Here is a 104,842-nt window from a genome sequence, read left to right as displayed (position 1 = left end):
ATCGCTGCGCGATGGGCAAGCGAACCACCGGGCTGCGCCCGGTGGTTGCGCTCCCGCTCCGCGTCCGCGCCGGCACCTCGCTGCGCGAGGTGCTCACCTCCCGGACTGTGTCCGGGAGGTGAGGGTCCGTCCGCTGCGCACCCGGACCGGGCCTTGCTGTGCAAGCCCGGTCCGGTCCTCCGCTTCGCTCTGTATCGGGTTGGGTGGGTCCGCTGCGCTCCCCCGCCCAACGGTCCCTACGGCTGCGCCTCCAGGACCTTGTGGCCCGCTGGCGCGGGCCAGGCTGGCTGCGAAGGTGGGGGTCGCTCGTTCGTGTGGTTCCATGGTAGTGCATGCCTCGAATTGATGCAGCATGTAGTATTGGCGAAAATACTAGACAGGTAGGAGATCATGCAGCTGTCTTCAGGTGTCGCCATGAGCACGGACTTCGCCGCGATCATGGCATCCATTAATGGCGCGCTTCTTATTCTTGGTTTCGTGGAGCTGATTACAGGAGCAAGTGCCACTCGGAAAAAATCGAATGCTGTCACTGATAAATACCAGCAACATCTCGTAAGGGCATACCAAGTGCAGCAACAAGTGGTCATCTTAAGTGCATTGGAGGCCAAAGAGCTTAAAAAGCAATTGTCGCGATATTACGCGCTACGAGTGTGGGCAAGTCATGGCGGAAAAGTATTCACAAGAATTTGGGTGTTGCTGTCATCCGTACTAGTGGTCGGGCTGGTTGGTATTGCCCACTGGGCTTCCCTTGAGAAGCCTGGAAAGTCCAGTACTCTGGCAAGCTTTTTGGTGTCCAGCCTCACGATCAGCTTCCTCTACTTAGCTCTGGCAACCATCGTACGAATGAGATGCGACAAGAATTACGACTTTCTCGAAGCATGCTATGTGTGGGCAGATCGTTTGGATATTCCTGCCCATGAGGCACGCAAAACGGTACGGAAGTTGCACAGAAATAATCGCCCAGTCCCTAAAAGAGTATTTATCCGTCATGCATATACAGCCCTGTTCTTACGTTCTGGTTATGAGCTTGGTAAGCGAAGGATCGAATAGACTACTTGGCGCCAGAAAGAAAAAGGATGACAGGTATTCAGCTCAAGAACCATCAAGTAGTGCAGAGGGCAAGCTTTCGAAAGTGGGTGGGATTTCCTACAAGGTCATCTGTGCCCCCTCAGGGCGCCCGCGGCACCATCGTGTCCGCGACCGGCTCGGGCAAGACGATCACCGCCGCCGCATGCGCACTGGAGTCGTTCGCGGACGGCCGGATCCTCGTCACCGTGCCCACCCTGGACCTGCTCGCCCAGACCGCCCAGGCCTGGCGGGCCGTCGGCCACCAGGCCCCGATGGTCGCGGTGTGCTCACTGGAGAACGACCCGGTGCTCAACTCACTGGGGGTGCGCACCACCACCAACCCGATCCAGCTCGCCCTGTGGGCCGGAACCGGGCCCGCAGTCGTGTTCGCCACGTACGCCTCTCTCGTGGACCGCAAGGACATCGACGCGCATGTGGACCAGCGGAAGACGCGCGGTCCGCTGGAAGCCGCCCTGGCGGGCGGGGAGCGCCTGTACGGGCAACAGATGAGCCCGTTCGACCTCGCCATCGTGGATGAGGCCCACAGCACCGCTGGTGATCTTGGGCGGCCGTGGGCGGCGATTCACGACAACGCCCGTATCCCGGCCGACTTCCGGCTCTACCTCACCGCCACCCCGCGCATCCTCGCCGCAGCCCGCCCGCAGAAGGGCGCGGACGGCCAGGAGGCGGAGATCGCATCCATGGCCGACGACCCGGACGGCACGTACGGCGCGTGGCTGGCCGAGCTCGGGCTCTCGGAGGCGATCGAGCGCGAGATCCTCGCCGGGTTCGAGATCGACGTCCTGGAGATCCACGACCCCTCCCCCGTCCTCGGTGAGTCAGAGGAAGCCCGGCGCGGCCGCCGCCTGGCCCTGCTGCAGACCGCGCTCCTGGAGCACGCCACCGCGTACAACCTGCGTACGGTCATGACGTTCCACCAGAAGGTCGAAGAGGCCCGCGCGTTCGCGGACAAGCTCCCCGAGACCGCAGCCGAGCTGTATGTGAACGACGCCTCCAACGCCGACCTGGCCGCCGCCGACAAGCTGCCGAAGTCCTCCATCGACGCGGAGTTCTACGAGCTGGAGGCCGGCCGCCACGTACCCCCGGACCGTGTCTGGTCAGCATGGCTCTGCGGCGACCACCTCGTCACCGAGCGGCGCGAGGTCCTGCGGCAGTTCGCCAACGGCATCGACGCCGCGGGCCGGCGGGTCCACCGGGCATTCCTCGCATCCGTCCGCGTGCTCGGGGAGGGCGTCGACATCACCGGCGAGCGCGGCGTCGAAGCCGTCTGCTTCGCCGACACCCGCGGCTCCCAGGTGGAGATCGTCCAGAACATCGGCCGCGCGCTCCGCCTCAACAAGGACGGGTCCACGAAGGTCGCGCGGATCATCGTGCCGGTCTTCCTGGAACCTGGCGAGGACCCGACCGACATGGTCGCCTCCGCCTCGTACGCCGGACTCGTCGCTGTACTCCAAGGCCTGCGCAGTCACGACGAGCACCTAGTCGAGCAACTCGCCTCCCGCGCACTCACCCACGGGCAGCGCAAGATCCACGTGAGGCGTGACGAGGACGGGCTGATCGTCGGCACCGGCGGCCCGGAGCACGGTGACGGTGAGGGCCAGGAGGACAACGACACCCAGGCCGCCGCCGAAGCCGCCCTGCTCCACTTCTCCAGCCCACGCGACGCCGCCACCATCGCGGCGTTCCTGCGCACCCGCGTCTACCGACCCGAGTCCCTGGTCTGGCTCGAGGGCTACCAGGCCCTCATCCGATGGCGGAAGGAGAACGAGATCACCGGCCTCCACGCCGTCCCCTACGACACCGAGACCGAGGTCGGCGTCACGAAGAACTTCCCGCTCGGCCGGTGGGTCCACCAGCAACGCAAGGCCCTGCGGGCCGGGGAACTCGAGGAGCGCCGTAAGACCCTGCTGGATGCGCCGGAGGCCGGGATGGTCTGGGAGCCGGGTGAGGAAGCCTGGGAGAGCAAGCTTGCCGCGCTCCGGTCCTACCGCCGGGCAACCGGGCACCTCGCGCCCCGGCAGGACGCCGTCTGGGGCGAGGGCGAGGCGATGGTGCCCATCGGGCAGCACATGGCCAACCTGCGCCGCAAGGGCGGCTTGGGGAAAAACGTGGTTCGGGCGGCGGACCGCGCGAAGCAGCTTGCCACGGTCGATAAGGACTGGGACTGCCCGTGGCCGCTGGACTGGCAGCGGCACTACCGTGTCCTCGCGGATCTGGTTGATGCCGACGGCGTCCTGCCCTACATCGCGCCGGGCGTCGTCTTCGAGGGCGACGACGTGGGCAAGTGGCGGTGGCGGCAGCAGGAGCCGGGCACGTGGGCGCAGCTGTCGACCGAGCAGCGGGAGCGGCTGTCCGCGCTGGGCATCAAGGGCGTTGAGGCCCCCTCTCCCGCCCCGGCAGCCGCTCGTATGACGAAGGGCCCGAGCCAGGCGCAGGCAGCGTTTCAGCGGGGTCTGGCGGCCCTCACGCAGTGGGTCGAACAGGAAGGCGCGGGCCGGCCCGTCCCCCGCAGCCGCAGCGAGACGATCACGATCGACAGCGAGACGGAGCCGGTGATCGTGAAACTGGGCGTGTGGATCTCGAACACCAAATCGAGGAGAGACCGGCTGGACGCCGCCCAGCTCGCCGCGCTCGCGGAGCTGGGCATCGACTGGGCGCGACCTCCACGGGATATCGAGACCACCCCGGCGCGGCCCGCGCTGCAGCCCGCACCGCCGGCAGGTCCGCCACAGCGTGACCACCACGATGAGTGCGACAAAGCCTCCTACCAAGGCGGCACGTGCACCTGCGACCTCATCGAGCAGTACGGACCACCCTCCGAACGCGACGACTACTGAGAACTGACACACCCGACCGGGCGCCGGACTCTTTGGTCCGGCGCCCGTCCCGTCGCCGGCCGAACACGGAAACGCCTCTGCAATACGGAGTGAAACGCGGCCTCCGTTTCACGCGCGCGTTTGCAAGACGGGCCGGATGTCCTTGAGGGACAGGAGGGCCTGTCGTTTCGGTGTTAGTCACCCCAGCCCGTGAGTTGGTGACGGTAGTCGCCAAGCCGGGTCAGGACAATGTCCCCATCCGTGGTCAGGACGCTGGGCTGATGCGCCCCCATGTCTGCCAGCAGGTCGGAGGCGAGGGCGCAGGCGGCGACGACAGCCTCTCGTTTGTCGTTGATGATGGCGGCGAGATTCGCTGTGGTCTGGGCCGGAGTTGGCGGGAGCGGCGCAGGGGGGCCGTCGTTGAAAGCGTGTTCCGATACCCGCAGGTACACCGGGGCGTCGCTGTCGTCGAAGCGGTGGAGTGCAGCCGAGATCATGAGGTCGCCTGCCGCTCCGGACTCCGCCGCCCAGGCCGCCGATGCCTGCACCAGGGCTACGAGGTCGAGCTCCAGGCCGCGGTGGTACAGAATCCTGGGGCCTTCGGGGTCGTGCTGGCTGCTTCGAATGTTGATCGGCCGTGCCGCGAAGAAGCTGCCGTCCTGATGGAGCTGGCCGGTGGGGACGCCTTCGAAGCGGACTTGGCGTCGGCCAACCAGTACGGGGCGGTGCGGTCGCGCGTTGGTGGTGATCGCTTCCTGGGCGACCATGGCGAACCGGTCGAACGCTGCTTCCCGCTCGGCTTGGGTGGTCAGGGGGTAGGCGCCTCGGACAGCTGGAACCGCGGCCAGAGTGAGCCAGCCCGGATAGTCGTTCGCCCGAGGGCGGCGCCCGTGCTCTGTGCTGCTCAGGTAGGCCGACAGGTAGCCCAGACCGGAGGTGCCAACCTGGTGCAGGCGGTCGACGTCGTCGGAGGCGGCCTGGAAGCGGTCGCGGTAGCGCTGGGCGATCTCGGATTCGGCGAGCGTTCGCGTGGTGGTGCCGTGTCGGACGTGCACGCGGAAGTTGTAGTCGTTGCCCGGGGCCGCGACGGCGTGTGGGGTCTGCGTGCTCGGGGGCACGGTGAGGAGCCAGTAGACCTTGCCGACCTCGGTGCTCGACTTCACGGAGCGCACGCCTACGTGGGGCACGACGGGCTGGATCCAGTTCGCGAGAACCGAGCGGATCCACTCCTCACCTCGCCCCGGGGCCGGTCCGGAAGGGGCGAGGGCGTGAGCATGGTCCTGCTTGCCGTCGTCGACACCGATGACGACCATGCCGCCGGCGGTGTTGGCCATGGCGCACACGTCCTTGGCGAGTTCCTTCTTGCCCGCGTCGGTGCCCTGGTAGAAGTCCTTCTTCCAGTCCAGATCGACACCCTCGGGTATCTGGCTGTCGACCGCCCGCTGGAGATCGTCCTCGGTGAGGTCGTCGGGGTGTCGTCCCAGGGTGGCAATGAGCCGGGCAGGCAGAGCCATCGGTACTCCAGTGCGTATCCACCATCGTGCTGGCGGTTGCCAGCCTGATCACGCTAAACGGATCAGGCTGGCTGCCATTAGGGATTTCCACAAGTGCAGTAGCGGGGTGCTGGGCCCCGCCGTTCAGGCGCAGAGTCAGGCGGCGACACCGGCGATGAAGACGATGAACGCCCCGAGGCCGAAGCAGATGAAGGACCACTGCACGTGTCGGTGCTTGCGCCAGGCGATGTCGCTCATCTTGATGAGCTGCTGGCTGAGAACCGGCAGGACATCGGTCTGCTGGAGCGCAGTCGCCAGTTCAACCGACTCACGATGTCGGAGATGGCCGAAGTAGATGAAGTGGGAAGGAGCCTCAGTCTTGAGATCCTTGGAAGCGCGGAGACGAGGAACGACCACCAGCGTCGCGAAGATTCCCCCAACCAGGATGAGCATGGTGCCCAGCCACAGCGGGGCCCGTACGCCCCAGCCGTGAAGATCGGCGAACATCTGGTCGTCAGCGGAGAGGGCGATGATGCCGGCGGTAGCTGCGGATTCGAGAGTGAGAGCGAAGGACGCCTTGGCATCGACGCGGGCCGTCCACTCGCCTATCGCCCCGTGGATCCGCCAAGCCGTCTCGATGGCTTCAGGTGACATGCTCAGAGCCCCCAACAATAGTTGGAGCGGTAGATCGTCATCCATTCGCCGCCGATATCGGAACCGCGGGCTTCCCACATGTCGGTGCCGTCAGCAAGCTTCGCCTCCGGGCTGAGCATCTTGTAGACGTCGGCGGTGATGTACGTCGCGTGCTGGTGTGGCTCTCGAACGTCGCTGAGTTTCGCAGCTACGTTCGGGGCCCGCCCGATCGAGACGAGGTCACTGCTGTCCCTCACGCCTGCGCGGGCGATGAACGCTTCACCCGAGGCGATTCCGACGCACATGGTCAGTTCGAACCCGTCGCGCTGCAGGTGGGGAAGCTTGGTGTACAACGCCGGTTGCACGATGCTCGTGATCGCATAGTTGATCTGCAGCGCGGCGATCGCGGCGCTCGAGTTCTTGGATTTCCCGATGAAGATGGCCATGACCCGGTCGCCGTCGTAGCTGCGGATCTCACCACCCTTCCGCTTGATGATCTGGGAAGCAGTTCTCAGGGAAGCCCGGAGCACCTTACCTGCGGTCTCAGGGCGGAACTCACGTGCGAGCTTCGTCGACCCCAGCAGGTCGGCGTAGAGGTAGACGGCGTCCAGCTTCACCGCGTCGTTCGAGTACAGCTTCACGTCGTCGGTCCCTGGCACAACGTAGCCGTTGCGTGTGGTCCATGGTGTACCGACCAGCTTGTCCACATCAGACCGAATGTCATCACCCAGCGACATAAGCCCCTCCCCCGCCCGTATCTGAACTTTGCGTGGAACGTAGCAGCAGGTACTGACAGTCCACGGACCTTACGCAACTCTTCGGTGCGGGCAGCCGCCGCCAGCACTTCCCGTGCACTGGGACTTGCTCGCCTGAGGCCATCCGGCTCCCCAGCCTCGCCGTGCTGTCAGCGGGCGTTCCTCCAAGTCGGGATTGCGTGGCCCTCCAGCTCCGCGAGCCGCAGCGCTCCCAGGGGTACTCGGTGCGGACGACCGCGCCGCTGTCCGTGCACGTCGCGATGATCGAACGATCGTCCACCCAGCTCATGCAGTCGCCCGCCGGCCGCAAGGCCCACCGGATCCACTCCGACCGGGTGACGGCCATGCGCATCACGCCCTGACCACGGCCCGGGCAGTTGGTCGCAGACGCGCCACTTTGCCGTAGCTCTACGGGAACAGGGCCTACAGCAAAGTGTCACCTACGCCGTCGGGGAGGGTGCCCAGCGAGAAGCGTGGCTTCTTGTCCGCCGGGATCTGCGGCCAGCGGACCCCGGCAGCGGCGAGGTCGTCCAGCGTGGCGATGTTGCCGGTGTGGATCGCCTCCAGGATCTCGGCTTGCTGGGGTTCAAGGCCGACTAGGCGGGCCAGGACGGAGAGTAGGTCGAGGAACTCGCCGGTCCAATCCGGATCCCACGCTGTGGTGTTGACGTCGTCGAGCGGAGAGCTGCGGCGGCCACTGGGTTCCTTCTTGCGGTAGTCGAACCACGACTTGATCACGTTGCGGCCGCCGACTGCGTAGTCCCGCACCTGCGGCGTGACCGGCCCGAACTCCCCGTCGCCCATGACGATGGTCTGGCGGTCTTCGTCATAGGTCAGTGTTTCCGGCAGCGCCGTGACGGGCTTCTGGCTGAGTGGGCGCTGCGGGTCCCCGGCCAATAGCCGCACGTCGCCCGCGGGCCTCCCCGGTCCGGTGAAGCACTGTCCGTACGTGTGCAACCAGAGTGCCTGACGACCGAGATCAACCGCCCTTGCCCAGAGCCCGGCGTCGGTCGTGATGGGGATCCGTATCCCAGGCGTGGTCAGTTCATCGGCGAATGTATTGGTGAACGCCGGGTGCGCGACAACGCCGGCGACGTACGCGAGGACGTCCTTCGGGGCGGCGGTGATGCCGAGGATGCCGGTGAGTGCCGTGGTCAGGCCCGGCGCGAGGTTGGGGGTTCCGTCGGGGTGGAGGAATGGGAGGGTTCTGCCGCCTTCGGAGCCCTTGAAGTAGTGGAAGTCCGGGATTAGGGCGGAGAAGACCACACCCGGCCCGGACTGGATGCTCTTTCGGTTCTGCTCTACGACGAAGACCTGCCCAGGTACGCGGGCGGCCCACAGGTCGCGGCGGGGCATGTCCATCACACGGGGATCGGCGACCACCCATTGTCGGTCGAAGGCCCGGTACCCGACGCGCGCGGCGGCGGGCTTGGGCGCGGTCTCCCGGAGGAGGGGCTTCTCGGGCGTGGGGTTGGTGTCGTCGCCGGGCAGGCGCGGTTTGGTCTTCTTGAGGTTGGCGTCGCGGCCTTCTTTGAAAAGCGTGGCTTTGCGCTCACGGTCGCCTTCACCGATGAGCTGGGACCACCGGCGTTCCAGGACGCCGCGGCTGGGCGCGTAGACCCAGGTGCGGGTCGGAAAGACGCCGGGTGAGTACCAGGGCAGGAGGTCGTCGAGTGCTGGGTGGGTGTCCCATTGGCTGGTGCTGGCGGGGGTGAGGGGGGCCGTCCAGTCGGTGCGGCAGTCGCGCCATCCGTCGTCGTCGAGCTGGGTAGTGGCCAGGGCGGCGAACTTGTCAGCGCGGCGCCCGGTCAGGGCGCGGTGGCGGATGCGGGCCGGCATGGCGTCGTCGGTGTCTGCGCGGCGGACGAAGATCCCGATAGCGAGGGGCTGGCGCACGCCGGGAAAGATCCGGGTCGGCACGTCCGGAGTCTGGCCTTCCGGAGTGCAGTCGATGATCCATCCCTCGGAGGCGTAGCGGCGCAGGTATGCGCGCATTCCCTCGAAGGCCGGGCCGGTGAGGTAGCCGGAGGTGGTGATGAAGGCTATGACGCCGAGGTTGCCGTCCTCGGCGGCGGGGGTGGATTCCCAGACCTTCCAGGTGGCCCAGCGCCAGAAGAAGACGTACAGGTTTTTCAGCTTGGCCTTGAATCGGCTCATCCCGGGGGTGACCCAGTCGTCGAGGATGGCCTGGTTGCCCTTGTTGGTCTTCAGTTCCAGGCCGCCGTTTTCGACCCAGCCGCCAGCGCCGTTGGCGAGTTCGGCGTAGGGCGGATTGCCTATGACGACGGTGATGTTCGCCCGGGCCTTTATCTCGTTGGCCTTGCGGCGGGAGGCCGCGATGAGCTGCAGAGCGGACCTCAGCTGTGTCTCGGCCGCGTGGGGGTTGTCGAGGGTGTCGGTGACGAACAGCTTGAGTCCGCCGTCCGGTGGCGCTGCCTGGTAGCGGTTCAGCTGTTCGGCGGTCCGCAGCTCGGCCACTGCGTACGGGCCCATCTGCAGCTCGAACCCGGCGACCCGTTCAGCGGCCCGGGTGACTGCGCCGGAGACCGCGCCCGGCCCATCGTGGGCTGCGGCGTTCGCGGCGATCCGCTCGAGCACCGCGTGCAGGTAGGTTCCCGTCCCCATGGCAGGGTCGACGGTGAAGACGCCGGGGTCGGCGAAGCCCCGCTGCTTGCCGAGGCGGGTGATAAGGACGTCGTCGGTGAGCCGGACCATCTGCTCGACGACCTCGACGGGCGTGTAGTACGAGCCGGACCGCTTGCGCAATTCGGGGTCGTACTCATCGAGAAAGTGCTCGTACAGGTGCAGGTAGGTGTCGCGGCCGCCGCGGCGTATGCGTTCCCAGTCGACGGCGTCGACGGTGCGGGCCAGCAGGTCCAGCGTGACCCGGAAGTCGCGGGCGACGTCGTCCGTGAGGAGCTGCAGCGCGCGCCCCATCAGAGAGTGGTCGGCACGGAGCTTCTCACCGATCGTATGGAGGGACTCGCCGAAGACGGTGATGCCCTCGGTGCGGGCCAGGAGGAGGGCGAACGTCACGGTCTGCGCATATCCGTCAGCGAACGTCGCCTCGTCCGCGTGCGGGAAGAGCATCGCCCGCCACTCGGCGGCCAACCCGAGGAACGGCTGCAGGCGCTCGTCCGCGCCGCCCCGCACCTCCACGTGCTCGGCCGCCAGCTGGTCCAGCACCTCCCCACGCAGCAGCCGCGTCATCCGCGCGATGGACGTCACCAGGCCGCCGAGGCTGGTGATCGGCGCCGGCTTCCAGATCAGGACGTCCGCCAGCAGCGTCTCGAACTCCGGGGGAGCGGTCACCCTGCCGTCGTAGAGGTCGCCCGTGAAGTGCACCGTGCGCCGGTGCTCGCCATCCTGGTAAAGGCGCCACTCGGTGCCGTTGGTGTACAGCAGGTTCGGTAAGTCCTGCTGCCGGTCCCACTGCACTTTGTCGTGGCCCCGCAGGGCGGCCGGGGCGACGGCCTTGCCGGGTGCCTTGACCTCTATGTATCCGATGATCGCCCCGTCGATGCTGACCCCGTAGTCCGGCCGCACGCGCCTCTCGGTATCACGCACCTCGTCATGAAAAACGGCCTGTACCCCGAGCTTTGGCCCGGCTGTCCGCAGCAGTTGCTCCAGCGGTGTGCGGATCGCAGCCTCCGGCTCCCCTGGGCCGGCAAGCTTCTTCGCGCACTCGCTGCCGAACCCCTTGACGGCTCCGGCAAGCCAACGCGGTATCTCTCCCACAGTGTCCCCCCCAATCGAACAAACCGCGATCATGTCAGACGAGGGTCCGGAGTTAACAGACCGTCAGCCAGTATGCAAGGCACTGACGTTGGGGAAGTGCGGCCTTGGGGACCAATGGGGCAGTCAGCATCGGTGAGATTGATCTTGAACGGCCTTGGGGCAGCGGTACAGCGGTTGACGCTAAGCCGGTGATCATGGGATCGCAGGTCGGGGGCGGGTCTACCGCAGCTCGGCGTTCAGGTGGGGCTGGGTCTGGAGCCGTTCGCGTAGCTCGATCTCCTCGGCGGTGAGCGGCTCCCCGGGCTGGCGGATGCGGACGGGCTTGGGCCGCATCGGTAGGCCGTCGTCCGCCGCGGCGGCCTCAGCTTCCGCGAGGGCCCGGTACAGCGAGGCGACCGACGGGGACTTGCCCGCGTTCTTGCCGACCTTGATGGTGAGCTTCCTCGCGATCTCGGGGACGGGGACGCCCTTGTCCTTGAGCGCGACGGCGAAGGTGAGCATGTCGTCGTCGATGACCTTCGGGCGTCCGCCGTGGTTGCCCTTGGACGCGGCGATGACCTGGCCTTCGAGGGTCTTCTCCCGGATGTAGTTGCGCTCGATCTGCCCGGCGACGGCGAGGACGGCGAAGAACATGGCGCCCATGCCGTTGGGGTCGTAAATGCCCATCGACCTTCGCCGCGAACCCGACGCCGCGAGCCGGCTCCCCCGGGGCAGGGCCGGCGGACGCTACCTGTGCTGTGCCTGCGGGAGCACCCTGATCTTCACCGGGTCGGCCACTCCCGACTCTGGGTTCACCCCGCGCTTCCGCCACCCCGGGGCCCGGCGGGGCGCGGACCGGTGCTCGGCGACGGCACCTCACCAGGCCGACATCCAGACCGATCTCGCCGTTGTCCTGGACCTGGCCGGCCAGCTGGCGTGCGCGTTGCCCGGGGCTGCTATCTGGCTCCAGGCCGACCCGCGGCTCGCCGGACAGCGCTGGGACCTGCCTCCCGCACTCGTCGTCCGCCAGGGCGCCCAGGTCGTCGTCGAACGCCTCCGCCGGCCGCTCTCCAAGACGCTCGCCGAGACCCGCCTGCGCAACGTGCGGAGCGTCTACGGCGAAGATACGGCGCACTGGTGGGTCTTCGACCGCGACGACACCCAGCAGTACATAGGCGCCGGCACCATCAGCGTCCGCCCCCATGGCAAGCTCGACACCCACCACAAAGTGCGTCCCACGCCGGTCCAGCGGCAGCTCGTGCGCAGCGGTGCCACGGTGTGCTGGATCTCGAAGGGCACGGTCCTCATCCCTTACGGCGGTCACCCTGGCACCTACCCGGCTCGCGACGGTGAGGACTGGAGCGGCGAAATGGCCTCCTGGTCGAAGGACTGGAAGATCTCCCACCCCTGCCCGGCGACGGCGCCACCTGGTGGGGTCTGATCCCCCTCCCCCTGTCCGGCCTCGAGCATCGCACCGGATTCCGCCCGGCTCCCGCGTTCCAGCTGATGGCCGCACTGGAGAAGGCCCAGAACGGCCGTGAGGCGCACCGTCGCCGTCTCGCCCGCGAACACGCCCAGCAGCCGGTACCCCGGTCCCCAGTCGCCGTCCCCGCCTCGGCCGCGCCTGCCCAGTTGTCCACCGAAGGGTCAGCACTCCTCCCTCCCGCCCAGCCCGTTCAGCCGATGCTCCCGCCATCCACCTGCGGCCAGCCCTTCACAGGCACCCCCGTCGCCCCGTGCTCCGCGCCCCCGGTTCGGCTGGCGCAGCCTGCTACGAATCCGCCGTTTCGGAAAAGGGACGCGGTGACGGATGCGCACAGCGGCCGAGCAGGGGGGTAGAACGCATCCACGTCCTAACGTTCCCGGTCTGATTCGGAGTTCTGCCACGTCACGTGGTGAGCGTCCGTTGGGCCAGCTTGCTGGGACGCTTCTCTTTCGGCATGTTTCCCTCCCGGGGGTACACAGGCCGTCGCCCGTGCTGTCACCGTTCGGCTCAGGGCCTCAGATGTCCCCGATTCAAGTTCGGGTGCGCAGGCCTGCGCCCGGTCGCTTTCAGGGGCAGGCCAGACAGCCAGTGCTGAGCCGTCTACGTGGGAAGTGTGAAGCGGTCCTGGTGAGCAAAAAGGGCGGTCACGGCGGGCTGGAGATTCCCTTGGTCAGCGAGGTCGACGTTCTCGGGGTTGGCTGCATTTGCCAGGAGTCCGGAGAGCTGATGAATCGCGTTGGCCACCCGTGTCGCCTTCAGCCGGGCCGGGTTGAGGTCGGAAGTTCCTCGGACGGTCGGCGTCTCTTGGAGAGCCGCGTCGGCGTCGTAGGCCTCCCGGAGGCGCTTGGGCCAGGGCATGCTGACTGCTGTTTCCGGCAGCGGCGTGCCGGTGTGCATGGCGCTGCGCATCGCAGTTTCGTGCATCTTCTGTGCGCTGACCGAGTGGTCCGCCCTGGTCTGGAGGTCGGGTACGTTCAGCAGCCGCTGGGCAAGCTCCCGGATCGTGGTGGCGTTGCTGACCGCCCATGCACGTTCAGCGCGCCGGTCGCGTTGGTCGCGGGCGTACTCAATGCGTTCTTCCTGCGTCAGCGTAGAGCCGTGCAGTTCATCCATGTCGGTGCGGAGCTGGAGGTAACGGCGTTCGGCTGCCTGCCTGCTCCGCAGCTCCAGTGCCTCAGCCAGGCGTGCCCAGGTGACCTTCTTACTGCGGGCGGTAGCGATGAGGCGGCGTTCGTCCTCGGCCAGCTTCTCGCGCAGCGCTCTGATGACCAGGATGCTGGCGAGGACGTCCGTCTCGGTGAGCTCGTCGGCGGCGTCCAGTTCGACGAGCTTTGCAAAATCGTCGTATTTGTCGGCGACTTCCTTCAGCGTGCCGGTCGGAGGGAGGGCGCCGGAAGTATTTGCCATCTCTCCCGCCCAGCCGGCCGGAGCTTGAGGGGTGGTTAGGTGCTGCCAGGCGTGCAGCCGGTTTCTCTCGGCCTGGGGGCGAACAAGTAATGTCGCCTTCTGGACGACCCTTTGTGTCGTCTTCCGGATGACAAAATGCGGTACGGGCATCTTTATATCTCCGAATTCAAGGGGAAGGGTTATTCGCCGGTGTCGATGTCGACCCCGCCGCGGGGCGGCCGTCGCCGTCTCCAGGCCGCGCGAGCACCTGCCAGGAGCGCAGCGGCCGTGGCGAAAGCTGCAGCTCCGAGGAACTGGGCGCCAGCATCACGAAGGATGGAAAACATGCAGGTAGGACGCACATTGAGAGCCGGTGGTCGTGCGTCGCTCTCCTCACTGATCTGCAGGGTTGGGGTGGGGATGCTGCTCGGCTCGTACAGCTCGGACCACGGTTAACGGCCCGCTCTACTCAGGTGCCCTTCTTCCAGCGCGGAGCAACGGTGACGTGCGGGCACAGGGAGCTCACGCCTTGCCACCAACAAGTCTTACCGAAGTTTCACCGCACATATGACACCTGACGAATTCGCTACCCTGCGCCAGACCTGCAATGTGGGCATTTCGATTTCACGACTCAATCGAAAGAAAGCGGAATTCCATCTTCACGCATCTGTGAGATATAGGCCCCTGGGATGCGCGCGCACCGATGCGGGCACAACCTCCTCCCGCGCTGCATCAGGGCTTCGCGACGGGTACCGGGAGCAACCAGCACAGACCCGTCGCTCGCTTCAGCAATTTTCAGAGGTTGATGGTGGGCTGTCGGCGTCCGTGATCACCTCCCTCGACGTCCGTGTCTCACGCATATGGCCACCGCTGGCGCGCCTCCCCGAGGTTTCGGCGGTCACCTCGCTCGGTCAGCTGGGGCATCGAGACCTCCGCGCGGTTCTACAGTGTGTAAGTGACCAGTTACCTGATCTACACCGACGACTCCGGTGACGAGATATCAAGCCTGTACACCGCAGTGTTGGTGCCGATGGAACGCTGGTCCAAGGTGCTTCGGCAGTGGCTGCTGTTCCGTAAGTGGCTGTACAGGAAACATGGAGTGCCGGCGGACTACGAGCTGCACACGTATGAGTGGCTCAAAGGCCAGGGTGAGCCAGTACCTGACGATCCGAAGAACTTGGTGAACACGAGTCAGGGCTTACGCCGCGAGATCGCAGAGAAGGCCCTGAAGCAGATAGGCGTGCTGAAGGACCATCAGGTGCGGATCCTGACCTGCGAGACGCCGGGGGCCGTGAAAGCAGATGCGTATGTGGCATTGATCGACGCCTTGAACGCAGAGCTGGACAAGGAAGACGCGTGGGGTGCGGTGATCGTGGATGGGGGTAAAGACAACGTTCAGGATCCACACGTTCGGGCTGCGCACCGGGCACTGAAGCTGGACTCACGGCGCGTCGTGGAAGACGGTTGGCTGCAACCTGCTCAGGCGAGCCAGCTTGTACAGATGGCGGACCTGGCGGTGCACTGCGCTTACCAGGCCGCCCGCCAAAAGCCGGGCCGGCGGTTCATGTGGGACTGGTACGCCCAGTACCTGCATGAGATGGAGCTGTCCTGCAGATGCCCGTAAACAAAACAGGCCCCGGCGTTAGCCGCGGGCCTGCTGTCGATCAGCCTAACCGCAGGCTCTGCGTACGCAGGAGCGGTCTGGCCTTAATAGGCTACCAAGCTACCTGCAAAAATGTCCACATGTGAGCCACTGGAAATGGCAGAAAACCTTAAAAGATGCAGGTCAGCATGAACCCTCTCCGGGAGTCCATCTCTGGCCGCAAGATCGTCCAGGCAAGCCGCTGAGGGGCGGTCTCTCGCCTAGGAGAGGTTTTCCAGTACCCAGGGAAGGTCTTCGTCGAGAACGGCCGCTCCTAGCACTTCGCCCCACCAGCCTGCAGCCTCCGCGGGCGGCCAGCGCACGCAGAGCAGACCGTGCAAAACGGCCGAAGGGCCACCAGCGACGCTGGTGGCCCTTCGTAAGTCATAACCCCGGAAGCATGCCAAAGCAGGGGCCGCACGGGGTCTTCATGGTGTGCTCCGTGATGGCACAACCTCCCCCTGAGCGTTTCCTGCCGCAGCGCGATTGTCACTTGGTCGGCTGGCGCCCTACCATGCCGCTGCTGGCAGCCAGAACGCCGCTGTAGACCTGTACCGCTGGAACATCGCCGCGTCCGCCGCCGTGTACGAAGGGCTGGGAGCCAGCGGCCGGAGCGGGCAGCCCCTGCTGGCTACTACGGCGGTCCGGGTGCCATCCGCCAGCGCGGCTCGAGGTCGGCGTCGGCAGCCGACCTTGGTTCTGGGGTCGTGCACATGCTTGAGGGCGGCGCGGGCCGCCACCCGATCCGGACCCTCCAGCCTCGTCCAGTACGGGTGGGTGATCACGAAGGTGGTCAGCTCCAGGATCAGCGCCCGGCACCCGGCCAGGCGCTCGGCCTAACTGATGGTTTCAGAATGAGGTCGCAAGGCGGCGAAGGCGTGGGGGGTGCCCGCCGGATGAGGCGAGGCCCCGTCCGGTCTGCCCCATGCAGTTCTGTGTCACGGCCTGCCCCACGACGGCCGGCAGCTGTGCAGGCTCGCCCGGTCGGCCTGCACAGTTGCATAGTGTGCTCATGGATCGATTCGTGGGTCAGGGCCGCCTCGAATGGTGGGCTAATCAGTCGATTTGCCTTGAGATGTACGACATCAACATCATTGCCACTCTCGACGCGGTCGGCAAGTGGCGGGCGACCGGTCGGCATGCCAACGCCCTTGACGCAACCCAACGCGAGGGCTGGTACTTCCTCATGGAGATGGATCCCCACTTCTCCATTGCGTTTCCAGGTGAGGACTGCGGCGGGATCACGGTGCGAGTCGTCGAGGCCGAGGATGGAACCCTCACGTTCGTGGAGGCACCGGACTGGGACGGCTCCGTGAGTGTCACCTTCGACCTCACCTGAGTTCAGCTCGCAAGGGCAGGAACTCGACTTCGCTACCCTGCCACCAACTTCGATGCGTCGCCCCTTACTGATCTTTCAGAATGAAGTTCGGAGGCGGCGCAGGCATATGAGGCTGCAGGCCAGTTCGAGCAGGCCCTGGTGGAGATCGGCGCGGCGCTCGTAGCGGGTTCGGAGCCGTTTGAACTGGTGCAACCAGGCGAAGGCGCGCTCGACCACCCAGCGCACCTTGCCCAGTCCGGAGCCGTGAGCGACGCTGCGTCGGGCGATCATCGGCTTGATGCCGCGCTTCCACAGCAGGCGGCGGTACTTGTCGAAGTCGTAGCCCCGGTCGGCATACAGACGCCGGGGCTTGCGGCGGGGACGCCCCCGCAGACCCCGGATCGACGGAACGGCGTCGAGCAGGGGCAGGAGCTGGGTGACGTCGTGCCGGTTGCCACCGGTGAGCGTGACGGCGAGCGGGGTTCCGTTACGGTCGACGATCAGGTGGTGCTTCGAGCCAGAGCGGGCCCGATCGACGGGCGAGGGTCCGACGTGGTCCCCCCTTTGAGCGCCCGGACGTGCGATCCGTCCACGGAGCAGTCGTCCAGGTCCAGCAGGCTGGCGCGACGAAGCTCGATCAACAGGGCGGTGTGCAGGCGCGGCCAGACGCCGGCCTCGGTCCAGTCCCGCAGTCGGCGCCAGGCCGTCACCCACCGCCTCTGCGGGGACGTCACGCCACGCGACACCGGTCCGCAGCACGTACATGACGCCGGCGAGCGCCACTCGATCGGGAACACGCAGCCGCCCCGGGTGGCGATGGCGCCGTTCGGGGGCGGGCGGCAGCAACGGGGCCACCCGCTCCCACAGGTTGTCAGGAACAAGATCAGCACGCACGCCGGACACCCTGCCGACCAAGATCGTCGAGCGCAAGACCCACGGCTCAACTCATTCCGAAACGATCAGTAAAAGCACTTCAGTTAGCCGGTCGTCCGGCGAAGAAGTCCGCAAGGGAGGACGCGAGCACCTCTGGAGCCTCTTCGGCCATGTGGTGCCCAGAGTCGATGCCGTGGCTCGCGGATGTCCGGGGGTGGCCGTGCAGCAGCACCACCGGCAGCCCCTCCCCGCCGTAGCGAACGAAAATCGACGCTCCATCGACCTGAACCTGCCTGGCCTCAAAGTTCTCGAACAAGACCCGAACCTCCGCCGCCGTTGAAACACCGCCCCAACACAGCCTCGCTTCCGCCCCGCGGGTGCCGTGAAAACCGAATTGCGACAGACGGAATTCGCCAACCGTGTCGCTGCAATTGCTGGGGACGGTGGACCGCGTCGGTGCAGCCGTCGCGGAGCATCAGGTCCCGCACCGCGTGCTCGAAGTCCCGGTGCTGCAGCTGGTCCAGGCGGCCCATCTGGTAGCGCAGCGCTCTCGACTGCGTTTGCGCCTGCTGGCTCTGTCCACGAGAACCGACAGTAAATGTCCACCACTTCGGGAGGCACCCGGCACGCCGGGGATTCGAACGGTGCGTTACACACCGTGGCGGTGCATGGTCCCGCTCCGCGGATGAGGAAACACGTTGGAAGGTCCGCCACAGAGCTGCGACGATGCCCCCTTGCTTTCTTCGCGGAGGACATTTGTTCGTTTTCGTGTGTGCGGGATGTGGCGCCGAGCTGACCATCCCGCTGTCCCCGGTCGCGCTGCCGGTCCATGCCCATCAGAAGTACGGGAACGGGATCCAGCTCCCAGTGCTCATGGAGTCGGGCACATTCGCCGTGGACCCGGAGCCCTGGGGGCCGCCGTGGCGGAGGTGGGAGGAGATTGACCCGGACGAGGCGGCGGCCCGCGGTATCTACGCTCCGCTCTACGCCATGTCCGACAGCACACCCGACACCGTCGTCATCGCCCCCGGGGATACCCGCGGCACCGTGCTCATCCCGCACGAAGCCGGCGGCTACTGCTGCGGCCTCGACTGGGGTGACGGCCCCAACATGGCCTGCGAGGCGTGCGGCATGCCGGTGGCGAGCCGGATCGACGACTGCTCACTCTGGCAGGCGGTCTGGCTCGCGCCGGACGCCGTGCACCGCCTCCCCGTCGACGACACCGACTCCGATACCGCAATCCTCTCCTGGGAGGAACTGCTGGAGGAGGGGGTAGCCACGCCCCCGATGGAGCCGATCAGCAGGTGGGGCTCGCTCCTCGGGTTGGACCACTGGTGGTCATGGAGCCCACAGTGGGAAGCGGCGGCCGGTCGGGCCCTGGCCCACTTCCTGGGAGCTTCCGACGGCCAACCGGTGACGGTCCCGCCCGGCCTGATCACGGAAGTGTTCCAACGCGCCCTCGACGCCCTGCTGCCCGCGGACCAGCCAGCGCGACGCGCCGTCCTAGCCGGTCCGGGGCTGTCCGCCCCCGGCCCGGACGCCGACATGATCCTCGTGCCGACCCACCCGCAGACGGGGGAACTCTGGAGCCCGGCCGGACCGGACGCGTCTGCACGCCCGGTGCCACTGCCGTTCGGGATATGGATGTGGATGGCCTTCCCCGAACCACACCTCTACCTCCCCACCTCGGGAACCATGCCCGACGGCGTACTGCGCGACGACCCGACCCCGCCGCGCCCCCACCACCTGTTCCGAGCCGACTCGGGAACCTTCCAGCACACCCTGGTCCGATTGCCAGCGGTCCGCAGCCCGTCGCTGCGCGAGATCCTCGACAACCTCACGCGCCACATGCAAGCCGGTCTCTTCTAGCCCATTGCCAGACCACGCCGGTGCTCACGCTCCGGATCTGCGCGTTCGAACAGCACCAGGTAGTGGTGCCTCCCGAAGTGGTGGACATTTGCTGTCCGTTCTCGTGGACAAAGCCACGCCTGCCGTTACTGTTCCTGCCGGTGCTTGAACCAGAGGAAGCCTGCGCCTGCCGCCGCAAGGAGGGCGAGAGCAACGACCCAGGGGTGGGCGGCAAGCCACTGCATGAGTCTGCTCAACACCCACAGGGCCACGAGGAGGGCGAGCAGTGCTTCTGCGCCGTATGCCTGCTGGCGTTTGCGGGACCGAGAACGGTTGCGGCGTCTGGCCGGGCGGCGGACGTCGATGTGCCTGGATCCAGGCCGTCTGGAATCGCTGTGACACTGCTGATCCAGGACACCGGCTCCTGGAGTGAGGCCGTGCCCGTGGAGACGCGTCTGGCTGTGCGGACCTCTCCTCTGGCCCACGCCTTGCACCTGTCCCATGAGTCGGTTCGCGTTCTGGTACGCGCCCGAGACCTGGCCCGGCAGGAGGAAGCTCGCAGTCTGCGTGAGCCGCGGAACGGCGTTCCGACTTACCGGTTCGACACCGACCGGATGATGGCGACCAACTGCACTCGTGCCCTCCTGGTCGACTGCGACATCGAGGATCTTCCTGCAGAAGCTGTCCGGTGCGCACGCGCCCTGCTGTGCGTACTTGAGTACGTAAACAAGCATGGCCACCAGCACTATCCCCTGGCGCTGGACGGGGCTCTTACGCGGGCGCAGGACCTGCTGCAAACCCTGACCGCAGAAGTCGTCGCCCTCCTTGGTCTCCACAGCAGCCTTCAGCCGGACTACGAGATGCTCCTGAGCCTTTTGGACGACTTCATCGGCGCAGACCTGCGCCAGGCGAATCTGGAGGGGATCAGACTGGACGGTCTGTGGTGGTCCGAGGCGGCCACGATCTGGCCTCCCTACGTAGATGTCGAACTGCTCAAGCTCGACTCAGTCGAGACCGCACCGGGTACGGGCATCTACGTGATCACCCAACGCGGAATGACCAACATTCCCGACAGCCTCACGTGCGCGTGACCATCAGTCCAGGTCCACAATGGGCAGCTCCCGCCGCCGCTGGCCGGTCCGGCTTGAATTCTGCTGAGAGATTCGTTTCAGCCCTCGAGGAAGTCGGCCCGGGCCCCGGGCCTCTCAAGGCCCGGGGCCGGTGGTGTGGTCGCGCGCCAGCCTTTCGGACCCGGCCGACCGTGCAGTGCTCGGGACGCATCGCAAGATCAGGCTGGCGCACCTCCAACCTGCTGGAGCTGCGCCGTCTGGAGGGCGGTTGGGGAGGTCGTCGGAGCTTCACCAGTTCCCAGCCTGGGGGCATAACGACCGTGCCCACCCCGGCAACCTGCTCGGGGCGGGCGCCTGTCAGCCGCAAGCACGGATTGTTGGATCGTGGTCTAAGAGCGTGTCCTATGTGGTGAGTCGGAGGAGTCGTTTGTAGCAGCAGAGTGCGGCAGCGAGACCGAGAAAGGCCAGGTAGTTGCGGGGGTGGCGTTCGTATCGGTGGTTGAGTCTGCGGTAGCCGGTGAGCCAGGACATAGTGCGTTCGATGACCCATCGTCGGCGTCCTACTGAACTTTTCGGGTTGTCGTCGGGTGGTGCCGGTTCATGTTCCCTGCGTTATGCGCTTCGCGAGGGTTGAGGCCTGATCGCTGAGCGTTGAGTCTCGGGGGCCCTCAGTGGAACTGCGGAGGAAGGCGGGATGGTCGAGGGCAAAGGCCTCGCGGCCGCCCACTGAACCCTGGGATGATGAGAGCCGTGCGAGGTGGCATTTCAGAGGCCCTCCGCCCCGTCCACGTCCCATCCAAACGGCGAGACTCCGATGGTGGAAAGCCGTCCGCTGACGCGACCTTGAGAAGGGAAGTTCCGATGGGTGACCTGCGTACCCCCTGCAAAGTCTGTGCTGGCCCTGTTCATCCGAACGTGGTGGCCGGTTGTACCGCCTATACCTGCACCACCCCATGCGCGGAGTGCGGGCACATTGGCGACGTCCACCGCGACTGGTACACGCCGGGATTCTGCCGAAGGTGTCCCGAGACGACGGAAGCCAGGCACGACTTCGAGGTTTCGACTGCCGTCGCGAGCGCCTAGGGCAGCGGTTCTGAGGATGGGCCGGTGGCGTGGGTGCCAGGTTGGTCGCGGTGAGGCAGCCGTCGACCAGGTGGGGCCGGAGTTGGATCCTGCGCAACTCGCGGCGGAGTTTGCGGTCGAGGTCGTCGGTGTCTCGAAGGCTGTGTTGGCCATCGCTCTGCGCACGAGTGACCAGATGGCTTCTACGGGGTTGAGGGCAGGTGCATACGGCGGCAGCCGGACGGTGGTGAGCCAGTCATGTCCGGCCTCGTACCGTTTCAGCCCGGCGGCTAGGTGGGTGTTGAGGTTGTCCCAGACGACCACGATGGGGCCGCCGAGTTGGATGTGGGCACGAACGAGCAGGTCGCGGTAGTCCTTCCAGGAGAAGCTCTTCCGGGCGCCTTGAGCAGGAGATGGGCACGGGGCCGGTGGATGAGGCGGCTCGGCTCGCCGGGTTTGTAGCAGCACAGGGCAGCGACCGAGGTCCGGCGGCGGGACCTGCCTCTCACCCGGACGACGGGAGTGTGTCCGCGTCGGCCATAGGTGCGGGCACGGGGCGGCGTCATGGAGAAGCCGGCCTCGTCCTCGAAGATGATCCAGCCGTCACATGCCGCAGCGAGCCTTTTACATGGGGCCACACCTCCTTCTTCCACAGCTCCACCGCATGTTCGTCGCGTTCGAGTGCTCTGCGGGCGGGTGCCTGCCAGGACCAGCCGTGCCGTTTCAGCAGCCGCCAGACCGTCGCCACCGACAGGCTCAGCCTGAGACGCGAGCGGATCACCGCCTAAACCCGGGCCAGGGTCCACCACTGATCGTCGAAGCCGTGCGCAGACGGCCCCTTGCCGAGTTCCTCCTCGAGCACAGCGAACCGGGTGTCGGTGACGGTCGGGGAGTTGGCCGGCCCTGCGGAGCGCAGGGCCTCCATACCGCCCTCGCGCCAGGCGCGACGCCAACGTTCCACCGATCGCACACTCACCCGCAGATCGATCGCGATCACCGCAGTCTTCTCGCCCGCCGCGAATCGCTCGCCAGCCTGAAGCCGGATCCCCTCCCGAAACGCCCGACGCTCAGCGGTCAGGCCCCCACCCTCTGGATAACGCATACCACCGGCATACCGCAGGGATCATGAACCGTCACCACCCGACGACAATCCGAAAACGTCAGTAAGCGTTCGCTGGACTCGATGCCCTTGCGGGCGATGCGGACGCCGATGTGCTTGCCCCATAGCCATTTCCGCAGGTGAGGGACGTCGTATGCCTTGTCCGCGTGAAGGCGCTGGGGCTTGAAGTAGCGGCCTCGGTGGGGGTCGTGTCTCGTTTGGTGCCCCATGATCATGGGCTTCAGCGCGAGGCTGTCGTGGGTGTTCGCCGCGGAGAGGCCGACGAAGAGGGGCAGTCCGTTCGCGTCCGACAGGACGTGCATCTTGGAACCCGGCTTGCCCCGGTCCACGGGGCTCGGACCTGTGAGTTCGCCCCCTTTTTAGCCCTCACGTGCGCGGAGTCCAGAACCGCGCGGGAGAGGTCGAGGAGGCCGGCGTCGTCCAGGCGGTGCAGGATCTCCTCGTGGAGCCGGCCCCAGACACCGGCTCTCGACCAGATCAGGAACCTGCGGTGGGCCGTCGACTTCGATATCCCGAAGCACCGCGGCAACGCCCGCCAGGCGCAACCGCTGACCAGGACGTAGATGATCGCCGCGAACAGCGTCTCATCAGGCGTGTCCGGTGTCCCGCCGCCCTGCGGCCGCACCTTCGACGGCGGGATCAGCGGCTCCGCGATCTCCCACAACCCGTCCGGAACAATCCAACTCCACGTACCCCGCCCCATACGCAACTCAACGAGCAAACCCCACATAGGACACGGTCTAAAGAACTAGTGAGGTTCCTCGAGGCGCGGCTGGGCGAGGAGGCCGACTTGGCCCGGCGTTGCGACGGTGATGGATGCGGGGAGTGGTTTGCCCGCGGAGACACGGTCGACTTCTGTCAGGTGGACGTCCCCGGTTTCCACCCCACGATCGCTCTGCATGTGGCCCTGCACGACCCAGCCCGCGTGCTGCGCGAGATCGAGGCCAAGCGGCGCATCCTGGCCCGTCACGCCCGCGACCCCTGGCCGTGCCACGACCTGCGTGACCTTGCTTTGCCCTATGCCGACCATCCTGACTTCCCCGCCCGGACCTGAGCGGACGCAGCACCCGAGCAGAGGCCCGACGAGGCCGCGCGCCTGAACCGAGCACCGCACGCTGAAGATCATTTGCGGGACAGCCCTTAGGGAGATGGCTGATGACTGCGCGCACTGTGGAAGGAAGGTATGCGCCTCACAAGCTTCTGTAACAGAGGTGATGCGTTGCGAAATGGGTAATTATGTACATGACCGATTTCGTGATTCCATGCTTCCAGGTCGTTGCTTCATGAAAGTGGGCAATGTTCGGTTATGTCGTCGAGCTGAACTTCCTACACCAGGGGTGTCGCTACGATGTGGCGGAAACGAGACAAGATTCCTTTCAGGCCATCTTGACTGTAGAGCTTTCGTGCCGTCGATTTGGTCATCTAGTGTTGCTTCCTGTACATCAGTTTTACGTCAGCTGAGAAAGTAAATGTGGGGGGCTTGGATATAATGAAGGCTGTCGGTAAGTCTTTCACTTTCGCCGTCGTGTCTGCGGCCCTGGCTGCCGGAGTTATTGCTCCTGCCGCCACCGCCAGTGCGGCAACGCCGGAACCTACTGGGGGCATGGTCACCCTCACCTTCAGTGAGGGGACGTCGGTGATGCCGCTCACCACGATTGATGTGGGTGGTGGTGTGTGGACGTACGGCGCAGATACCTCGGTCTCGGGGTCGAAGAGGTGCTACTCGTATTACCACCACGGCACCAAGATGCACAAAGCGACTGTGAAGATGGCCGGACTCACTCGGTCCGGGGCTCGGGAGGCCGGAGCCACGGCCCGGGCTGAAATCACCGCGGGTGCTGCGTATACGTGCCAGGCGTTCTGGAGCAACCTCGAATAGTAGGTGCCGCAATCAGGTCTGTACTCGGCGTCGCAGGCTCTGGTCGCGCGACGTCGAGTGCGGTTCCCTGTGGCCTCTGAAGACGCTCGAGACGTGGGCGGGGCCGTGCTGCATGATCAAAGGGATCTTGGCACTTGAGAGCCCTTGACCCAGTCACGGCCTGCCAGGAGTGGGTGAGCGCAAAATTGCCGCTGGGCCGCTTGGCTCGCTGGAGTGGTCGAGGAGGCCCCGCCGGTGAGGTCACAGCACCGTCACGCTGCATCAGTTTTAATTCTCCAGTAAACCAATAGTTGGGTTCAACGGTCGCTGCGGCTCGTCGCCGGTGGTGAACGTCTGGCGCCCGCTTACAAAGCAAAGGCCTCCCGCTACTCGTGTTCACCTCACGTTCCTTCGTGCTGACGTCTGTGGCCGCACTGGCAGCTGGCGCGGCACTCGGGATTGGCGCTCCTCTCCTTGGGGCGACTGAAGCTACCGTCGGCAACGCGATTCATCTCACCTTGTCTGGTGGATGGTTTTGGGCGGCCTTTTCCTTCTGTGTCGGCTTCGCGCGTACATCCAGACTTGAGTCCGCTGTTTTGTCCTCTGTGTCCCTGGTTGTGGCCGTTGTTACCTATTACGTAACAAAGCTATGGCAGGAAGGTTCCTTTGATTCTTCGGTCTTCTCGAGGATAATTTTTTGGTCTATGGCCGCTGCCGCATTTGGGCCCATTCTGGGAGTGGCGGGAAACTTGGCCCGCAATCACGGGCTCCGAGGTCTCGCCTTTCGAGTCCTTATTCCATTGATGGCCATAGTGGAGACTTCGCAGAGAATTCGCCTGGAATCTCCCTCGATGGGTGCAACTGCTGGCGCGACATGGGGCTGCATTCGGCTGGTGGCAGTTGCTGCAGTTTTCGCCCTAGTGGGGCACGCAGTGATTATCTGGCGACTTCGCCCAGGCGTAAGACGGCGTGGCTTCGACGCATAAACTGCGAGCCTGAATTGCGGACGGTTATTTTATCAGAGTCGATACTCCAGCTGTAAGACCGTGATCTTCCTTTCTGATTGCCGGCTTGTCGGTGGTAGCGGCTGATCCTGGATCGGGCCAAGTGGGCGACGCGTCCAGAGGGACCGTTGTAGCCGGTTATGGGGCGGGGAGAGCGTGGCGATCTGCGGACGCCGAATGGGAGCGGCTGCGGCCGTTCCTGCCGGTGAGCAATGGTCGGTGTGGGCGGTGGCGTGATCATCGACAGGTGATCGATGCGATCGCCTGGAAGTTCCGGACCGGGGCTCAGTGGGTGCATTTGCCCGCCGAGTACGGCTCGTGGAAGGGCGTCTATACGAGGCTGAGGAACTGGGCCATCGATGGCACTTGGGAGCGTGCGTATCACCGCGCTCCTCACCCAGGCCGATGCGGACGGCGACCTGGACTGGGTCGTAGCGGTTGACTCCACGATCGTGCGCGTTCACCAGCACGCGGCCGGGGCTCGCAAAAGGGGGCCTCGGCCGAGGAGCCCGGCGACCATGCCATAGGCCGCTCCCGCGGCGGGCTGACTACGAAGATTCACCTCGCCGCCGACAACAACTGTCGGCCGCTGGCCTTCGTGCCCACCGCCGGACAGGCCGGTGACGCACCCGCCTTCGCGGACGTGATGGGCCACCTACGTGTCCCGCGCCGACGCGGGCGACCTCGCACCAGGCCGACCGTAGCGCTTGCCGATAAGGCGTACTCCTCACGCGCCATTCGTGACCACCTGAGCAAGCGCGGCATCCGGGCGGTGATTCCGGTTCCGGCGGACCAACGGGGCCACCGCCTGCGTCGAGGCAGCCTCGGCGGTCGCCCACCCGCCTTCGACCGTGAGACGTACAAGCAACGCAACACGGTCGAGCGGTGTATCAACCGGCTGAAGCAGTGGCGCGGCATCGCCACCCGCTACGAGAAGACCGCCACGGTCTACCGCGCCGGCCTCCTCATCGCGGGCATCGTCCTCTGGTCTGCCCGCTGAACGAACAAGCAGATCACGGCCGGAGGCATTCTCCCTGCGGATCGAAGCAGACGAGCCCGTGTTCGCGAGCGAGCGTAGCGGCGTACTCGGACACTTCTTCCGCTTTGCCATGGGACACGAGCAAGTACACGATCGGGCCCGATGCCTCCTCGATGACCGGCGGGGACGCCCATACGACACTGCGATCGACGTCGTCCGGATATCGCGCGACGAGCGCTTCCACATACGCCACGATGCGTGGCGCTGGAGGGACGACGAGTCCGACTCCAGGTAGCGCTCGTAGAGTTCGTCGTAGGTCAAGCACGCTCGGCGGTCATCGAGTGGACGGTCGCCGTCCCATACCGCAAGGTCATAACTCACAAGCGCATCGTCGCAGGCAGCAGGCCCACCAGCACCAGCAGGCCCGAGGATCGAACCTTCACCAAGTGATCCGTAAGAGAGCTCCTAGTGACCTGAGTCAGAGGTTTGGCGTTAGTTGGCTATGAGTCGTCCGGGGCCGAAGATTCCGCCGCTGTCACTGACCGATGCTCAACGGGCTGTGCTGGAGGGCTGGGTGCGTCGGCGGACGACCGCGCAGGCGCTGGCTCAGCGGTCACGGATCGTGCTGGAGTGCGCGGACGGCCACTCGATCATGGAGGTGTCCCGTCGGCTGCGGGTTGCGCCGGACACCGTCCGCACCTGGCGGCGGCGCTTCCTGGAGAACGGCTTGGACGGCTTGTGTGACGAGCCCAGGCCGGGTGTCCCGCGGAAGATTACCGACGCGGATGTGGAACGAGTGATCGTCAGAACGCTCGAGGAGACGCCGAAGAACGCGACGCACTGGTCGACGCGCTCGATGGCCGCCGCGACGGGCATGTCGCAGTCGACGGTATCCAGGATCTGGCGGGCGTTCGCTCTGGCCCCGCACCGCTCGCAGACCTACAAGCTCTCCACCGATCCGTTCTTCATCGATAAGGTCCGCGATGTCGTCGGCCTCTATCTCGACCCGCCGGAGAAGGCTCTGGTTCTCTGCGTGGACGAGAAGTCGCAGATCCAGGCCCTGGACCGGTCCCAGCCGGTCCTGCCGATGATGCCCGGGGTTCCCGAGCGCCGAAGTCACGACTACATCCGCGCCGGCACCACCACTCTCTTCGCCGCCCTGGAAGTCGCGACGGGCAAGGTGATCGGGTCGCTCCACCGCCGCCACCGGGCCGTCGAGTTCAAGAAGTTCCTGGCCAAGCTCGACAGGGAAGTCCCGGCCGGCCTTCAGGTCCACCTGATCCTCGACAACTACGCGACGCACAAGACGCCCGAGATCAAGAAGTGGCTGCTGGCACACCCGCGCTTCCACCTGCACTTCACACCTACCAGCGCGTCGTGGCTGAACCTGGTCGAGCGGTGGTTCGCCGAACTCACACAGAAGAAGCTTAAGCGCGGAGTACACCGCTCCGTCCAGGCCCTCGAACGTGACGTCCGGGCCTGGCTGGCCGACTGGAACGACCAACCCAGGCCCTTCATCTGGACCAAGACGGCCGACGAAATCCTCGACAAAGTCGCCGCCTACTGCCACCGAATCTCTGACTCAGGTCACTAGGGGCAGACCTGTTGGCGTCGCCTGGACCGGCGGCAGAAAGCAGGAGTCTTCGACCGGCTGCACCGGGTTCTGCTTGCAGAGCTGAACGCCGCCGGCGAACTCGACTGGTCACGGGCGTGCGTGGATGGTTCCCACATCCGCGCGAAAAGGGGAATCCGATACCGGCCCGTCGCCGGTCGACCGGCGGAAGACGAGCAGTAAAACACCACCTGATCTGCGATAGACATGGCACCCCGCTCAAGGTCATCACGACCGCGGCCAACGTCAACGACGTCACCCAGACGCTCCCCTTGGTCGACGGCATCCCGCCCGTCGCGGGCCGCCCAGGCCAGCCCCGCCGCAGACCTGAAGCTCTGCTTGGCGACAAGGGATACGACGCCAACGCCCACCGCGACGAGCTCCGTCACCGGCGGATCCTGCCCATCATCTCCCGCAAGGGATCACCGAACATCAAGGGCTTGGGCAAGCTCCGCTACGTTGTCGAGCAGACCTTTGCTCTGCTCCACCACTTCAAGCGCCTGGCCGTCCGCTGGGAATGCCGCACCGACCTCCACGACGCCTTCGTCTCCCTCGCCTGCAGCCTCATCTGCTGGCGGCGGCTTCGGAAGCCCAAGAACGGCTGACTGGTGTCAGGGCAGGCCAGGGACCCGATGGGCTGCTTCAGACGTTGGTACCCTCCGCATCTACGGCGAGGCGGGGGAGATGATCGTGGACCTGCGTGAAGTGCTCCCCGCGCCCGCGGGGATGATCCGATGATCTGCCCGTACCCGGCGTCCGCGTCGAGTGCTTCCCGCCCGCGGGGATGGTCCCCCGTGGCGAGCATCCCTGCTGGCAGACTGCACCGCATGAGCCCCGTGACGCCCGCCCGCGCCCTCCTGTTGGTCACCAGCGGCATAACCTGCCTGGCCACCGCGGCGGGCGCGCTGGTGGGTCTCATCCTCGACGGCACGCTCGCCGCCCTCATCTTGGGGCTCAGCATGGGGGCCGGAACTGCCCTCGGCTCGTTCTTCGTACGGCGGCGCGCCACGGCCGCCTACGAGCGTGCCCGGACAGCAGTGATGGCGCGCGGCTACGCCGAAGGCGTCGCCCAGTACGTCCTGCTGATCGTCTCCAACTACGAAGCCGCGGTCTTCCCCCGCACCGGGCCCCATGGCGTCACCCCTGAGGAACGCGCTGCGCGCCGCAGCGACGCCTACAAGATCGCCGCCGAGGAAGAAGTACCCCACCGGGTGCGCGAGGCAGCCGCCAACGTCCTGGCCGCCCTGGACGACGACGATCACGGACGCTCCGTCGCCGCTCAGAGTGCGCTCATCATCGCCGTGGACGAACACACCAAGCAGCGCATGCCGTTGCCCCCGGGACGGTAGCCGCCGCCCGCGTGCATGTTCACGTCCTCGCCTCCACGGGAAGGGGCCAGCCGATCACCACGCTGGCACGGCGCAGGCGGCGCCCCGTGACGGCGGCATCAGGGTCAAGTGCGCGCCGACGCCGCGGGCCGCCAGCCTGCTGCGCCCACCGGATGGGCTGCGGGTCCGGTAGTGAACCGTTCCTGCGGTGAATGTCGACGCCCGTGTGGGTGAGAGATCGCTGCCGGGTATCGGCCTGGGGTGGTGCGGCCGGTAGAACGCGGTGGTGATCAAGAACTGTTTGCGCGGCTTCGGCGCGCTTTCCCTCGCTCTCGTTCCACTCGTCGCTTCCGCTCCGGCACAGGCCGCCCAGTCTCCCGCAGGGGTGCGGGCTTCTGAGGTGACCACGCTCGCCGATGCCGTCGGCCTGGTCACGGTCGTCGCTGAGGACCGTACCGGTTACACCCGCTCGTCTTTCAAGCACTGGAACTCCGGTGATCTGGCTGATGGCTGCAACACCCGCAACGAGGTCCTGATCGCTGAAGCGACCACGGCGCCCGCGGTGGCGGCCGGGTGCAAGCTGACCGGCGGCACGTGGTGGTCGTATTACGACGGCCAGGAGGTCGTTGATCCCGGCGCCCTGGACATCGACCACATGGTTCCGCTGGCCGAAGCCTGGGACTCCGGTGCCTCGGCCTGGACGGCCGCCCGGCGTGAGGCGTACGCGAACGACCAGGGTGCGGCGACGTCGCTGGTCGCAGTGACCGCTCGCACGAACCGTCAGAAGTCCGACCAGGACCCGGCCCAGTGGCTGCCGCCGGCCCCGGCAGCGCAGTGCCGGTATGTGGGGGAATGGGTGTCCACCAAGCTGCGCTGGCAGCTGTCCGCCGATGCTGCCGAGCTCGAGGCGCTGAAGGTGTTCGCCGAGGGGCCCTGCGAGGACAGCATCGTCTCCTACACCCCCGCCCCGTAACTGTCCCCGCGCCGGGGGCCTGAGCCCAATGGCTTCGTCACCCCGGCGCAGACGTGTTCCCGTTTGCTCCGTATGACCTGAGAGGCGTGTGTGATGAGCCGAGGCTTGATCGTCGTGGATGTACAGAACGACTTCTGCGAGGGAGGCAGTGTCCCCGTCTCCGGAGGCGCACGGATCGCTACCGCCGTCGCCGATCTGGTGGAACGCAAGGCGGGTGGCGACTACCAGTGCATCGTCGCGACCCGGGACCACCACATCGACCCGGGGAGCCACTTCTCGAAGAACCCCGACTTCAAGGACAGCTTCCCCGTCCACTGCGTAGCCGGGAACGAGGGCGGCGAGTTCCACCCCAACTTCGCGCCCACAGCCAACAGCGGCAAGGTGGACGCCGTCTTCTTCAAGGGCGCTCACAGCGCCTCCAAGAGCGGCTTCGAAGGCGCCGACGAACACGGCACACCCCTGGCCAACTGGCTGCGCGACCGCGGCGTGGAAGACGTCGACGTGGTGGGCATCGCCACCGACCACTGCGTGCGCGCGACCGCGCTGGACGCCGTCAAGGCCGGGTTCCGCGCCCGCGTACTCCTGGACTACTCGGTCGGCGTAGCCCCGGACACGACAGCCTCGACACTGGAGGACTTCCGCCAGGCAGGAGTCGCCGTCTCCGGCCAGACACCCGCACCGCAATAGACGGCCCAACGAACAGCGGATGCCGACGGGCGAAGTTCGACCGATCACGGTCGTGCTCGGTCCCGGCTGCGCCGGTGGTCGGCATGACGGCCGAACTGCCCGCACCGGACGAACGGTGCGGGCAGTTGATGATGAGGATGGATCCCGCTCCGGCGGGCCACTTACCTGCCTTCACCCCTCGTGGGGTCCAGCAGGCAGGAGCCGGCTTTCAGCCCGCCGTGGCGTTGATCAGCGGCGGTGGTGGTTGCGGCCCCAGGAGTCGGTGTCGACGGTGCGGCCGCGGTCGTTGCGCAGGACGGCGGTGTCGGAGTAGTTGTCCCAGACGTAGGAGCGGCGGTCCTGGAAGAGGTCGGTGCGGGTGTCGCGGCCGATGCCGGTGTGGACGCGGACGGTGGTACGTCCGGCGAGGCGGACGTCGTCGAAGCGGTAGCGGTTACCGTCCTCGTCGCGCAGGGTCCAGCCGTCCAGGTTGACCGCGCGGCGGCTCTGGTTGGTGATCTCGACCCACTCGGCGTTCAGCGACCGGTTGCTGCGGTTGTCACGGCCCGGGCTGTCGGCCTGCACGTCACTGATCACGACGCGGGGGCCGTGGCGGTGGCGGTCGCCGTCGTCGGCGGAGGCCGGCAGCGCGATGGCTGAGACAACGGCACCGGCCGCAAGGACGGTAGCGGCTGCGCGGCGGGCAGTCGAAGAAGCAGACATAGGTGATGTCCCCTCAATCACAATGCCCTGGGCCCAGTTCAAGACCCCAGGGGCGGTACGAGTTCCCGACCCGTCGTGGGCCGAGAACACACACTCTGCGGCCCCGACCGGCGCCTCGGCAGACCGAACCGACCCCGGTAACCAACTGCGGACATTTCCGTAACCATCGCCTGCATCGGTCAATCGATGGATATCGACATGAACGCGACATTCGATGAGAGCTGCACCCACCCAGCAGTGATCGGCAGCAACCGCTTGCGTACCCCGGCGCACAACCAGCCCAACCTTCGGCGCACAGCCGGGCAGGGCGTCACCTGCCAGGTAACAGGGCCCCAGACTCACTTTTCGAACACACGACACGGATGTCGCACACGAGAACGAACAGGCACGCGGTGCCCGCCGCTCGTTCGGCGCTCCTGCGGGCTCCTCAGCAGCGCGGGTCCTCCCCAAACGCTTCCCTCATCCCCCGGGCCACCGACCGGTCGAAGAAGGGCTTCGCGAAGGGCTCGTCGCGGTTGTCGATGATCACGTCGGCGAACCTGACGGTCCATTCCCCCGCCGGATGTCCCTCGAGCGCCTCGCGGACCGCAGCCCGCAACAACTCCTGATCCCGCGCAGCCATGCCAGGGCAGCTGGCAAGAACGTCATCGGAGAAGTCGTCGGGCATACGCCGTGCTTTCGCTGTCATATCCCTTCCAACGACGATCGGCCGCCCGGGACGCGCAGACCTTCAGCAGCGAACTAGTGGACTGCGCGGGCCGGCGGCGTCGCCCCGGGGCGACGCCGCCGGCTCGTTGGTATCGGGAGACCACAAGCGGGTTACACCGGTTCAGCCAGGTGCCTGGCAAACGCCACTGACCGGCCGGGCGAACGTGCCACGGCCCGGGCGCCATGGTCAAAGTCGTCGGATCAGGACCACAGTGGTGCTCACCACCAGGCCAGCGAGAGTCGCGATACCTAGGGCCGTCCCGATCGGCTCCTTGAGCACGGGATAGGCGTGAACGAGGAAAGCCCCGAACACGCACGCCATGAGCGCGACCACTACAGCGATCACCACCACCGGCACCACCCACGGCTGACGGTCGCCAGTGGGCTCGGCCACCGGGGCAGGCGTGCCAGCGGGCGGCTGCGGGTTCTGCGGAGCGGTGGTCATCAGGGTCCCCCTCGGGATCGGTTTCGGTACGGGAGGTTGAGGCCGGGAACGGCCCTTCACCCCTTCGATGGCGAGGCGGGTGTCCAGACAGGACAACCGCGAAATCTCGCGTGGGGCAGCACCATGGAGCACCACGGGGTAAGCCCCGCAAGTCCACTGGAAATCACGGGCGCTGTGTGGCTCACGAACCACAAAAGGCGCCGTGTGGCGCTCTCCGGGCCGAACAGAGCAGACCCGAACGGGAAAGGCCCGAGGCTGCTGAAAGCAGCTCAGATCGCGAGCTGCTTCACCTTGCCGGAGTCTTACCTGTTCGTAGAACACCCGAGATCGCGCAGACTTGGCACCGTCCAGCCACTCATCCATGCGCAACGACCGCCACCACGAGCACTGCGCAAATTGCGCATCAGGTCGATGCACTCAGTTGTCCAGCGGCGTCAGCCACCAAGCCCGCCCGTCATAGAGAAGCGGCCGGCGCTGCAAGGCGCGCATCAGGCATGTCCAGGGGTGGGCTGGCGATACGCACACCACCGCGGCACACGGCGGCACCGGGCGAGTTACAGGCCTAAGAGTGGCAACTGGTTGCGCGCAGCTCCGCGCGCCGGCGGGCGAGCGCCAGCCTTCTAGCTGCATGAAGGGGTCCGACAGACCGCCGTGGCGCAAGGGGAGCGCGGAGCGGCGTTTTCCGTGGAGGGGAGACGCCGCTCCTGATTCCGCTTGGCTACCTGGCGAGTGCTTCGGGCAGGTGGTTGCCGGCCACGAAGTGCTTGACGAGGTCCTGGTCGACGGGTGCGGCGTGTGCCGGTTGCCAGATCGAGGGGGCGGCTGACAGGCGTAGAGGTTCGGGCAGGTGCTGGTCGGCCCTGTAGCCGAGGTATCGGGAGTACGCGCACCAGGCGCGTGCCGCGGGGAGCGGGCCCGTCGCCGCGTGGTAGACGGCGAGGACGTGGGCGGAGAGCGCGTGGTCGGCGCCGGCGGCGTAGCCCCACCAGTACAGGGCGCTGTCCTTCCGGTCGAGGATGTAAAGGAGGCAAGCGAAGGCGCAGGCGCCGGTGGCGTCGTAGTCGTGGTCGAAGGCCTCCATGAGTGCGGTGACGTCGTCCGCGCACAGGACTGTCTCGCATAGCCGTCGGACGTGGTCGAGGGAGGCGGCAGGCCGGTCCGCGGGGTCTGAAATGGTGAAGGGGGTGGGGCGTCGCCGAGGGCCTCGCCTTGTCGCGGGGCGGGTGGAGCGGTGTGGCTGCGTGTCGAAGGAAGGGGGCGCTGCCGCGGAGTCGGGAAGGCCGGCCTGGACCCGCTGCGGGCGGGCGGGTGTCTGTTCGATTCGTGCGAGGAGCCGTCGCATGAAGTCGTCGGTGTCGTGAGTGCTGAGCATGTCGTGCAATACCTGCGCTTCGGCGCGCAGGGCTTCTTCGAGCATCAGGAATCTCCTCCCTTCCCCAGTTCGGGGAGATCCATGAGGGCGTGCAGGGCTTTGAGTCCGAGCGAGATGTTGGCCTTGGCGGCGCCAGGCGTGATGCCGAGGCGTTCGGCGATCTCCGCGGCGTTTTTGCCCTCGAGGTAGCGCAGCCGGACGCATTCGGCTTGCTTGGGTGCCCGCTCCTCGAGGATGGCCCGTGCCTGGTCGAGCGGTTCGTACCCGCGCAGTTCCAGCAGGTCGTCAGCGGAGGGTGTGCGGGGCAGTCCGGATCCCGCTACGGGGATCTCGCGGTCGGCCAGGCGGGCCCTACGCCGGTAGTAATCGATGGCGATGGTGCGCACCATCGTCATTGCGAGGGCGAGCGGGTTGGCGTGGGCTTCGATGACCGTCCACTTGGTGTGTATCTTCACCGCCGCGATCTGTACGACCTCGTCGGCGTCATGCAGGTTGCGCAGGCGGCCCATGGCCACGCGCATGAACTCGGCCTTGTGCTCGCGGATGAACTCCTGGAAGTCCATCTGCTTCCGGGAGGGCTCCGGGATCTCGCCGGGCTCGGCGAGCTCGTGGCTCTCGTAGGGGCCGTTCACCGGGCCCCCTCGACCAAGGGGCGGGTGTTCGGTGCGGTGCGCGCGGTGCTGTGGAACGCGCGAGCCTGCGAGGCGATGCGGACGGCACAGGAACCAGAGGTCCCGTGGTCTGCGACGGTCAACCGGTAGACGCCAACGTCGGTCGGCGCGTACCAGGCCCTGATAAGCCTCACGGACTCCTCCTCTTCTTCAGGTGGGCCCCGGCGCACGTCGTTGCGCTCCGAGGGCTTGTTTCACCCCCTACACCGATCGGGTGACCCTCCTGAGTTAAGCGTGAGCCGCACGTTTCCTCATGCTCAGTGATCAGGCGGTTACGGATAGACACCTGACCTGCGACAATCACATAATAGGTGACATAGATCACATCAATGGGGCGCATGAACGCGCAGTGCTACCTGTCATGCACACCCCGTATTCATTTCGAGCGGGGAAATGTCATTCGAGTGGAGGTCGGCCCTTCACCGGCGCTTCCCCGCATCTCAGATTCGTACGACGGAGTTCGGGATCGAGAGACCTGGCCATCGCAGAGGCGCATGGTCGGCCCTGGGCCTGTGGTTCGGATGGCCGATGGGCAGCCCGGATGGCAAGGAGAACGTTCGTCGTGGTCGACATCACCGAGATCTACGTCCACTGGTACACGGGCCGCTCCAAGAGCGAGCTGGCCCGTCGCTGGGGGCGGACCGCAAGACGATCAGGAAGTACCTGGAGCCGGCGGAGGCGTCCGGGATCATCCCGGGCGGGCCGCCGATGCGGGAGGCCGACTGGGCCAAGCTGATCAAGAGCTGGTTTCCGGAGCTGTCCGACCGGCGGCTGCGGCAGATCACGTGGCCGGAGGCGGTAACGACACGATCCACGTCACACTCTCCCTCGGCAGCGGCGAACAGGTCACCACCGAGCCCACACCTGTAGTCCTCCATGGACCGCTCGCCGAGCTGATGAAGGCAAACATGCTCGCAGCCGACACCGTTCTGGTCTTCCACCAGCGTCGCGCCAACCGTTCGGGCCGTGCTGTCGTCACAAGCGAAGGACAGCTGATCGTTGACGGTCACGCCACACCCTTCTCCTCCCCTGCTCTGAGTGTGGTGTGCCAACGCCCCGCCGCTGGCAGGATGATTGTCCGTGCACGGAACGATCGGCCTGGCATTCGCGCAGGCCCTGCTCTGGGGGAAGCACATGGCATCAGCACCCGTCGCAGTTGGGATTTCCATCCCGGACGACCCGGCCGCGCTTCCGTATCTGCGGGACTCGCTGCGACGGCACCCTGCCACCCGGCGCCTCGCGCTGGACGGGCAGGCACGGCAGACGGGCGGTGGCATGGACGCCCTCGCTGTGCTCAACATCGTGCTGGAACACGGCGCGGCGTACGGCTCCCTCGCCGTGGCCCTCGCGGCCCGGCTGGACAGCCGGCGGAACGCGGGCGGCAGCAGCGCGCCCGTACCGACCAACGTCACGCTGTCGGTCAACGGCGCGACGGTGTCGGTGAGCGCGGGCACCCCGGAAGACCTTGAGCACGCCATCCGGACACTGGCCGAGCGGGGAACCCTTCCGCCCGGACGAGAGGCTGGCATCCCCCTGTCCGACTCCGGACAGGACAGTGACTCCGGCTCCGGAGACGCCCGCTGATGCTTCCCGACCACGACGCCTCCCGCGCCGTGCTGATCGGCGCCCACAGCTACAGCCACCTGGGCGACCTGCGGGGCGTCGAGGGCAACGTACGCGACCTCAAGCGCTTCCTCACCAGTCCCGGCGGATGGCGCCTGCCCGAGCAGCACTGCCTGGACCGGCTGCAACCGGCCGGGCGAGACGAGCTCCTGGAGGAGCTGTACCGGGCCGCCGAAGAGGCGGAGGACACACTCCTGATCTATTACGCGGGCCACGGCCTGAACGACCCCGCCAGCGCTGAGAAGCTCCACTTGGCGATGCCCGCCTCGCACCCGGACCGGCCCTTCACCTGGATCTCGTACGACGACATCCGCCAGGCCGTGTTCCAGTCTCGCGCCGTGCGCAAGCTGGTCGTCCTGGACTGTTGTTACGGAGGCCGGGCCATCGCCGGCGGGATGTCGGGGACCTCTGGCACCCGCCAGGCCCCGGCCGCGCCGCTGGACACGGTGGCAGAGGCAGGCATGACGGAGCGCGAGGGGGTCGCGGTGCTGACGGCCGCCTCGGAGGAGGAGCAGGCCTGGTGCCCGCCCCGCGGCGACTACAGCGCCTTCACCGGTCCGCTCCTACAGCTGCTCCACCACGGCATCACCGGCCCCTTCCCCGGCCAGGCAAACGGGACGCCGCGCGGCGAGCACCGGGAATGGATCGATCTCGGTACGGCCCACGCGTATCTCCAGGCACAACTGCGGGGCAAACGCACGGACGACGGCCGTCCGCTTGCCGAGCCTCAGCTGGGCAGCCGCAACAGCGGGTGGGGCATCGTCCTGGCCCGCAACGTGGCCTACACCGGCGCGGCGCCGTCCCCCGATCCGGGCTCCCCCGGCCCGACCTTGCCCCGGCTGATCACCCTCAAGAGCCCGCGCACCGACTTCGTGGGCCGTCAGGCATGGCTCGACGAGATCGTCTCGCTCGGCAAGGAAACCGCGCAAGCGGGTGGCGGGCCCGCCGTGGTCATCGTCCACGGCATGGGCGGCGCCGGAAAGACCGAAATCATCCGCCAGGCGGCGGATCGGCTGACGGATCACTTCGACGCCGCGCACTTCGAGATTGCCCTGGACGGCTACACCAAGGACCGAGACCCCCAAGACCCCGACCTGATCATCACCGAGCATCTTCAGCGCATCGGCTACCAGCCACAAGAAATACCCAAAAGCCCCAACGCCCGGGAAACGGAATGGAAGTCCTGGCTGTCGGGAAAACGGGCGCTGCTACTGCTCGACAACGCCCGGGAGGCCGAGCAGATCATGCCGCTGCTCCCCGGCCCGACCTCCCCCTCGCTGGTCCTGATCACCAGCCGCGACCGGCTCAACGGCGTCAACGCCCACCGGTACTTCCCCACTGCCGGGCTCGACCGTACCGAGTCAGTCGAGCTACTCCGCGAAGTCGGCGCAGGCACGGCCGCTGAAGGCACTCCCGAAGAGTTGGCAGAGATCGCCATGCTCTGCTGCGACACCCCCGTCGCGCTGCGCTCCGTCGGCACGCTGCTGCAGGACATGCCTGCGGCCAGCCTGCTGAAGGACATGCGCCAGGGTCATCCCCTGCAGTACATCCCCGACGGCTACAAGGCCGTACAAATGGCCTTCACAACCTCCTACAAGGTCCTTTCGAAAGCCCTGCAACGGCTGCTCCGGCACTGCTCCTGGCACCCGGGGCCGGATTTCGGCGAGGACTCCATCACCGCTTTGACGGACCGCCCCGGGGCTGCGACCGGGCTCGCTCTGCTGCTGCAGCGCAACCTCCTGCTGTCCGACGGCGGCCGCTTCTCGTTTCACGACCTCTTCCGGGAACACGCACAGGACGTGGCCGCAGCAGAAGCAGCCACCTTGCGGCCAGACTCCCGATCCCGCCTCTACGATTATCTCTCCAACCGGCTGACCGCAGCTCAGATCGCCGTGTACGGCATCGACTACGACGGAGCCGAGCATCCGGAAGTAACGGCCTTCCCGGATCCCGGGGCCGCCCAGTCCTGGCTTGGCATCCGGTCCGCAGAGCTCGAGGCGGCGACCCTCGCGGCCTACCAGGACCAGTGGCCCGGGGCCCTCGCCCTGGGTAAGAGAGTGGCCCGGTGGCTGCGCTTCAACGACCAGCACGGGCAAGCCCGAGAACTCCTGGACTTCATGCTCTCGTTCGCCACGGCTGCCGGCGACCGCCGCGGCCAGGCCAACGCCCTGACCGGCACCGCCGACACCCACCGGATGCAGGACGAGCACGGTCCGGCGTTGGAGGCCTACCGGCAGGCCCTTGATCTCTACCGCGCCATCGGCGACCGCCGCGGCCAGGCCAACGCCCTGACCGGCACCGCCGACACCCACCGGATGCAGGACGAGCACGGTCCGGCGTTGGAGGCCTACCGGCAGGCCCTTGATCTCTACCGCGCCATCGGCGACCGCCGCGGCCAGGCCAACGCCCTGACCGGCACCGCCGACACCCACCGGATGCAGGACGAGCACGGTCCGGCGTTGGAGGCCTACCGGCAGGCCCTTGATCTCTACCGCGCCATCGGCGACCGCCGCGGCCAGGCCAACGCCCTGACCGGCACCGCCGACACCCACCGGATGCAGGACGAGCACGGTCCGGCGTTGGAGGCCTACCGGCAGGCCCTTGATCTCTACCGCGCCATCGGCGACCGCCGCGGCCAGGCCAACGCCCTGACCGGCACCGCCGACACCCACCGGATGCAGGACGAGCACGGTCCGGCGTTGGAGGCCTACCGGCAGGCCCTTGATCTCTACCGCGCCATCGGCGACCGCCGCGGCCAGGCCAACGCCCTGACCGGCACCGCCGACACCCACCGGATGCAGGACGAGCACGGTCCGGCGTTGGAGGCCTACCGGCAGGCCCTTGATCTCTACCGCGCCATCGGCGACCGCCGCGGCCAGGCCAACGCCCTGTGGGGCGTAGCCCATCTCCGGCGCGCCAGAGGCGAATACTCGGAGGCCCGCCGCTGTTTCCAGGGCGCCTTGGAGCTTTATCGTCTGATCGGCAACACCACCTGGGCCGACAACTGCCGTGAGCAGCTCCGGGACCTCGGTGACGACGACCCCAACTGATGGGCCGGCAGCTCGGAGCCCTGCGCTCACTGGCGCCGACTGACGACCGTTCCCGCAGGTCGCGATCAACCCTCCCGCTGTAGGAGTCATGGCCCGTAGCGACGACCAGGTCGGTCGCCGCCGATCTGGGGATCAATCCGGAGACCCTGCGGAACTGGGTCCGGGCAGCAGGAGCAAGCCGTCCACGGGGACGCCGGACGCAGGAACCGGCCCAGCCGCCAACCCCGCTGGAGGCGGAGAACGCGGCTCGGTGGAAGAAGGTCAGCGACGACGGGGTGAAGAACCCCTTCGACGCCGTGCAGCGGCCCTACGTCGACCCGGACTACTCCCCCACCCCTGGCTACACGGAAGAGGAGTGGGCCCGGTTCCTGACCGTCGCCCGCGACCAGCACCGCGTCGCGGCGTACCGCAAGCGCACGTACGCCATGCTGCTCGTCCTCTACACCTGCTGCCTGCGCATCAACTCGCTGCTCAACGCCCGCGTCGAAGACCTCGGGTACGACAAGGGGCACCGGGTGCTGCACCTGGAGCAGGTCAAGGGCGGCGGCAGGAAGAAGAAGCCCATTCCGCCGGTCGCCTGGGATGCCCTCCAGGATTACCTCGAAGGCCGCACCACGGGGTGGCTGTTCTGTACGGCCAGCGGCGGCCAGCTCGACGAACCGGCCGTGTGGCGCCTGCTCCAGTCGCTCGCCAAGCGCGCCGGGCTCCCGCTGCGGGGACCGCACGGCACCAAGGTCGACGCCATCACGCACGCCCTGAGCAAGAAGGACGCTCGTCCGGACAAGGTGCAGCACTGGGCCGATCATAAAGACTCCCGCACCACGCAGCGCTACAACCAACGCAAGGAACTCCTGGACGACAGCCCCGGCTACGGACTTGCCGGCGACGTCGCCAGCGCCCTGGAGCACAGCGCAACCTGAGAGGCGACGTGCTGCTGGGCGGCAGCCTCCGGCTTAAAGGGGAGGCGCAAAGCCGCAGCGCCCCGCATTGGATCGGCCTCGGAGTTCCAACGGAAGCCCCTTGGTTCACCGACGGGGGCGTAGACGACCGATTAAGCCTCCTCAGGATCATTGGAAGCCCGTACTGGGCACCGGCCCCATCGCGCCCATGAAGGACACTGTGCCGCCAGTGGACTTCGCGCCGACGAAGGACACCTCACAGCCGGAGAACCTCGCGCCGACGAAGGACACCAAGCCGCTGGAGAACGTCACGCTGGTGAAGGACACCTCGCCGCAGGAGAACATCGCGGCCATGAAGGTCACCACGCCAGAGAAGGGCACCGTGCCACCGGCGAACGTCGCGCCGGTGAAGTACACATGGCTGCCAGCGAACGTCGCGCCCATGAAGGACACATCGCTGCCGGAGAACCTCGCGCTCTGGAAGGACACCGTGCCACCGGAGAACCGTGCGTTGTCAAAGGACACCGTGCCACCAGAGAAGACCGCGCCGTTGAAGTCCATTCTTCCGTCGATGGTGACCCCAGTGAGATCGAGATTGCAGCCCTGCCACGAGCGGCCAGCATCCTTGGGGATGCGGTAGTGGTCACCGATGAGGCGCAAGATCGTATGCCGGACCTCGCGAAGTGCGCGGTACCGGTCCTTCTTGTCTTGGTGCGCGTCGCGACGTTCCGCAGTGGGTGAGGTGCCGTCGGGCAAGGGGTCAGACAGATCGCCGGGATCGGCAGGGAATGGCAGCCGCAGGTAGGCGCACAGGACGTCGATACAGGTCTGACGCAGGTCCTGTGTGGGGGCGTCATCGGCAAGGCCAGCCAGGGCGTGAACGCCTCCGAGCCGGACTGCGGGTGAGTCGGATCCGAGCTTGTCGACGGCTTGGGAGAAGCGCTCGGTGTGTAGTCGGGTGGCTTCGCGGTGAGCGCCGACCTCGTCGACGCGTTGACGCCGGTAGGCAACGACCAGAGCGACGAGCGCGCCGGCCCCGGCAACCACCCCGAAGGAGAGCTTCATCAGGTCGAAGAGCGTGGTGGCGTCGAGCTGGGTGGTGGATTCAATCTCTTTGAAGTCCAGCAGCACCACCAGGCCGTAGAAGACGCCGCCCGCAACAAGGGCCGCGGCGACGAAGGCGAGGGTCAGGGCCTTGCGGATACTCAACCGCGGTCCCCGATCATTCGGAGCGGATCGTGGCCTTCGGTTGGCTGTCATGACGAGAAGGACAAGGTGCCGAGGCCAGCGGTTGCAGCCGCCCCGTTGGGCATGCGATTGACGACCGATTACGCCCCCCGTGGGGTTATGGAACTGGGGGCACCCAAGCGGAATCTAGGACGACCGTCGCAGCAACGGGCGTGCCGACGGCAGCGAGAAGTCCTCGGGGAGCGGATCCCACCGAGGAGCTGAAGTCCACCCTGCCGCCCGAGAACGTCGCGGAGCTGAAGTCCACCGTGCCGTCGGAGAACGTCGCGTGGCGGAAGTCAATACTGCCGTCGATGGTGACGTCGGCGAGGTCAAGGTCAGAGCCCTGCCAGGAACGGTGGGTTCCCTGAGGACGTCGATAGTGGTCACCTATGAGGCGCAGGACGGTATGCCGGACCTTGCGGAAAGCCAGGTAGCGGTGGCGTTCCTCCTGATGGGTCGGGTCTTCGCCGGGGTCGGGTGTGAACGGCAGCTGAAGGTAGGCGCAGAGGACGTCGATGCAGGTCTGGCGTAGGTCTTGAGTGGGGGCGTCGTCGGCGAGGCCGGCCAGGGCGTGGACGCCGCCGAGCCGGACGGCGGGTGCGTCGGAGCCGAGTTTGTCGACGGCTTGGGAGAAGCGTTCGGTGTGGAGGCGGGTGGCTTCGCGGTGGGCGCCAGTCTCGTCGACGCGCTGGCGTCGGTAGGCGACGACCAGGGCGACGAGCGCGCCGGCCCCGGCGACGACCCCGAAGGAGAGTTTCACCAGATCGAAGAGCGTCTTCGCATCAAGCTTTGCGGTGGAGTCGATCTCCTTGAAGTCGAGTAGCACCACCAGGCCGTAGAAGGTGCCGCCCGCAGCCAGAATTGCGGCGACGAACGTGAGGCCGAACGCCCACCTCGGCTTCATCAGCCGCAGCTTCTGTTCGTTCGGGAAGGACCGCGGCCTTCGCTTGGCTGTCATGACGATGGAGACAGGGCTCGGTAGTCAACGGTTGCAGCCCGCACGATTGGCCGATCATCGACCGTTTCCGCCCCCTGGCTCGATCGGATCGACGCCTCCTTAAGAACGGGAACTACCAAGAGTAAGGAAGAGTGACCGCCGAAGTACCAGGCGTGCCGATGGCAGCGAGAAGCCCCCGGGGAGCCGGGCCCGTTGCGTTGCCGAAGTCCACCGTTCCGCCGGAGAACACCGCGTTGTCGAAGTTCACCGTGCCACCGGAGAACACCGCTCCATTGAAACTCACCCTGCTGCCGGAGAACCCCGCGCTCAAGAAGTACACAGTGCCCCCGGAGAACAACGCACCGCTGAAGTACATCCCGCGGCCGGAGAACACCGCACCGTCGAAGTGCACCACGCTCCCAGAGAACACCGCTCCGGCGAAGATCACCGAGTCGCCGGAGAACACCGCCCCTGGCTGTTCGACAGGAGCAGCTGGTGATACGGGGCGAGATCATCGCGGATCTGCGCGGGCCCAGTGGTAGTTGATGCCGACGCCGGAAAGGTCGGCAGGCACATTCGGAGACCGGAGCCGTGGGGCCAGTCCTCGAGGATCGGCGCGTCGGGCGGGAGCGGAGCGAGTGGTGGCGAAACGAGCCTGATGTCCTGACGGCGGTAGTCCGTCGTGCTGGTGCCCACCTTCCGAGCTGGGGTGAGAAGGCGGGCACCAGCGTGGCGCGTCAGAAACCTCGTGCGATCGTGCGAAGCCTGCGGATGTCTTCGATCTCGTAGAAGCGGTTGGTTCGTGTGCCGCGCTCCGGCGCCTTCACCGTGCCCTCCTCCCGCAGTTTCCCTAGCGCCTTCTCGACCGTCGCGCGGCTCAGCCCCAGGGCATTGGCGATGTCGCCCTGGCTAGGTCCGTCGACGACGTACATACCGGCGGGAATGAGCTTGAGGCTACGGCGGGTGTACTTCCAGCTTCGCTCTTCGCCGCCCTCGGCAAGGTAGTCGAGGAGCTTGGCAACGCGGGCGGTGGAGGTGACGTTGTTGGTCGAGTACACCGATTCCAGCAGTGCGGCGCGGTCGTTGGCGAGCTGCAAGAACAGGAGCGCCAGGTGGGGTTCCTCAGCCAGGGCCTGGTTGAGCGTCCTGGCGGTCACGCTGATCAGGGTGCTGTCAGCGAGGAGTTCGACACGAGCCCCGGCGGCAGACTTCCGTGGGTGCTCGTGGGGACGTGTCACGGAGGTGAGGTCGCCGATGACGGCTCCAGCGGACCAGATTCGCTGGGTTCCGTGAGGGGTGGTCTCCATGACACAGCCTTCATCGACGATGTGCACCCATTCGTGCCCGTAGGAGAGCATCGTGCCGCGCTGGCGACGCACGACACGTCCTGCTCGGACAAGCCAGCTTGCGGCCTGCGGGAGCGACGTGCTCGCCAGGAAGTTCTCGCTGCTCCCGCTCGGGGCGGTGAACCATGGCGATTCCTGCTCGGCTTCGTACGCAGTCACGGCGGTTACTTCCCGTCCCCTACGGCCGCCGAGTCGGGTTCACCCGGCGGAAGGGAAGCAGCCGGGGCGATGACCTGGGTCGGTGCGGGGGGCGACGGCTCGGTGAGCAGGCGAACCACGGGCACCAGGGCACCCACGAGTACGGCGAGCGCCACGATGACGGCGCCCACGCGGGCGGGGTTGTTCTTCAGGTGGAGGATGGCGTAGCAGGCTGCGGCGACGACGATCGCGAAGATCAGTACGGCCGCGAGGATTCCCTCGGACACGGATACCCCTACGGGTACGGGCGGCCGAGTCTCGTCATCGACATCTGGTGATGTCGAAACTCGGCCGCGATTTTGGAATGGTCTCGCCGGTGACGCACAGACCGTGGTTAGTGGCCTGTATCCGGTTAACCAAGAACCCTACGCCATACGAGCGACCCCACCAACAAACGTACGTGCGGGTAGATTTCTGATCGACCAGCCGATATGGCGGAGGGTCAGATTCCCTTTTCGTGCGGCAACCCGTAGCGGTTGCGCAGCAACGCGGCGGGCCGCGAGGATGCCCTTCAGCGGTCCAAGGTGGACAGTCGGCCTGGCGGGCGTGCGGACGGGCGTGAGAGCGCACCTAGACCGGAAAATGCATGACGGCCACACCCGAGGGGTGCAGCCGTCATGATGCTCTGAGAGCTGGGCGTACCAAGGGGACCAACCCTCGGAGAGACCCGTGCTGAGCGAGACCATTCCAAAGCCATGTCAGCTCTGACTAGGTAACCGTCTTGAGGTCTCGAATAAACCCTACTTCTAGGGAAAGTGGCTATGTTGCTGGCCACTTTCCCTAGAAGTAGGGGTTCTCCAGCGTCTAACCGGGGTGACCGCCCCGTATTGCTTCGAGGATTCCTTACTTCCGGGGACTCGATATCAGCATCAACGACGCAGCCCCGCGGGACAAGACAAGGATGGCCGAACCTCGGGGCCGAGTCACTGAAGGCGACGGTACGCCCCCAGTGCAGGGCAGGCCCGGCTGCTCAAGCAGACGCTCGGCTGAACCCGGCCAAAGCTGCGGGACTCCGCTGACCGATGGACCTGGCTCGTCCTAGCGGCCCCCGTCTCCGCCTCGTTCGGCCACCTCACGCGCGATCTGCGTCGACCGCGGGAACGGCCAGCGACCAAACAGACTCACCCCAAGCCCGGGTCTGCCGCGGTTCAGGAACCTTCGCGCGAAGACAGGTACGCCCAGCAGCGCCACTAAAACCCACGCCACCTGGCCCCGGCCACCCGCTGGGCTCAAAGAACCGGCGGCCCCCACCCGCTACGCAAACGTACCCTCGCCGCCGGCGAGGCATACGCCGCCCCGCTCGTCACAGGCCAGGGACCCAACCGCGCCGTGGCAGTGGATCCTCCACCCCAGCTCATCGCCACGAACGCGGCGATGTTGGATAGCGGCATGGTGAGCAAGATGGAGAAGAAGCCGCAGCCCGCCTGGGGCGTTCCGAAGGGAATCGTCCTGTTGGCGACCCCCGAGGGTTGGCGCACCAGCATCCTCACCAGGGAAGGCGGGATGCTCTGCGGGCGTCTGGAGGTGCCGATCAACATGGACCCACAAGACGCGCGGGCTGCCGTGGCGCTGATGGTAACGGGCCTCGCGCGCGACTTCCACGACACCGCCGTCGAGGTGAGTTGGGATCCGCCCCGGGAGCCCTGGTCATGGACCGCCCAAGTCGCTTTCGTCGCCGAAAGCGAACCTTCGCCGGGCACCGAGGGGCAAACGCCAAGCTGAGCACACGTGGACCTCCAGCGGGGACCACAAGCATCGGTGCCAGCGTCACATCAAGCGGGAGACGTAGGCCGGTGCGAGGGCTCGGACCGTGGCTTCAGGCAGGTCGCCGCTCAGGGCTTGCACTGCCATGCCAACGCCAGGTGTGGTGGGCCCCCCGAAGAGATCTTTGAGGAGTTGCAGGCCTTCTCGGGTGATCTCGCCGACTCGGGGATCCTCCCGCAATTTGGCGAAGGAGGCGGTGACCTGAGCTACGGGGATGGCGCGGATGATGCGCAGGACGTCGCCGGCGTCCTTGTGGGTAAGGCGTTCGGGGCGGGCATCTGCTTGTTTCAGACGGTCGTTGATCTTGAAAGCTTTGGCCACGAGGAGAGCAGCGGGGCCGGCGACGTTGACGCTGATCGTTCGAGCGTCGGCCGCCTCGAGGCTGGTAATGGTCATGGGTGAGCGGTCGACTGCGGCAACTTCCAGTCCTGGAACCCATCGAGCTGACATCACGCCGTGCGGAGGGATCTTGACGCTGCGCTTGCCGACCTTAGGGGCTAGCCCTTTGGCCATGAGCAGGTCGAACTCGATCGGAACCTCTTGGCCACCGATCCGCTGAGTTCGCATCCACAAGCCAGGCTGATTGTCGCGGAGCAGCTCGAAGCCTGCCTCCAGGAGCGCTTGGTCGAGGAGCGGAACATTCTGCAGGCGGTCGGGGTCGATGCTGATGTCTCCGTCTGACGTGAAGGAGGTCCGCAGGGCCGCCTCGGGCGTGCGCAGGTAGACGGCCTGCGCGCCGACGACTGTCAGGGCGTCGAGCTGATCGCTGAGGGCCGTCAGGCCGTCCAGAAGGACGCGGCGCGCGGCAACATGGAGTTGCTGAGCATCCACATTTTCAGGAACCCTGGCCACGTTGTCTCCCCACCATCGCTCAACCGCCCTGGAACCGATGAGCTTAGGCGGCCCACCATTCCTTGATCGTGTGAATGTCCAAGTTCCTCCACTGCTCGTGGGCGGACATTCTTTCCAAGACAGCTTCGCCTTCGGCCGGCAGTCGCCCTGGGCCGCTGAGACAGTCGAGGGCCAGCTGACTGAGCGCTACATGGGGCAGACCGCCAACGATGCGGGATTGCTTGAAGACCACCGGGTCATGGGCGTCGAGGAAGAGCACGTCTGCCTGCTGCTTCACCTCGAGAAGCCCGAGGTGGTCAACGAGTTCGTCGGAGAAATGGTCGGGACGGATGTAGATCATGAGCTGTCCGCCAACGGACAGCGGAGCCACCTCGCGCGCAGCATAGGACCCGGTGATGGCAAAGAGGCTGCGGGAGGTGAAGTCGTCCCGCATCTGGCGGAGCAGGTAGTCAATACCGTTGGGGGCCATGAAGCCGCTGTAGGGGTTCAGGTTGAGCAAGTTGGAGTGCTCTGCCCGGGCGCGCAGCAAGCCTTGCCAGTTCACCGAGTGGATGGTGCGGCCCTCGCGCTGGATCAGAAGCTGGTCCTCGAGGGTGCCCAGAAGCCGGGAGACGTAGGCCAGGCTGAGTTTGGTTGCCGCTGCGAGGTCACTGGCCCGGTAGGGCGGCCTCACGTCGGCCAGGATGCGTACCAGGCGATCTACCTTCGAGCCCGACAAGGTCACTGCTGACGAGGGCTGAGAGGCGCTGCGTGGGGCCCGGCTCTGGCCCTCGGTGTAAATGAAGATGGCCGGCCGGTCCGCCCGGATCCAGATGTTGCGGGTCAGGTCCACGTAGCTGATGCCGTGGATGCGCAGGAGATCCTGGGTTTTGGGGGAGATCCAGGGAGCCATGACCAGCAGCGAGGTGAACGAGTTCACCTGACGGACCAGGCGTAGCTTGCTGAGAAGTTCGGTATCGACCGTGCGGGGCGTGAGCGAGGACTTCAGGTCCACCACATATCTGGCGGTGTGGCCCATGTCGGTGGAACGAATCTCGATCATGCGGTCCGAGTACCAGTCGGCAGGGTCCTGCTGAAAGCCAGGAACTGCCTCGACCGCCCAGCCTTCGCCGAACAGCCCGCGCAGCCGCTCCAAGCCTGAATCGAAGAGCCTCCCCGGCGAGCTAACCTCTTCGTTACTCTTCGAATCCATACTCACTCCAAAAACTACACAACGTAACGAATTGCTTAGATCGCCGACTCTCCTTGGTCAGGCAAGTAGAGATTCTAGGCAAGTTAACTCTACTTACCGAGTTTCTTCAGTTAAGCAAGCTGCCAATACAAGCAAGCTTTGCTGTACGCCGTCCGAGCCAGGGCAGGCTTGCTACTTGCTCGGCAGTGTTCACCAGGCGAGCAGCGCTTCCGCACCAAGCCGCTGTCCGCGGCTCACGTCAGGCGGCTCAGCCGATGGAGGAGACGTTGTTGTACCCGTCGTAGCCGATGGAGGAGACGTTGTTGTACCCGTTGTAGCCGATGGTGAGGTGTTTGTTGATCCGATCCAGATGACGTCGAGCTCCTGGACATCGTCGGTCCAAGCGTCGATCGCACGATCCCAGACGCCGCGGAGGTTCAGGGCTGCGACCGACCAGGGCCCGCTGGCACTTCGGCTCCACTGGGGTCAGGTCGACGGGAGGCCGCTGTACGCAGGCAGGGTGCCTCCGTGGCCCCGGCGTTGTCGTAGGTGGGAGATATCGTCACTCAGTTAGGCGACCGGCAGTGTGGCCGGGCGCCAACCGGGCTGGAGGTTGTATGGCTCTGGACAGACGCCGAGTACAGACCGCCGTGATCGGCCACGCCGATTCCGAACTTCCTGTGGTGCTTCCTATGGAAGCGATTGAGCTCGACACCTTCAGAGCACGCCACGCCGAAGAGACCTACTGGTGCGGCATGTGGCTGGGTGGTTGCGGACACCAGCTCACCACCAAGCTGTACACCGACCGCGCATGTCACTTCGCTCACGTCCCAGACCCCGAGCACACCTCCGCCTGTACCCGGAAGGCAGCAGGAGTCTCCAGCGCGGACCACCTCTACATCAAGCACGGGCTGATGACATGGCTGGATGAACAGGAGATCACTGCCACGGCAGCCATCCCGCGTGATGCGGACGGTTTCATCGGCGGAGAGGTGCTCTTCACCCCCGCCGGGCGCAGCACTGTACGCATCCTGCTCTCCGAGCCGCCTGGCGAGCCTGCGGCAGGAACGGGGGATCCCTCTCAGCTCGTGCTCGGCCCCGAGGTGGCGTCTGACCCGGACGTGCTGCTGCGACAGGGATACGTCAATCGAATCCAGCTCATTCCCGAGGGCACTCGCCGGCGGATCCAGGTTGGTACCGAACGGCACGGCAGCCCCACCGAATGGTTCGACCTGCATGAGGTGGAGTTGACTGGCTCGGGGCTCAGCACCCCTGCCGTCGAGGAAATCCGCAGATTGCGTGCCACGCGGCAGCCCATCGGGGCGAGGCCGGCCAAGGCCGTGCCGTCGCCGGCTCGGCCCACCGTACGGACCGTCGGCGACGAGACGCCCGGCAGCACGGCGGATGACCGCGCGGCCGTCATCACGGCTCTCGGCAAGGCGGTCGACGATGGGCGTAGCCGCACAGAGATCCGTCGCTGGTTGAACCGGGCGGAAGAGGTGACGCACGGCGGGGCCACCGCTGAGGAGAACGGACTGATCAGAGCAGCTGTCGATGTGCTGCTACGGCTGGAGCGAGCCGTTAGCTTGCCAACACAGCGCGAACCGTCCTTTCAGGAGCGCAAGGCCCTGGAGAAGGTCACGCGGCTGTTGGGCAGCTTCACACAGCAGAAGGACCGCGGGATTCGGGCTATCACGTCCCGCCAGCGTCGCCAGCTTGAGCAGGCAGCGCAGCAGGCTTCCGATTGGCTCACCGCCGACCAGCGCTCACAGGTGCAGAAATGGCAGACAGCTCCGACGATCTCCACGCCTGTACCGCGTGCCCCTCGGACGCCGGTGCATGACCGACCCTGGCCCATTACCCCTGCTGCGCCGACCCGATCCGAGCCCTACGACCCGGCCAGCCTTGCCGACGCCGTCCGCGACGTCCTGGAGCACGCAGCTCGGTTGGGGAAGACCGTGACCTTCACCAGCCTGTGCACCCAGGTCAAAGGGCTGGATGAGCTACCTGAGTCCGATCAGGTACACGTGCTTCGACGCGTCAAGCCGATCGCTCGCACCCGCAGTGCGAGACCCGAGCAGCCGGCCCTGCTCACCGCCCTGATCACCACTGAGGAAGGGGGCATGCACTCCCTCTATCGCGGGCTGGCCGACCACGCTGGCTACCACCTGCCCCAGCGGGCCGACAGTGCCTGGGCCGACACAGTCAGGATTCTTCACGACCGCTACCGCAACCCGTAACCGGACGTGCGGCGCAGTGGCGTGGCACACGCAGACTTCTGCGCCGCGCGCATGTGAGGGCAGCCCCAGCGGGTGCTGAAACTGCCGAGGCTGGCGTTCGGCTGTGTCACCCGTGGTCGGACGGCCCCAGCCTGTCCCAGGGGTTGACCGAGATGTGGGGTGATGCGTCGGGGCGCTGGGGGTTGGCTTGGGGATGGGCGTCAAACCAGGCAAGTCCGCCGATGTCGAGCTGGTGGCGGGCGCGGGTGATGGCCACGTAGGCCAGGCGTGCTTCGTTGCGCGGGATCCGGCCGGGTTTCCCGTTGGCGTCGGGTTCGGGTTCGCGTTCGGTGAAGTCCTCGCCGATGCGGACGACGGGCCATTCGCGTCCCTTGGCTTTGTGGACGGTGGAGATGGTGACGTCACTGGTCTCTTCGGAGCCGAGGCGGTCGACGGCCTCGAGGGCGGCTGTGGTCCCGATGTCGTCGATGAGGTCGACCCAGGGGTGGAGGTCGGCTCCGGCTGGGTCGTTTTCTGCGTAGTCCTGGACTTCGCCCCAGGTCTTGAACAGGTAGAGCTCGGGGTGGCGGGTGCCGTTGCCGGCCTTGAGGTCCTTGGCGGCCAGGGCGAGGTTGCGCAGGACACTGCCGCCTCCCACCATGGCTACCCGCCGGTCGTGCTTGAGGTGGTACATCACTTCCGCCATGGCGCCGCCGTTGGTCCGGCACAGGACAGCGTTGGGGTGGTCAGCGGCTTCCAGGCGGGTGGGGGTGCCGGTGTGCCCGGTCAGGCGCAGAGGGGTGCGGGCGATGTGGAGCCATCGGTTTGCTTCGGCTGCGAGTGCGGGGCCGAAGCGGAAGGACTGGGACAGGGGCAGGTGGGTGCCGTCGGAGCCGGTCATGATGTCGCGGGCTCCGCGCCAGGTGTAGATCTGCTGGGCGCTGTCTCCGACGAGGACGATCTGGGCGTGGGGGCGCTGGAGGTTGAGGACGTACTCGAGCGCGGGGTTGGTGTCCTGTGCCTCGTCGAGAAGGATGTACTGCTTGTTGATGTGGGGATCGGTGAGCTGCCAGACCTTGAGGTAGTGGTCGTGCTCGACGCGGAGTTTGTCGCCGTCGGGGCGGCTGACGTCTTCCCAGGCGCGTTGGGCGTAGGGCAGGACGGTGGCGGCCAGGACGCGGTGGATGTCGGGGTCCTCGCCGCCAGGCTGCAGTGGAACGTGATGCACGCTTAGTTCTCGGTCTGCTGAGTGGCAGTAGACCAGGATGGTCTGCTTGGTGATGTAGGCGAGGTTGGTGCGCTCGAAGGTCCGCTGCTTGACCGTGAGGCTGGTGTGGAGTCCGAGCGTGTCCGCGGATTTCCAGGCGGGAACGCGGGCGCCGCCGAAGCGGTGCTGGTAGCGGTGGCCGACAGCGGCGTAAGCGAGACCGTGGCCGGTGGCGCACTGCACGCGTGGCGGGAAGCGGTGCTTCGCGGCTTCTTTGACCGAGCGGTTGAAGGCGATGTACATCCCGCGCCGGTCGGTGTCGGATGACGCCAGGAGTTCCAGCGTTGAGGTCTTCCCTGTCCCCGCGCCGGCCTGGAGCACGAGTCGCTGGCCCGAGGCGAACGCTTTGATCGCGTTCTCCTGCTCACGTGTGGGGGTAATGGCTGCCAACGAGACCTCCAGGAATTCCAGCCGTACGCGATGCCCGCAGCCCGATAGCTGCGTCGGCAGGATCGTGGCAGAGGGAACTGACAAGTCCGGATCCGTAATTCGCACTTACGCACTGGGGTTCGTCCCGGTGTCCTGAGGCACCGATTCTTCACGCGCCAGATTTCGAACAAGGTCTGCGCGCGCCCGGTCGCTACCGACGTCGTCCCCAGCGGTGGCGGCAGGCGGGGCAGGCGTGTGCGGAGCCCGAGCCGTAGCGGTGGATGGGTGTGCCGCAGCCGGCGCAGGGGCCGATGTCCCAGGGTTGGCAGCCGTGGAGGGCGGCGGCGGCTTGGCGCTGCGGGGTGGTGATGTCGAGGCAATGGATCTGGTGGGGGGTGCGCAGGAGGCGTTGAGGGACGTGGTCGAAGGTGTGGAGGCCGGTGGCGTCGGTGGTGTCGCGGCGGGTGCGGCGGTCGTTGAAGACCATGGTTTCTTCGCCGTAGCGGCAGGTGCTGTCCAGGGGGGCTTCGGTGAAGACGAGTTCACTGTCGGGCGGGGTTTCGTCGGAGGGAAGCTCTTCCTCGGGTCCGACGATGTTCTGCCATTCGGTGCGGTCTTCGGCTGGGACCCACATGCGGGAGACGCTGCGTGGGTCGCGTTGGCTGGGGATCCGCATCGGCACGTGCTCGCCATTGGCGGTGGAGGCGACCAGGTGGTCGACCTGGGTGTGGGGCTGTTCCGGGATGCAGAGGGCGGGCAGGTCCCACTGGGCGTGGAGGCGTCCGCAGGCGCTGCCTTTGACGGGGCAGGGCCGCTCGCTGTGGGGCATGCACTTCCAGCGCTGAAGATGGCGTACTCCGGCCCGGACCAGCATGCTCCGGGAGGAGGCGATCATCTGCCAGGGCAGGTCGTCGACCCGGGCCCAGGGTGCCCGGTCGATGAGTGCGGCCCGCTGGCTGTTGGTGACCCATAACGGGAGAATGCCGTGGTCAGCGGCGGCCTGGGAACGGCGTCGGATGGTGCCGGCTGTGATGGGCGAGTACTGGGCCTCCCAGCCGATCGGGCCGGCTGGGCCGGTGACCAGGACGTCGCTGCATACCTTGCCGTCGGAGGTGCGTGCCTCGGGCCGGGCCGAAAGTCCGCGGCGTTCCGCGGCTTTGACGATCCGTTCCTTCATGGCTTTGTGCTTGTCGCTCTCCTCCGCCGTGGGGTGATGCCGGACCGGGAGGTGCGCGGCGACCAAGGTGGTGGTGCCGTCGATGGTTCTGCGGCGGATCGCCATCCAGGGAGAGCGGTCGTCCTCCTCGGCCTGGCACACACCTCGCTCATGGTGCTCGAGGCACTGCAGGAGTTCGCGCTCGCGCTTGTCGATCGGCTGGGTGATCTCGGCTAGCAGCTCCGGCCGGTCAGGATGGCCAAGGTCCGGTTGAGTCAGCTCTACCGTGATGCGGTATCCGGTATGGAACACACCATTCGCCATAACCGGAAATAGTAGATCTGACCACTGACAACGAACACGGCGTTAAGCAGCCAAGCCAACTAATCGAATGCGTAAGCGATTATGTCGAGGCCGCGCTTGGCTCTCCGTCGCCTGCTGACACCTCATCGGGTTCAGCGGCTTCCTCTCCGTCCTCAATGTCATCTTGCTGCGGTGCTTCTGGAGCTGGGGCGTAGAGCGCCGCGTCGAGTACATCGCGGATCGCCTCGCCGCTCACTTGCGCTTCGCCATCGGCCGTCACCGGGTGGAGGAGAAGCTCGGTGGCCGCCAGGACGGAGAGAGCGGCTTCCCTCTCGCCGATTACAGGCGCAAGCCGCCCGTAGAGGCTGTGAAGTTTTGCGGCTGCCCGCGCAATGACCTTGCCGTCGAAGTTCCAGACGGGAGAAGAGCTCGGGTCCTCTTCGGCGAGCGCACCTAGCACTGCCGGAACGCAGCGGGGGTCCCATGCGTGCGGGCGCGAGTGAAGCCAGGCCAAGCTCTGGTCCAGATCGTCAGCGAAATCCGAGTCATCAGACACGTCAGACGTCTCGGCTGGGTCGGCCGGCTCGGGCAGGCTCGCCCTGATCTGAGGAACGCTCAGCTCGATCGGGTTGCTGTCCAGGACGTTATAGAACAAGGTGCGCGTCATGGCCGCCGGACCGTGGCCTGGGATGGCGCTGAACAGCTTGAGCTCCCAGCCGGGGTCGGCTGCCGCTCGCTGAGCATCACTCTCGAACCGGTTGACAGCGTAGGTACTCATATTCGCGCGCTGCGCGTGCGGGTTCGCCTGCGCAGCTTCGGCCGCGGCGCGGGTGGCACGCCACACGAGGTTGTAGATCTCCCCGATCGGTCTGTGGGCGGCGACTTTGCGGGCCGCCTCGGCGAGCCGGGCTCGGTGGTTGTCGGGCACTTCGGGAAGCTTGATCGTCTCCAGGCGGTCCGCGAAGTACCGAAGGCTCTCTCCCGCGATGAGTTCTTGAGCGAGGGCAAGTACGTCGTCGTGTTGTCCCGCGGTCATCCGGGCCAGATCGAGAGCTCCGGTCAGACGAGCATCAAGCTGCTCGACGGCCTTACCCGCGCTCGGCCCGTACGGGGCGTAGTAGCTCGCCCTGAGCGGGTAGAAGTCGCCGGTGAATTCAGGGTCTGGGAGCGCCTCGATCTGCCCCTCGGCTTCGCGCAAGGCGTCCTCGAACGTCGGGGGGGTCCATTCGAACGCCCGGACAGGACTCGTCGGGTGGATCCGCAGGAGCCCGGATCGCACAGCAGCTCCGAGCAAGGAGAACGTCTCGTCAGTGTTCGGATGAAGCGGCTCCGGCCACTGAGTCGGGCTGGTCATGGGCGCGGTGGAAGGTGCGTACCGGAGCATCGCCAGCACGCTGAGTACGTCTCTGACGCCAGCAGCGGAGGGTGGAGCCGCTTCCGACGGAAACGAGGTCGCGTACCTTGCTGCGACCTTCTCCTGCTGGAGCCGGTGCCATCGGGTCTGCGCCTCGGCGAGAGCCTGCTGTTGCTGATTCCTCTGCTTGGCGGCATCCCGCTTTGCCTTACGCGCGGGGTCCCGGACAAGACGTAGTGCGGCAATCAGGGAGTCGTTGCAGTCCACGCATACGGGGGTGTCACCTTCGCAGATCTGCTGAAAGGCGGTACGGGACGTAAGGCTGAGAGGCCCTTCGCAGTGGGGGCACTGCCGGTCGGGGACGACCGCACGGACGCCTGCTGCGGCAACAACGTAGATCTGGTGGCCCCAGCCCTGCGTGTCGATGTCCTTGGCTTTCTCGCACCACACGGGTGTGAAAACTTCGGCAGCGAAGCCGGCCAGGGCCCAGTACCGCTCTCCGATGCTGACAAGTTCCGGATCGGCTTCAGGCTCCGCGATCACGGTCGGGATAAGCCGGGAGAGAGCATCTACAGGCGACTGCGACTCAGAAAGATCACTCACATAGCTCACTGTAGTCGTATCACTGCACGGCGTTCAGAAGCCTACGTCTGCCTGTCCGTAGCGTGATGCCAGGTCCGCTGGATGCGCAGAGGATCGCGAAGTGTGCTCGGCAGACGTCAGGGTGCCTCGGTCGACTGCCCCCAACGCCGGTGAACCGCGCGGCGGCGGCGGAGCAGTTTTTCGCATTGCCAGCACAGCCATCCCTCCTCCAGTGTCAGGACAGAGGTGTTCGTGCATGAAGCGCCCGCGCATTTCGTGCGTTCACCCGGCCCCTCATGAATGACGAGGGGAGTGTCCTGGGCGGTCAGGTCGTAGCCGGTGGGCCGCTCGGTCAGGACGAAGGCGTCGTGTCGCAGCGGGTGGAACGGCACGAACTCGTTCTCGGTGTGGTCTGGCTGGGGGGAGTTGAAGTGGTCGTGGCAGCGCTGGTTCCACCAGCGGAGGGAGATGTTGAAGTCAGGCAGGTGCCATACCCAGATGCTGCCGCCGGTGAGCTCAAGGACCATCTGGCCCAGGCGGCCGGCGGCCTGATCCTGGTTAATGTCGACCCGTTCCCAGCGTCCTTCGCTCAGGTCGGCGACGCCCTGCTCGCACCGCTGCCCAGTCGGCTCGTCCCGGGCAATGCACTGCAGGTCCTCGATCGCGCACGGGCCGATCCGCAGCAAGCTGTGGTAGCCGACCACGTGGCGCACCTCGCGCGCCTCCTCGGGGCCTGGGCTCTCGACCTCTTCCTCCGCTACCGGCTCTGCCGGCTCGACGAAGGGAACGAACTCGCCGCGCTCGATCGCCGCACGCATTCGCACTCCGAGACGGCGGACGAGGTCCTGGACGCTGGGCGGGAGGTCGGGATGGTCGGCTGCGGGGCAGATGGCGGGGTGTGGGATCCGGCAGTACCCGTTGGAGGCATCAGTGCCCGGATAGGCCACGCCGCGGTTGATGTGCCAGCGCAGATTCGCTGGGACGCGGCTGCTGGGGAACTCGTTGGTCAGCGGAATCCGCAGGGCGTCGTAACGCTGGAACCACTCGACCGGTGTGCCGCAGTACTTACACAGGGAGGCCCCGTAGCGCCGCAGGATCTTCGTCTGGTTCGAGCGGTGGAGGTGCATGGACATGGGGTGCGCTCCCGCTCCCGGCTCGCTGTTGTGCCTGCATCACGACAACGAGGTCTGCTGATGCAGGACACGGCGGGGAGGGGACGACGATGGGCGCTGGCCAGTCCGTGCTTTCGGAGTCAGAGAGAGGTCAGGCGCCATGCTCGTACGGACGGGCTCTCGGGCGCCGCCTCCTCTGCCAGTTGCAGCAGTCCATGAGGCTTGGTCGCCCTCTCAGCGAGCCACGCCTCCAGATGTTCCGCGTGCGGCCGCTCCCCGAACCGGGTCCGAGGTACATACGGCATGAGTACTGAGGTCGCCAGGAGCTCGGCTGCGGAAGCCGGCTCGGCGAGAGCGCGGTGGTCCTTCCACTCCTGGAAGAAGAGGGCCCACACATGGTCCGGGTTGACATCGTGTTCCTCTCCCACAGGAGCCGGGGAAGGCACTGACGGGTCCGGTGCCTTCGGACAGTTGAGACTGTTGCGTTCATCGCGCCAGGCCCACGATTCCTCTGAACCGTGGGCGTCCAAGCGCTTCTCGAGGTAGACCCCGCAGTAACGGCAGAGACGGGCACGAAGGACCTGTGAGCTGCACCGCGGGCAGTCCTTCTGGTCAATCCGGCGCCTGCCGGGGCTGTGACACTTCCCGCACCAGTCTGCCGGCAGAGGCTGGTGGTCCCCGGGATAGATCGGATCCGCCTGCCGGGCGGCCGTCACAACGGCCGCCCGGGCAGTGGCGATGCTGGCGTAAGCCACAGCCGCAGAAAACCGACCGGCTTCGGCATGCTGCTCGGCTACGGCGAGGAAATCCTCCGGTGCCACCTGTGCCTCCTGGCAATGATCAGCGGCCGCTCAGTCGTTGGCGGCACAGGAGTAACTGATCGACCGGGCTACAGGTTCTTCCGCCGACAGAAGCTGTCCAGGACACCGCAACTCTTCGCCGGCACTCGCGTTTGCACGCACTGTTCTCGCTGAGTCCTGCGACGCTGAAAAGCGCCTGGGCCCTGGGAGCTGGGGCGCCGGTCCGCTCTACCCCGCCCGGTGGCTAGTCCGGATATCCAGTCCCAGCTCCGCCAGCGCGTCTATGACGACCGTGGCGGGATCTCCGAGAGGTGTCAGGTCGAACCACTCCCCGCGCACCCGGTAGTCCGCGAACCGATCGTGCAGCGCGCCTTCGTAGTCGCCTTCCACATCCAGGAGCGGAAGGAGCCTGGCGTGGTGGCTGGTCTGGAGCTGGGACATCCGGGACTTGAGGGTGCCGGTGGTTCGCCCGATCTTCGTCTTCGGGGAGCCCTCCACTCCGACGAGGTACGTCCGCACAGTCCGGCGGGCGAATCCCCGGGGTGTCGGCACCGCTGGCTCATCGGGGGCCGGGTGGGCGTCGTCGTCGTGCACACTTCCGGGGTCCTGGTGCACCACGAGGGTTGTGCTTCCACCCTGGATGGTCAGGGTCTTACCGATGGGCGTGCCGTCGGCCCTGAACGTGGTCCGGATGATCTGCATGACGATGACGGCGCCCTTGTACCCCAGGGCCTCCAACTCTGCCTCCGTGGCGTACCGCGAGGTGACCTCCGTCCCCTCCCATGCGGCTTCGCTGGGTTGGGGCTGTAAGTGGTCATGGCGTGGGTGGCCGGTCGAGTTCTCCATGGCCCGACCCTATGGGCGCCGGCCGACGGGCCCGACGTCTTGGCCATGGCGCGGGGAGGGGTGCGAGAGCAGGCTGCCGAAGAGATGGGCGGATCCGGTTGGCGTCTTCCGCCGTCCCCCACGGGCCGCGGGTCGCCGTACGGCGACCCGCGGGCCGAACGCGAGGGGCCCTGGACGCGGGAGGCCGAGGGCCGACGGCCGCTCACGGGGAGTGCACAGACCCTCCCGAGGTGTCCTGGGTCAGGTATTTTTCAAGGATTGCCAACTAGCTAGTGCGGCGGAAACGGCAGACTCCTTGGGCTCAGCTGGAAATACGACCCCTTTATCAAGATCGAATAGCCACACATTTTTCACCCCTGCCAGCCGCTCGTGGTAGGCGACAGGAAATGCGACTGGGATATCGTGGACCCATCTTTGGCTACCAAGAATGTCGGGGCACACCACGACAAAGGGTTCTCTGTCCCGAATATTTCCAAGTCCGCTGTCCCAGCGGTAGCCAAAAAAAGCCAGTCCGTCTAAGTAGTCTGGGTGCACTCGGATATTAAAGCTATTTCGTGAGCGTGTGGCATTGTTGTTGAACTGCTTCAGTATCAGGTCTTCGACACCAGATATGTCCTCAATCCCTGTCCGAGCGCGGAATGCCGCTCGGGGATCATAGGCGCGAATCTTCGCAATACGGGCCTGCTCGCGATGGTCATCATCCTGCTTGCGGTCGATATCCATGTACTGCGGGGCTGTCCACCATACGAGCCAAGGCTCCCCGGCTGATCCGACCCACTCTGCTGGCCAGAGCCGGCCATCACTGTCATGCACCGACTTAGCCTTAGATAGGGGCCGATGCGCCCCCATCCTTCCGTTCAAAATCCATGCCACGGCGTCCGTAAGATTCACGTCTTCGACCGAAACCCATTGCTGAAACGACGAACCTTCATGTATCGCCAGCATGCGTGCGATCCCGGCGCTCACGGTCCAATGGCCCCTCCCGGCGTCAGAAGGAGGGCTGATCAACAGTGAGGGAACACGTCCAGCCCACAAGCTAGGCGCCACCCCGAACCAGCAAACGGCGACACCGTCTCGCTCGTACCGGTCCGTGCGTGCCTGGATGCTTTCGGGAGTGATTGGTGAGAGCTGTGCTTCGAGGGCAATGCGTCGTGTGCCGTCAGCACTGGTCGCCATGACGTCAGCACGCCAGGAACGGTCTGAAGCGGCAACTTCATACTCGGCATGGAATCCTGCAGCGCGGGCCGCCTGGGCAAGCTCAAGCTTGAGCATGTGATGCTCAATGGACTCGCCCCTCGCCAAAGCGCACTGAGGGGCCCGCGGCCCATGGCGAAAGAAGCGCAGGCCACGCGGAGAGCGCACGGGGGTCATAGTGTGCTGGCACTCACGGCAGGTAAGAGGAGCCCTCGGGCGGGCTTGGTGCACAGTGTCCCAGGACTTGCCGCAACCAAGATCGGGGAGTGTCGAGTCGACGCTTCCCCACGCTTCGTGCCACACCATGAACGCCAACGCGCAACTCCGCTCTCTGCGGGAGTCATTCGCCATTACGCTACTGGGCGACCGTGCGACCGGAGAGCCCTTCTCGTGATTACGGGCCTGGCCGCTCCGGCTTTCGGATCGGGTGGTTTTCGCCAGTCGTGACGCCGCAACGGAGTCGGCCAGCCGACGCCGGCAGGCTGGCCACAGCTTCTGGCTGTCTCCGGTTCCAGCTGACGTCGGCGGGGGCCGCAGGGTGAAGATCGTCAGCGAGAGGGCCCTTCAAGGGCCTTGTGGAGCGGTCAGCGGATGGCACGCTCAGGCCGACTGCATGTCGATGAAGCGGCTGTAGTGGAGCTGAGCGGCGGCGGAGACCGTTGCCCGAGGCCCGAACCGGTTCTTCTCGATCACGAGATCGACCTCACCGGCTCGCGGCGATTCAGGTTCATCCACGTCCGGACGTTCCACCTTGATCACCACCGACGCATCGTTCTTGATGGCCCGTGACTCTCGGACCATGCCGTCGTCGTTGAGCTGGGAAAGGGCGATGACGTGGCACTCCAGGTCGACCGACAGGTTCTTCAGACCGCGCGAGACGGCGGCGACGGCCTGTTCGCGGGTGATGTTGCGGGTCTGCTCGACCTCAACGAGCTGGAGGTAGTCGACGACCAGGACGTCGAGGCCGTCCTTGCGTACGCAGGCGCGGGCAGCGGACTCGATGTCGCGAAGGGCGGCATGGTCGGGGCGGTGGATCCGCAACGGCAACGTCTTGAACAGCTCCCGGCCAAGGCGTTCCACCTCCTTCCACCCATCGGGCGTCAGGCCGCCCTGCCGGGTCAGGTGGTGCATGGGGATCATTCCCTCGGCCGCGACGATCTTCTGCAGCAGCTCAGTGCTGCTCATCTCCAGCGAGGAGAACATCACCCGGGCCCCGGCCTTGGCTGCCGCAGTAGCGGCGTTCAGGGCAAGCGTCGACTTGCCCACACCGGACTGGGCAGCGATGACCGTGACGTTCCCTGGGCGCATGCCCGAGGTGATTGTGTCCAGATCGGCCAGGCCGTAGGAGAGGCCGATCTGCCGTCCTTTCTGGATCTCTTCCAGTTCGTCCACGTAGTCGAGGTAGATGTCGTCAACCACCGGAGGGGCCGCACTGAGGCCGGGCGTGCCGGCCACGATGGCGGTCAGCTCCTTCTCGACCAGGCCGCGCACGTCGACTTCATCGCCTTCCTCGCTGTAGGCGTACTGAAGGATCTTCTGGGCAGATTCGATCGCCGCCCGGCGGTAGGCCTTGGCTCGGACGATCTCCGCGTAACGGGGCCCATTCGCGATCGTGGGGACAGCCTGGATGCAGGAGTGCAGGTAGGCGGCTCCGCCAACCTTGGTCAGCTCGCCGCGCTGGACGAGTTCTGCGGCGACGGTGACGACATCGACGGCCTCGCCGGCCTGGCGCAGGTCGCAGATCGCGCGGTGGATCATCGCGTGGGCCGGCTTGTAGTACTCCTCCGCGACAATGCCCGTCTCCAGGATCTCCGCGAAGTAGCGCTGAGCGGCGCCCATGGTGCTCATCAGGGTGCCGATCGTGGCCTGTTCGGCCTCCATGTTCTGCGGCGGCATGCGCAGGAATCCTGGTTCCGGCTCGGTGTCCCTGCGGGATTCATCGAGGCGGGCGGCGGGGTGCTGTCCGGGCAGGTTCTGGGTGCTGGACACTGGTGGTCTCCTGTTCGGGCTCTTCGGGCAGGGGTGCGGGTCGGACCGCGGGAACGGTCCGGCCCGCCTTTGTGTGTCAGGCCGTGACGCAGGGGATGCAGCGGCTTCCCGCGCGGTACTTCGGGTGCTTGGGACACATACCGTCCGCAGTCGAGCCGGGTGCCGGAGTCGTGGCCACGACCGCGTAGCGGGGCAAGTTCGGAATCCGGTCGCCCGCCAGCAGCCGGTACGGGTTGGTGATCTTGTGCGGGTTCTTCGTCAGCTGCCGCGTGAGCAGAGCCCGGTCGACCGAGTGGATGCCGGGCCAACCCTGCTCCGCCATCACGCCAAGGAGCTTTGGGGCCAGCTTGGACGCGTTGAGCTTGCCCTGGGTCCAGGGATCCGGCAGCAGCTGCAAGACGTCAGCTGCGGCTTGAAGGTCTTCTTCGGCGTAGCCAGCCTCCGCCTCCTCCCTCGGTGACGGCAACGACGTGTGGCCGCTGGTGTCCGCGAGGGGGTTGGGGGAGGAGGTAGTTACCTCCTCCGGGGGGTGTGGGGGGTGGGCCCCGGACTGCGGGTTTTCCGCATTCCGGCTCTGACCAGGCGAAACGCGGGTTTCCGGACTGCGGGTTTTCCGCAGTTCGGGTCCGGACTGCGGATTTTCCGCATTCCGGCTCTGACCAGGCGAAACGCGGGTTTCCCGCGATTCGGCGGGCGGCTGGCACTCCGAATCGCGGGTTTCCCGCAGTTCGGCGTTGACCTGCATAGATGCGGTGATGCCCAGATCGACGTACTGCTCGTTGTTCGCCGGGTTCCGGTAGACGCGGGTGACCCAAGTGGGGCGTTCAGTGGTCGAGTCATAGGCGGGGACGCGGGAAAGATGACCTGCTCGCGTCAGCCGCGCAGTGATCGTTTTGTACCGGTCTTTGCCCATCTTCCAGCCGCGCGCCTGGAGGTCGCCGCGGATGGCTTCCATCGTTGAGGGCAGCCTGGGATCGCGCAGTAGAAGCTCCGCCAATACGCCGAGATCCTCGGGCTGAAGTCCCGGAGTCCGGACCAGCTCACGGCGCAGAACCACCTCCTCCGGCGCCTCCCAAGCACGCTCCAGGAAGCTGTTGCCGAATTCGTCAGTCACAGCTCACCGCCCGGAACGCCAGCGATCAAGTGCTGGGTGAGCAGGAGGGCGTCGGGCGTAAGCGCGGCGTTGTCGGCCAGGGTGGTAGTGGTTACGCCCGCTACAGGTGTCGGCTCGGACGCCGGTGTGACAGCCCGGCCGGAAAAAGTTCGTCGAGCCGCGGCTGGAGGCCGGCGGCGCGGGCAGTACGGGCGGTGCATGCGGTGATCTCCCCTTGTAGGGGAGCCGTGACCAGCAGATGTGACCAGGTGGGCTACTCAGATGGTGGCGTTCCGCGACGCGGGGCGCTTATTCTGGGTAGAGGTGACCACGCGGACCGAGAGGTCCACGGGCATCACCCCGGCAGGCGAGGTCACTCTCACTGCTCACGACTCGGAGTTCTTGGACGTTCCTCGAGTCGGTTCGCTAGGAAGCGGTCCCGTTGTGGCGACGGGGCCGCTTCGCGCGTTATGGGCTAGACGTACTCCTGGGGCTACTAACAACATCAGCTTCCTGGCCGACTTCGGGATGCTTTGCGGCGAGCCCAGTGAGAAGCCGAGAGTAGGCGGCGAGGTGCTGGGCCCGGGGCACTACCTGGCCGTTTTCCCAGCGCAGGAACGCTACGCGTGAGACTCCGAGCGCCCTGGCAACCTCCTCCTGCGTGAGTCCATCTGCTCGCCTTAGGCGCATCCGAATCCGCGGCGGTGGTAGTTCCGTACGGCGTGCCAGAAGGGCATCAACCGCTTCGAATAGCTCAGACATCACTCCCCCTTCACGCTTCCGTAACTCGGAACTATACATATTGGTTGCATCGAGAGCGCCCTTTAATGAAGTTGCTGGCGTGTCACCTCAGAACCCATGTGACTCTTCCTCACCCAAGCCCGGCAAATGAGAGTTGGCGGCCTTCGCGGCTGCTGCCAGCTCAGGCAGCTCCACCACGGTCACCCCGGCCTCCACCAGCTGCTCGTAGCCGACGCAGTCGTCGACGAAGAGCGACGGCTCCCGCCAGGCAATGACAACGCGCGGGATGCCGGCCTCGAGGATCCGCTGCGCGCACGGCGTTCGATCGGCACTGCGCTGGGAGCAAGGTTCCAGCGTGCTGTAAATCGTCGCTCCGGCAAGGCGCGGTTCCTCCTGGGGGAGGTGGGCGAGTGCGACTTCCTCCGCGTGGTCTCGGGGCCCGGTTGCCCGCGAGTAGCCGGACGCCAGCTCGGTGCCGCCTTCGCCGACGATGACCGCGCCAACCGAGTAGGCGCCTGCAGTCGGCGGGCACAGCGCAGCAAGGTCGATCGCACGCTGCATCCAGCGCAGGTCCTGCTCTCTGTCGGGTGCGTACATCAGGCGGTGCGCTCCTTCGGGGCGTAGCGGACGAAGACCACGTCGTCGATTGCCCGCACCTCCAGCACCTTCATTCGGGCAGTCGACCCGCCCGGGTAGTTGGCGGTACCGAGGAAGCGTGCCGCCTCCGGCTGACCTACCAGCAGCGGCGCGATGGCCAGATGTACTTCGTCGGCGAGGTCTGCGGCCATGAGCTGCGTGTGGATCCAGCCGCCGCCCTCCACCATCAGCCGGCGGACACCGCGGCGCCCGAGTTCATCAAGGACCAAGCCCCAGTCGAGGTCCAGTCCGACGCTTACGACGTCAGCAAGAGCTCCCAGCGTCGCGCGCACCTTCTCCACCGCGTCGTCCACGGTGAAGACCAACTTTTCGCCGCCGTGATGCCAGAACTTGAGATCGGTGGACAGATCCCCTGTCCGGGTGACCGTAACCTTGAGCGGATACTCCGGCTTGCCGTCAGCGACGCGCTGAGCACGGCGTTCATCGCTGTTGACCAGGAGACGCGGGTTGTCCTTCCGCATGGTCGTCGCACCGATCAGGATGGCATCGGACTCCGTGCGGACCTGGTCGACGCGGTCGAAGTCAGGGGCGTTGGAAAGGCGCAGCCGCTCGGGACTGTTGTCATCCAGGTACCCGTCGACCGACATGGCAGCAGAGAGGATGACGTACGGACGCGTGGTCATTCGGCGTGATCCGTTTCTTCTCAGGATTCGTGGGCGAGCAGATTGTCGAAGTGCGTACGGAACTCTGCTACCTCGGGCTGGCGCTGCCAGGGGACCAGCGCCTTGTCGAGACGCGCGAGCTCGCGGACGATCCGGCCCGAGCCCGTGTCGTTGGCGACGGTCAGGGCCTGAAGGCCGACCGTAGACGCTTCGTCCGGGGCACCAGCTCCGGCGTGGGCCACGGCGGCCCGAGCCATGTAAACACCACGGTCGCGGTGGTAACCGTCGGGCAGCGACTTGATGGCGTTGGTGAAGATCTCCGCAGCCTCCGCGTGCTTACCCAACACCTCCAGGCCGTGCGCTCGGTGCACCTCTACGTACTGCTCGTTCAGCCACACGCCCCAGGGGGTCGTGTCGCTGGAAACTCGATCGAGGGAGTTGCGTACGTCGTCGATCGCGCGCTCGCTGTCGGTCGGCTCACCACGCAGCGCATGCCCGTACGACGCGTATGTCCGGGCCACCGCGGCCAGTCGGCTGCGGGGTCGCGCCATGCGCTGAGCAGCTTCGGCGAGGTCGACGACGTCGACCAGGTCCCGCATTTCCCCAGCCAGCTGCGCTTTGCGGGCCATCACGTACGAAGTCAGGTCGCCGTCTGCGACGGTGTGGCTCCACTGGAACGCCCTGTCGAGCCAGAACTGGGCGCTGTCGAAGTCGCCCAGATCTTGGTAGAGCCAGGAGGCGAACTCCGCGTACTGCGTCTGGAGTTCCATGAGTGCGTGACGGTCTGCGCCCTTGGCGTCCTGGCGTAGACGTTTGATGTCCTCGATGTACTCACGAGTGGCCGCGATGGTTCGGCTGGGTCCGAGAAGGTTGTCGTTGTCGATCAGCAGACGGCGCACACGCTGAAAATGCTCCACCGGTGTACCGCTGTAGGCAGCAGACGACCGCGCGGGCCGATTGAGGCCCGGCAGCGCGTTGGAACTTGCGGCTGCCGGTGTTCCTACGCCCAGCGCAGATGCTGCACCAAACCCCACCCCGCCACGCAGCATCGCGCGTCGATCGAGTGCCACGAAAACCACCGATCCATCCCGTAGACGAGCGGGGACGAAGATCCCCTCATGATCAGACATTGCCTGCTGGGAGGCAGCTGCGGCCAGCCCAACCGACGCTTCGGATACATGGAGGGTCGAAACGGATACACGGCTGGATGCAGATGCAGGCAGCTCGATTTGCTCCCAATGGTCCACCAGGACGCCGCCGGCGCGAAGCAGCGAGTCGATCAGTTCGACCTCTGCCCGATCCTTCGGGGCCCTGTCGCCGTTCTCCCATTTCTGCAGCTTGGAGTGCGACATGAAGGCTTTGTCGGCCAGCCCTCGGAGGGAGAGTTGGCGGAGTTTCCGGAGTTCGCGAAGCGTGTACCCGAAGCGGTGCTGGGGCGACTGCTCCGGTGTTAACGCGTTCGGCTGCTGGCCCACTTGGTGCCCCTCCATGTCTCCACTCGGTGTATCCGGCGGCTGGATACACGGCTGATCTGGAACTCGAGCCCCGACCGGACCTACAACTTTGCTAACGAAGATGACCCCACTGGAGAGGGATGGCGATGTTCATCGAGACGCAGGGAAGGACGTCAGTCATTGCGCCCCTTCTCGATCTTTTCGAGGCGAGCAGCCAGGTCCGCGACCTGCTCCTCAAGAGCCTTGAGGGCGCGGGCGGTCGAGTCGTTGCTGGTCTCAGTAGCAGTGTCCGTAATGAAGGATCCGAGGCCCTGGTGGGAGTAGATGAGCCCGGCCGCGCGCAGTTCGGTCAAAGCCCGCTGGACGGTGCCGGCCGCAACGCCGTACTCCTCTGCCAGCTCTCGCGTGCTCGGCAGCTTCCTCCCGGCGGTCCACCCGCCGGAGCGGATCTTGTCGCGGACATCCTGAACGATTCGCTGGTACGGCTGCACGGCCTCGTTGCTCATGAGCGACATCGTAGGTCGACCCCCTTGGCTTAGCTAGCTTCCTCAATCAAGTACTTGACCACTCCTGACTGTATCAGCTAAGTTATGTATGTCGATAAGGCGAGGTGGTCGGCATAAGCCCTCACCTGCCGCTCGAGGGTTAGCGCCAGCCGGGTTCTCACGGACCCGGCTTCCTCACCCTGACGCCCTCTCGTACTGGGAGCCGGAACCTCGGTCCCCTTCGCGCCACCGCAGTAGTCGTCCGCCCTTCGGGGCGGCCGGGGTAGCCCTCAGGTCACTGAGGGCGCGAGAGCACCATCAAACTCCCCCGGAGCCTGGCGGCACGACGACTGTGTGCACGTCGCAGCGCTGTGCGCTGTCTGTCCCACGGGACGCCGGCCTTGTGCCGTGCGGCCCGGAGGGCAGAGAGAGCATCGCGACGCGCCCCTGCCAAATGAGGAGTTCAGATGTCTGCTTCGACCCTTGAGCGCACCGCCCGCCCCCGCCGGAGTCGGACCCGCTCCCGCACCGTCAACGCCCGCCTGGCGCTCGCCATCTCCACCCTCAAGCCCCACCAGTACGACCTGCGTCCCGACTGCGCGTCGTTGATCTGCCCCGACTGTGAGACGTGGGTGCCGATCACTGGCTTCCAGACGAAGAGGCCCAAGCTTGTCCCGCACGACACCGGCCGTGCGGGCAAGGACGCGGCCGTCCGCTGCGGACTGGGTAGCAACCGCCTGGTCACCATCGACGTCAAGGTCAAGAAGTGGCAGCAGCGCCTCGAAGACGGCAAGGCGGATACCGCCCACCGTCGCCGGACCACCGTCCTGCGTAAGCCGAAGGCGGTGCCCCTCCCGGCCGTCAGTCAGATCGCGGCGCAGAAGCAGAGCGCGGCGACGGATGCCGAGCCCGGCGGCGGCCGACCCCTGTGGCTGCTGCGCAAGGGGCAGTGGGCATCGACTGAGTCTGCGGTCCGCGACGCCGACACCCTGCGGGCGCAGCTGCCCGCCGGTGAATCGCCGCTGGGTGCACCGCCGGTGCCGTTCAAGACGCTCCACCCGAAGCGCCGCGCGCGCTGACCGCTTCGGACGAACAACCACGGCCCCGGCCGCCCTGCAGTAGAGGGCGGCCGGGGCCGTGGCTGCTCGTACAGCAGCCCAAGGGCCACTGGCCCTGAACACGACGAACCCCCTGGGAGGCAACCCAGGGGGTTCGTCTTCGCAGCTCACCCTCGCTAGAAGGGGATCTACGCATGCACAGGATGACATCCACTCAGGCCCGGCACACACGCCGGGCCGCCCTCCAGGCCGCGGTCGACGCAGGCTCCCACTGCGCCAGCGTTGACCCGGACCTCTTCTTCCGCGCCGATGACGAGAGGCTCACTACCTGGCGGGCCCGCCGCACCAAGGCAATCAGCCTCTGCTCCGCCTGCCCCGTAAGGGCCGCGTGCGAGGAGCTCGCGCTGCGCGCCGGAGACGGCCGCGCCGACGCCGACGAGATGGTGCGCGCCGGGCTGACCGGTCGCGAGCTCGCCGCCGTCAGGGACGCGCACGCTGAGCGTCTTGCGGCCGCGGTCGACGCGGACCGCGACACCGAGGGACGTCAGCTCGACGCGCTGATGACCCGGCTCCACACCGAGGCGGGTACGAGTCCCGACTCCAACCGCAACGGTGGAGTCCGCTCCGTAGCGCTGCGGACCGCCGCCCAGAACGACCGGCTCCGCAGCATCGCCGCCCAGATCCGGCAGATCCGCATCGCCCGCCGCGCCCGCGCCGGTTGGGGGGTGGCGGCATGACCGTCACCACCCTCGCTCTCCGGGCCGGATGGCTCGAAGCTCAGGAGCGCGACGAGACCGACCAGTTCCACCAGCTCGTCCACCACCTGATCGTCGACGGCGACACTCGCGCCCGGTCCGCCGGCCGCCAGGCACGGCGCACCCTCGCCGAAATGGCCCCCGGCTACGAGCGGCAGCCGGTACTCCTCCTCACCCGCCCGCTCACCTTCAAGTCGGCGAACGACTCCTGCCCCCTCTGCCACCGGTGGAACTGCGACGGGCACGACTGCCCGCCCGGCGTATCGGCCCCGGCCGCCACCGAAAGCAACACCCTCCAGTGCGACCGGTGCCAGGGCTGGTTCGGCTACACCGGTTGGACGTGCTCCGCCTGCCTCGCAGTCGGAGCACAGATGGCACTGCCGATGCGGCCGACCCCGCACGAGCGTGACGGCCGCACCGAGCCGCCTCCGGCACCCGCTCGGCCGCACTCCGCCACACCCGAGCGGCAGAAGTCCTGACCCGGCACATACCTGCCGCCCGCGCCGCCCAGCGCCTCGCGGCGCGGGCGGTCACCGTATGCGGCCTGGCCCACCCGCTCACCTGCGCCCTCCTCGCGGCCGCCGCCACGGCGGCCGCCCGGGCCTGGGACGCGGGCCACCCCGTCACCGACACCCACCCCCGCACCACCGAGAGGCATCACTCCCCATGGCCGACGACCTGCACGCCCGCTACATGCGCGCCGCCGACACCTGGCGCGCCCACCGCGAGGGCTGCACGACCTGCCAGCACGGCGCTCCCTGCTCGACCGGCGCTTCGCTCCTCGAGCGATTCACCCGGCTCCAGGACGCCTACCTGAACCGCCGCCGCACCTGACCCGAGAGGACACCCCGTGGCACCCAAAACCGCCACCCGCCGCAGGCGCCAGCCCGCGGCGGCCACGAGCCCGCGCCCCAACGGGCGTGCCAAGGCGTCGGCGACACCGAGCTCCATCCCCGCCCAGTTCGCCGCTTCTGAGAACCTCACGCCGCTGGTGCACCCGGAGGCCGATCCGGTCCTGGCCGATGCCGCCGACCGCGCCGCCGACCTCCGGGACCGTGCCGCCGACGAAGCCGCGCGCCTCCTTGCCGACGGCGAGATGCGCGCCACCGAGCTGCTGGACGGCGCGCGTGCCGAGGCGGCCTCGATCACCGCGGCCGCCACTGCCGAACAGTCCCGCATCTTGGCCGCTGCCGCGATAGACGCCGACCAGGTCCGCACCGACGCCGCCACCACCGCGGCCGCCGACGCCGACCAGGTACGCACCGTCGCCGAAGCGGCTGCACAGCAACTGCTCGCCGACGCGCGCCGCGAGGCCGACACCGTCACGACGACGGCGACCGCCGACGCCGACCAGGTCCTCGCCGGCGCGGAGCGCACCGCGGCCGAGACCCGCACCCGCGCCACCACCGATGCCGAACAGGTATTGGAGCGGGCGCGGGCGGAGGCCGACCAGATGCGCGAGAGCACGGACGACCACGCCGTGCAGGTGCGGGCCGGAGCAGAGAAGGTTGCCGCTGGCCTGCGGCAGGACGCCGACCGCGCGTTGGACGACGCCAGGCGCACCGCTGAACAGCTGCGGGAGCAGGCCGAAGCCGACGCGAGGACGGCCCGGCAGGCGGCGGCGCAGGCCACCGCCGACCAGGCCGCAGCCGCCCTGGCCCGAGCCGAGGGCGACCGGATCCTGGAGGCGGCGACGCAGCGCACCGTTCAGCAGGCCCGGCGCCGGGCGATCCGGACCGAGTCGCGCGCTGCCCGACGCAAGGCACGGGCCGACGCCCGGCCCGCCGGCGGTGTGCCGCCGCTGTCCGGGCAGGAACTGGTGGGCGTGATCGCGATCGTCCTGGCCGCCGCCGTCGTCTCCACCCTCGGCCTGCTCTCCTCCTACACCGCGCTGGAGACCAAGGCCGGCGAGTGGGGCTGGGACTGGCCGTGGCTTCTGCCCGTCGGCATCGACGTCGCGATCCCGGCCTTCACCGGAGCCAGCCTGATCCTGATCCGCATGGGCATGGAGCTGCGCTGGATCCGCTGGGTGCCCCGGGTACTGACGGCGGTGACTGTCTACCTGAACTGGAACGCCTCGGACAGCACGTCGGGGCGCCTGGGGCACGCCGCCCTCACCCTGCTGTGGGTGATCTTCTCCGAGATCGCCTCCCACGTGTACGCCACCAGGATCGGCGCGGTCACCGGCAAAACCCGGATGGAAACGGTGCGCCGCAGCCGCTGGCTGCTCGCCCCGATCCCCACCGCCCGCCTGCGCCGCCGGATGATCCTGTGGGAGATCACCTCCTACGAGGAGGCGCTCACCCGCCTCCAGGAGCAGACCTACCTGCGAGCGCAGCTCAAGGAGCAGTACGGCCGACGCTGGCGGAGCAAGGCCCCGCTGGAGCAGCGGATGGCGCTCAAACTCGGCTCCGCGCCCGCCGCGCTCGCCGACACGCTCACCCCCGAGGACGCTCACACCATCGAGCGCGTGGAGATGACCGAACACGCTCACTCCGACATGAGCGCGCTCACCTCGGAAGAGACACGCGGCGAGCGTGAGCGCAGGGCGCTCCCCTCCGGCGCTCAAGAAGGTGAGCGCATGGCGGAGAACGCCGACGCTCAGCGAGCGGAGAACGCTCGTACGCGCAGGGAGACCGACGCGCTAACCGAGCGCCGCCACGTGCGCATCCGTCTCCTCTACACCGAGCTCGGGCGCCGCCCCGAGTGGACCGAGATCCGCGACGCGCTCACCGACGCCGGCCTGTCCGACACCCCGGTGTCCCGCCCGACCGCCCAGCGGCTGCGCGCTCAGGTCGAAGAGGCCGCGCCAGGCACATGACCGAGCGTCCGAGCGTCCGGTGAGCGCCTGAGCGCCCCAACCCCCGGCAGAAAGCCTGCCGCTCAGGATCACCACCGTCCGGGCTCGCACACCCCGAGCGCGGACCGGCAACACCTCACGAAAGTCCGGCACACATCAGTGAAGGCCAGCCCATTCGAAGTGGGCTGGCCCTCGCTGCGACTGCCGGAAGCAGTCACCCCCAGTACAGCAGAACCGACTCGCCCAGGAGGCCAGCTCGTGAACAGCAACGACCGAACCACCACCGCCCCGCTGCGCGACGTCGCGCAGAACGCGGAGGCCACCGCCCGCTACCTCGCCGACATGCAGCGCGTCCTGCTCGACATGGGTGCCAACCTGGAGATCCTCCAGCGTGAGACCCGTGTCCACTGCCGCAGCGTCGGTGTGGAGGGCGACCGCTGGTTCCACGCCCGGATGCGCGCCCTGCCGGTCGAAAGGGCCCTCAAGGACGTCCTCAAGAGCCTCAATTCGCTCACCGATGGCCTGGAAAAGAGCGCCTACAAGCGCCGCTCCCACGACGAAGCGGTCGTGAATACCGGAAAGGCCCGCAAGGAAAAGGCCCTGGAAAAGGCGCGGAAGAACAACCCGCAGCCCATTCAGGCCGCACCCAATTCTGGGGAAGAGCGTGACAGTGGCCGGAATCCCGGCTATGGTGGTCCTGCGTCGATTTACGACCTCGGTAAGAGGTCGGCGTGAGCAGGCCTCTTCTGAAAGCCGAGCTCAAGGCGCAGCGTTCCCGCGAATATCTCATCGCCCAGCGGACCGCGTTCATTGAGAAACACGGCGAGGACCTCGGCGCTTTCTATTTCCTCGTCATGCTGGTCCAGACGCACGGCAGGAAATCGCTCAAGCGCGGCGACACCGCGGCCCTTAGGTCGTTGGCACACGACCTGCATGCGCTCTACCTCAAGCACACCGCGTAACCAGCCGCCGAGTCCACGAGGGCCGTCGCTCACCGAGCGGCGGCCCTCGGCGCATCCCCAACGCCCAGGCGCCCACCCACTCACACGCCCAGGCGCGCACACGCTTACGCGAGGCAGTCACTCGTTGTCAAGCCCCCGGGAGGGAGCATCTCGTGTCCACCGACGACACCGAAGGTCGGCTCATCAATTTCCCTGTAGCGGGTGACGTCCTTAACCGGCCGCCCGAACTCCCGGACCCCGGACGCCTTTTCCCGCCGGTACGAGAAGAGCCGGAAACACCGCCGGAGTCCCCGGAAGAAACCACCATGGAATTGCCCGTCATTCCGCGCCCCATGGCCCCAGAAATGGCGCTCAGGTCCGAGGGTTTTTCCGCTCCGGAAATCGATGGTGAATCCGGTGAGGGTGAAGGTGGTGAATATGTGCATCGTCGGTCGCTCGCTGAAAGACTGGGTGATTGGCTGGAATACCGGATCGCGCTCGGGCAGTCGCGAATCGAGAGTGAGGCGCCTTTCCGGGAGGCGGAAATCGCCCGGAAAGTGGACCTGCTGAATGCGAAGACGGCCCGGGAAGTCGGCCTGCTGGAGCAGCACAACAAACTGCGTGCGGCCCAGCTGAAGGCACGCGCCGACAGGACGGCGGCCCGCGGCAAGGGCGACGCGGCCGGGGCCAAGGGCGGCGGCGGCAGGGGCGGCTCCGGCCTGGGCGGTGACAAGGGCGGGCGCAAGACCCGTCCGCAGGGCCCGGCCCCCAGGCAGCAGCCCAAGCCTCAGCAGCCGACGAAGTCGCCGGCCCCCGCGCCCAAGCATCAGCCTCAGAAAGGCCCTGCTCCCAAGGAGCAGCAGCCCAGGAGGAGTCCGGCCCCGCAGCGGCAACAGCAGAAGGGGCCCGCTCCCAAGGAGCAGCAACCCAAGCAGAAGCCGGGCCCCAAGCCGACGCCGCTCAAGCCGACGCCGCAGAAGAGCCCTGCTCCCAAGGAGCAGCCCGGGAAGAACCCGGCTCCGAAGCAGCTGCCGCACAAGGGGCCCGCGCCCAAGGAGCAGCACAAGCCTGACGACAAGCCCCGTCCGAAGGTCGACTTGTCGAAGGGCAAGGGCAGTGGGACGAAGACGCCCGGCGGGGGTGGTGATGAGAAGGGCCAGAAAAAGCCCGGACCGGGGGGCAAGACCCTGCCCGGAAACAGCTCTGACGGGGCCAAGGGCGGCACCAAACCAGGCCCGGGCGCCAAGGGGCCGGGCGGTAGCTCGAAGGGCACCGACGGGGCGTCAGGCGGCTCGGGAGGGAAAGGTGCGCCGGGTCCGAAGGGCTCGTCCGGCGGCACCAGCTCCGGAGGTAAGGAAGCCCCCAAGCGGGGCCCTGAACGCCCCACAGCAGGCCCCTCGGGTGGTCCTGGTCCGAAGGGTCCGGGCGGTGCTTCCAGGGCTGCTGGAGGCGCCGCAGGCGGGTCCGGCGGCGGCGGTGGGGCGACGTCGAAGGGCGGTACTGCTCCGGGTCCTGGTGGTGCGTCAGCGGATGGCCCGGGCTGGCCCGGAAACCGCACGGTGACGCCGGAGTGGCCTGGTCACGAAACCCGCAAGCAGCCCCCTCCCCGGCCCCCGGCAGGAGGCAAGGACGACTACCCGGACGCGGTCATCCTCGAGCCCGCCGCCCTGCCCCCCGCCCCGGTGTCCCACACCACCCGTCCCGGCACCACCCGACCTCCCGAGCAGGAGCCGCACGTGACCCACCCGACCACCACGGCATCGGCGCAGAGCGGCATGGCCGCCCAGCACCGCACCGACATCACCTTCGGCGAGTACCTGACGGAGATCGTGAACATCGCGATCGTCGCCGGCGTCGACCAGGAGCGCGCCCAGGAGCTCGCGGGCGCGCTCGGGAAGGTCGCCGACGCCCTGCGGGACATGGCGGCCGACCTGGTCGGGGACCACAACATCGCCACTGCGGTCGTCGACCGGATCACCGACCTGGCCGACGCCGCGGCCCGCATGAAGCAGTTGGCCGAACGGTGTGCCACCGAGTGCGAGATCGCCTCCGAGGCTGCCCGGCTCGCCGCCACGGCGGTCGGCCGCACCTACAGCGAGGACCTCCAGGCCATGGACGACGCGGGCCTGGCCGACGCCTCGTCCGCCACCCACCACGACTAAGGAAGTTGCCGATGAGCGACCTTCAGCACCACACCGGCGGCCCGGCGGCCCGGACGGACGGCGACCACCGGTACAAGGCCGTCCAGCACAAGCTCAAGACGCTGGGCACGGCCATGGACCTGGCCGGCAACGAACTCGAAGCGCTGCTGCGCGGGATGCGCACGAACGCCCAGCGGGCGGAGAGCCTGGCCGTGGACATCGCCAACGCCGAACTCGACCGCAAGTTCGTGGAGATGACCGGCCAGGTGTCCCTCGCCCTGGGCGGCGCCGCCGTCGAAGTCCACAAGCTCTACGAGACGGCCCAGGAAGTCGCCGGCCTCGCCCACGACACGCGGCGCACCCACGCCCGGCTGTACGAGGGCCTGGACACCGTCCGCTCCGGCCGCAAGGAACGCACCCCCAAACCCGGGTTCTTCGCCCGCTGACCGCCACCTCCCCCGGAAGGGCGGCCCCGCATCCGCGGGGCCGCCCTTCCGCCTTCTCCTCCCCCGCCTCGCCGCCCCGTCCAGCCCCGTTCCGTCCTGAAGGAGTCGTCCGGTGTCCATCCCGCGCAGCGTCGTCCTCGAACGCATCGCTTACACCCTGGCCGCGCCGGTTCTCGCCGCGGCACCGAACATGTCGCCTGACGGCGTGGTCAGTACGAGCGTGCTGCTGGCCGGTGCAGCGGGTGTCGGCGGTGCGGTCCTCGCCGTGAAGTCCCGTGAGGGCACCGGCCGCAAGCTGGTGCGCCTCTCCCCCGTCGTCTTCGGGGCGGCGATCGACGCCGCAGCGATGTACACCCCCAGCTGGAGCTGGGACGCCCTCCTGGCCGTTGCGTGGGCTGCGGCCGGCTGGTGCGTGCTGCCGCTCTCGCGCAGCGAGCGCCGCCACCACCGCCCCGCCCTCGCCCCCATCCCGCAGCCCGCCCGTACCGCACCTGCCGCGCCCACCCCGGCCGTGGTGGACGACGGTGCCGATGCGTTCACGCGGGACGTGCGGCTGCTATGGGAGCGGGCCGGGAGCCCGGGGCGCACGATGGTCGTCCACGCAGACCGCCACCCCGGAACCCACCACGACCTCACCATGCTGCTGCGCGCCGCCGAACCCGGGCGCCCGATCAGCGGCCTGGGCGAGGCAGCCGTCGCGGCCGCGTTTAGCATCGATGAGGGCGATGTCCACTTCGCCCCTGTAGTGCAGCAGCCCGGCCGGCAGGGCGGCCCCGGCTGGCTGGAGGTCCACCTCACCCCGGACGAAGCGGTCCGCCGCCGCAAGGCACCCACCGAGCACGAGTGGTGGGCAGACCGCATCGGCAGCGACAACGGCCCCATCGCCGGGTCGGTCTTCGTCAAGCAGGTCCGCGACAAGCAGCGCCGGGTCACCCACTACATCGCCCAGGTCCCCGACGAACTGGGCGAGCCCCGCGTCAACCTGCACGCCCTGGCCGCCGCGTTCAAAACGAAGTACGACGAGGGCCGGCTGTTCGTCACCATCGACGGCAATCAGATCCTGGTCAGCCTGTGGGATTCCAGCCCGCTCGCGCAGGTCTTCCCCGCCACCCGGGAGCTCCTCACCCCGGACAAGGACGGCCGGTGGGTGACCGGCTACCTCGGCAACGGCCAGCCCGCCCGCAACCGGGTCTATACCGACCGGGGCGCGGCGCACGGCCTGTTCGTCGCCCCGTCCGGCGGAGGCAAGACGCAGCTGATGGGCCTGCACGTCGCAGCCGACGCCCTATTCGGGGCCGTGGTCATGCTGGCCACCGAAGCCCCCGACGAGAAGACGGCCGCGCTGGGTGAGCACACCGCCCGCTACGGCGTCGGCGCCCTCTACATGATCCGGCTGCTGCGGGTCATGGTCGCGCTGATGGAGATCCGCGGGCAGATGCGCTGGGAGGACGGAAAAGTCCATGAGTGGGATCCGAAGCTGCCGGGCTGCCCGTACCGGATGCTGTCGGCGTATCTGGACGAGTTCCTGTCCGCTGCCCGCAACGGCGACTACGGCGCGGAGATCATGGACCTCGCGGAGCTGGTCTCGGTCAAGGGCCGCAAGTACGGGGTCGGCCTGAAGGTCGCCGGTCAGTCCGTCTACGTGCAGGACGGCTTCACACAGCTGCTGTGCGAGAACCTCCGTGAGAACTGCATCCCGGTCGTCCTGAAGGTGGCGCCGAAGAAGGTCGTCGACATGTTCAGGGCCTTGGGGATCGCGTCCGAGAACATCCCCGATCCCCTCCCCCGCAGCTTCTCCCCGGATGAGGCGGGCCGGATCGAGCGGGTGATGGCCGGCGAGCCCGAGCCGCCCGCCGACTCCAACACCGGCGGCGCCGGATGGATCATCGAGGGCAAGCAGCCTGACGTCCTGCGCACCCTGTTCATGGACTTCAAGGCGGGAATCGACGGCTTCTTCCCCGACACCATCGCCACCCTGACCGACTACGAGATCCGCGAGCTCGAACTGCGGGATCTCTGGTTCGACTGGACCGAGCCGCCCCGGCCCGGCGAGTTCGGCCCCGAGTCGGACGACGAGGACGGCGACGAGGACGCGCCCAAGAAGCGCGGCGGCGGCAAGCCCCGCAGCGGCGGGAAGAGCGGTCCGCGCCGTGACGCGGTCTCCTCCCCCCGCCAGGCGCTGGATGCCATCCGCGGCTTCACCAACGCCTGACCCCGCACCACCCCATGAGGGCCCGGCCGCATCGGCCGGGCCCTCACCCCTTGCCCCGCCCACCGGTTCCTCGAGGGAGCCCTCATGCCCACCACCCACACCCCAAGCGCCCCCACCTCGGCGCCTCCGGCCACGACCACAGGATCGGTGGCGCTGTCGCTGGAGACACGTCTGGCTGCCGTCGAAGCGGCGATGACCGTCGCCCTGGACGAAGCCGCCGTCGCCTACGAGGTCCGCACCGCCCACATCCCCGTCGAGCCCGTCGTCCTGGCCGACGTCGTCACCCTCCCGCTCACCCCGACCCTCCAGCCCACCGCTCCGTACGCCTCACCGGTCGCCGACCTTCTGCAGCGCGCACAGCAGCGCCTGCTCACCGACGGCTGGTGCGCCGGATCCCAGATCCGTGAGGACGGAGCCCGCTGCCTCTACGGCGCTATCCGCGTCGAAGCCGCCGGCGACCGAAGCCTCGAAGCGCGCGGCCTGGAGGTCCTGATGGACGCCATCCGCGCCGACTTCGGCGACGCGTACTCCGTGCCCACCTTCAACGACCGGTGGGCTGACGGCAGTGTCCCGATGCGGATCCTCGGCCAAGCCGCCGACCTCGCCCAACACCACGGCCAATAACCCAGCCCCCCGGACTACCTGCCTCGCACCCGAACCCGCCCCGGGTCGGCGCGGGCCAGGCCGCCCGGCCTGCTCACACCACACACGGAAGGGCGCGCCCTCGACCTCCCCAGGCTTCCGGCGCGCCCTTTTCACCCCCAGAGGAGTGATCGTTATGGTTCCTGCCCCGCGTCCCTCCAAGCACACCGGCCGCCCTCGGCCGATCCTGCCCGGCCCCCGCCACCCGCTCCCGCCCCACCGCCGCCTGCCCGGTGCCCGGGGCACGTCATGAGCGCAAGGAGCCGCCTGGAGACGGCCGTGGTCGACGTCGACCCGTACGCGACCGTTCCGTCGTCGACCATCGAGACGTTCGACTGGCAGGCCTCCCCGGACGGCCTGGCCACGCGCCGCCAGCTGCGGGCGCTCGGCTTACGACCCGGCGGCCACGACCCCGTCGCACAGCTGCGCTGCCGGGCCTGCCGCACGAAGCCGGCCCGCACCTGCACGCGCATGGCCTACCTCTACCGCATCGACCTCGCCCTGCCGGTGCGGCCGATGACCCTCGCCAAAGAAGCCGCACTGGACCGGGCGATGGCCAAGAGGTCCACGTGCCCGAAGTGCCGACGCAGGTTCCACCACTGCTTGCCTCTTCGCACCATCGGTTCGTGCCTGGAGTGCCACGACGGGACCCCGGCCGACCCGACCAGCTACACCACACTCCCGGCCGGCCACGACCTCGCTGCTTGAACCACCCCTTACACACAAGCGCCCGGGACCACCGCTCCAACGGCGGCCCCGGGCTTTCCATCCCGTGATTGAGACGAGAAGGAAGCACTCAGTATGGCCACCACCGCGTTACCGAGGACGGCACTCCATCTCACCGCCATGGCCGTCCCGCTCGCCGGATGGACGCTGCACGTCACCGTCCTGCGCCGACGTCTCCTCCAGGCACAGCGCGACCCGCTGACCGGGACCTGGCGCCGTGAAGCGTTCACCGACCGGGCGCAGCGACTCCTTGAGCGTCACCCCGACGAGACGGTCCTGGTCCTCGCGGACGCTGACCATTTCAAGCGGCTCAACGACAACCACGGCCACGCGGCCGGCGACACCGCGCTCGCCTCAATCGGGGCTCGGCTGACCGAATGGGCCGGACCGCACGGATTCGCGGGCCGCCTCGGCGGCGACGAATTCGTGGCTCTGGCCCGCATCGAGCCCCGCCACCAGGCGCTGCGCCTGGACCACCTCGCCCACCTCGCGACCCGTCCGGTTCCCTACGAGGACGGCAGCGTGCTGCCTCTGACCGTGTCCCTCGGCGCGGCCACCCCGGCCGCAATCGGGAGCAGCGACCTGCCCACGTTGATGCGCGCCGCCGACGCGGCGATGTATGAGGGCAAGCACACCGGCACCATCGTCCAGGCTCGCCCCGACCACACCCGGACGCCCAGCATCAACGGCCGAAGGCTGGGTCGCCCCGGAACAGGGGCACGCACCACCACAAGCCCATGACCACTCCCGAGCAGCCCACGCTGCTCAACTGGGGCGACCGCTCACACTTTCGCTCCACGCCCGCACCCTGAGATCCGATTCGTGTCCGAGGAACGACCGCGCCGACGCAAGGACGCGGGCGCCCACACCTGAAACGCAGAACCCCGGGGTGGACGTTCCGTCACTGGCATCGGGCCCCAGCCGCCCGCCCCGGGGCAAGCCACCCTGTCACGACACGAAGCCTCGCTCTGCACCGCCCTCCGAGGGCGGTGCAGAGCGAGGCTTTTCTGCGTTCCGGCTCGTCTCCGCCCGACCCAATCGTTGGAGCGAACGCCGGTACTGGAGAGCCGTTGGCGTCTGGGTACAAACGGTAGAAGAACGGCCCCTTCGGCTTCCTGCGCTGGCCCCGCGACGGTCCCGGCAGGGAGGTGCTTGACACGCGTTGGAAGCAACGCCGCAGCTGATCACCGCACGGGTGTTCTCCAGCTGATTTCGGCCTATAAGAAAGCCGCATGCGCCAAGTCTTGCCGAACCCTCCGGCCTCGGACGGACGAAAATTCAGGATGGGGGGATGACCTTCACGTGGAAGACCCCGCCGTGGCAGCGCAATGAGGACTGCACACACATGGCTGTCCTGGTCGCTGATGGAGGCGGGGGACAGATCAGTTTCAATACACAGAGCGTGCGCGGGGACGACGCGACCGAGGCACTCGCAGACCTGCTGATGGGCCCGGGTGGCGCGAGCGGCGCAGCAGTGTCGCTGCCCGGCCTCTTGGCCGTGGTGGTTCGCCGTGGGATCGACGTGATGTGGATGGCCCAGCCGCCCATCGAGGTGTTTACGGCAGGGGACGGCGAGCTGAACATTGTCGTCGCCGGGGCACAGCCCGACGAGGTGACCGCGTTCTCCGCCGCCGACACTCAATCCCTGCTCACCCGAATCCACGCACAGTACGGCGCGGGGGCGTAGCCGGGACTTTCAGAGACACCCCGGGTGGTTGCCCGCCTGAGGGCCGAGTGCCGTGTGGGAGGAACACCGTGAGTCTCGTTCATCCGGTTGCCAATGGTCTGCGCACTGACCACCCCGTTCCGGGCCTGCCATTCATCAACGACGAACGTCTGCCCTTGGGCAACCCCGACGCGATCGAGAGAACCGGTCGGAACCAGGGCGAAGGCCTATGGGGTCGTACCGACGACCTAACCGATGGCGGCTGGGTCGCGTTCACCACCGAACCGAAGAACCCCGCCTACGCCTGGGCCGTTCACTACCACCCCGACCACGGCCGTACGGTCCTGCTGCTTCGTGACGAGGACATGAGCAGTCTCCACCACGACTGGATGTACGGGAACAACGGATTTCTCTACCGGCAGGGCGGCTACTGGTGGGACGGCACAGCCTGGCACCGGCCGAGCCAAGTCGTGGACCACGCTTTCGAAGGCTACGACGCCCGACCCGTCCAAGACGCCCTCACCGTGACCGCTGCGGACCTCCTGACCCGCCCCGGCACACCGGACCATGCCCACGTGGTGAAGATCGCCGCCTTCACCGCGCTGGAGGAGCCGCTGTCCAACTGGCACGACCACCTCGCCCTGTGGGCCGCACGACGGCCACGTGACTCCCGGCCGCTCGACCAGTGCGTCGTTGACCTGCGGGCACCGGAGCTTGAGCCTGCTCGTTTCGTCGACCGGGAGGGCCTGGCGAAGATCGCGAATGTGTCCCCTGATGACCTGCCGCACCCTGAACGAGGACGCCGCGATCTGCCCCCAGCTCAGACCGAAACGTCCGCCGGCCCGCTCTGGTCACAACCGGTAGCACAGGACTGGGCCGAGCAACGCCGCAGGACTCACGGTCCGCGAGTCCTTCTCTCCGGCCAAACGACAGAATTCGGAACGGATCAGCCACGCGGACTCGTCGCCGACCACAACCGCCTCACGAAGATCATTCGCGACGGTCTGGAGGACGACCGGAACGACGGAAAGCGCCGCCTCGGATTCGCCAAGCCAGACCTGGAGAGGACGGCCGCAACCCTCGCCTGGTGGCCCGCGGTCGCCCTCACCGAAGGCCCCAACAGGCTGATCCCCATCTCGGCCGTGCGCACAGTCTTGATCGAGGCCGTCCTCGGAGGCCTCGCGAGAGACATCGGCAACGCTCGGAAGCGTGAGAGGAGCGAAGTCTCCCTGGGGGGCCTCCGGAAAGACGTGGTGAAGCTCCTCGACTGGTACATCCAGCGGGAGCCGGACCGCACGCCGCGTCTCTTCGGCGAGATCTGCCTGGAGGCCCGCCTGCGCTTTGAACTCTCGTCGGAGCAGGTCGGACGTCTCCTGCGGCGATCTCTTCACCTCGACAGCGAATTGGACCGAGAGACCATCAACAGCCTGCTGGACCTGGCACTGCCGCCCTCTGCCCAGAGTGTCGACGACAGCTAGACCAAATGAAACGGACATAGGGGAGTGAACGCCCACTTAATCCGCCCCGCCTGGATGACCGCGCCGGTGCAGTCCCGGGTGACCACCACGACGATCGGCGGGCCGTCCACGACACACAGGCCGAGCGCCACGGCGCGAGTGCTCAGAGCCTCACACGGTTCGCTGGTGTCACAAACGCCGACGGTGCCGGTGACGACGTGCGGGGTAATGCCATCAAGGGCGAAGTCCTCGACGGCCGCGCGTCGTCCGGGCGGTCGCGGTCGTCTCCGACGGACCACACTCAGGACGGGGAGTCGCTGGTGGCGTTCCAGTGGGCCGCACCGAAGGTGTTGCCGTTGACCACGCCGTCCGCGAGCCGTGCTCCTGGGCCTGGGTGCGGACGTTGGCGATCAGCTAGTCGCGCTGGTCCTGCGACCAGTCCGCGCTTGCGTCGAGGAAGTACAGGGCCGACGCGGCCCCTGGGAGCAAAGTGCCTGTTCAGCACCGCAATTCCGATCACGGCGGGGCGATAGGCTGCCGCTCAAAGGCGCTAGCGGTTATGCCGATGCGATGTCCGGACGGCGCTGGTATACGCAGCCCGTGACCGTCGGCACCCGATCCCCTGGCAGCCCTCTGAGCTCCAATCCGCCACTTCCCTCCCCAGGAACGACACTGCGGCGCTACCTTGGAAACAGTTCTGGCCAAGGTGGGGGATGCTCATGCCGGACACACAGACCGCCGGGCTTATCATCCTTTTCCTTTCGCTTGCTTTGCTTGTGGCCCTGCCGTTTCCGTTGCGTCGGCTGTGGTCAGCGTGGTCCTCCAGGCGTCGGATGCGACATCAGGCCGCCACACACGGCGTAGCCCCTGCGGATTACTTGGACCTACGGCAAGCGATCGCCCTGATGGACAAGATCCTGGCTCACGCTGGCGACGGCGACAGCTTCCGGAGCTTCCAGACCGATGTCTCGTACGCGGCGAAGATCGTTGGCCGCAAAAGGTACGACCGGCGCATCTTGATGAACGCGTACCTCGAGACCATGAGAGGCAACTCGGCCCCAGCTAAACGGTCAGGGCATCGGCGACCTCCCCTTGTGAGGACGCGGCCAAGGCCCCTGCCGCAGCCGAGAAGCCGATGGACGAGACCTGCGTTGTCTGTCGCCGGTTCCGCACTCTGGACACCGAAGAAAAAGTCCCCCCTACATGAGGTCAACCTGCCGGGCAGCTCGGACACCGAGCCGCCCACCGTCGAGGAGGCATCAGCTGTGGCGCCAACCTCGGCGAAGTCTTTGGACCACGCCTTGGCCGTGCTCTTTATCCGGCTCGGTCCACCGCCTGAGCCGGCCGAGAACGACTATGCGCCCGCCTCCAACGGCGGAGGAGGGGCCCAGCAGTGACCTCGGAAGACAGCGGGACGCTTCCGGCTGCACAGATCCCCGAAGGCGACCCGGTCGTCTCTGCTGGTTTGGAGATCGCCATGAAATGGGGTGTAGCTCTTGGCGCCGACAAACTGGATGTCGCGTTGAAGGCGCTGGAGCCGCAACTCCGGCGTGACCACAAGGAGCGCATGACCCGCCTTGACATGCAGCGCCAGAGCCACGTTGACGAGCGAGAGTTTCTGGAGCGGCGTGAGCAGCGCGCCCACAGGCGCCACCTCGCGGGCATGATCGTTGGTGCCGTCATAGCCGTCGCCATGCTCGGCGCCGGGGTCTACGTGGCAGCCGACGCATGGTGGCTAGCCATCCTCCTGTGCGGACCGAGTTTGTTGGCCTTGGCGAAGGTCTTCGTCCTCAACCGCAGCGATCCCGACGATATGAAGGCCGTATCTGCGGCCGGACGCACCGCGACCAACGCCGCGTCTCAATCGCAGTCCCCCGCGCCGCCGCCCGTCGTTTGACGTCCTCCTGGGGTGAGGCGGCTGATCAAAGTAGTCCGCCAACAGCCCGTCCGGTTGGTCCCCGGGCTCCGGCCTGAGCTCACCCGAGGTCGTGGTCAGCTTGTTCGCTGGCCCAGGGCTCCCGGACGCTAATGCTCGAGCCTCGACCAAGTGAAGCGGCTCTCGCCCGAGATTTGGTACGAGAGCCGCTGGGTGCGTTTACCTGCGTCACACGGCAGACGCCTGCTCCACCTCACTCTGCGCGTGACCGACTCGGTCAACGAGCAGCTCTGCGACCACAACCAGCTCCGCTGCTGAGAGGCGGGCAACCAGCGCGTCTACCACGTCATTCGGCGAAGCAGAATCGCTCAGCACCAGCTCAGCCTGAGCGGATCCCAAGCCCTGACCGTTAACGGCGTTAACGGTCTGCGTTGAGGATGCCGCTCCGGACGTCTCCGTAGAGGGCGCATCAAAGGCACTAGGGGCGTCCTCGCTCCAGGGGGTCTTCTGGGGTGCGCCTTGGGCTGAAGTATTGACGCCGTTAACGGTTGAGGCGGCCGCTTCTGTCTCGGGTGACTCCGCGTCCAGCATTACCCGGGGGACGTCTTCGCTGTCCCAGGGATGCGCCCTCTGCTGGGGTGCCCGCTGGCGCGGGGTATTAACGGCGTTAACGGTTTCGGCTGCGGCTGCGGCCTGCTGGTCCCTGGGCAGTCGACCGATACGGCGCGCCGGCTCCACCTTCAGCTCCCCTGCCCGCACCTTGTCCTGGAGTTCGGGTGTGAGCTGAAGAAGCGCGAGACGCTGCGAGACCCAGGCGGGAGTCTTCCCCAAGCGCTTCGCTACCTGGCCCTGAGAGCCGTGTATTGCCACGAGCTCCTGGATCGCCTTCGCCTGATCCAGCGGGGGGACGTCCACACGGTGCACGTTTGCGATCAACGCGCCTTCCAGCATGTCCGCAGCACTCGCGGCGAGATCGTCGTTCACATCGATCCGCAATTCCGCCAGACCGGCCAGCCCAGCAGCGGCGAGACGTCGGTTGCCATCGATGACGACGTACTCGGCCTCCCCGAGCTGCTCATCCAGTCCGGGGTGCGTGGCGAGGAACGCGGCACGCCGCACCACGGCGACGGGCTGGACCTGTCCCCTGGCCGCAAGGGATTCGGCAGTCTCCTCGAGCTCGGTGAGCTCCTCGCGAGGATTGAACGGATTGTGCGCGAGCTGCGCAATGGGAACAGCTGCCGGCGGGCGCTTTCCTTCCCCATTGATGATCTGCTGGCGGGTGCGCACTCGCCGCGGCGCGGGCTTGCCCGAGTCCTGGCCGTCCTCGTCCATGCTGAAACCGCGGGTGATTCGCTTTGGCTTGCTGTCGCTCATACCGCCAGTTCCTTCGCCAGATCGCGCATCGCCTGCGCATGGTCACTGTCGGGCGCGTACTCCAGCAGCGGGATCTCGCCGTCCGCAGCCTCGCGCCCCTCCTTCAAGTCACCGATTACAGCCAACACCCCAGGAGTGCTGCTCAGCTCCCACTGATCCTTGTTCTCCTGGACGAGCTTGCCGCGGCGACTGTCGTAGGCGTTGACGACGAGACCGAGGTAGTCCACCTGGATTCGTCCCTTGCGGCAGAGGTCTTCCTTCTGGCTCTTGAGCAGACGGAACGCCCTGTGCGAAGCCTTGTTCGCCCAGACAGGGGTGATGAGCCCCGACCGGTCGGCGAGCTCACCGTCGCGGCGGCGCACGTAGTACAAGGCCGTGTCCATGTTCAGGCCGAGGCTGGGGGGGCCGTCGATGATGATGACGTCGTAGTCGGCTTCGAGGGGCTCCAGCGCACGTTCCAGCGCAGCCTCGCTGAAACTGACCTTGGATAGGGCGACGTCCCGCAGGAACGCATCGTCGGAGGCCGGCAGAAGGTGGAGACGCTCTCCGAAGCGCTCCTGATCCAGCGCGACGAGAAGGTCGCCGATGTGTCCCTTGGCCGTGCCGTCCATGTGCATGAGAAGCGTCTCGACGTCGTCCTCGTACATGACGTCCTCGAAGCCCAGCTCTGCGGTGAGGTGCCCCTGGGGGTCGTAGTCAACGATCAGAACCCGTCGGCCGGCCTCCGCGAGGGCCTGCGCGATGCCGGAGGAGATGAAGGTCTTCCCGACGCCGCCCTTCTGGTTGGCCACTATCACCCGCACCACCGGCTGGGCCACCAAAGGGCTGGTAGGCGAGGGGTGGTTGTCGAGCCACAGGGTGAGGGCCTGCGCCAGACCTTGGACGTAGGTAACGCCGCGCTCCGTGCAGGCCGCCTTGAACTTGTCCGGCCCTCCTACGGGGAGGAAAGTGCCCCAGGTCTTCGCTCCGTCGGTCTTGATCTCCGGTAGACCGTCTGCCGAGTACCAGGCATTGATCGCGTGCTCGGTGGCGTCCTGGATGTCCATTCCGTGCTCGAAAGCGCGGATCTTCAGGTGTCTGCGCAGCTGGGGGGTGAGAGCGGTAATTAGCTTCTCTCGTTCCCCTCTCGGGGTGGGGATGCTCATGTGGCTGAACATTACTAGGTCCACTTGGCTCTGCTGCGCCTCTGCCTAACGAATTGCCTCGCCGCACCTGTAGAGACCAGTGCACTGATCTATCGAACCCACCTCTCGCGTCGGGCGCGTTGGAGGATCATCGGGGCATGCCCAAGAAACTGCCGCCCCCACCTACGTTGATCAGCTGCTGTCGGAACTGGCGGACACGGAGTCCTCCTACCAAGGGCTTCTGGACAGCTCTCAGGTGAAGGCGAGGCAGATGAACCAGGGGGGCATCCAGATCCTCGGCCATCCCTGGGCGTGGGTGCCAAGCACCCCCGACGCGGAGACCAGCAGGATGGGGTTGCTGCGACAGGTACGCGACTGGGCGCCGCGCTTCCGGCTCCTCTTCCCCCACCCCACACCCAAGGTTCAGCGCGGCATGGATGATGCGATCCGACTCCTGGAGGACTGGCTAGTCCGTGAAGGCGGAGTCAAGAACCGCGCCCCCGCAGACGTCCCAAGCGCGAAGAAGCGACTGACAGAGGCGGCCGCTGTACTTCGCGAGCTCGTTGAGCTGCTACCGCCGGACGACTGGAACGTGCGTGTCGTCGTCGACACCAACACGCTGATCGACGACCCCGACGTGACGCTCTACAAAGACAGCGTCGGCTCCCGCTACATGGTCCACCTCCTGCCCGTTGTGCTGCGCGAAGTCGACGACCTCAAGCGCAGCCACAATCGTCCCGAGCTCCGGGAGGCCGCACGGAGAGCCGACCGGAGACTGAAGGCGATGCGTGACAACGGAGACGTACGTACAGGCGCACGGCTTGCGGGCGACGTCTACGCGGTCTTCGAGCACGTCGAGCCACGTGCGGATGGACTCCCCACATGGCTGGACCTGGACGTACCAGACGACCGCTTCATTGCCTCGGCGCTACTGCTGCAGTCCCAGCACCCTGGCTCCAAGCTGTACGCCGCCACCAGCGATATCAACCTGCAGACCAAGCTCGCAGCAGTCGGCCTTCCTTACGTTGAGGGGCCCACAGGCAAGTGAACCGCAAGGCAGACCTTGCCCCACCTCGACGCGTTCCTGGACTGCGCATCCATTGCGCAATCTGCGCACTGGCTGGGGCGAGCTGTGTTGCGGGTCATGTCCCTATGGGCGCCGGTCGACCTGGACCGTGACCTGGACGGCCCCGGCGCTGAACGACGGCGGGACGTTCACCGAGACCCGGCAGACACCGTTCACCGCGGACATCCGCGAGGTCCAGGTCGTCAACACCGACTGACTTCTGTGGGCGTGACGGAGAGGCGCCGCGTCAAGGACGACGAGCCAGAGTCTTCGACGCGAACAAGACCGATGGGGTCAGGTGTCGGCGCATTCGTCGATGACGGTGCAGGCGAGGCGGATGCCGCCCAGGTAGGTGGAAATGCCGTCCTCGCCGTGCATGTGGGGCGCGTCCTGGAACCACTGCCGCCACAGGCCGCCCTCCTGGAGGAAACGGCTGGCCCGGTCGCTGTGCAGGACGGAGTCGGTGTACGCCAGGGCGCCCATGGCTGTCGGCTGGTCGTAGGCGAGGTCGGGCCGATGCAGGTAGTGATCCAGGTAAGCGGCGAGCAGGTCAGGGAGATGGTGCGCCCGGACTGGATGCACATCATTCACTCCCAGGCTTACGCCAATCTCTGGGGCAAGGCCTACAAGGCACACTAGGCCGGCCTGGACATCATCAGCATGATGGGCACCGACGAACTCCATCTGACAGGCGACTGGCGCCAGGTCTTCCCCGAAGGCCGCGGCGTCGCCCAGATGAAGATCAAGCACAGTGACGCCAAAGCGTCCGGCGAATACACCGTCGGCAAGGCGACTAGCTGATGGCCGGCCGCTGGCAAGACCTCGGCATGTTCAACGCCCGCGGGCTACCGGGCGCGGACGCCCTGGGCGCGGCCATCGAGAACATGGTCACCGGCATCCAGTCGCCCGTGGACAGCGACCGTGGGCTCGCTGCACGCCTGCGCTACCTCACCAAGACCGACGCCGGATACGAGGCCATGGATCGCGCAGGCATCCACGTGGCTCCCCGCACTCTGATGGCCTGGCTCGCTGAGGAACGCACCCCCAACAAGGCCAACCGCACCCGTCTGGACGCCGCGTACTGGGACTTGCGGCGCCGCAACGTCGCCACAGACCTCAAGCACCGCCTCAACAACGACGGCCGCGGCACCCCCCATCCGTGGCCTGGCGTCAACGCCAATGCTCCCAGTACTGTCTCGCCACAGGCCTGAGAAGGCGTGATTCCTGCTGGGGGGCAGATGACACGGGCCGCATCAATGCAGCACAGCTACCGAGTTGCCAGCATGAAGTTGCCGAACACCAAGGTCAGCTACGGCCACGTCGCGTCCCTCGAGGCTGCCGCCCGCCGCGCCGACAAACTGGCCCGCGAGGGGCGACGAGTCATCATCGACGAATGGGTGTCAGCTTCCAAGGGGTGGCGACCCATCTGTGCCGTGGGGCATGGACAGAACCTGCCCTGGGCATCCCACGCGGCCAAGCGTCTCAAGAAGCGGGGGGCGAAACAGCTCCGTTCCAGCAACGTCCTGGCGGACATGCGAGAAGCGGCCCCGACCCAACGTACCAAGCCCCTGACACCACAGCAGAAACGCCGCATCGAAGACCTCCGCATCGAACGCCTCACCGAGTACGCAAAGAGCGAGACACCCATCGACCCGATCCGGAAAGAAGCGATCCGAGCCGCCGGCCCCAAAGCCACTGGCCCAGTAGAAGACGGCCACAAGAGAGTCCGCGGCTACTCTGGCGCACCCCTGTTCCGCCGCTTCTGGTAGACCGGCCGCTCTTAAGACCGTGTCTTCAGTGGGAGCCGACAGAGTAATGATCAAGGCGTGGGTGGACTCCCTGGATGACGCGACGGTCGCGACTGCACTCACCCGAATTGCGGAGGTGAGGTCGAACCCTACGGCTCTGCTGGACTGTCTACGTCAGTTGAGCATTGAGGCTCGCGCCTACCAGAGCCGATAGCGGAGCGACCCGCGTCGTGACGTCGGCACGCAGCCAGGCGACTGTCAGTGGGGGGTGAGAACCTGCTGTCTTGATCGGAGGAGAACGAGGGGGAGAAGTGTGGGAGAGTGACGGGCCGGAACGACGAGAGCTGCCCACCTGGCTGCGAGGACGGCAGGCACTACGTCCGGCATCCGGAGAAGATCGCCGAGCTGTCCTGGGACGGTTCGGCATGGGCTACAGGCTGGCCACACGGACTGGCGTCGGCCAGGGAAAGACCGTGGAAGCAGGTCTGATCGCTGCCGCTATGGTTGCTGAACGCCTGTTTCCAGTCGACTACCTGACGGTCCTGGACGGGCAGCATCGAACGCTGTGGCTCGGACGACAACGGGAAGCGGATCACCCCGTAGGCCCGGCCCGCGCTGAGCTGTCCCTACAACCGCAGCCGTTCCCCCGCCGACGGATCCGCGCGCGGACGATGCCACCGCAGGAGCGATACCGCCAGCTGCGACGCAGGGTGGAGGAGCGCGAGGCAGACGGACGTCACGAGCAGCGCGCCGACACCGCAGGCTCACGCAGGGCGCGCGACCGCCAGGCACGCGAGGCGGTCCTGCTGCGCAGTGAGGGCCGGTGTGAGAACCCGTGGTGTTTCCTGCCCGCGCTTCCCTACCAGACGGCGGCAGGCGGCTCCCTGATGGAAGTCGACCACATCGACGACCATGCCCGAGGAGGCCGCGATCACCCCAGCGCCATGATTGCCCTGTGTCCTAACTGCCATGCCAACAAGACCCGCGGAGCCGGTCGTGCCGCGCTGCGAGAGCACCTCAGGCCTGTAGCGAGGGAACTGGACGCTGCTTGGGACAGCGATGCCGCCCGGGCCAAGGGCGGGCTGCCGCCCCGCAGCAAGACCGTCCTGGAACAGTGCGCAACGCTCCTTGCGTCTTTGGACGACGCCGACCGCAAGTGGGCCCTCGCCTCCCTCACCGACCGCTTCGAGTAAGCCCACACGAAGCCATAGCGCGGCCCGGCTCTCCCCGTCGGCGCCGAGTCGCCTTCGCTGTTGGCCGCCTGGCGGATGCGCTGCGCGCCCGCACGGGCGTGGAAGACCCCGAGAGCCTCTGCTCTCCTGGATGACCAAGGGGCTCCCGGCCCCGCGCGCTGGACGGTTGCTGGGCACGGACTCTCCGTGAACGATCGCGATTACTCCTTCCGCAACCCCACCAACCTCTTCGCTGGGTGGTACGTACAGCCGCTACGGCCTCAAGGCGTACGTTGCCGGCGTGTCCCGGCCCACTACGTGAATCCTGACTGGCGACCGCGCGACGTTAATGCGAGGGCTTCGCGGTGGCGGTCACCGCGCAGGAGGTCGAGGCGGTCACGACAACGCGGACATGGAGAGCTGCGGTCTGCACGTGTCGAGCGGTACGTCGAAGAACGGCATCTCGGCGATCCAGGCGCTCAAGGTGGTGCACGGGATGCGTGACCCCGCAGACGGCCTCCTGCGCAAGACGCTTACGACGGTCCTGAACGCCTGGGGCTCCGACCTGACCAGTTGGGACGGCATGACGCTGCGGGCGGTCGCCATCGCGATCCACCGCAACTGGGACACGATCGACTGTCCTCTCTGCTGACCCTCAAGCAGGAGCCGGTCGGCGTGTGGAAGGATTCCGCGATCAAGGACACGGTCAGCGGTGGCGGCTCGCAGTCCCGCTCGATCCCGCTCGCGAACAACATTGCATATGAATACACCGTCGCGTTCGGCCCGCAGCATGGGCCGGCCTATGGCCCGCCGAAGCGCCGGAAGACCAACACGGTCACCGTCGCCGCGTGAGCCACGGTGCGTGTACGAGGCGTGACAAGGCTGCCCCGCACCCCAGGTCGGGTTGTGGGGCAGCCTTGTCGCGGTGCTCAGGCGTCGGGGTCTTGCCGGAAGTAGTCGGGGGCGAGGTGCCGGAGACGGTCATCTTCCTCAGTGACCGGTTCGAGGAAAATGTGCAGGCCGTCATGGAAGACGCCGTGATGGTCGTAGCTGAACCAGGAGCCCACCACCCTGTAGCGGTCGCCGCGAAGGAGCACGGGACGGAAAGCGCTAATTCCTGGTCGGAGCCATCTGGCAGGGTGTGGCTGTGACAAGCGAAGGCGATACGAGCAGGGACGGCGAGGCGTGGGCGATGAATATCCTCGTCCAGTTGCGCCAAGGCAGACAGAAGGCACATGCGCATCGCGACGCCCTTGCGGAAGCGGTCGACGAAATAGCCGACGGTTTCACGCAACTGGGCCTCAAGCCTTGGAAACCGGAGCATGAGAGCCCGGCGCGAGAGGACACGAAGGCCCCGGACGTCATGCTCGGTGATCGCGCCGAACCAGCCGCAACGGTTCTCCGGTATGAATCAGCGGTCAACATCCTCAGCGCCGCCGATCAGCTCCGGGGGTTCGCCGTCCTGCTTCGTGCAGAGAAGTCGCTGATGGGCGCGGTCTCGGTCGCGCGTGGCGTCTTCGAGGCGTGCCTGTGGGCCACAGCGGTAATCGACCCGACCATCAGCACTGACGAGCGCCTGCAACGTGCCCTGACGCGTCGCCTCGCACGACTCTCGGCAGGTATCCGCCTCGGGAAAATGCTCGGCGGCGATACCGATGCCGACCAGTTCGTTGAGAACGACGGCGACGTGGATGACGCGCACGGGTCCAACCGCGATCCTGCGAAGGACATCAACGACATCTTGGCTTACGCCAAGGACCGGGGCTGGCCTGTGAAGAAGGGCCGTCGCACCCCCGAGATCACACCCCTTTCGATTGACTGGCTCAGCGAGAACCTTGAGCGCCGTATCGGCATTGAGGGGTACGCCTGGACGAGCGGCTCGTCGATGGCTCATGGCGAGCATGCTGCCGACACAGCGGTGTGGGTTGAACTGTCGCAGGACATCGGCACAGCTCCGGCATGGTTGATCCAGTTGTGGTCGAACGGTGCTTGGGCGGGACCGCGTCTCTTCCTTGCAACGCACGCCGCCTACACAGGGAAGGGCAGCCTGCGCCGCGAGTATCAGCGGTTCGAAGAGTTGTTTTTGAGCGGGGCCGGCAAGAGCTGAGGCTCTGGAGATCCATACAGCATGCCCTCATGCGCTACGCCCGCCGTCCTCGCTGCACCGAGTGCAAGGCAGCGTTCACGTACGAGCGGTGGCAGGCGGTGGAGTGCACCGGCTGGGACGCCTCCCTTCGAAGGCCCGTCCGCCCCTGCGCGGGGACTGCCACCAGCGACATGGGATCGATTGGAAGGAAGCCTGGCCGAACGCGACGCGCCAGAAGCAGGAGTCGGCCGTGCTGGAGCAGAAGGCCACCAGCTGGTCTCGCCGCCGCTCTCGCGCCTGCGCCGCTGAGCCGGGGCACGCCTTTCGACCAGCCGCGCTTCTCCTTCTGGCAAGGATCAGGCCGGTGAATTGGATGGATACGACGGAGAAGGCACGTCATGCTGGAAGCGATTGATGCGAGGGGGGAAGCGTGAGCCGCGGGCAGACGGAGACTCTTGACGAGAAGCACCAACGCTTGCTGGAGGCTTTCGTGTTGAGGGCCCGCAGGGTGGAGGAACACTCGCTGGCCGTCGATTGGGACGCTCTTGTCGAGCTGACTCGCATGAGCATCAACGTCCGTGTTGACCGAGGCGAGGTCCGGATCTCGTACGAGCTCCCACCCGAGGAAGTGGTCGAATCTGCGGCAGCGCGTATCAGGCCGATTCTGCTGGAGCAGGAGGACTGTTTTCACATGAAGGCGCTCTCGGCTCTGGGCTACACCTGCCGAGCAGCGCCACAAGATGCAGCGTGGATACGGGCCGCACGCGCTGAGTGGCGTACACGGGTAAGCCCCTCGACGCGCGACGAATCCGGTTATTGGGTCATGGTCGCTGACACGTCCACGGGCGAAGAGCGTGATCTCGATGCGCATGGGCTGGCCATGGCCTGGATCTACGGAGACGTGGTGCATCACGACCCAGAGCGACGCAAGGAAGGCGACACCTTCGGACTGCGCGACCGGTTTCGCGCCGCTGTTCCCCTGGTGGCCTGGGCGATGGTCGGCACGATCGAACTCCTGAACTTCATCCGGGCACTGAACGAGGCCGGGATTCTGAAACTTCGACAGGAAGTGTTCGACGAGCAGGTCGCCTTGAAGTCGACCGTGTGGGAAGAGCGGGCAGAGATGTACTACGCACCCGTCGGCGCTCAACCTCCCTCGTTTGCGACCTCTCCCATGCCCGAGGGATGGCTCCCTCTGAGCAAGGCATCTGACCTGTCGGTTTTCCGCCACCACATTGCGGGACAACTTCTGAACACGGAGCGCTCACCATCCATGACGTATATCCCTTCACCGGAAGAGGTCGATGCCGCCCGCACGCCTGCCGACGGCTGGAAGCGGGACTAGCTCGGCGCCTGGGGCGTCCCCTCGACCTCGGGCTCGCCGGACTTGCTGCCGTAGATCCTCGTCCGCACATCCTCGCGGCGCCGGCCGCGCCGTGGGCCGCTTCGGGAGTTCGCGGGGTTTCGGCCAGGGACGACGGAGGAGCTTCTTGTGACCCCGCTGCCGGGAGCGCACTATCGCAAGATGGCGTTGACGGAGGCGATTCTCGCGTTGGTGAGTGGGCTGGGCGGGGCCGGTATCGGCGCCGGGGGTGCTTTGGTAGTTCAGCGGGCGAAGCGGCGTGATGACGCAGCCGCCGCAGCTGCTGCGGCTTACCGCGCTGACGCCGCCCTGGCGTCGGAGATCGTGGCAACTGCACGGGCTGAGATCCGTGCTTGGTGGACCAACGCTCAGCGAGTCCTCAGCAGCTTGGAAGCTGAGCGCCGTGTATCTGCCGCGGAGTACGAAGCTCAGGTGCTGGAGGAATTGAAGGCGTTCACGGCTGCGTTCTATCGCATCCCAACCAGCGTCCATCCTGAACGGGCCGACCTCCAGCTCCCGCGCTCGTTCGCAGACCTTGTCACGCAGGTGTCCCACCGCATCATCGACGCGGCTCACCATGGCCAAACCGGGCAGGTTGACAACGGAAAGCTGGCGGAGCTCGGGAACCAAGGCTTCGCAGCACATCGTGTGATCGCCATCTATCTACTGGAGTGCGCCGAGAATGCATCTGGGAACCCGTACCCCGCCGGGTCAGTGAGCTTCGGGTACACGGAACCGGTGGTGCGGCCGGAGCCGAGGGGCCGCATCGCGCATTCCTCGCCAGACCGCAGTGCCGACACGGCACCCTCGGGGCGCCAGAGTGGGTCAGGCGCTGTCGCCGACCCAGCGCAGCCGGCCTGGGTCGCCGGGTTGTCCCTCGTAGTGGGCCCGCCCGCCCCAGCCCGTACGCGCCGAGCTCGGTGATGAGCGCCGCGCCGTCCAGCAGCTGCTGCACGCTCCACCCGGTGACATCGAGGCGCGGCCCGTCCAGCGGGCCGCCGATCAGTGCCGCGTACCGGTGCCCGGCCACCTCGACGTCGGGCTTACCGGGCTCGCTCCCGTAGATCCTCATCCGCGCATCCTCGCGGCGGCCGGCCACGCCGTGGGCGGCTCGCAGGTATCTGACTCCCTTCCGGTGTACCGGGCGTTCCACTCCCTCGACGACTTTCGAGAGGGCAGCCCCGTAGCACCGCCGTGTCGTCCATTCAAGAAATCCGAGCCGCGAACCTCGTCGGCCCGATTTCTTGAATACGGCCCGCCGCGTCGGAAATCTGGGATCCCTCGAACCGGACTTGCGGGGCTAACCCCTCGGCGCTCGAAGGTGCTGCCACCACCCCGCGACACCGTTCGTCAACCGTTCGCGAATCTGCTCTACGCCCCGTCAGGACCCGCCTGGCATAGGGCCGGAGCGGATTTTCGCGAGAGCTCGATTCGACGGCCCGGATCGCGGACTGTGGCCCCGCGCTCAACCGGAGCGCACCACCGAAATGGAGATCCCGCCGTGCCCACGCTCAACCTCACCCTCGTCCTGTTCGTCGGGCTGCTCCTGGTCCTCGTGTTCGTGCTCTTCATGGCCGGCCTGGCCTACGTCACCCACCGCCACCCCCGCCTGGAGAAGCCCCTCACCGTTGCGTTCGGGGGCGGCGCTCTCCTCGTCGCGGTCGTCGCGGTCCTGGTCGCCGTCGTCGCCCTCACCAGGTGATGCCGTTGCGTGCCCCCGGGGTTCGTTTGCTCGTTGCCTGGCTGAATCCCGATAACCGCCTGTGCGCAGGTGGTTACGGTGATCGGCTTCTGTTCGCGAACCCCGGGGGACCCTGATGACAGATCGACAGACACGGCGCCGACCGGGCGTGATGGCGCTGTGCGCCGGTGTGGGGCTCGCTCTCGCACTGGCCGGTTGCGGTGGTGGCAGCGACGACGCGAAGCCGCAGACGGCCCCGTCTGCGGCCTCGACGGCACCGCCCGCCGTCTCGGCGTCCCCGCCGGACCCGGACGCGGCGGACAAGACCGCGGTCCTCGCCTCGTACACCGCGATGTGGGTCGAGCAGATGAAGGCCTACCGCAAGGCCTCGCCCGACGGCACGAAGCTCGACGACTACGCCACGCTCGACGCGCTGTCCGCGTTCGAGCGGGACCTGGCCCACATGAAGAAGAGCGGCACGATCGGCACCGGCCAGCTCGGCCACGAGCCGGAGGTCGCCGAGCTCGACATGGAAGCGAAGATCCCCACCGCGACGGTGGAGGACTGCATCGACCTGTCGAAGTGGAAAGCCGAGCGCACCCCTTCGGGTGAGGTGGTCCCGCTGCCCACCGCCCAGCCGCTGCGCTACGTCGCCACCGCCACGGTGGAGCGCTGGGACAACGAACGCTGGATGGTCACCGCGTACAAGCCGGACGGGAGCCGGTCATGCTGAAGCTGGCCGCGACGGCCGCGACGGCCGCGACGGCCGCGACGGCCGCGACGGCCGCGACGGCCGCGACGGCCGCGACGGCCGCGACGGCCGCGACGGCCGCGACGGCCGCGACGGCCGCGACGGCCGCGACGGCCGCGGCCGCGGTGGCCCTGGTCGCCGCCCTGACCCCGGCCGCGCACGCCGACGGGCCGAGCGGTGGCGTCTGCGACAACTCCGGCATCCTCGTCACCATCTGCGCCGCCGACGGCGGCAGAGCCTCCGGCTCGTCGGGATCCTCGGGTTCGGGCGGCAAGCCGGCCGCGGCTGCCCCGGCCGCGACCGGTGGCGACCGCAAGCCGACCGACAAGTGCTCCTACGACCTGGTCCAGCCGCCTCCCCCGGCCGGACACCTGTCATGGAAGGGGCACGATCCGAAGGACGGCGGGGTCTACAAGGCCCAGTGCGACAGCGGCCGCGGCGGCGTCGTCTTCGTCCCGAAGGGCCAGGACGGCCCGGCCGCCCCGACCATCGACCCCGAGCTCGTCGCGCGGCGGGCGGCGGCCTCGATGCGCCTGGAGGGCCCGAAGGTCGCCAGCCCCCGCGCGGCCGGGACGTATGTGGTCGGGATGCCGATGTGGATGTGGGCCACGCCGTCGCCGTCGTCGTTCGGTCCGGCGACCGCTACGGCTACGGCCGGCGGTGTCACCGTCACCGCCACCGCGAAGGTCACCAGGGTGCGGTGGGCGATGGGCGACGGCACGACCGTCACCTGCCAAGGCCCCGGCACCCCCTACAGGAAAACGCAGGAGGTGACCACGTCGCCGGACTGCGGGCACCTCTACGAACGGCCCTCCTCCGAGCAGCCGGGCGGCCGGTTCAAGGGGACCGCGACCGCGACGTGGACCGTCACCTGGACCGCGCCCGCCCTCAACGACGGCGGGACGTTCACCGAAACCCGCGCCACAGGGTTCACCGCCGACGTGCGCGAGGTCCAGGTCCTCAACTGACCGCTGCAAGCCGCTGACCTGCCATGGGGAGTTTCCATGGTGAGTTCGGCCGAGCCGTGGTGAGTTTTCGCGGTGAGTTGACCCCGCCGCGGTGAGTAAGCCCCGGGGGCGTGGTGAGTTTGCCGGTCGGAAACTCCCCACCGCAGGTCAGACACGTGCGCGGTCACTCACCACGGCACTCTGCTCGCTGGACACTTTTGTTGTCGAATCTGTTGCATGACGCTCAGGTGGTCGACAGGGGCGGACGACTGTCAGGTGCCCGGAGCGTGAGTTCCGTCGCCGGTGCCAGAGACCAGCCTCCCGCTCCGGGCACCGGACACCCTGGCACACGGAAACCGCGGAGTCTGCCGGGCTGCGGCCCCTCCTGGTCCTCGAGCACCGCCGCTGCAGCGCCGGGCGGTCCGCTGCGCAGCCGGCATGGGGTGCCCGACAACAATCCCGACAATATGACCGACGGTATGACCGAGAGGATGACCGACACTATGACCGACACCTCCCGGGAGCGGGCCTCTGCATAACGGCAGGTCAGGCGCCGGTTTTTGCGTGGTGAGTGCTCAGACTTCCCCTCTTCTACCTGGCTGCCTGGCTATGGGGTGGTGGTGTGGTGGCTGGTGTTGGGCGTGGTCTCGGGGAAGACGGGGCGGCGCTGCGCGGACCTCTTCACCGGCCCGTCGCGCTGCTCCGGACCGACAGCCAGGCGGTGGGCCTACTCCGGCCGCTGCGCCTCGCGGACGCCCTGGCCGAGCCCGGGCGGCGTACGCGGCCCGGGCGTCGGTGACGGCCCGCTCCCAGATCCACGCGCCGCCAGCGCGCTCGCTGCCCCGCGCGCCGGCCGGTGAGCGCCTGTTCCTGAGCTCCTCCCCGGGGGCTGCTCAGCCCCCGGGGTGATGGTCAAAGCCTGCGCCGAAGGGGCACCCTGGAGACGTGGTGACCAGGAAGACGCCGCGCTGCGGTCAGTGCGCAACGCCGCTTCCCGACGGGTCCCGAAAGAGCCGCCGGTACTGCTCCGCGACGTGCAGAACGAGGGCCTGGCGCACGATGAAGGCCCGGCGTGAGGCGATCGACGCCGGCGGGGCGGCCCTCAAAGCAGTCCTCGAAGGACGCCGCCATCCCTGGCCCCGCTTCACGTGCCCCGAGTGCGGCAGCACCTGGTACGCCGCGGACAACCCGTTCGGGAAGACGAAGCGATCCGACAGCCTGTACTGCTCACCACGCTGCCGGACGCGGGCATGGCGGCGACGGTCGCGTTCAGGAGGCGTCACCGCGTGACGCCTCCTGGTGACGCAAACAGCGGCGCTCGGGACGGGGCACTGAAGGCCCGTTCTCACTTCTCCCCACCGGCAGTCGCCGCAGGGGCGAGCAGCGCATGGTCGCCCGGTCGCGGGCAGGGTGACCCCTACACCCAGCACCCTTTTCAGGGAAGGGCGCGCTACTACTGGCCGAACTCGTTGAAGGCGGCTTCGAGGTCGGTGGCCAGGCTCTGGGCGTTGCGGCCTTCGATGCGGTGGCGGGGGACGAAGTAGACGAGTTCGCCGTCCTTGAAGAGGGCGAAGGAGGGGTGGGACGGGGGGATGTCCGGGAAGTAGCTGCGCATCTGCTGGGTGGCTTCGAGGTCCTGCTCGTCGAAGACGGTCAGCAGCCGGTCGGGGCGCTTGGAGCCGCCCTCCAGGGCGAGCCTCACGCCGGGCCGGGCAACGCCGGCGGCGGAGCCTTGGACGGAGTTGAACGCCACCAGGGTCATGCCGGTCGCGGCTTCCTTCATGGCGCGGTCGACGTCCTCGGCGGTCAGGAGCTCGACGAAGCCGATGGAGGTCAGCTCGTCCCGGAACGGCTTGACCAGCAAGGGGGAGTACGGCATACCTATCAAATCCTCACCGAGAGTGACAAACGTCTACTCAAAGTACCGGCATGGGTGCGTACCGTGAGCGAAGCCACTCCGCCGATCAACGTGTGCCACAGCGCCGTCTCGTCGCGCCGCGTGTGGCCGGTGAAGAACCTGTCGGCCGCAGGGGGCGCAGCGAGCGCCATGCGCGGCCGACGTGGGGGAGGGCCGCGGCGGCCCGGTGGGCCCTGCAGCGAACAGGCACCGTCCGGGGCGCACTATCCCCTGCACTATCCACTACTTTCCCCTGCACTATCGGCTCCACTTTCCCCTGCACTATCGGGCGCGCATGACTCCGCCCTCTCCTCACACAACCGCAGGTCAACCCCCAGTTTTCTGGCGGTGAGTGCTCAGACTTCCCCTCTTCTACCTGGCTGCCTGGCTATGGGGTGGTGGTGTGGTGGCTGGTGTTGGGCGTGGTCTCGGGGAAGTCGGGCGGCGCTGCGCTGGCCTTCTTCTCCGGCCCGTCGCGCTGCTCCGGACCGGGCCGGGCTTCCTGGGCCCCACCCCGCCCGCCGGGCCCTGGGCGCGATGACAACAGCTGTGACGCTATGTGTGACGACGTGTGCGACACAACCGTCACGTGGACCGCACCCGCCCTCAACGACGGCGGCCAGTTCACCGAAACCCGGCAGACGCCGTTCACCGCCGACGTCCACGAGGTCCAGGTCGTCAACTGACCATGGCAAGCCTCTGGCCTGCCGTGGGGAGTTTTCTGGGTGAGTTCGGCCGGGCCGTGGTGGGTTTTCGCGGTGAGTTGTCCCCGCCGTGGTGAGTAGACCCCCGGGGCGTGGTGAGTTTCCCGGTTAGAAACTCCCCACCGCAGGTCAGAGGCGTGCGCGGTCACTCACCACGGCACTCTGCTCGCTGGACACTTTTGTTGTCGAATCTGTTGCATGACGCTCAGGTGGTCGACAGGGGCGGACGACTGTCAGGTGCCCGGAGCGTGAGTTCCGTCGCCGGTGCCAGAGACCAGCCTCCCGCTCCGGGCACCGGACACCCTGGCACACGGAAACCGCGGAGTCTGCCGGGCTGCGGCCCCTCCTGGTCCTCGAGCACCGCCGCTGCAGTGCCGACCGGCGGCTGCGCAGCGCGTCGGCGGCGCACACATCACCGGTCCGGTCCTCGGCCGTCTCTGCCTGCGCACCCAGGGCTGCGGGGTCGGCATGCATGCCCGTGGTGAGTTGGGCGAGCCCTGACCGCCGCTTACGTTTTCCCCTACGCCCGTCCCTATAGTTGTCCCTACACTTTCCCCTACAGTGATCATCGTCGTAAGGGCTGGTCTTTGCGCAGGTAGGACGCTGCTTCGAGGCGTGCCCACCCCGCCGACAACCCCTTTGCCGCTGTTGAGTGGGGGCGGTGAAGGGGTTCTGACGAGGGTCGCGGCGGCGCGGGCCGCGGGCTGGCGCCCCGGCCCGGCAACGAACCGGCACCAGGGCGCCGGATAGAGAGAGGCGGGGAGCGAGTCGTGGGGAAGAGTGCGTGGCCGCACAGGTCGACGGCGAAGGCGCGGGGGCTGGTGCTGCTTGCGCTGGGCATCGTGAAGGTCGCGACGGCTGAGCAGTTGCGGCAGCTGGTGTTGCCAGGCACGGCGGATGTGCAGACGGTCCGCAACGCGTGCAAGGATCTGCGCTCGGTCGGCCTGGTCGAATCGGTCGGCCGCACCTCCTACATGTCGGCGGCGGGGCGGCCGGTGTGGCGGGACCTGTGGAACCTGACCACCGCCGGCCTCGCGTCAGCCGCCTCGGAGGTGGGACGCCCGGTCAAGGAGATGGGCGGCACCGCCCGTGACGCGGCGAAGGCCGGCGCCCCGCACGCCCTGGCGGTCACCGACACGATCGACGCGTTCCGCCAGTCACCACCGTTGCCCACCAAGCCCGTTGCCCGCCGCACCGATACCACCACCGCCCCAGTTCCTGAGCAGGCGCGCCCCCTGCCGACACGGCCGCCAGGCCTGGGGCATCTGCGGGGCTGGGAGACCGAGGTGCCCTTGCCAGTCTCAGGTACGTTCACCACCCCGGCCCGGGGCAGCCTGCGCGCGGACGCGGTGCTGAGGGCCCCGGAGGACGGGGTGCCGGTGATGTTCGTGGAGGTCGACAACCACACCGAACCCGCCGCCGTGGTCGCCAGGAAGATCGAGAACTACCGCCGGTTCTTCCAACGCACCCACAAGGACCACCACGGCATGGACGTGCCGTTCTGGTCGACGCTGTGGGACGACTCCCCCCGCGCCGGCTACCCGCCCCTGACCCTCGTCTTCGCGAAGAACGTCAGCCCCGACACCGCCATGAACCGCATGAAGAGCATCCACGACCTGTCCACCCCCTGCTGGCAAGGCCGCTGGCACAGCGGCAGCAGCTATGACCGGGCCTCCAGGGACGGCTACCGGGACTACGCCCGCACCATCCCCGTCCTGGCCACCACCCTGACCCGCCTGCAGCAGCACGGACCCCACGGCCCCGTCTGGTGGCGCTTCGGGCACCCCGCTTTCGACGTCCCCGGCCACCCCGCCTTCGAAAGCCTTGAGCACGCCCTCGCCAACCCCGACGACTACCGCCCCTACCACGCCCGCGAAGAGCAACGCCGCCTCGAGCACCACGCTCAGGAGGAACGCGAGCGCCAGGAGGGGGAAGAGGATGAGCGCCGGCGGAACGTGGCCGCGTGGCCGTGCCCGACCTGCGGCCGCGAAGTCTTGCCCGACGGCTGGGAGACCCGGCCCACGGGCAGTGACTGTAGCGTCTGCACCAGCACCAGAAGGCGTGAGCAGGCGGACGCCGCGGCCCTCGCTGCCGAAGAGGAGGAAGGCCGGGAAGAGGCCAAGAGGAACGGCCTCTTCGGCTTCCTGAGGTGATCCTCAAAGACCGGCACAACGACGGCCTTCCCCGGTGCTGGCCCAAGCGGCCGGATGGTTCGACGCCGCGCAGCTGCGACGCCGGCCGCTGCGCCTCGTCCTAGGGCCTGTGCGATGTCGTGATCAGTTTCTGGCTTCTGTCCTCTTCGCGGGGTGGAACGCGGTAGGCCTGTGGTCGTGACGCGTAGGCAACTCACCCATGCACAGTGGAAGTTCATCGAGCCGTATCTGCCGATCGGCAGGTACGGCCCTTATCCGGAGCGGTTACGGGAGCAGTTCGAGGGTGTGATCTGGCGGTTTCGGTCCAGTGCCCAGTGGCGGGAGATGCCTGCCGAGTTCGGTCCCTGGGCCACCGTCTATGGACGCTTCCGTGTCTGGCGGGACGCCGGGGTTTTCGCTGCTGTGCTGGAAGGCCTGGCCGCCGAGGGCGCCCGGCTGGGCAGAACAGACTTGTCGCTGGTCAGCGTGGATTCCACCACGGTCCGCGCCCACCACGACGCCGCAGGAATGCGCGTCAGCAAGCACCTCATGAAGGCACTGGAAGAGGCCGCACGGGAGCAGGAGGAGGCCCGGCAAAAAGGGGAGGCCCAAAGGAACAGAACGGACAGGCCGAGCGCCGCTCCGTCCGACGTAGACACAGACTCCGCCTGAAGGAAGCCCTGCTCGGCAGATCAAGGGGCGGACTCACCAGCAAGATCCATCTCGCCGCGGACCGCAGGTGCCGTCCGCTCGCGCTGGTCCTGACCGCCGGGCAGGCCGGGGACAGCCCGCAGTTCATCCCTGTGCTCGCGAAGGTGAGAGTCCGCCTGCCCCTCGGCCGTCCCCGCACGAGGCCGGACGCGGTCGCCGCGGACAAGGCCTACTCATCCCGCGGCAACCGCTCCTACCTGAGCAAACGCAACATCAAAGCAGTCATCCCGGAGAAGAAGGACCAGGCCGCCAACCGCAAGAAAAAGGGCGCCAGGGGCGGCCGACCCGTCAGCCACGACGCCGACCTCTACAAGGAACGCAACACCGTTGAGCGCCTGATCAACAAGCTGAAGGCCTGGCGAGGCATCGCCACCCGCTACGACAAGACGCCCGAGAGCTATCTCGCCGGCCTCCAGCTCCGTGCCTCAATGATCTGGATCGACGACCTCCTCAAGGCCATCGAATGATCACGACATCACACAGGGCCCTAGTCCTCGTTGACCTCGGCGGCGTACGTGGTCCGTGCGTCGGCGACGGCCCGCTCCCACGTGCTCGCGCCACCGCCGTGCGTGCGGGCCAACCGCGCGGCCAGGCCGCGTTGGTAGCCCCCGGCCCGGCGTAGCTCCGCGAGCGCGATCTCAACGGCCTGAGCGCGCTTCTGAGACACCGGACGCCCCGCGCCGCGCCCTCCCGCCCTCGGCCCCGCTCCTGCGCCCGGAGACGCCCAACCTGGCTGTCCCTATGCCCTCCTGGTGCGCAGCCCAGAACGCCTCGACGGCCTGCTGGTCGTAGTAGTCGATCCAACCTCCACCCGGTCCCGGCCCTCCACCAGCGCCGACACCGCCAGCAACCGCACAGCCTCCTGCGCGTCCGGCGACCAAGTCCGCGCATCCCCCACCAGATCACTCACACACCATCAACGAGCCTGAACACAAAGCGTTTCGGTTCAATACAACCGCCGCCGCCTGCGCAAGCACAAGATATTCGGCTACCTCACCCCGGTCGAGACCAGGCAGCGGCATCAACACGCCCTCGCGGCATAACGAACGAGTGTCCAGGATCACGGGGAAACTTCAGCCCACACATCAGAACAAAGACCGTTGCAGTACTAGTCCCCGCTTGCGCCCCGACACCTTCGCTCAAATCCGGAACGGTTCACTGCCCGGTGTCCGGGATTTCTGGAGGAATCGGCTCCGCGGTCGGGTCCGCGTCAACTTTCATTCATCACTTCGGGATGGTGACACGTCAGCGCCCTTCCCGGCATGAGCGAGGGTGCCGCGTCGGCGGCACCTCGTCAGGCGTGGCATCCTGCCTGGCGCTTTGACTGCGCCTTCCGCTCCCCGACGTGCCGGCCTGCGCCAAAGGCGTGGACCGGAATGTCCGGAAGCCAGTGGTCGAGACCAATAGCGAACTCCGAAGGCCCTTTTTGTGCCCTTGCATGACGAGCCGTCAGGACCGATCCTGCAATCTCTTCACCGACGGTGACCGCGGAGACAGGTCGCCCCGGGACTACGTGAACGGAGAAGTACGTGAGTCCAGCGAGAACAGTTCTGCGCAGAATCGTTGTCATGGCCGGTGCGCTGATGACGGCGGCGGCAATCACGCTGACAGGAGCCTCCCCGGCCACGGCCGTGGATTACTACTACGAGATGCCGTACCCGGCGGGCGAGGCGTACACCATCACGCAGGGCCCGGAAGGCACGTACTCGCACGTCGGTCCCTACAACGAGTACGCCTGGGACATCGGGCTCCCGGCGAACTACGAGGTGTCGGCCGCACAAGCCGGCACGATCCTCATATCCGACTGGTCGCCGTACGCCGGCAACGGCATCGAGGTCATCATCCGGCACTCCAACGGCCAGTGCACCCACTACGCACACCTGAACAAGGCCATCTACAACACCGGTGACTGGGTCCCCCAGGGGCGGGTCGTCGGCTGGTCGGGAAGCACCGGAAACTCCACCGCGCCCCACCTGCACTTCCAGGTGATCAACTGCAACACCCGCGTGGGCCTGCCCGCCACGCTGCAGGGCTGGACGCCTTACACCGGAACCCGCCCGGTCAGCGTGAACTCGTACGCCTGATTTTCGACACCCCCGCTTATCATCTGGGTGCACCCGAACCGTCTGGTCCGGGCGCACCCACCACATGGGAACTGAACGTGTCTGCTCCGTGAGGCAACGTGGCTGAGCGTCTGCGGTTGCTCTGTGCCGCCGCGCCCAGTTCCTCTTCGGCCTGCGAGGAAAGCGTTTGTGAACCTCTCTACGTCTACAAGGGCGGCTGCGGCGGCTGAGTCCTCGGCGTGGCCGTGTCAGAAATCCCATTCAAGGATAAACGAAACGCGCTATGCTGCTGCTAAAGCTAGGGAGGGGGAGGCAGATGGTGGACTTTTTAACAGCATGGTGGTTTTGGCCCACGTTAGGCCAAATGGCTATGTCACAGGATTTCGCTGCAATTAGCGCGGGGACTTTCGTAGCGATTCTCCTAGTCGGGGCCATCGAATTAGCGAACACTTTCGGGCTCAGAGCTGCATTGGAGGAGAAAACGAGTCTTATGTTCGCCTCCGAGGTAAAGGAGAGCGCTCTAGCCATCCGTACAGGCACTGAGCTTCCCGAAGAAAAAAGGCTAGCCATCGATGAGGCGCTAGCAACGGCCGCGCAACTCACCAAACAGGCACAGGCTCTTCTCACCTACGCCGTGACTTCCTGGCTGGGCATCTATGTATTTTGCGGCACATCACTGGTCGCCGTTCTCGTGTGGTCAGCTCAGAAAGACGGGAAGCCGGACCACGCCTTGGCGATTTGGTCTATCTTAATTATCACACTTAGCTTGATCCTTATTCTGGTGGCCTTTTCAGCTAGGCTATTCCTTTCTCGAAAAATTACCATTGAGGAGCAGCGGAGGAAGGCAGCGCAAGAGCTTGGTATCCCAGTAGGTGAAGTTTCCGCGCTTGTAGCCCGCTGGCGTCGGCATCACGGATTCGATTCGTGACAGTTACTTACTTCTCATATTCTCTAGGGCTTGTCACCGTGACTTACGGGTGCGTGGGGTGGTGTGGGCTGGTTCCAGTTTTGATCTGCGGTCAGAAATGATGCACACCCCTGAGGGGGTGTGGTCTGGTTCCGCCAACGCCACATGCTGCATCACGCGCCGTCACACCACTCCGGCCACCCTCCGCCCTGCCAGCCCGGCGGAGCCGGTGCGGTCCGGGAGCGGAGCGGACGGGCCGTCAGGGCGTGAAACGCCCTCACACCCCTCGCGCAGCAAGGGGTGTGGCCTGGCCTGGCGGAGCCAGGCCAGGCGGGAGACGGAGCGCAGCGGAGGCGACTCCCGGCCGGAGGCCGACCAGGCTCGCGCAGCAGCCTGGTGACGGAACGTCACCGCGCCGGGCGAAGCCCGGCGCTGCGCTCCCAGCGCGCAGCGCTG

General features: G+C 67.0%; 92 protein-coding genes and 10 pseudogenes. 56 read left to right on the top strand and 46 right to left on the bottom strand.

Annotated features, from left to right (window positions below; genetic code table 11):
- Nucleotides 1-414: 414 nt before the first annotated feature.
- Both OG844_RS46800 and OG844_RS46795 read left to right on the top strand, forming a co-directional pair.
- Complete coding sequence (locus OG844_RS46800) at nt 415-1,050, top strand: hypothetical protein (RefSeq protein ID WP_406396521.1); 636 nt, start codon at nt 415-417, stop codon at nt 1,048-1,050.
- A gap of 26 nt (nt 1,051-1,076) precedes the next feature.
- Complete coding sequence (locus tag OG844_RS46795) at nt 1,077-3,926, top strand: Helicase associated domain protein (protein WP_331734877.1); 2,850 nt, start codon at nt 1,077-1,079, stop codon at nt 3,924-3,926.
- Nucleotides 3,927-4,099: 173 nt separating this feature from the next.
- Here the strand turns inward: OG844_RS46795 and OG844_RS46790 are convergent, their stop codons facing one another.
- The 3 genes from OG844_RS46790 to OG844_RS46780 all read right to left on the bottom strand — a co-directional run bounded on the left by OG844_RS46790 (nt 4,100) and on the right by OG844_RS46780 (nt 6,768).
- Nucleotides 4,100-5,419, bottom strand: a complete 1,320-nt coding sequence (locus OG844_RS46790; protein ID WP_331734874.1) for an ATP-binding protein — start codon at nt 5,417-5,419, stop codon at nt 4,100-4,102.
- Between the two features lie 135 nt (nt 5,420-5,554).
- Complete coding sequence (locus tag OG844_RS46785; protein WP_331734871.1) at nt 5,555-6,052, bottom strand: Pycsar system effector family protein; 498 nt, start codon at nt 6,050-6,052, stop codon at nt 5,555-5,557.
- Between the two features lie 2 nt (nt 6,053-6,054).
- The gene (locus tag OG844_RS46780) at nt 6,055-6,768 is read right to left on the bottom strand and encodes an adenylate/guanylate cyclase domain-containing protein (RefSeq protein WP_331734868.1); all 714 of its coding nucleotides are present in this window, start codon (nt 6,766-6,768) and stop codon (nt 6,055-6,057) included.
- A 197-nt stretch (nt 6,769-6,965) separates the two neighbouring features.
- Here OG844_RS46780 and OG844_RS46775 point away from each other — a divergent pair, with 197 nt between their 5' ends.
- A complete protein-coding gene (locus OG844_RS46775; protein ID WP_331734866.1) occupies nt 6,966-7,148 on the top strand; it encodes a hypothetical protein in 183 nt (60 codons plus the stop codon).
- 61 nt (nt 7,149-7,209) lie between these two features.
- Here the strand turns inward: OG844_RS46775 and OG844_RS46770 are convergent, their stop codons facing one another.
- Both OG844_RS46770 and OG844_RS46765 read right to left on the bottom strand, forming a co-directional pair.
- Nucleotides 7,210-10,353 carry a type ISP restriction/modification enzyme gene (locus OG844_RS46770; RefSeq protein WP_406396519.1) on the bottom strand — a complete coding sequence of 1,048 codons (3,144 nt, stop codon included), beginning with the start codon at nt 10,351-10,353 and terminating at the stop codon, nt 7,210-7,212.
- 390 nt (nt 10,354-10,743) lie between these two features.
- Complete coding sequence (locus OG844_RS46765) at nt 10,744-11,190, bottom strand: hypothetical protein (RefSeq protein WP_331734863.1); 447 nt, start codon at nt 11,188-11,190, stop codon at nt 10,744-10,746.
- Between OG844_RS46765 and OG844_RS46760 the strand changes: the two genes are divergently transcribed.
- The gene (locus OG844_RS46760) at nt 11,183-11,944 is read left to right on the top strand and encodes a hypothetical protein (protein ID WP_331734861.1); all 762 of its coding nucleotides are present in this window, start codon (nt 11,183-11,185) and stop codon (nt 11,942-11,944) included. The genes OG844_RS46765 and OG844_RS46760 overlap by 8 nt on opposite strands.
- A 645-nt stretch (nt 11,945-12,589) precedes the next feature.
- On the opposite strand, the gene OG844_RS46755 is transcribed toward OG844_RS46760, so the two are convergent.
- Nucleotides 12,590-13,546 carry a hypothetical protein gene (locus OG844_RS46755; RefSeq protein ID WP_406396517.1) on the bottom strand — a complete coding sequence of 319 codons (957 nt, stop codon included), beginning with the start codon at nt 13,544-13,546 and terminating at the stop codon, nt 12,590-12,592.
- Between the two features lie 784 nt (nt 13,547-14,330).
- On the opposite strand from OG844_RS46755, the gene OG844_RS46750 reads away from it, so the two are divergent.
- Nucleotides 14,331-14,999 carry a hypothetical protein gene (locus tag OG844_RS46750; protein ID WP_331734857.1) on the top strand — a complete coding sequence of 223 codons (669 nt, stop codon included), beginning with the start codon at nt 14,331-14,333 and terminating at the stop codon, nt 14,997-14,999.
- Between the two features lie 1,030 nt (nt 15,000-16,029).
- On the top strand, nt 16,030-16,356 hold the full coding sequence (locus tag OG844_RS46745) for a hypothetical protein (protein ID WP_331734854.1): 327 nt from the start codon (nt 16,030-16,032) through the stop codon (nt 16,354-16,356).
- Between the two features lie 75 nt (nt 16,357-16,431).
- Here the strand turns inward: OG844_RS46745 and OG844_RS46740 are convergent.
- Together OG844_RS46740 and OG844_RS46735 are read right to left on the bottom strand one after the other, a co-directional pair.
- Nucleotides 16,432-17,229, bottom strand: a pseudogene (locus OG844_RS46740) (IS5 family transposase).
- A gap of 175 nt (nt 17,230-17,404) precedes the next feature.
- Nucleotides 17,405-17,524, bottom strand: a pseudogene (locus OG844_RS46735) (alpha/beta hydrolase); the annotation flags it as partial.
- A 440-nt stretch (nt 17,525-17,964) separates the two neighbouring features.
- On the opposite strand from OG844_RS46735, the gene OG844_RS46730 reads away from it, so the two are divergent.
- On the top strand, nt 17,965-19,077 hold the full coding sequence (locus tag OG844_RS46730; RefSeq protein ID WP_331734853.1) for a hypothetical protein: 1,113 nt from the start codon (nt 17,965-17,967) through the stop codon (nt 19,075-19,077).
- A gap of 20 nt (nt 19,078-19,097) precedes the next feature.
- Nucleotides 19,098-20,147, top strand: a complete 1,050-nt coding sequence (locus OG844_RS46725; RefSeq protein ID WP_331734851.1) for a hypothetical protein — start codon at nt 19,098-19,100, stop codon at nt 20,145-20,147.
- 381 nt (nt 20,148-20,528) lie between these two features.
- On the opposite strand, the pseudogene OG844_RS46720 reads toward OG844_RS46725, so the two are convergent.
- The 5 genes and pseudogenes from OG844_RS46720 to OG844_RS46700 all read right to left on the bottom strand — a co-directional run.
- Nucleotides 20,529-20,690, bottom strand: a pseudogene (locus tag OG844_RS46720) (transposase); the annotation flags it as partial.
- A 541-nt stretch (nt 20,691-21,231) separates the two neighbouring features.
- A pseudogene (locus OG844_RS46715) lies at nt 21,232-21,754 on the bottom strand (transposase); the annotation flags it as partial.
- A complete protein-coding gene (locus OG844_RS46710; RefSeq protein WP_331734888.1) occupies nt 21,751-21,936 on the bottom strand; it encodes a winged helix-turn-helix domain-containing protein in 186 nt (61 codons plus the stop codon). The pseudogene OG844_RS46715 and the gene OG844_RS46710, both read right to left, overlap by 4 nt.
- A 36-nt stretch (nt 21,937-21,972) precedes the next feature.
- Nucleotides 21,973-22,290 carry a helix-turn-helix domain-containing protein gene (locus OG844_RS46705; protein WP_331734849.1) on the bottom strand — a complete coding sequence of 106 codons (318 nt, stop codon included), beginning with the start codon at nt 22,288-22,290 and terminating at the stop codon, nt 21,973-21,975.
- 62 nt (nt 22,291-22,352) lie between these two features.
- Nucleotides 22,353-23,011 (bottom strand): annotated as a pseudogene (locus OG844_RS46700) (IS5 family transposase); the annotation flags it as partial.
- A 48-nt stretch (nt 23,012-23,059) separates the two neighbouring features.
- Here OG844_RS46700 and OG844_RS46695 point away from each other — a divergent pair.
- From OG844_RS46695 to OG844_RS46650, 10 genes and pseudogenes are all read left to right on the top strand, one after another.
- The gene (locus tag OG844_RS46695) at nt 23,060-23,362 is read left to right on the top strand and encodes a DUF6221 family protein (protein WP_331734847.1); all 303 of its coding nucleotides are present in this window, start codon (nt 23,060-23,062) and stop codon (nt 23,360-23,362) included.
- 435 nt (nt 23,363-23,797) lie between these two features.
- Entirely contained in the window at nt 23,798-24,187 is a 390-nt protein-coding gene (locus tag OG844_RS46690) for a lactococcin 972 family bacteriocin (RefSeq protein ID WP_331734846.1), read from the top strand.
- Between the two features lie 371 nt (nt 24,188-24,558).
- The gene (locus OG844_RS46685; RefSeq protein ID WP_331734844.1) at nt 24,559-25,152 is read left to right on the top strand and encodes a DUF6518 family protein; all 594 of its coding nucleotides are present in this window, start codon (nt 24,559-24,561) and stop codon (nt 25,150-25,152) included.
- A gap of 91 nt (nt 25,153-25,243) precedes the next feature.
- Nucleotides 25,244-25,612, top strand: a complete 369-nt coding sequence (locus tag OG844_RS46680) for a transposase (RefSeq protein WP_406396525.1) — start codon at nt 25,244-25,246, stop codon at nt 25,610-25,612.
- Nucleotides 25,613-25,663: 51 nt separating this feature from the next.
- Nucleotides 25,664-26,170, top strand: a pseudogene (locus tag OG844_RS46675) (IS5 family transposase); the annotation flags it as partial.
- 481 nt (nt 26,171-26,651) lie between these two features.
- A complete protein-coding gene (locus tag OG844_RS46670) occupies nt 26,652-27,743 on the top strand; it encodes an IS630 family transposase (RefSeq protein WP_331734840.1) in 1,092 nt (363 codons plus the stop codon).
- 116 nt (nt 27,744-27,859) lie between these two features.
- The gene (locus OG844_RS46665; protein WP_331734838.1) at nt 27,860-28,366 is read left to right on the top strand and encodes an IS5 family transposase; all 507 of its coding nucleotides are present in this window, start codon (nt 27,860-27,862) and stop codon (nt 28,364-28,366) included.
- Between the two features lie 222 nt (nt 28,367-28,588).
- Nucleotides 28,589-29,110, top strand: coding sequence for a hypothetical protein (locus OG844_RS46660; protein ID WP_331734836.1), 522 nt, complete (start codon nt 28,589-28,591; stop codon nt 29,108-29,110).
- A gap of 265 nt (nt 29,111-29,375) precedes the next feature.
- The gene (locus OG844_RS46655; protein WP_331734886.1) at nt 29,376-30,062 is read left to right on the top strand and encodes an HNH endonuclease family protein; all 687 of its coding nucleotides are present in this window, start codon (nt 29,376-29,378) and stop codon (nt 30,060-30,062) included.
- Between the two features lie 93 nt (nt 30,063-30,155).
- Nucleotides 30,156-30,749 (top strand): isochorismatase family protein, encoded by a 594-nt coding sequence (locus tag OG844_RS46650; protein ID WP_331734833.1) that lies wholly within the window; start codon nt 30,156-30,158, stop codon nt 30,747-30,749.
- A 228-nt stretch (nt 30,750-30,977) separates the two neighbouring features.
- Here OG844_RS46650 and OG844_RS46645 read toward each other — a convergent pair whose 3' ends face one another.
- The 5 genes from OG844_RS46645 to OG844_RS46625 form a co-directional block, all read right to left on the bottom strand.
- Nucleotides 30,978-31,451: a lamin tail domain-containing protein gene (locus OG844_RS46645; protein ID WP_331734830.1), complete on the bottom strand. Its 474-nt coding sequence runs from the start codon at nt 31,449-31,451 to the stop codon at nt 30,978-30,980.
- A gap of 427 nt (nt 31,452-31,878) precedes the next feature.
- The gene (locus OG844_RS46640) at nt 31,879-32,118 is read right to left on the bottom strand and encodes a hypothetical protein (RefSeq protein WP_331734827.1); all 240 of its coding nucleotides are present in this window, start codon (nt 32,116-32,118) and stop codon (nt 31,879-31,881) included.
- 228 nt (nt 32,119-32,346) lie between these two features.
- Nucleotides 32,347-32,604: a hypothetical protein gene (locus OG844_RS46635; protein ID WP_331734824.1), complete on the bottom strand. Its 258-nt coding sequence runs from the start codon at nt 32,602-32,604 to the stop codon at nt 32,347-32,349.
- A gap of 718 nt (nt 32,605-33,322) precedes the next feature.
- The gene (locus tag OG844_RS46630) at nt 33,323-34,021 is read right to left on the bottom strand and encodes a hypothetical protein (RefSeq protein WP_331734822.1); all 699 of its coding nucleotides are present in this window, start codon (nt 34,019-34,021) and stop codon (nt 33,323-33,325) included.
- Nucleotides 34,021-34,608 carry an RNA polymerase sigma factor gene (locus OG844_RS46625; RefSeq protein WP_331734820.1) on the bottom strand — a complete coding sequence of 196 codons (588 nt, stop codon included), beginning with the start codon at nt 34,606-34,608 and terminating at the stop codon, nt 34,021-34,023. Before OG844_RS46625 ends, OG844_RS46630 begins: the two co-directional genes overlap by 1 nt.
- 1,119 nt (nt 34,609-35,727) lie before the next feature.
- On the opposite strand from OG844_RS46625, the gene OG844_RS46620 reads away from it, so the two are divergent.
- The 4 genes and pseudogenes from OG844_RS46620 (at nt 35,728) to OG844_RS46605 (ending at nt 40,240) form a co-directional block, all read left to right on the top strand.
- Nucleotides 35,728-36,231, top strand: coding sequence for an effector-associated constant component EACC1 (locus OG844_RS46620; RefSeq protein WP_331734884.1), 504 nt, complete (start codon nt 35,728-35,730; stop codon nt 36,229-36,231).
- A complete protein-coding gene (locus OG844_RS46615) occupies nt 36,231-39,320 on the top strand; it encodes a caspase, EACC1-associated type (RefSeq protein ID WP_331734818.1) in 3,090 nt (1,029 codons plus the stop codon). The genes OG844_RS46620 and OG844_RS46615 overlap by 1 nt, the downstream gene beginning before the upstream one ends.
- 110 nt (nt 39,321-39,430) lie before the next feature.
- Nucleotides 39,431-39,553, top strand: a pseudogene (locus OG844_RS46610) (transposase); the annotation flags it as partial.
- A 42-nt stretch (nt 39,554-39,595) separates the two neighbouring features.
- The gene (locus OG844_RS46605) at nt 39,596-40,240 is read left to right on the top strand and encodes a tyrosine-type recombinase/integrase (protein ID WP_331734816.1); all 645 of its coding nucleotides are present in this window, start codon (nt 39,596-39,598) and stop codon (nt 40,238-40,240) included.
- Nucleotides 40,241-40,387: 147 nt separating this feature from the next.
- Here the strand turns inward: OG844_RS46605 and OG844_RS46600 are convergent, their stop codons facing one another.
- The 5 genes from OG844_RS46600 to OG844_RS46580 all read right to left on the bottom strand — a co-directional run bounded on the left by OG844_RS46600 (nt 40,388) and on the right by OG844_RS46580 (nt 44,157).
- The gene (locus OG844_RS46600) at nt 40,388-41,428 is read right to left on the bottom strand and encodes a pentapeptide repeat-containing protein (protein ID WP_331734813.1); all 1,041 of its coding nucleotides are present in this window, start codon (nt 41,426-41,428) and stop codon (nt 40,388-40,390) included.
- 136 nt (nt 41,429-41,564) lie between these two features.
- Entirely contained in the window at nt 41,565-42,407 is an 843-nt protein-coding gene (locus OG844_RS46595) for a pentapeptide repeat-containing protein (RefSeq protein ID WP_406396512.1), read from the bottom strand.
- A gap of 112 nt (nt 42,408-42,519) precedes the next feature.
- The gene (locus OG844_RS46590) at nt 42,520-42,852 is read right to left on the bottom strand and encodes a hypothetical protein (RefSeq protein ID WP_331734807.1); all 333 of its coding nucleotides are present in this window, start codon (nt 42,850-42,852) and stop codon (nt 42,520-42,522) included.
- Between the two features lie 271 nt (nt 42,853-43,123).
- Complete coding sequence (locus OG844_RS46585; protein ID WP_331734804.1) at nt 43,124-43,891, bottom strand: Crp/Fnr family transcriptional regulator; 768 nt, start codon at nt 43,889-43,891, stop codon at nt 43,124-43,126.
- A gap of 5 nt (nt 43,892-43,896) precedes the next feature.
- Nucleotides 43,897-44,157 (bottom strand): hypothetical protein, encoded by a 261-nt coding sequence (locus OG844_RS46580; protein ID WP_331734800.1) that lies wholly within the window; start codon nt 44,155-44,157, stop codon nt 43,897-43,899.
- 1,162 nt (nt 44,158-45,319) lie between these two features.
- Between OG844_RS46580 and OG844_RS46575 the strand changes: the two genes are divergently transcribed.
- Nucleotides 45,320-45,652 carry a hypothetical protein gene (locus OG844_RS46575; RefSeq protein ID WP_406396511.1) on the top strand — a complete coding sequence of 111 codons (333 nt, stop codon included), beginning with the start codon at nt 45,320-45,322 and terminating at the stop codon, nt 45,650-45,652.
- Nucleotides 45,653-45,697: 45 nt separating this feature from the next.
- On the opposite strand, the gene OG844_RS46570 is transcribed toward OG844_RS46575, so the two are convergent.
- The 3 genes from OG844_RS46570 to OG844_RS46560 all read right to left on the bottom strand — a co-directional run bounded on the left by OG844_RS46570 (nt 45,698) and on the right by OG844_RS46560 (nt 48,120).
- Nucleotides 45,698-46,546, bottom strand: a complete 849-nt coding sequence (locus tag OG844_RS46570; RefSeq protein WP_331734794.1) for a hypothetical protein — start codon at nt 46,544-46,546, stop codon at nt 45,698-45,700.
- Between the two features lie 43 nt (nt 46,547-46,589).
- The gene (locus tag OG844_RS46565) at nt 46,590-47,738 is read right to left on the bottom strand and encodes a hypothetical protein (protein WP_331734790.1); all 1,149 of its coding nucleotides are present in this window, start codon (nt 47,736-47,738) and stop codon (nt 46,590-46,592) included.
- Between the two features lie 247 nt (nt 47,739-47,985).
- A complete protein-coding gene (locus OG844_RS46560; RefSeq protein ID WP_406396509.1) occupies nt 47,986-48,120 on the bottom strand; it encodes a hypothetical protein in 135 nt (44 codons plus the stop codon).
- A 289-nt stretch (nt 48,121-48,409) separates the two neighbouring features.
- Between OG844_RS46560 and OG844_RS46555 the strand changes: the two genes are divergently transcribed.
- Nucleotides 48,410-49,957, top strand: coding sequence for a competence protein CoiA family protein (locus OG844_RS46555; RefSeq protein ID WP_331734786.1), 1,548 nt, complete (start codon nt 48,410-48,412; stop codon nt 49,955-49,957).
- 106 nt (nt 49,958-50,063) lie between these two features.
- Here the strand turns inward: OG844_RS46555 and OG844_RS46550 are convergent, their stop codons facing one another.
- From OG844_RS46550 to OG844_RS46485, 14 genes are all read right to left on the bottom strand, one after another.
- The gene (locus OG844_RS46550) at nt 50,064-51,593 is read right to left on the bottom strand and encodes a UvrD-helicase domain-containing protein (RefSeq protein ID WP_406396507.1); all 1,530 of its coding nucleotides are present in this window, start codon (nt 51,591-51,593) and stop codon (nt 50,064-50,066) included.
- A 190-nt stretch (nt 51,594-51,783) separates the two neighbouring features.
- On the bottom strand, nt 51,784-53,052 hold the full coding sequence (locus OG844_RS46545) for a hypothetical protein (protein WP_331734780.1): 1,269 nt from the start codon (nt 53,050-53,052) through the stop codon (nt 51,784-51,786).
- Nucleotides 53,053-53,131: 79 nt separating this feature from the next.
- A complete protein-coding gene (locus OG844_RS46540) occupies nt 53,132-54,988 on the bottom strand; it encodes a hypothetical protein (protein WP_406396505.1) in 1,857 nt (618 codons plus the stop codon).
- A gap of 116 nt (nt 54,989-55,104) precedes the next feature.
- Entirely contained in the window at nt 55,105-56,094 is a 990-nt protein-coding gene (locus tag OG844_RS46535) for a DUF6083 domain-containing protein (RefSeq protein ID WP_406396503.1), read from the bottom strand.
- 125 nt (nt 56,095-56,219) lie between these two features.
- Nucleotides 56,220-56,507, bottom strand: a complete 288-nt coding sequence (locus tag OG844_RS46530; protein WP_406396501.1) for a hypothetical protein — start codon at nt 56,505-56,507, stop codon at nt 56,220-56,222.
- 600 nt (nt 56,508-57,107) lie between these two features.
- Nucleotides 57,108-57,725 carry a GIY-YIG nuclease family protein gene (locus OG844_RS46525; RefSeq protein WP_331734769.1) on the bottom strand — a complete coding sequence of 206 codons (618 nt, stop codon included), beginning with the start codon at nt 57,723-57,725 and terminating at the stop codon, nt 57,108-57,110.
- Nucleotides 57,726-57,965: 240 nt separating this feature from the next.
- Entirely contained in the window at nt 57,966-59,096 is a 1,131-nt protein-coding gene (locus OG844_RS46520) for a competence protein CoiA family protein (protein ID WP_331734767.1), read from the bottom strand.
- A 423-nt stretch (nt 59,097-59,519) separates the two neighbouring features.
- On the bottom strand, nt 59,520-60,908 hold the full coding sequence (locus OG844_RS46515) for a DnaB-like helicase C-terminal domain-containing protein (RefSeq protein WP_331734765.1): 1,389 nt from the start codon (nt 60,906-60,908) through the stop codon (nt 59,520-59,522).
- Between the two features lie 76 nt (nt 60,909-60,984).
- The gene (locus tag OG844_RS46510) at nt 60,985-62,022 is read right to left on the bottom strand and encodes a hypothetical protein (protein ID WP_331734763.1); all 1,038 of its coding nucleotides are present in this window, start codon (nt 62,020-62,022) and stop codon (nt 60,985-60,987) included.
- Nucleotides 62,023-62,469: 447 nt separating this feature from the next.
- Entirely contained in the window at nt 62,470-62,691 is a 222-nt protein-coding gene (locus OG844_RS46505) for a helix-turn-helix domain-containing protein (protein ID WP_406396523.1), read from the bottom strand.
- A 159-nt stretch (nt 62,692-62,850) separates the two neighbouring features.
- Nucleotides 62,851-63,339: a deaminase gene (locus tag OG844_RS46500; RefSeq protein WP_331734761.1), complete on the bottom strand. Its 489-nt coding sequence runs from the start codon at nt 63,337-63,339 to the stop codon at nt 62,851-62,853.
- Nucleotides 63,339-64,022: a dihydrofolate reductase family protein gene (locus OG844_RS46495; RefSeq protein WP_331734758.1), complete on the bottom strand. Its 684-nt coding sequence runs from the start codon at nt 64,020-64,022 to the stop codon at nt 63,339-63,341. The genes OG844_RS46500 and OG844_RS46495 overlap by 1 nt, the downstream gene beginning before the upstream one ends.
- 20 nt (nt 64,023-64,042) lie before the next feature.
- Complete coding sequence (locus tag OG844_RS46490; protein ID WP_406396499.1) at nt 64,043-65,476, bottom strand: helix-turn-helix domain-containing protein; 1,434 nt, start codon at nt 65,474-65,476, stop codon at nt 64,043-64,045.
- 152 nt (nt 65,477-65,628) lie between these two features.
- Nucleotides 65,629-65,961: a GntR family transcriptional regulator gene (locus OG844_RS46485; RefSeq protein ID WP_406396497.1), complete on the bottom strand. Its 333-nt coding sequence runs from the start codon at nt 65,959-65,961 to the stop codon at nt 65,629-65,631.
- A gap of 446 nt (nt 65,962-66,407) precedes the next feature.
- On the opposite strand from OG844_RS46485, the gene OG844_RS46480 reads away from it, so the two are divergent.
- The 16 genes from OG844_RS46480 to OG844_RS46405 all read left to right on the top strand — a co-directional run bounded on the left by OG844_RS46480 (nt 66,408) and on the right by OG844_RS46405 (nt 82,681).
- Complete coding sequence (locus OG844_RS46480) at nt 66,408-67,019, top strand: hypothetical protein (protein ID WP_331734750.1); 612 nt, start codon at nt 66,408-66,410, stop codon at nt 67,017-67,019.
- 182 nt (nt 67,020-67,201) lie between these two features.
- Complete coding sequence (locus OG844_RS46475; RefSeq protein ID WP_331734747.1) at nt 67,202-67,735, top strand: WhiB family transcriptional regulator; 534 nt, start codon at nt 67,202-67,204, stop codon at nt 67,733-67,735.
- On the top strand, nt 67,732-68,232 hold the full coding sequence (locus tag OG844_RS46470) for a hypothetical protein (RefSeq protein WP_331734745.1): 501 nt from the start codon (nt 67,732-67,734) through the stop codon (nt 68,230-68,232). The genes OG844_RS46475 and OG844_RS46470 overlap by 4 nt, the downstream gene beginning before the upstream one ends.
- 187 nt (nt 68,233-68,419) lie before the next feature.
- Nucleotides 68,420-68,587: a hypothetical protein gene (locus OG844_RS46465; RefSeq protein WP_331734742.1), complete on the top strand. Its 168-nt coding sequence runs from the start codon at nt 68,420-68,422 to the stop codon at nt 68,585-68,587.
- A 16-nt stretch (nt 68,588-68,603) separates the two neighbouring features.
- Nucleotides 68,604-70,574 (top strand): DUF2637 domain-containing protein, encoded by a 1,971-nt coding sequence (locus tag OG844_RS46460; protein WP_331734740.1) that lies wholly within the window; start codon nt 68,604-68,606, stop codon nt 70,572-70,574.
- A gap of 237 nt (nt 70,575-70,811) precedes the next feature.
- Complete coding sequence (locus tag OG844_RS46455) at nt 70,812-71,288, top strand: hypothetical protein (protein ID WP_331734738.1); 477 nt, start codon at nt 70,812-70,814, stop codon at nt 71,286-71,288.
- On the top strand, nt 71,285-71,515 hold the full coding sequence (locus OG844_RS46450; protein WP_331734737.1) for a carbohydrate ABC transporter: 231 nt from the start codon (nt 71,285-71,287) through the stop codon (nt 71,513-71,515). The genes OG844_RS46455 and OG844_RS46450 overlap by 4 nt, the downstream gene beginning before the upstream one ends.
- A 536-nt stretch (nt 71,516-72,051) precedes the next feature.
- Nucleotides 72,052-73,656 (top strand): ATP/GTP-binding protein, encoded by a 1,605-nt coding sequence (locus OG844_RS46445; RefSeq protein ID WP_406396495.1) that lies wholly within the window; start codon nt 72,052-72,054, stop codon nt 73,654-73,656.
- Nucleotides 73,657-73,667: 11 nt separating this feature from the next.
- Nucleotides 73,668-74,081, top strand: coding sequence for a conjugal transfer protein TraB (locus tag OG844_RS46440; RefSeq protein ID WP_331734735.1), 414 nt, complete (start codon nt 73,668-73,670; stop codon nt 74,079-74,081).
- Between the two features lie 112 nt (nt 74,082-74,193).
- Nucleotides 74,194-76,293, top strand: a complete 2,100-nt coding sequence (locus OG844_RS46435; RefSeq protein ID WP_331734734.1) for a chromosome segregation protein ParM — start codon at nt 74,194-74,196, stop codon at nt 76,291-76,293.
- Nucleotides 76,294-76,377: 84 nt separating this feature from the next.
- Nucleotides 76,378-76,917: a hypothetical protein gene (locus OG844_RS46430; protein ID WP_406396493.1), complete on the top strand. Its 540-nt coding sequence runs from the start codon at nt 76,378-76,380 to the stop codon at nt 76,915-76,917.
- 267 nt (nt 76,918-77,184) lie between these two features.
- Nucleotides 77,185-77,643: an RRQRL motif-containing zinc-binding protein gene (locus tag OG844_RS46425; RefSeq protein ID WP_331734732.1), complete on the top strand. Its 459-nt coding sequence runs from the start codon at nt 77,185-77,187 to the stop codon at nt 77,641-77,643.
- A gap of 93 nt (nt 77,644-77,736) precedes the next feature.
- On the top strand, nt 77,737-78,402 hold the full coding sequence (locus OG844_RS46420) for a GGDEF domain-containing protein (protein ID WP_331734731.1): 666 nt from the start codon (nt 77,737-77,739) through the stop codon (nt 78,400-78,402).
- A 550-nt stretch (nt 78,403-78,952) separates the two neighbouring features.
- Nucleotides 78,953-79,348, top strand: coding sequence for a hypothetical protein (locus OG844_RS46415; RefSeq protein WP_331734730.1), 396 nt, complete (start codon nt 78,953-78,955; stop codon nt 79,346-79,348).
- Between the two features lie 68 nt (nt 79,349-79,416).
- Entirely contained in the window at nt 79,417-80,805 is a 1,389-nt protein-coding gene (locus OG844_RS46410; protein WP_331734729.1) for a hypothetical protein, read from the top strand.
- A gap of 1,372 nt (nt 80,806-82,177) precedes the next feature.
- Nucleotides 82,178-82,681 (top strand): hypothetical protein, encoded by a 504-nt coding sequence (locus OG844_RS46405; protein ID WP_331734728.1) that lies wholly within the window; start codon nt 82,178-82,180, stop codon nt 82,679-82,681.
- 207 nt (nt 82,682-82,888) lie between these two features.
- On the opposite strand, the gene OG844_RS46400 is transcribed toward OG844_RS46405, so the two are convergent.
- Both OG844_RS46400 and OG844_RS46395 read right to left on the bottom strand, forming a co-directional pair.
- A complete protein-coding gene (locus tag OG844_RS46400; protein WP_331734727.1) occupies nt 82,889-84,034 on the bottom strand; it encodes a ParB/RepB/Spo0J family partition protein in 1,146 nt (381 codons plus the stop codon).
- A complete protein-coding gene (locus OG844_RS46395) occupies nt 84,031-85,179 on the bottom strand; it encodes a ParA family protein (RefSeq protein WP_331734881.1) in 1,149 nt (382 codons plus the stop codon). Before OG844_RS46395 ends, OG844_RS46400 begins: the two co-directional genes overlap by 4 nt.
- Nucleotides 85,180-85,429: 250 nt before the next feature.
- Between OG844_RS46395 and OG844_RS46390 the strand changes: the two genes are divergently transcribed.
- Nucleotides 85,430-86,206 (top strand): PIN domain-containing protein, encoded by a 777-nt coding sequence (locus OG844_RS46390; RefSeq protein ID WP_331734726.1) that lies wholly within the window; start codon nt 85,430-85,432, stop codon nt 86,204-86,206.
- Nucleotides 86,207-86,518: 312 nt separating this feature from the next.
- On the opposite strand, the gene OG844_RS46385 is transcribed toward OG844_RS46390, so the two are convergent.
- Complete coding sequence (locus OG844_RS46385) at nt 86,519-86,806, bottom strand: DUF6000 family protein (RefSeq protein WP_331734725.1); 288 nt, start codon at nt 86,804-86,806, stop codon at nt 86,519-86,521.
- On the opposite strand from OG844_RS46385, the pseudogene OG844_RS46380 reads away from it, so the two are divergent.
- The 11 genes and pseudogenes from OG844_RS46380 to OG844_RS46330 form a co-directional block, all read left to right on the top strand.
- A pseudogene (locus tag OG844_RS46380) lies at nt 86,777-87,025 on the top strand (DNA-binding protein); the annotation flags it as partial. The gene OG844_RS46385 and the pseudogene OG844_RS46380 sit on opposite strands and share 30 nt — an antisense overlap.
- Nucleotides 87,025-87,375, top strand: a pseudogene (locus OG844_RS46375) (transcriptional regulator); the annotation flags it as partial. The pseudogenes OG844_RS46380 and OG844_RS46375, both read left to right, overlap by 1 nt.
- 132 nt (nt 87,376-87,507) lie before the next feature.
- A complete protein-coding gene (locus tag OG844_RS46370) occupies nt 87,508-87,993 on the top strand; it encodes a hypothetical protein (protein ID WP_406396489.1) in 486 nt (161 codons plus the stop codon).
- 650 nt (nt 87,994-88,643) lie between these two features.
- The gene (locus tag OG844_RS46365) at nt 88,644-89,165 is read left to right on the top strand and encodes an HNH endonuclease (protein WP_406396488.1); all 522 of its coding nucleotides are present in this window, start codon (nt 88,644-88,646) and stop codon (nt 89,163-89,165) included.
- A gap of 391 nt (nt 89,166-89,556) precedes the next feature.
- Complete coding sequence (locus tag OG844_RS46360; RefSeq protein WP_331734722.1) at nt 89,557-89,796, top strand: hypothetical protein; 240 nt, start codon at nt 89,557-89,559, stop codon at nt 89,794-89,796.
- Nucleotides 89,797-89,819: 23 nt separating this feature from the next.
- Nucleotides 89,820-89,996 carry a hypothetical protein gene (locus OG844_RS46355; RefSeq protein ID WP_331734721.1) on the top strand — a complete coding sequence of 59 codons (177 nt, stop codon included), beginning with the start codon at nt 89,820-89,822 and terminating at the stop codon, nt 89,994-89,996.
- Between the two features lie 340 nt (nt 89,997-90,336).
- Entirely contained in the window at nt 90,337-91,251 is a 915-nt protein-coding gene (locus OG844_RS46350; RefSeq protein WP_331734719.1) for a hypothetical protein, read from the top strand.
- A 409-nt stretch (nt 91,252-91,660) separates the two neighbouring features.
- On the top strand, nt 91,661-92,575 hold the full coding sequence (locus tag OG844_RS46345) for a hypothetical protein (protein WP_406396487.1): 915 nt from the start codon (nt 91,661-91,663) through the stop codon (nt 92,573-92,575).
- A gap of 1,519 nt (nt 92,576-94,094) precedes the next feature.
- Nucleotides 94,095-94,295, top strand: coding sequence for a hypothetical protein (locus tag OG844_RS46340; protein ID WP_331734717.1), 201 nt, complete (start codon nt 94,095-94,097; stop codon nt 94,293-94,295).
- Nucleotides 94,296-94,410: 115 nt separating this feature from the next.
- Nucleotides 94,411-95,007, top strand: a complete 597-nt coding sequence (locus OG844_RS46335) for a hypothetical protein (RefSeq protein WP_406396485.1) — start codon at nt 94,411-94,413, stop codon at nt 95,005-95,007.
- Entirely contained in the window at nt 95,001-95,993 is a 993-nt protein-coding gene (locus tag OG844_RS46330) for an ATP/GTP-binding protein (RefSeq protein WP_331734715.1), read from the top strand. The genes OG844_RS46335 and OG844_RS46330 overlap by 7 nt, the downstream gene beginning before the upstream one ends.
- 1,432 nt (nt 95,994-97,425) lie before the next feature.
- On the opposite strand, the gene OG844_RS46325 is transcribed toward OG844_RS46330, so the two are convergent.
- Complete coding sequence (locus OG844_RS46325; RefSeq protein WP_331734714.1) at nt 97,426-97,851, bottom strand: BrxA/BrxB family bacilliredoxin; 426 nt, start codon at nt 97,849-97,851, stop codon at nt 97,426-97,428.
- A gap of 1,492 nt (nt 97,852-99,343) precedes the next feature.
- Here OG844_RS46325 and OG844_RS46320 point away from each other — a divergent pair.
- Nucleotides 99,344-100,726: a replication-relaxation family protein gene (locus tag OG844_RS46320; RefSeq protein WP_406396484.1), complete on the top strand. Its 1,383-nt coding sequence runs from the start codon at nt 99,344-99,346 to the stop codon at nt 100,724-100,726.
- A 177-nt stretch (nt 100,727-100,903) separates the two neighbouring features.
- Nucleotides 100,904-101,883: pseudogene (locus tag OG844_RS46315) on the top strand (IS5 family transposase).
- Between the two features lie 20 nt (nt 101,884-101,903).
- Here OG844_RS46315 and OG844_RS46310 read toward each other — a convergent pair.
- Nucleotides 101,904-102,083 carry a hypothetical protein gene (locus OG844_RS46310; RefSeq protein ID WP_331734710.1) on the bottom strand — a complete coding sequence of 60 codons (180 nt, stop codon included), beginning with the start codon at nt 102,081-102,083 and terminating at the stop codon, nt 101,904-101,906.
- A 901-nt stretch (nt 102,084-102,984) separates the two neighbouring features.
- Here OG844_RS46310 and OG844_RS46305 point away from each other — a divergent pair.
- Together OG844_RS46305 and OG844_RS46300 are read left to right on the top strand one after the other, a co-directional pair.
- Nucleotides 102,985-103,500: a M23 family metallopeptidase gene (locus OG844_RS46305; RefSeq protein WP_327267791.1), complete on the top strand. Its 516-nt coding sequence runs from the start codon at nt 102,985-102,987 to the stop codon at nt 103,498-103,500.
- A gap of 343 nt (nt 103,501-103,843) precedes the next feature.
- Nucleotides 103,844-104,407 carry a hypothetical protein gene (locus OG844_RS46300; RefSeq protein WP_406396481.1) on the top strand — a complete coding sequence of 188 codons (564 nt, stop codon included), beginning with the start codon at nt 103,844-103,846 and terminating at the stop codon, nt 104,405-104,407.
- A 162-nt stretch (nt 104,408-104,569) separates the two neighbouring features.
- On the opposite strand, the gene OG844_RS46295 is transcribed toward OG844_RS46300, so the two are convergent.
- Nucleotides 104,570-104,842: hypothetical protein (locus OG844_RS46295; RefSeq protein ID WP_406396479.1), on the bottom strand; the 273-nt coding region annotated here is incomplete at its 5' end.

This window comes from Streptomyces sp. NBC_00887 (assembly GCF_045207585.1).
This window is presented reverse-complemented; position numbering and strand designations above follow the sequence as displayed.

What these genes read in the sequence shown, in the direction of transcription:
- OG844_RS46800 (WP_406396521.1), top strand. Translation starts at nt 415, where the DNA reads ATGAGCACGGACTTCGCCGCGATCATGGCATCCATTAATGGCGCGCTT.
- OG844_RS46795 (WP_331734877.1), top strand. Translation starts at nt 1,077, where the DNA reads ATGACAGGTATTCAGCTCAAGAACCATCAAGTAGTGCAGAGGGCAAGC.
- OG844_RS46790 (WP_331734874.1), bottom strand. Translation starts at nt 5,419, where the DNA reads ATGGCTCTGCCTGCCCGGCTCATTGCCACCCTGGGACGACACCCCGAC.
- OG844_RS46785 (WP_331734871.1), bottom strand. Translation starts at nt 6,052, where the DNA reads ATGTCACCTGAAGCCATCGAGACGGCTTGGCGGATCCACGGGGCGATA.
- OG844_RS46780 (WP_331734868.1), bottom strand. Translation starts at nt 6,768, where the DNA reads ATGTCGCTGGGTGATGACATTCGGTCTGATGTGGACAAGCTGGTCGGT.
- OG844_RS46760 (WP_331734861.1), top strand. Translation starts at nt 11,183, where the DNA reads ATGCCCATCGACCTTCGCCGCGAACCCGACGCCGCGAGCCGGCTCCCC.
- OG844_RS46765 (WP_331734863.1), bottom strand. Translation starts at nt 11,190, where the DNA reads ATGGGCATTTACGACCCCAACGGCATGGGCGCCATGTTCTTCGCCGTC.
- OG844_RS46755 (WP_406396517.1), bottom strand. Translation starts at nt 13,546, where the DNA reads ATGCCCGTACCGCATTTTGTCATCCGGAAGACGACACAAAGGGTCGTC.
- OG844_RS46745 (WP_331734854.1), top strand. Translation starts at nt 16,030, where the DNA reads ATGGATCGATTCGTGGGTCAGGGCCGCCTCGAATGGTGGGCTAATCAG.
- OG844_RS46705 (WP_331734849.1), bottom strand. Translation starts at nt 22,290, where the DNA reads ATGCGTTATCCAGAGGGTGGGGGCCTGACCGCTGAGCGTCGGGCGTTT.
- OG844_RS46690 (WP_331734846.1), top strand. Translation starts at nt 23,798, where the DNA reads ATGAAGGCTGTCGGTAAGTCTTTCACTTTCGCCGTCGTGTCTGCGGCC.
- OG844_RS46670 (WP_331734840.1), top strand. Translation starts at nt 26,652, where the DNA reads ATGAGTCGTCCGGGGCCGAAGATTCCGCCGCTGTCACTGACCGATGCT.
- OG844_RS46660 (WP_331734836.1), top strand. Translation starts at nt 28,589, where the DNA reads ATGAGCCCCGTGACGCCCGCCCGCGCCCTCCTGTTGGTCACCAGCGGC.
- OG844_RS46650 (WP_331734833.1), top strand. Translation starts at nt 30,156, where the DNA reads ATGAGCCGAGGCTTGATCGTCGTGGATGTACAGAACGACTTCTGCGAG.
- OG844_RS46645 (WP_331734830.1), bottom strand. Translation starts at nt 31,451, where the DNA reads ATGTCTGCTTCTTCGACTGCCCGCCGCGCAGCCGCTACCGTCCTTGCG.
- OG844_RS46640 (WP_331734827.1), bottom strand. Translation starts at nt 32,118, where the DNA reads ATGCCCGACGACTTCTCCGATGACGTTCTTGCCAGCTGCCCTGGCATG.
- OG844_RS46635 (WP_331734824.1), bottom strand. Translation starts at nt 32,604, where the DNA reads ATGACCACCGCTCCGCAGAACCCGCAGCCGCCCGCTGGCACGCCTGCC.
- OG844_RS46630 (WP_331734822.1), bottom strand. Translation starts at nt 34,021, where the DNA reads ATGCTCGAAGAAGCCCTGCGCGCCGAAGCGCAGGTATTGCACGACATG.
- OG844_RS46615 (WP_331734818.1), top strand. Translation starts at nt 36,231, where the DNA reads ATGCTTCCCGACCACGACGCCTCCCGCGCCGTGCTGATCGGCGCCCAC.
- OG844_RS46595 (WP_406396512.1), bottom strand. Translation starts at nt 42,407, where the DNA reads ATGACAGCCAAGCGAAGGCCGCGGTCCTTCCCGAACGAACAGAAGCTG.
- OG844_RS46575 (WP_406396511.1), top strand. Translation starts at nt 45,320, where the DNA reads ATGGTGAGCAAGATGGAGAAGAAGCCGCAGCCCGCCTGGGGCGTTCCG.
- OG844_RS46565 (WP_331734790.1), bottom strand. Translation starts at nt 47,738, where the DNA reads ATGGATTCGAAGAGTAACGAAGAGGTTAGCTCGCCGGGGAGGCTCTTC.
- OG844_RS46555 (WP_331734786.1), top strand. Translation starts at nt 48,410, where the DNA reads ATGGAAGCGATTGAGCTCGACACCTTCAGAGCACGCCACGCCGAAGAG.
- OG844_RS46545 (WP_331734780.1), bottom strand. Translation starts at nt 53,052, where the DNA reads ATGGCGAATGGTGTGTTCCATACCGGATACCGCATCACGGTAGAGCTG.
- OG844_RS46535 (WP_406396503.1), bottom strand. Translation starts at nt 56,094, where the DNA reads ATGCACCTCCACCGCTCGAACCAGACGAAGATCCTGCGGCGCTACGGG.
- OG844_RS46525 (WP_331734769.1), bottom strand. Translation starts at nt 57,725, where the DNA reads ATGGAGAACTCGACCGGCCACCCACGCCATGACCACTTACAGCCCCAA.
- OG844_RS46520 (WP_331734767.1), bottom strand. Translation starts at nt 59,096, where the DNA reads ATGACCCCCGTGCGCTCTCCGCGTGGCCTGCGCTTCTTTCGCCATGGG.
- OG844_RS46505 (WP_406396523.1), bottom strand. Translation starts at nt 62,691, where the DNA reads ATGCGCCTAAGGCGAGCAGATGGACTCACGCAGGAGGAGGTTGCCAGG.
- OG844_RS46500 (WP_331734761.1), bottom strand. Translation starts at nt 63,339, where the DNA reads ATGTACGCACCCGACAGAGAGCAGGACCTGCGCTGGATGCAGCGTGCG.
- OG844_RS46495 (WP_331734758.1), bottom strand. Translation starts at nt 64,022, where the DNA reads ATGACCACGCGTCCGTACGTCATCCTCTCTGCTGCCATGTCGGTCGAC.
- OG844_RS46485 (WP_406396497.1), bottom strand. Translation starts at nt 65,961, where the DNA reads ATGAGCAACGAGGCCGTGCAGCCGTACCAGCGAATCGTTCAGGATGTC.
- OG844_RS46480 (WP_331734750.1), top strand. Translation starts at nt 66,408, where the DNA reads ATGTCTGCTTCGACCCTTGAGCGCACCGCCCGCCCCCGCCGGAGTCGG.
- OG844_RS46475 (WP_331734747.1), top strand. Translation starts at nt 67,202, where the DNA reads ATGACATCCACTCAGGCCCGGCACACACGCCGGGCCGCCCTCCAGGCC.
- OG844_RS46470 (WP_331734745.1), top strand. Translation starts at nt 67,732, where the DNA reads ATGACCGTCACCACCCTCGCTCTCCGGGCCGGATGGCTCGAAGCTCAG.
- OG844_RS46465 (WP_331734742.1), top strand. Translation starts at nt 68,420, where the DNA reads ATGGCCGACGACCTGCACGCCCGCTACATGCGCGCCGCCGACACCTGG.
- OG844_RS46440 (WP_331734735.1), top strand. Translation starts at nt 73,668, where the DNA reads ATGAGCGACCTTCAGCACCACACCGGCGGCCCGGCGGCCCGGACGGAC.
- OG844_RS46430 (WP_406396493.1), top strand. Translation starts at nt 76,378, where the DNA reads ATGCCCACCACCCACACCCCAAGCGCCCCCACCTCGGCGCCTCCGGCC.
- OG844_RS46425 (WP_331734732.1), top strand. Translation starts at nt 77,185, where the DNA reads ATGAGCGCAAGGAGCCGCCTGGAGACGGCCGTGGTCGACGTCGACCCG.
- OG844_RS46420 (WP_331734731.1), top strand. Translation starts at nt 77,737, where the DNA reads ATGGCCACCACCGCGTTACCGAGGACGGCACTCCATCTCACCGCCATG.
- OG844_RS46415 (WP_331734730.1), top strand. Translation starts at nt 78,953, where the DNA reads ATGACCTTCACGTGGAAGACCCCGCCGTGGCAGCGCAATGAGGACTGC.
- OG844_RS46400 (WP_331734727.1), bottom strand. Translation starts at nt 84,034, where the DNA reads ATGAGCGACAGCAAGCCAAAGCGAATCACCCGCGGTTTCAGCATGGAC.
- OG844_RS46395 (WP_331734881.1), bottom strand. Translation starts at nt 85,179, where the DNA reads ATGAGCATCCCCACCCCGAGAGGGGAACGAGAGAAGCTAATTACCGCT.
- OG844_RS46390 (WP_331734726.1), top strand. Translation starts at nt 85,430, where the DNA reads ATGAACCAGGGGGGCATCCAGATCCTCGGCCATCCCTGGGCGTGGGTG.
- OG844_RS46370 (WP_406396489.1), top strand. Translation starts at nt 87,508, where the DNA reads ATGAAGTTGCCGAACACCAAGGTCAGCTACGGCCACGTCGCGTCCCTC.
- OG844_RS46365 (WP_406396488.1), top strand. Translation starts at nt 88,644, where the DNA reads ATGCCACCGCAGGAGCGATACCGCCAGCTGCGACGCAGGGTGGAGGAG.
- OG844_RS46360 (WP_331734722.1), top strand. Translation starts at nt 89,557, where the DNA reads ATGGAGAGCTGCGGTCTGCACGTGTCGAGCGGTACGTCGAAGAACGGC.
- OG844_RS46350 (WP_331734719.1), top strand. Translation starts at nt 90,337, where the DNA reads ATGAATATCCTCGTCCAGTTGCGCCAAGGCAGACAGAAGGCACATGCG.
- OG844_RS46335 (WP_406396485.1), top strand. Translation starts at nt 94,411, where the DNA reads ATGACAGATCGACAGACACGGCGCCGACCGGGCGTGATGGCGCTGTGC.
- OG844_RS46330 (WP_331734715.1), top strand. Translation starts at nt 95,001, where the DNA reads ATGCTGAAGCTGGCCGCGACGGCCGCGACGGCCGCGACGGCCGCGACG.
- OG844_RS46325 (WP_331734714.1), bottom strand. Translation starts at nt 97,851, where the DNA reads ATGCCGTACTCCCCCTTGCTGGTCAAGCCGTTCCGGGACGAGCTGACC.
- OG844_RS46305 (WP_327267791.1), top strand. Translation starts at nt 102,985, where the DNA reads ATGGCCGGTGCGCTGATGACGGCGGCGGCAATCACGCTGACAGGAGCC.
- OG844_RS46300 (WP_406396481.1), top strand. Translation starts at nt 103,844, where the DNA reads ATGGCTATGTCACAGGATTTCGCTGCAATTAGCGCGGGGACTTTCGTA.